The 112,378-nt window shown below is 59.8% G+C and carries 112 protein-coding genes and 1 tRNA gene (1 of these 113 cut by a window edge); 58 read left to right on the forward strand and 55 right to left on the reverse strand.

All coding sequences use genetic code 11. The annotated features are described in order from the left end of the window. The 6 genes from HNR46_RS05985 to HNR46_RS06010 all read left to right on the forward strand — a co-directional run. Positions 1 to 912 (forward strand): RHS repeat-associated core domain-containing protein (locus HNR46_RS05985; protein WP_184016803.1); only part of this gene is annotated, 912 nt, incomplete at its 5' end. Next, positions 909 to 1,397 carry a hypothetical protein gene (locus HNR46_RS05990; RefSeq protein WP_184016805.1) on the forward strand — a complete coding sequence of 163 codons (489 nt, stop codon included), beginning with the start codon at positions 909 to 911 and terminating at the stop codon, positions 1,395 to 1,397. The genes HNR46_RS05985 and HNR46_RS05990, both read left to right, overlap by 4 nt. Positions 1,398 to 1,733: 336 nt before the next feature. Next, entirely contained in the window at positions 1,734 to 1,952 is a 219-nt protein-coding gene (locus HNR46_RS05995) for a hypothetical protein (protein ID WP_184016807.1), read from the forward strand. Continuing rightward, on the forward strand, positions 1,946 to 2,395 hold the full coding sequence (tnpB, locus tag HNR46_RS06000; RefSeq protein WP_184016809.1) for an IS66 family insertion sequence element accessory protein TnpB: 450 nt from the start codon (positions 1,946 to 1,948) through the stop codon (positions 2,393 to 2,395). Before HNR46_RS05995 ends, tnpB begins: the two co-directional genes overlap by 7 nt. A 204-nt stretch (positions 2,396 to 2,599) precedes the next feature. Further along, on the forward strand, positions 2,600 to 4,483 hold the full coding sequence (locus HNR46_RS06005; protein WP_184016811.1) for a glycoside hydrolase family 2 protein: 1,884 nt from the start codon (positions 2,600 to 2,602) through the stop codon (positions 4,481 to 4,483). A 61-nt stretch (positions 4,484 to 4,544) separates the two neighbouring features. After that, positions 4,545 to 5,657: a pyridoxal phosphate-dependent aminotransferase gene (locus HNR46_RS06010; RefSeq protein ID WP_184016813.1), complete on the forward strand. Its 1,113-nt coding sequence runs from the start codon at positions 4,545 to 4,547 to the stop codon at positions 5,655 to 5,657. A gap of 15 nt (positions 5,658 to 5,672) precedes the next feature. Here HNR46_RS06010 and HNR46_RS06015 read toward each other — a convergent pair whose 3' ends face one another. Together HNR46_RS06015 and polA are read right to left on the reverse strand one after the other, a co-directional pair. Then, a complete protein-coding gene (locus HNR46_RS06015) occupies positions 5,673 to 6,083 on the reverse strand; it encodes a DUF2721 domain-containing protein (protein WP_184016815.1) in 411 nt (136 codons plus the stop codon). 138 nt (positions 6,084 to 6,221) lie between these two features. Further along, the gene (gene polA / locus HNR46_RS06020; protein WP_184016817.1) at positions 6,222 to 9,014 is read right to left on the reverse strand and encodes a DNA polymerase I; all 2,793 of its coding nucleotides are present in this window, start codon (positions 9,012 to 9,014) and stop codon (positions 6,222 to 6,224) included. A 108-nt stretch (positions 9,015 to 9,122) separates the two neighbouring features. Between polA and HNR46_RS06025 the strand changes: the two genes are divergently transcribed. Continuing rightward, positions 9,123 to 10,010: a hypothetical protein gene (locus HNR46_RS06025; protein ID WP_184016819.1), complete on the forward strand. Its 888-nt coding sequence runs from the start codon at positions 9,123 to 9,125 to the stop codon at positions 10,008 to 10,010. 13 nt (positions 10,011 to 10,023) lie between these two features. On the opposite strand, the gene HNR46_RS06030 is transcribed toward HNR46_RS06025, so the two are convergent. Next, positions 10,024 to 11,484 (reverse strand): carboxypeptidase M32, encoded by a 1,461-nt coding sequence (locus tag HNR46_RS06030; protein WP_184016821.1) that lies wholly within the window; start codon positions 11,482 to 11,484, stop codon positions 10,024 to 10,026. A gap of 147 nt (positions 11,485 to 11,631) precedes the next feature. Here HNR46_RS06030 and HNR46_RS06035 point away from each other — a divergent pair, with 147 nt between their 5' ends. After that, positions 11,632 to 12,720 carry a vWA domain-containing protein gene (locus HNR46_RS06035; RefSeq protein WP_184016823.1) on the forward strand — a complete coding sequence of 363 codons (1,089 nt, stop codon included), beginning with the start codon at positions 11,632 to 11,634 and terminating at the stop codon, positions 12,718 to 12,720. Positions 12,721 to 12,726: 6 nt separating this feature from the next. On the opposite strand, the gene HNR46_RS06040 is transcribed toward HNR46_RS06035, so the two are convergent. The 22 genes from HNR46_RS06040 to tig all read right to left on the reverse strand — a co-directional run bounded on the left by HNR46_RS06040 (position 12,727) and on the right by tig (position 39,196). Next, positions 12,727 to 13,776, reverse strand: coding sequence for an agmatine deiminase family protein (locus HNR46_RS06040; RefSeq protein ID WP_184016825.1), 1,050 nt, complete (start codon positions 13,774 to 13,776; stop codon positions 12,727 to 12,729). A gap of 32 nt (positions 13,777 to 13,808) precedes the next feature. After that, the gene (locus tag HNR46_RS06045; protein ID WP_184016827.1) at positions 13,809 to 15,047 is read right to left on the reverse strand and encodes a matrixin family metalloprotease; all 1,239 of its coding nucleotides are present in this window, start codon (positions 15,045 to 15,047) and stop codon (positions 13,809 to 13,811) included. A 22-nt stretch (positions 15,048 to 15,069) separates the two neighbouring features. After that, positions 15,070 to 15,927 (reverse strand): carbon-nitrogen hydrolase, encoded by an 858-nt coding sequence (locus HNR46_RS06050; protein WP_184016829.1) that lies wholly within the window; start codon positions 15,925 to 15,927, stop codon positions 15,070 to 15,072. Positions 15,928 to 16,007: 80 nt separating this feature from the next. Beyond that, positions 16,008 to 16,598, reverse strand: a complete 591-nt coding sequence (locus HNR46_RS06055) for a hypothetical protein (RefSeq protein WP_184016831.1) — start codon at positions 16,596 to 16,598, stop codon at positions 16,008 to 16,010. A gap of 36 nt (positions 16,599 to 16,634) precedes the next feature. Next, positions 16,635 to 17,576, reverse strand: a complete 942-nt coding sequence (locus HNR46_RS06060; protein WP_184016833.1) for a hypothetical protein — start codon at positions 17,574 to 17,576, stop codon at positions 16,635 to 16,637. Beyond that, a complete protein-coding gene (locus HNR46_RS06065) occupies positions 17,573 to 20,302 on the reverse strand; it encodes a CHAT domain-containing tetratricopeptide repeat protein (RefSeq protein WP_184016835.1) in 2,730 nt (909 codons plus the stop codon). Before HNR46_RS06065 ends, HNR46_RS06060 begins: the two co-directional genes overlap by 4 nt. Before the next feature lie 386 nt (positions 20,303 to 20,688). Continuing rightward, positions 20,689 to 22,011: a S8 family peptidase gene (locus HNR46_RS06070; RefSeq protein ID WP_184016837.1), complete on the reverse strand. Its 1,323-nt coding sequence runs from the start codon at positions 22,009 to 22,011 to the stop codon at positions 20,689 to 20,691. A gap of 709 nt (positions 22,012 to 22,720) precedes the next feature. Continuing rightward, positions 22,721 to 23,899 carry an OmpA family protein gene (locus tag HNR46_RS06075; protein WP_184016839.1) on the reverse strand — a complete coding sequence of 393 codons (1,179 nt, stop codon included), beginning with the start codon at positions 23,897 to 23,899 and terminating at the stop codon, positions 22,721 to 22,723. 6 nt (positions 23,900 to 23,905) lie between these two features. Beyond that, positions 23,906 to 24,535, reverse strand: coding sequence for an HAD hydrolase-like protein (locus HNR46_RS06080; RefSeq protein WP_184016841.1), 630 nt, complete (start codon positions 24,533 to 24,535; stop codon positions 23,906 to 23,908). Positions 24,536 to 24,581: 46 nt separating this feature from the next. Continuing rightward, positions 24,582 to 25,613, reverse strand: coding sequence for a tRNA (adenosine(37)-N6)-threonylcarbamoyltransferase complex transferase subunit TsaD (gene tsaD / locus HNR46_RS06085; RefSeq protein WP_184016843.1), 1,032 nt, complete (start codon positions 25,611 to 25,613; stop codon positions 24,582 to 24,584). Positions 25,614 to 25,672: 59 nt separating this feature from the next. Next, a complete protein-coding gene (locus HNR46_RS06090; RefSeq protein ID WP_184016845.1) occupies positions 25,673 to 26,878 on the reverse strand; it encodes a S41 family peptidase in 1,206 nt (401 codons plus the stop codon). A gap of 48 nt (positions 26,879 to 26,926) precedes the next feature. Continuing rightward, on the reverse strand, positions 26,927 to 27,202 hold the full coding sequence (locus HNR46_RS06095) for a GNAT family N-acetyltransferase (RefSeq protein WP_184016847.1): 276 nt from the start codon (positions 27,200 to 27,202) through the stop codon (positions 26,927 to 26,929). A gap of 5 nt (positions 27,203 to 27,207) precedes the next feature. Beyond that, the gene (locus HNR46_RS06100; protein ID WP_184016849.1) at positions 27,208 to 27,573 is read right to left on the reverse strand and encodes a SpoIIAA family protein; all 366 of its coding nucleotides are present in this window, start codon (positions 27,571 to 27,573) and stop codon (positions 27,208 to 27,210) included. An 87-nt stretch (positions 27,574 to 27,660) separates the two neighbouring features. Further along, positions 27,661 to 28,101: a host attachment protein gene (locus HNR46_RS06105; protein ID WP_184016851.1), complete on the reverse strand. Its 441-nt coding sequence runs from the start codon at positions 28,099 to 28,101 to the stop codon at positions 27,661 to 27,663. Continuing rightward, complete coding sequence (locus HNR46_RS06110) at positions 28,098 to 29,954, reverse strand: acyl-CoA dehydrogenase family protein (RefSeq protein ID WP_184016853.1); 1,857 nt, start codon at positions 29,952 to 29,954, stop codon at positions 28,098 to 28,100. The genes HNR46_RS06105 and HNR46_RS06110 overlap by 4 nt, the downstream gene beginning before the upstream one ends. After that, positions 29,938 to 31,923 (reverse strand): 3-hydroxyacyl-CoA dehydrogenase NAD-binding domain-containing protein, encoded by a 1,986-nt coding sequence (locus HNR46_RS06115; protein WP_184016855.1) that lies wholly within the window; start codon positions 31,921 to 31,923, stop codon positions 29,938 to 29,940. The genes HNR46_RS06110 and HNR46_RS06115 overlap by 17 nt, the downstream gene beginning before the upstream one ends. A gap of 14 nt (positions 31,924 to 31,937) precedes the next feature. Then, positions 31,938 to 33,188 (reverse strand): thiolase family protein, encoded by a 1,251-nt coding sequence (locus HNR46_RS06120; protein ID WP_184016857.1) that lies wholly within the window; start codon positions 33,186 to 33,188, stop codon positions 31,938 to 31,940. 32 nt (positions 33,189 to 33,220) lie between these two features. Continuing rightward, a complete protein-coding gene (locus tag HNR46_RS06125; RefSeq protein WP_184016859.1) occupies positions 33,221 to 34,684 on the reverse strand; it encodes a phenylacetate--CoA ligase family protein in 1,464 nt (487 codons plus the stop codon). Further along, positions 34,638 to 35,636, reverse strand: coding sequence for a patatin-like phospholipase family protein (locus tag HNR46_RS06130; RefSeq protein WP_184016860.1), 999 nt, complete (start codon positions 35,634 to 35,636; stop codon positions 34,638 to 34,640). Before HNR46_RS06130 ends, HNR46_RS06125 begins: the two co-directional genes overlap by 47 nt. 162 nt (positions 35,637 to 35,798) lie before the next feature. Beyond that, a complete protein-coding gene (gene clpX, locus HNR46_RS06135; RefSeq protein WP_184016862.1) occupies positions 35,799 to 37,070 on the reverse strand; it encodes an ATP-dependent Clp protease ATP-binding subunit ClpX in 1,272 nt (423 codons plus the stop codon). 99 nt (positions 37,071 to 37,169) lie between these two features. Continuing rightward, positions 37,170 to 37,862: an ATP-dependent Clp protease proteolytic subunit gene (locus HNR46_RS06140; RefSeq protein WP_184016864.1), complete on the reverse strand. Its 693-nt coding sequence runs from the start codon at positions 37,860 to 37,862 to the stop codon at positions 37,170 to 37,172. Continuing rightward, on the reverse strand, positions 37,859 to 39,196 hold the full coding sequence (gene tig / locus HNR46_RS06145) for a trigger factor (protein ID WP_184016866.1): 1,338 nt from the start codon (positions 39,194 to 39,196) through the stop codon (positions 37,859 to 37,861). The genes HNR46_RS06140 and tig overlap by 4 nt, the downstream gene beginning before the upstream one ends. A 165-nt stretch (positions 39,197 to 39,361) precedes the next feature. Here tig and bamA point away from each other — a divergent pair, with 165 nt between their 5' ends. Next, on the forward strand, positions 39,362 to 41,692 hold the full coding sequence (gene bamA / locus HNR46_RS06150) for an outer membrane protein assembly factor BamA (RefSeq protein WP_184016868.1): 2,331 nt from the start codon (positions 39,362 to 39,364) through the stop codon (positions 41,690 to 41,692). A 53-nt stretch (positions 41,693 to 41,745) separates the two neighbouring features. Here bamA and ygfZ read toward each other — a convergent pair whose 3' ends face one another. Further along, entirely contained in the window at positions 41,746 to 42,561 is an 816-nt protein-coding gene (gene ygfZ / locus HNR46_RS06155) for a CAF17-like 4Fe-4S cluster assembly/insertion protein YgfZ (RefSeq protein WP_184016870.1), read from the reverse strand. Positions 42,562 to 42,575: 14 nt separating this feature from the next. Beyond that, the gene (locus tag HNR46_RS06160) at positions 42,576 to 43,403 is read right to left on the reverse strand and encodes a hypothetical protein (RefSeq protein WP_184016872.1); all 828 of its coding nucleotides are present in this window, start codon (positions 43,401 to 43,403) and stop codon (positions 42,576 to 42,578) included. A 264-nt stretch (positions 43,404 to 43,667) separates the two neighbouring features. Here HNR46_RS06160 and HNR46_RS06165 point away from each other — a divergent pair, with 264 nt between their 5' ends. From HNR46_RS06165 to HNR46_RS06180, 4 genes are all read left to right on the forward strand, one after another. After that, positions 43,668 to 45,158 (forward strand): cellulose synthase family protein, encoded by a 1,491-nt coding sequence (locus HNR46_RS06165; RefSeq protein WP_184016875.1) that lies wholly within the window; start codon positions 43,668 to 43,670, stop codon positions 45,156 to 45,158. Between the two features lie 33 nt (positions 45,159 to 45,191). Further along, the gene (locus HNR46_RS06170) at positions 45,192 to 45,821 is read left to right on the forward strand and encodes a L,D-transpeptidase (RefSeq protein WP_221285041.1); all 630 of its coding nucleotides are present in this window, start codon (positions 45,192 to 45,194) and stop codon (positions 45,819 to 45,821) included. A 114-nt stretch (positions 45,822 to 45,935) separates the two neighbouring features. Beyond that, positions 45,936 to 46,199, forward strand: a complete 264-nt coding sequence (gene rpsT / locus HNR46_RS06175) for a 30S ribosomal protein S20 (protein WP_184016876.1) — start codon at positions 45,936 to 45,938, stop codon at positions 46,197 to 46,199. Positions 46,200 to 46,281: 82 nt separating this feature from the next. Next, a complete protein-coding gene (locus tag HNR46_RS06180; RefSeq protein ID WP_184016878.1) occupies positions 46,282 to 46,521 on the forward strand; it encodes a hypothetical protein in 240 nt (79 codons plus the stop codon). A gap of 12 nt (positions 46,522 to 46,533) precedes the next feature. Here HNR46_RS06180 and HNR46_RS06185 read toward each other — a convergent pair whose 3' ends face one another. The 4 genes from HNR46_RS06185 to HNR46_RS06200 all read right to left on the reverse strand — a co-directional run bounded on the left by HNR46_RS06185 (position 46,534) and on the right by HNR46_RS06200 (position 51,581). Continuing rightward, positions 46,534 to 46,899, reverse strand: coding sequence for a hypothetical protein (locus HNR46_RS06185; protein ID WP_184016880.1), 366 nt, complete (start codon positions 46,897 to 46,899; stop codon positions 46,534 to 46,536). Next, positions 46,896 to 49,637, reverse strand: coding sequence for a [protein-PII] uridylyltransferase (gene glnD, locus HNR46_RS06190; RefSeq protein ID WP_184016881.1), 2,742 nt, complete (start codon positions 49,635 to 49,637; stop codon positions 46,896 to 46,898). Before glnD ends, HNR46_RS06185 begins: the two co-directional genes overlap by 4 nt. Positions 49,638 to 49,695: 58 nt before the next feature. Beyond that, positions 49,696 to 50,553, reverse strand: coding sequence for a sugar phosphate isomerase/epimerase family protein (locus HNR46_RS06195; protein WP_184016884.1), 858 nt, complete (start codon positions 50,551 to 50,553; stop codon positions 49,696 to 49,698). 68 nt (positions 50,554 to 50,621) lie between these two features. Then, on the reverse strand, positions 50,622 to 51,581 hold the full coding sequence (locus HNR46_RS06200; protein WP_184016886.1) for an SMP-30/gluconolactonase/LRE family protein: 960 nt from the start codon (positions 51,579 to 51,581) through the stop codon (positions 50,622 to 50,624). A 126-nt stretch (positions 51,582 to 51,707) separates the two neighbouring features. Here HNR46_RS06200 and HNR46_RS06205 point away from each other — a divergent pair, with 126 nt between their 5' ends. Both HNR46_RS06205 and HNR46_RS06210 read left to right on the forward strand, forming a co-directional pair. Further along, on the forward strand, positions 51,708 to 52,787 hold the full coding sequence (locus tag HNR46_RS06205) for a PIN/TRAM domain-containing protein (RefSeq protein ID WP_184016888.1): 1,080 nt from the start codon (positions 51,708 to 51,710) through the stop codon (positions 52,785 to 52,787). 55 nt (positions 52,788 to 52,842) lie between these two features. Then, positions 52,843 to 53,943, forward strand: coding sequence for an aminopeptidase (locus HNR46_RS06210; protein WP_184016890.1), 1,101 nt, complete (start codon positions 52,843 to 52,845; stop codon positions 53,941 to 53,943). Between the two features lie 111 nt (positions 53,944 to 54,054). Here HNR46_RS06210 and HNR46_RS06215 read toward each other — a convergent pair whose 3' ends face one another. Further along, complete coding sequence (locus HNR46_RS06215; protein WP_184016892.1) at positions 54,055 to 57,687, reverse strand: hypothetical protein; 3,633 nt, start codon at positions 57,685 to 57,687, stop codon at positions 54,055 to 54,057. A gap of 170 nt (positions 57,688 to 57,857) precedes the next feature. On the opposite strand from HNR46_RS06215, the gene HNR46_RS06220 reads away from it, so the two are divergent. Continuing rightward, positions 57,858 to 58,601, forward strand: coding sequence for a hypothetical protein (locus tag HNR46_RS06220; RefSeq protein WP_221285042.1), 744 nt, complete (start codon positions 57,858 to 57,860; stop codon positions 58,599 to 58,601). Here HNR46_RS06220 and HNR46_RS06225 read toward each other — a convergent pair whose 3' ends face one another. Further along, entirely contained in the window at positions 58,602 to 59,396 is a 795-nt protein-coding gene (locus tag HNR46_RS06225; RefSeq protein ID WP_184016896.1) for a glycerophosphodiester phosphodiesterase, read from the reverse strand. 148 nt (positions 59,397 to 59,544) lie between these two features. Between HNR46_RS06225 and HNR46_RS06230 the strand changes: the two genes are divergently transcribed. From HNR46_RS06230 to HNR46_RS06240, 3 genes are all read left to right on the forward strand, one after another. Next, positions 59,545 to 61,554: a LamG-like jellyroll fold domain-containing protein gene (locus HNR46_RS06230; RefSeq protein ID WP_221285043.1), complete on the forward strand. Its 2,010-nt coding sequence runs from the start codon at positions 59,545 to 59,547 to the stop codon at positions 61,552 to 61,554. 69 nt (positions 61,555 to 61,623) lie between these two features. Further along, entirely contained in the window at positions 61,624 to 62,313 is a 690-nt protein-coding gene (locus HNR46_RS06235; protein WP_184016900.1) for a lamin tail domain-containing protein, read from the forward strand. A 24-nt stretch (positions 62,314 to 62,337) separates the two neighbouring features. Continuing rightward, a complete protein-coding gene (locus HNR46_RS06240; protein ID WP_184016902.1) occupies positions 62,338 to 63,150 on the forward strand; it encodes a hypothetical protein in 813 nt (270 codons plus the stop codon). A gap of 244 nt (positions 63,151 to 63,394) precedes the next feature. Here HNR46_RS06240 and HNR46_RS06245 read toward each other — a convergent pair whose 3' ends face one another. The 18 genes from HNR46_RS06245 to HNR46_RS06330 form a co-directional block, all read right to left on the reverse strand. Further along, positions 63,395 to 64,255 carry a hypothetical protein gene (locus tag HNR46_RS06245; protein ID WP_184016904.1) on the reverse strand — a complete coding sequence of 287 codons (861 nt, stop codon included), beginning with the start codon at positions 64,253 to 64,255 and terminating at the stop codon, positions 63,395 to 63,397. Positions 64,256 to 64,270: 15 nt separating this feature from the next. Continuing rightward, positions 64,271 to 66,244 (reverse strand): SGNH/GDSL hydrolase family protein, encoded by a 1,974-nt coding sequence (locus HNR46_RS06250; RefSeq protein ID WP_184016906.1) that lies wholly within the window; start codon positions 66,242 to 66,244, stop codon positions 64,271 to 64,273. Continuing rightward, a complete protein-coding gene (locus HNR46_RS06255; protein WP_184016908.1) occupies positions 66,241 to 66,567 on the reverse strand; it encodes a hypothetical protein in 327 nt (108 codons plus the stop codon). Before HNR46_RS06255 ends, HNR46_RS06250 begins: the two co-directional genes overlap by 4 nt. Further along, positions 66,564 to 68,255 (reverse strand): phage portal protein family protein, encoded by a 1,692-nt coding sequence (locus tag HNR46_RS06260; protein ID WP_184016910.1) that lies wholly within the window; start codon positions 68,253 to 68,255, stop codon positions 66,564 to 66,566. The genes HNR46_RS06255 and HNR46_RS06260 overlap by 4 nt, the downstream gene beginning before the upstream one ends. Next, a complete protein-coding gene (locus tag HNR46_RS06265; RefSeq protein WP_184016913.1) occupies positions 68,252 to 68,959 on the reverse strand; it encodes a hypothetical protein in 708 nt (235 codons plus the stop codon). Before HNR46_RS06265 ends, HNR46_RS06260 begins: the two co-directional genes overlap by 4 nt. Next, the gene (locus HNR46_RS06270; protein ID WP_184016915.1) at positions 68,956 to 69,651 is read right to left on the reverse strand and encodes a hypothetical protein; all 696 of its coding nucleotides are present in this window, start codon (positions 69,649 to 69,651) and stop codon (positions 68,956 to 68,958) included. The genes HNR46_RS06265 and HNR46_RS06270 overlap by 4 nt, the downstream gene beginning before the upstream one ends. Further along, positions 69,651 to 69,848 (reverse strand): hypothetical protein, encoded by a 198-nt coding sequence (locus HNR46_RS06275; protein ID WP_184016917.1) that lies wholly within the window; start codon positions 69,846 to 69,848, stop codon positions 69,651 to 69,653. The genes HNR46_RS06270 and HNR46_RS06275 overlap by 1 nt, the downstream gene beginning before the upstream one ends. Then, on the reverse strand, positions 69,845 to 70,765 hold the full coding sequence (locus tag HNR46_RS06280; RefSeq protein ID WP_184016919.1) for a hypothetical protein: 921 nt from the start codon (positions 70,763 to 70,765) through the stop codon (positions 69,845 to 69,847). The genes HNR46_RS06275 and HNR46_RS06280 overlap by 4 nt, the downstream gene beginning before the upstream one ends. Positions 70,766 to 70,767: 2 nt before the next feature. Continuing rightward, complete coding sequence (locus tag HNR46_RS06285; RefSeq protein ID WP_184016921.1) at positions 70,768 to 70,968, reverse strand: hypothetical protein; 201 nt, start codon at positions 70,966 to 70,968, stop codon at positions 70,768 to 70,770. After that, positions 70,958 to 71,335 carry a hypothetical protein gene (locus HNR46_RS06290; protein WP_184016923.1) on the reverse strand — a complete coding sequence of 126 codons (378 nt, stop codon included), beginning with the start codon at positions 71,333 to 71,335 and terminating at the stop codon, positions 70,958 to 70,960. Before HNR46_RS06290 ends, HNR46_RS06285 begins: the two co-directional genes overlap by 11 nt. Further along, a complete protein-coding gene (locus tag HNR46_RS06295; RefSeq protein WP_184016925.1) occupies positions 71,332 to 72,015 on the reverse strand; it encodes a hypothetical protein in 684 nt (227 codons plus the stop codon). The genes HNR46_RS06290 and HNR46_RS06295 overlap by 4 nt, the downstream gene beginning before the upstream one ends. Before the next feature lie 6 nt (positions 72,016 to 72,021). Beyond that, entirely contained in the window at positions 72,022 to 72,249 is a 228-nt protein-coding gene (locus HNR46_RS06300; RefSeq protein WP_184016927.1) for a hypothetical protein, read from the reverse strand. Then, positions 72,246 to 72,956 carry a TIGR02594 family protein gene (locus HNR46_RS20610; RefSeq protein ID WP_221285044.1) on the reverse strand — a complete coding sequence of 237 codons (711 nt, stop codon included), beginning with the start codon at positions 72,954 to 72,956 and terminating at the stop codon, positions 72,246 to 72,248. Before HNR46_RS20610 ends, HNR46_RS06300 begins: the two co-directional genes overlap by 4 nt. A gap of 141 nt (positions 72,957 to 73,097) precedes the next feature. Continuing rightward, a complete protein-coding gene (locus tag HNR46_RS06310; protein WP_184016929.1) occupies positions 73,098 to 73,478 on the reverse strand; it encodes a hypothetical protein in 381 nt (126 codons plus the stop codon). A gap of 41 nt (positions 73,479 to 73,519) precedes the next feature. Next, positions 73,520 to 73,786 carry a hypothetical protein gene (locus HNR46_RS06315; protein ID WP_184016931.1) on the reverse strand — a complete coding sequence of 89 codons (267 nt, stop codon included), beginning with the start codon at positions 73,784 to 73,786 and terminating at the stop codon, positions 73,520 to 73,522. A 22-nt stretch (positions 73,787 to 73,808) separates the two neighbouring features. Further along, positions 73,809 to 74,159 (reverse strand): hypothetical protein, encoded by a 351-nt coding sequence (locus HNR46_RS06320; RefSeq protein ID WP_184016933.1) that lies wholly within the window; start codon positions 74,157 to 74,159, stop codon positions 73,809 to 73,811. 61 nt (positions 74,160 to 74,220) lie between these two features. Beyond that, on the reverse strand, positions 74,221 to 74,451 hold the full coding sequence (locus tag HNR46_RS06325) for a hypothetical protein (RefSeq protein ID WP_184016935.1): 231 nt from the start codon (positions 74,449 to 74,451) through the stop codon (positions 74,221 to 74,223). 139 nt (positions 74,452 to 74,590) lie between these two features. After that, a complete protein-coding gene (locus tag HNR46_RS06330; RefSeq protein WP_221285045.1) occupies positions 74,591 to 75,046 on the reverse strand; it encodes a helix-turn-helix domain-containing protein in 456 nt (151 codons plus the stop codon). A 124-nt stretch (positions 75,047 to 75,170) separates the two neighbouring features. On the opposite strand from HNR46_RS06330, the gene HNR46_RS21495 reads away from it, so the two are divergent. The 35 genes from HNR46_RS21495 to HNR46_RS06500 all read left to right on the forward strand — a co-directional run bounded on the left by HNR46_RS21495 (position 75,171) and on the right by HNR46_RS06500 (position 105,077). Next, entirely contained in the window at positions 75,171 to 75,365 is a 195-nt protein-coding gene (locus tag HNR46_RS21495; RefSeq protein WP_184016939.1) for a helix-turn-helix domain-containing protein, read from the forward strand. 5 nt (positions 75,366 to 75,370) lie between these two features. Beyond that, positions 75,371 to 76,282 carry a ParB/Srx family N-terminal domain-containing protein gene (locus HNR46_RS06340; RefSeq protein WP_184016941.1) on the forward strand — a complete coding sequence of 304 codons (912 nt, stop codon included), beginning with the start codon at positions 75,371 to 75,373 and terminating at the stop codon, positions 76,280 to 76,282. Positions 76,283 to 76,329: 47 nt separating this feature from the next. Beyond that, complete coding sequence (locus HNR46_RS06345; protein WP_184016943.1) at positions 76,330 to 78,093, forward strand: hypothetical protein; 1,764 nt, start codon at positions 76,330 to 76,332, stop codon at positions 78,091 to 78,093. Between the two features lie 67 nt (positions 78,094 to 78,160). Next, entirely contained in the window at positions 78,161 to 78,547 is a 387-nt protein-coding gene (locus HNR46_RS06350) for a hypothetical protein (RefSeq protein WP_184016945.1), read from the forward strand. Positions 78,548 to 78,561: 14 nt separating this feature from the next. Beyond that, entirely contained in the window at positions 78,562 to 78,759 is a 198-nt protein-coding gene (locus tag HNR46_RS06355) for a hypothetical protein (RefSeq protein ID WP_184016947.1), read from the forward strand. Further along, complete coding sequence (locus tag HNR46_RS06360; RefSeq protein WP_221285046.1) at positions 78,756 to 79,772, forward strand: AAA family ATPase; 1,017 nt, start codon at positions 78,756 to 78,758, stop codon at positions 79,770 to 79,772. Before HNR46_RS06355 ends, HNR46_RS06360 begins: the two co-directional genes overlap by 4 nt. Continuing rightward, positions 79,769 to 80,020 (forward strand): hypothetical protein, encoded by a 252-nt coding sequence (locus HNR46_RS06365; RefSeq protein WP_184016951.1) that lies wholly within the window; start codon positions 79,769 to 79,771, stop codon positions 80,018 to 80,020. Before HNR46_RS06360 ends, HNR46_RS06365 begins: the two co-directional genes overlap by 4 nt. A gap of 151 nt (positions 80,021 to 80,171) precedes the next feature. After that, positions 80,172 to 80,753: a host-nuclease inhibitor Gam family protein gene (locus HNR46_RS06370; RefSeq protein WP_184016953.1), complete on the forward strand. Its 582-nt coding sequence runs from the start codon at positions 80,172 to 80,174 to the stop codon at positions 80,751 to 80,753. Between the two features lie 145 nt (positions 80,754 to 80,898). Next, on the forward strand, positions 80,899 to 81,510 hold the full coding sequence (locus HNR46_RS06375) for a hypothetical protein (RefSeq protein WP_184016955.1): 612 nt from the start codon (positions 80,899 to 80,901) through the stop codon (positions 81,508 to 81,510). Between the two features lie 5 nt (positions 81,511 to 81,515). Then, positions 81,516 to 81,869 carry a hypothetical protein gene (locus HNR46_RS06380; protein ID WP_184016957.1) on the forward strand — a complete coding sequence of 118 codons (354 nt, stop codon included), beginning with the start codon at positions 81,516 to 81,518 and terminating at the stop codon, positions 81,867 to 81,869. After that, positions 81,866 to 82,078 carry a hypothetical protein gene (locus tag HNR46_RS06385; protein ID WP_184016959.1) on the forward strand — a complete coding sequence of 71 codons (213 nt, stop codon included), beginning with the start codon at positions 81,866 to 81,868 and terminating at the stop codon, positions 82,076 to 82,078. Before HNR46_RS06380 ends, HNR46_RS06385 begins: the two co-directional genes overlap by 4 nt. Before the next feature lie 132 nt (positions 82,079 to 82,210). Next, positions 82,211 to 82,339: a hypothetical protein gene (locus tag HNR46_RS21175; protein ID WP_281375553.1), complete on the forward strand. Its 129-nt coding sequence runs from the start codon at positions 82,211 to 82,213 to the stop codon at positions 82,337 to 82,339. Positions 82,340 to 82,364: 25 nt separating this feature from the next. Further along, the gene (locus HNR46_RS06390; RefSeq protein ID WP_184016961.1) at positions 82,365 to 83,885 is read left to right on the forward strand and encodes a phage head morphogenesis protein; all 1,521 of its coding nucleotides are present in this window, start codon (positions 82,365 to 82,367) and stop codon (positions 83,883 to 83,885) included. Positions 83,886 to 84,078: 193 nt separating this feature from the next. Continuing rightward, the gene (locus HNR46_RS06395; RefSeq protein WP_184016963.1) at positions 84,079 to 84,438 is read left to right on the forward strand and encodes a hypothetical protein; all 360 of its coding nucleotides are present in this window, start codon (positions 84,079 to 84,081) and stop codon (positions 84,436 to 84,438) included. Then, positions 84,435 to 85,229, forward strand: coding sequence for a hypothetical protein (locus HNR46_RS06400; protein ID WP_184016965.1), 795 nt, complete (start codon positions 84,435 to 84,437; stop codon positions 85,227 to 85,229). Before HNR46_RS06395 ends, HNR46_RS06400 begins: the two co-directional genes overlap by 4 nt. Further along, on the forward strand, positions 85,226 to 86,170 hold the full coding sequence (locus HNR46_RS06405; protein ID WP_184016967.1) for a DUF5131 family protein: 945 nt from the start codon (positions 85,226 to 85,228) through the stop codon (positions 86,168 to 86,170). Before HNR46_RS06400 ends, HNR46_RS06405 begins: the two co-directional genes overlap by 4 nt. Before the next feature lie 1,074 nt (positions 86,171 to 87,244). Beyond that, complete coding sequence (locus tag HNR46_RS06410) at positions 87,245 to 87,466, forward strand: hypothetical protein (RefSeq protein WP_184016969.1); 222 nt, start codon at positions 87,245 to 87,247, stop codon at positions 87,464 to 87,466. Positions 87,467 to 87,517: 51 nt separating this feature from the next. Next, positions 87,518 to 88,489 carry a tyrosine-type recombinase/integrase gene (locus tag HNR46_RS06415; RefSeq protein WP_184016971.1) on the forward strand — a complete coding sequence of 324 codons (972 nt, stop codon included), beginning with the start codon at positions 87,518 to 87,520 and terminating at the stop codon, positions 88,487 to 88,489. Between the two features lie 17 nt (positions 88,490 to 88,506). Then, positions 88,507 to 89,019 carry a phage virion morphogenesis family protein gene (locus tag HNR46_RS06420; RefSeq protein ID WP_221285047.1) on the forward strand — a complete coding sequence of 171 codons (513 nt, stop codon included), beginning with the start codon at positions 88,507 to 88,509 and terminating at the stop codon, positions 89,017 to 89,019. A gap of 67 nt (positions 89,020 to 89,086) precedes the next feature. Continuing rightward, entirely contained in the window at positions 89,087 to 90,055 is a 969-nt protein-coding gene (locus HNR46_RS06425; protein ID WP_184016973.1) for a phage protease, read from the forward strand. Positions 90,056 to 90,104: 49 nt separating this feature from the next. Further along, a complete protein-coding gene (locus HNR46_RS06430; RefSeq protein ID WP_184016975.1) occupies positions 90,105 to 90,554 on the forward strand; it encodes a hypothetical protein in 450 nt (149 codons plus the stop codon). A 42-nt stretch (positions 90,555 to 90,596) separates the two neighbouring features. Further along, on the forward strand, positions 90,597 to 91,505 hold the full coding sequence (locus HNR46_RS06435) for a Mu-like prophage major head subunit gpT family protein (RefSeq protein ID WP_184016977.1): 909 nt from the start codon (positions 90,597 to 90,599) through the stop codon (positions 91,503 to 91,505). A gap of 79 nt (positions 91,506 to 91,584) precedes the next feature. Continuing rightward, complete coding sequence (locus HNR46_RS06440) at positions 91,585 to 92,004, forward strand: phage protein Gp36 family protein (protein ID WP_184016979.1); 420 nt, start codon at positions 91,585 to 91,587, stop codon at positions 92,002 to 92,004. 9 nt (positions 92,005 to 92,013) lie between these two features. Continuing rightward, positions 92,014 to 92,466, forward strand: a complete 453-nt coding sequence (locus HNR46_RS06445; protein ID WP_184016981.1) for a hypothetical protein — start codon at positions 92,014 to 92,016, stop codon at positions 92,464 to 92,466. Positions 92,467 to 92,475: 9 nt separating this feature from the next. After that, on the forward strand, positions 92,476 to 93,000 hold the full coding sequence (locus HNR46_RS06450) for a hypothetical protein (protein WP_184016983.1): 525 nt from the start codon (positions 92,476 to 92,478) through the stop codon (positions 92,998 to 93,000). Then, positions 92,997 to 93,497, forward strand: a complete 501-nt coding sequence (locus tag HNR46_RS06455) for a hypothetical protein (RefSeq protein WP_184016985.1) — start codon at positions 92,997 to 92,999, stop codon at positions 93,495 to 93,497. The genes HNR46_RS06450 and HNR46_RS06455 overlap by 4 nt, the downstream gene beginning before the upstream one ends. Positions 93,498 to 93,527: 30 nt before the next feature. Further along, positions 93,528 to 93,977, forward strand: coding sequence for a hypothetical protein (locus tag HNR46_RS06460; protein ID WP_184016987.1), 450 nt, complete (start codon positions 93,528 to 93,530; stop codon positions 93,975 to 93,977). A gap of 21 nt (positions 93,978 to 93,998) precedes the next feature. Then, on the forward strand, positions 93,999 to 94,625 hold the full coding sequence (locus HNR46_RS06465) for a hypothetical protein (RefSeq protein ID WP_184016988.1): 627 nt from the start codon (positions 93,999 to 94,001) through the stop codon (positions 94,623 to 94,625). 68 nt (positions 94,626 to 94,693) lie between these two features. Beyond that, positions 94,694 to 94,891: a hypothetical protein gene (locus tag HNR46_RS06470; protein ID WP_184016990.1), complete on the forward strand. Its 198-nt coding sequence runs from the start codon at positions 94,694 to 94,696 to the stop codon at positions 94,889 to 94,891. After that, positions 94,888 to 96,774, forward strand: coding sequence for a tape measure protein (locus HNR46_RS06475; protein ID WP_184016992.1), 1,887 nt, complete (start codon positions 94,888 to 94,890; stop codon positions 96,772 to 96,774). The genes HNR46_RS06470 and HNR46_RS06475 overlap by 4 nt, the downstream gene beginning before the upstream one ends. Positions 96,775 to 96,780: 6 nt before the next feature. Beyond that, positions 96,781 to 97,458 (forward strand): hypothetical protein, encoded by a 678-nt coding sequence (locus HNR46_RS06480; protein WP_184016994.1) that lies wholly within the window; start codon positions 96,781 to 96,783, stop codon positions 97,456 to 97,458. Positions 97,459 to 97,461: 3 nt separating this feature from the next. Next, on the forward strand, positions 97,462 to 98,616 hold the full coding sequence (locus HNR46_RS06485) for a hypothetical protein (protein ID WP_184016996.1): 1,155 nt from the start codon (positions 97,462 to 97,464) through the stop codon (positions 98,614 to 98,616). 17 nt (positions 98,617 to 98,633) lie between these two features. Beyond that, complete coding sequence (locus HNR46_RS06490) at positions 98,634 to 100,610, forward strand: hypothetical protein (protein ID WP_184016998.1); 1,977 nt, start codon at positions 98,634 to 98,636, stop codon at positions 100,608 to 100,610. Between the two features lie 268 nt (positions 100,611 to 100,878). After that, a complete protein-coding gene (locus tag HNR46_RS06495; RefSeq protein WP_184017000.1) occupies positions 100,879 to 104,247 on the forward strand; it encodes an Ig-like domain-containing protein in 3,369 nt (1,122 codons plus the stop codon). 8 nt (positions 104,248 to 104,255) lie between these two features. Further along, the gene (locus tag HNR46_RS06500; RefSeq protein ID WP_184017002.1) at positions 104,256 to 105,077 is read left to right on the forward strand and encodes a tetratricopeptide repeat protein; all 822 of its coding nucleotides are present in this window, start codon (positions 104,256 to 104,258) and stop codon (positions 105,075 to 105,077) included. Between the two features lie 66 nt (positions 105,078 to 105,143). Here HNR46_RS06500 and groL read toward each other — a convergent pair whose 3' ends face one another. From groL to dnaK, 3 genes are all read right to left on the reverse strand, one after another. After that, entirely contained in the window at positions 105,144 to 106,793 is a 1,650-nt protein-coding gene (groL, locus tag HNR46_RS06505; RefSeq protein WP_184017004.1) for a chaperonin GroEL, read from the reverse strand. 45 nt (positions 106,794 to 106,838) lie between these two features. Further along, positions 106,839 to 107,129, reverse strand: a complete 291-nt coding sequence (locus HNR46_RS06510; protein ID WP_184017006.1) for a co-chaperone GroES — start codon at positions 107,127 to 107,129, stop codon at positions 106,839 to 106,841. A gap of 83 nt (positions 107,130 to 107,212) precedes the next feature. Beyond that, a complete protein-coding gene (dnaK, locus tag HNR46_RS06515; protein ID WP_184017008.1) occupies positions 107,213 to 109,135 on the reverse strand; it encodes a molecular chaperone DnaK in 1,923 nt (640 codons plus the stop codon). 315 nt (positions 109,136 to 109,450) lie between these two features. Between dnaK and HNR46_RS06520 the strand changes: the two genes are divergently transcribed. Continuing rightward, positions 109,451 to 109,540: transfer RNA gene (locus tag HNR46_RS06520), tRNA-Ser, on the forward strand. 199 nt (positions 109,541 to 109,739) lie between these two features. Beyond that, positions 109,740 to 110,846 carry a fatty acid desaturase gene (locus HNR46_RS06525; RefSeq protein WP_184017010.1) on the forward strand — a complete coding sequence of 369 codons (1,107 nt, stop codon included), beginning with the start codon at positions 109,740 to 109,742 and terminating at the stop codon, positions 110,844 to 110,846. Positions 110,847 to 110,945: 99 nt separating this feature from the next. Here HNR46_RS06525 and HNR46_RS06530 read toward each other — a convergent pair whose 3' ends face one another. Then, positions 110,946 to 111,566, reverse strand: a complete 621-nt coding sequence (locus HNR46_RS06530; RefSeq protein WP_184017012.1) for a L,D-transpeptidase — start codon at positions 111,564 to 111,566, stop codon at positions 110,946 to 110,948. 328 nt (positions 111,567 to 111,894) lie between these two features. On the opposite strand from HNR46_RS06530, the gene rpsL reads away from it, so the two are divergent. Further along, entirely contained in the window at positions 111,895 to 112,278 is a 384-nt protein-coding gene (rpsL, locus tag HNR46_RS06535) for a 30S ribosomal protein S12 (protein WP_184017013.1), read from the forward strand. Positions 112,279 to 112,307: 29 nt separating this feature from the next. Beyond that, on the forward strand, positions 112,308 to 112,378 hold the start of the coding sequence (gene rpsG, locus HNR46_RS06540) for a 30S ribosomal protein S7 (protein WP_184017015.1). The gene runs 403 nt beyond the window's last position; 71 of the gene's 474 nt are visible here — the first part of the coding sequence; the start codon lies at positions 112,308 to 112,310; the stop codon falls past the right edge of the window.

A 112,378-nucleotide genomic window follows, 5' to 3' on the forward strand; every position in this document is an offset into this window, starting at 1 on the left:
GGAGGCGTGGGGGGCCTGTTGATGCAGCGGACGGTCTCGGACGGGAAGCTGAGACGCCCGGCATACGACGGAAACGGAAATATCACGGCCTGGGCTCTCAAGGGTTCCGGAGGCACAGCAAATCCCAATATGGAGCAACTGCGGACGGAATACGATGCGTTTGGAAATATCGTGGTTTCAGAAGGGATCTTGAATTCGGAGTTTGGGTTCTCCACCAAGATTCGCGATCCTTACACGGGACTCTCCTACTACGGATACAGGTATTATGATCCGGTGACGGGGCGGTGGCCGTCCAGGGATCCGATTGGGGAACGGGGCGGGGTGAACCTGTATGGGTTCGTTCAGAATGATGGCGTCAATTGGGCGGACTACTTAGGTCTGAAGATCAAACGTAAATGCGACTTCACAATTGCTGTGGGCCACGGCGCCGAACCTCCTGACGACGATGGTCCTGCAAATAACTACGTGGATAGCGTTTTGAGGGGCGCAGAGTGTGGCGATCGAGTGGGAGCTGTAAGCTGTTACAACGGACATATCAATGATGCCATTCCCGAAGACAAGAGGTTGCCGAATATCCCGGAGAGGAGAAAAGGGAAAGGCGACCCTCATGACGGGATGTTCCGATTCTCTGACTTGATCGAAGCCGGGATAAAAGCGGTTGAAGCGGCGGAGAAACAGGCACCTGAGGACTGCAAAGATCCTGAAACCTGCTGCTCGAAGATCGAAATCGACGTGAACTGCTTGCCGGGCGGCAGGGATGATGTGAACCGCTGGCTGACAGGCCAGCATGGGAACTTCGGCGACGAATTGGTCAAGCGAGGAAAAGCTCTCTGCAATTACAGCAATACCTACAATTGCAAATCTGGGAAGTGGAGCGGCAAGCTAATCGGGGAGCAGTTGAGCGGAAAATGAAAGCCCTAGCGATGGTTTTCTGTTTGACGCTTTCGTCAGCCATAGCCGATGACCTGACGGCGACCCCCAGCATCGTTGCTGTAGATCAAGCCAGCGGCACATTGCGAAATGCTGTGACAATGAAAGGGGAGAAAGCTTCCGAGGTGTTTGTCACCATCTACCGAGAGCTTGATCAGTTTGAGATCAAACCGGATCTTTTGAAGAGGTTATTGGCGCAAGTCCAAGGAGGATTTCACGAAGAGGATCCGTTGCCTCTGCGGCCGGACTTTGAATTTGTCATTCAAAAAGAAGGCAAGGGCGGACTTGGGGTTAGCGTTGAGAAAGACGGCAGAGTGTTCTATCGAGGCGTCCGAGAGTTCGCAAAGGGCCTGTTTGAAGATGACGACTCGGAGGTCATGCCTGGTTCGTTCTTCGATAAGGAATTAGCCGCGACGTTGATTCAGATTGACACGCGAGACCGGAGGATGCGGGAGAATGATCGTTAGGTCATCGGTAGTTGAGCAAATACGGTATTCGCAGTAGAAGCGAAGTCCCTCCGGGCCACCTCCCCGGAAACTCCTAGAGTCAAAGGAGTCAGTCCTCGCGCTTTAACACCCGTGTCAAAGGGGTCATTCATGAAAGGTAATGCTTTAAGTCATCGTCCGTTGATAATTAATGATGGAGGGCCGTCCGGATTTCGGTAGGCACCGTGTGAATATCCAAGCTCTTCTGAGCGGCTTCCAGGCGACCACATTTGCCACTTCAAAATACGTCCAGTAAGCGTAAGTGTCGTAAAATCGACCCCCTATCGTGCGGCCGCTTGACCTGCCAACATTGCCGGGATGTGCAGATCCACCTGCCGCCCCGCGCGGCCACTGCCATGCACCGGCGTCCACTTCGCCGAAGTCGAGTTTCCGCGCGTCTCCCAGCCTCGGCTGGTGATCGAGTTCCGCGAGGTCTTTTCGCTGCTGCTCGCCGACGAGGGCGCCATCCCTCTGGCCGCCGAGGTCATTGCCGCCTTCCGCCACCACCTCGCACGGAAGGGAGGCCGGTCGTGCTGAGTCTCGCCAACGGCGCGCTGAAGGTCTTCCTCGCGCTTGGGCCCTGCGACATGCGCAAGTCCTTCAACGGCTTCCACACGCTGGCGACCGAACAACTCCGGCTCACGTCGGCCCGCGACGCGCTCTTTGCTTTCATCAACAAGCGTCGCAGCCGGGTGAAACTGCTGGACTTCGACGGAACGGGCACCTGGGTCGCGGCGAAGCGTTTGGAAAAGGGCCGGTTCAACTGGCCGGTGCCCAGCGAGCCAGGCCAGCGGCGCATCCGGCTCCACGCCGAGGCCCTGCATATTCCGGGCGGAGGGTTACGACTTCAACTCGGCCGTAACCGAGCCGAAAACACGACCAGCGGATGGGAATTCACACCAAGTCCAGAGGTTCCCCACGGCTGGCGTGGGCGTGAATGTGTGCTTCGAAAGTTGGTGGGTCTTTGGGGGCCTTGGTGAAAATGTCCATGATGAGGAATCGCAGAATTGGAGATTCGCCAAGGGATGACGGGGCCAGCTTCAAGGGGGTTGAGATGACGAAGATGGAGTGGAGTTTGTCTGCGTGCTGTGCCTATCGTTAAGGATTCAATGATGGACGATTTTGAAGTCGTTTTTCGGAAGATTATGGATCATGTTCTTTGTGGAAAGAAGATGAAGATAGGAATGATTGGATGGTGGGTATCGGCGTTAGGGGCGGTAGGTCTTGCTTTTGGAGGGACAGAGGAGGGGGCTCTGATGACGCGGTGGGGCAAGGAACTCACGGTTGAGGCTCCCGGATGGTCGTCTCATCCTCGGCCAGGGTTTCGGCGGGAGGATTGGGGAAGTCTCAATGGAGAGTGGGATTACTGTATTTCGAAAGAGGGAATCGCTGTGCCGGAAGTTTGGAGCGGAAAGATCCGTGTTCCCTATGGCCCTGAGTCGGTCTTGTCGGGAGTGCACAGGGAGATCGAGCCTGGCGATTTTCTCTGGTACCGAAAGGAGTTTTCCATCGATAAGCACGAAGGAAAGAAGGTCGTGCTGCATTTCGATGCGGTCGACTACGAGACGAAGGTTTGGCTGAATGGGCAGGAGGTGGGTTCCCATGTTGGAGGGTTCACCCCGTTTGCGGTCGATTTATCCGAAGCCTTAACGGATGAAAGGAATGTCCTGTGGGTCAGGGTAACGGACGGGACGGGGGGATATCAACTCCGCGGGAAGCAAAGCTTGACGCCGAAGGGGATCACTTACTCGCGAGTTTCGGGAATTTGGCAGACAGTGTGGTGGGAGCAACTTCCTGAAACTTGTCTCGAAGGGATGGACTATTGGACGGAGCCGTGGGTCGGAGAAGTTGATGACGGAAAGGCACCTTCTGCGAAGTTGAGGATTTCGCCGCAGATCATCGGATCGGCGGCGGGAGCAAGTGAAGTGCGGGTGAAGGTCCGACTGGAGGGAGAGGTGGTCGCTCAGGGAAACGGCACGGATGAGGTTTCGCTGAGGATCGAGGATGCAGAGTGGTGGTCGCCGGATCATCCGGTGCTCTATGACCTCCAGATCGAACTTCTGAATGCGAGGGGAGAAGTCGTGGACGAAGTGGCGTCCTATGTGGGACTTCGAACGGTAGAGAAGCGGCTGAATGGTCAAGGGCGAGAGGCCATCTTCCTGAATGGGAAGGAAATCTTTTTGTATGGACCCTTGGATCAAGGGTGGTGGCCGGAGAGCTTGCTGACACCTCCGTCTGAAGAGGCCATGGTGGCCGACCTCCAGTTCGTGAAGGACGCGGGCTTCAATTTCGTGCGCAAGCATGTGAAAGTGGAGCCGTCCTTGTACTATTGGCACTGCGATCGTTTGGGGATCGTGGTTTGGCAAGATCAGGTGAATGCAGGGATGTGGTCGGGGAGTCCTCCTGAAGAGATCAGTCCTCCATGGACGCGATTGGATGATGACCCTGTCGACGGCAACTGGCCGGATGCCGCGCATGCCCAGTGGGTCACCGAGTATCAGGCGATGGTGGATCACTTGCGCGACCATCCTGCGATTTTCGTGTGGTGCCCGTTCAATGAATCGTGGGGGCAGCATCGAAGCATGGAAGTGGGAGCGATGGCCAAGGCCTATGATCCCAGCCGCCTGATTTGTTTGGCCTCGGGAGGAAATTTCTGGCCGGTGGGTGATATCGCTTCGGCTCACAACTATCCGGTGCCACAGATGCCGGGGTTCTCGGAGAAGTTCGAAGGGATGATTCAGGTGGCGGGTGAGATGGGAGGAATGGGACTGGTCTTGCCTGGACACCTTTGGACATCGGAGAAAGGGTTGCCGTGGTCCCATCAAAACTCGGAGTCGCTGGAAGATTGGAAGTCGCGATACCTTCAGATTGTCCGGAAGGTCGCAACCTTGCGAAAAAGTTCTTTATCAGCAGCGGTTTACACCCAGCTCAGCGACGTGGAGCACGAAGTGAACGGGTTTCTGAGCTATGATCGAGTGCCGAAGGTGGATGCGGCTTGGTTGAGGAAAGTGCATCGCGAACTGCTGCCTGAGCTGGGGCGGGTGGAAAGGTCTGCCCAGTCGGAATAGGGGGGGCTTCTCCTAAGGGTTCGCCTTGTCGGGAGGGGGTGGGAATGGCACAGAAGCGGTCATGTCACGCCTCGCCCATCGCACTTCGGTCATCGACGCCTCCGGGATTCGCAAGGTCTTTGACCTCGCGCGTTCGATGAAGGATCCGATCAATCTTTCGATCGGCCAGCCGGATTTCGATGTGCCAGATGAAATCAAGGCGGCTGCGCATGCGGCGATCGATGCTGGGCGTAACACTTACACTCCGACTCAAGGTCAGGCGGATTTGCGTGAGCTGCTGAGGGCGGATGAGAAAGCGTTCACTGGCCGGGAATGGTCGGAGGCAGAAACGCTGGTCACCTCGGGGGTTAGCGGCGGGCTGTTTCTGGCGTTGCTGGCATTGATCGATGAGGGCGATGAGGTCATCATTCCGGATCCCTACTTCGTGATGTACAAGCATTTGGTGCGCCTGTTTGGCGGGGTGCCGGTGTATCTTGATACCTATGATGCGGCATTCGGGATCGATCCTGAGCGGTTAGCGGGCCTGATCTCGCCGAAGACGAAGCTGCTGCTGTTGAACTCACCCGCGAACCCGACCGGGAGAATTCTTTCCCGGGCGGAGCTGGAAGGGGTGGCAGAGGTGTGCAGGAAGTATGGGGTGCTGGTGATCAGCGACGAGATCTACCGCCACTTTGCCTACACAGAGATGGTGTCGATGGCGGAGGTGTATGAGGACACTTTGGTACTGGCGGGCCACTCGAAAGCCTATGGGATGACGGGTTGGCGGCTGGGGTATGCCTGTGGTCCAGCGGATGTGATTGGGGCGATGACCAAGGTGCAGCAATACAGTTTTGTGTGCGCGCCATCGGTGACGCAGTTTGCGGCGCTGGCGGCACCGGAAGTTGCGCTGGAGCCGTACATTGACCGCTATCGTGCGAAGCGCGATTTGATGGTGGGGCTGTTGGGGGAGAAGTTTGAGATCGGCCCGCCAGATGGAGCCTTCTATTTGTGGGCGAAGGCTCCGGAGGGGTTCACGGGGACGAGTTTTGTCGAGCAGGCGATTGCCAACAACGTGCTGGTTATTCCCGGCGGGGTGTTCAGTGAGCGAGACACGCATTTTCGTGTTTGCTACACGGTGCCGGATGACCGGCTGCAGGCTGGTGCGGAGATCCTTTGTGGATTGGCGGGGAAATGAGGAGTGAGCGGTCCTTCAGCTCGGGAGGTCGGCCTCCAGAGCTTTGAGGGAGCCTGAGACATCGGCAAAGAAGTACCACAGGGCGACGATCAGCGAACCGAGGCTGAGCACGAATAGCGTGGAGACCACCACGCTGAGGTCGCCTGGGACGAAGACGGAGGCGAAGAGGGCGAGGACCAGGAGGGCGGCAAAAAAGATGGCGAGCCCCATGAACAGAATGGCGGAGCGAATCCAACGGGCGCGTTTGTGAATGATGCGAAGTTGGAGGTCGCGAGTGGGGCAGGAGTCTTGGCGAAGGCTACGGCCACGATCGATGGCGCGGCCGAGGCGATTGGTGAGGCTGAGCAGGAGCAAGCCGTAGGCGGAGATCAGGATCACCGGGCTGACGGCATGTTGAAGAGCATTGAAGACGGATTGCGTTTCCATACGAGGTGGACGGTAAAGGCCCGGCGTCCGCTGGGTTTCGGAGCCGGATGAAGGGAAAATAATTTCCCGATCTGGGTGCTGCAATCCGGCGGTGAAAGATGCCGAGGAAGCGTCAAATCACGCGGGGAGTTCGCCGCATTAGTGAGCGGCAAGCCAATTGGGGCCGGTGCCATGTTCGACGAGGATGGGCACGTGTCCGGGAAGCGGCAGGGCGGTTTCCATCAGGCCGAGGATTTCGGGCACGAGGGTGGCTTCCTCCGCAGGATCGAGGTCGAAGATGAGTTCGTCGTGGATCTGCAGTAGCATGCGGGAGTGGTATGCTTTCTTTCGGAGGTGGGCATCGATGTGGATCATGGCGCGTTTGATCATGTCCGCAGAGCTGCCTTGGATGGGGGTGTTGATGGCGGCCCGCTCGGCATTTCCTCGGATGGTGGCGTTTGACGAGCGAAGATCGGGGAAGTGGCGGCGGCGACCGGTGAGGGTTTCGGCGTAGCCTTGGTCCCGAGCCTCTTCGATGGTGCGGTCCATGAAGGTGCGGACGGCGGGGTATTGCTTGAAGTAGCTGTCGATGATTTCGGCGGCTTCGCCTCGGGGAATGCCGAGGCGTTGGGAGAGCCCGAAGGCGGAGATGCCATAGATGATGCCGAAATTGACCATTTTGGCTCCGCGCCGTTGTTCGCTGGTGACGTCTTTTTCCGCAACGCCCCAGACTCGTGCGGCGGTGGCGGTGTGGATGTCTTTTTGGTGGCGGAAGTCGTCGATCATCGATGGGTCGTCGGCGAGGGCGGCCATGACGCGCAGTTCGATCTGCGAGTAGTCGCAAGAGAGCAGGGTGAAACCCTCTTTGGGGACGAAAGCACGGCGGATTTCCCGGCCGGCGGTGGAGCGGACGGGAATATTTTGGAGATTCGGGTCGGTGGATGCGAGGCGTCCGGTGGCGGCGACGAGTTGATGGAAATGGGTGTGGATGCGTCCGGTCGAGGCTTGGAGGTGCTGAGGCAGGGCGTCGAGGTAAGTGGACTTCAGTTTGGTGATTTCGCGGTATTCGAGGATGGCATCAATGATGGGATGAGTACCGGAAAGGGAGGAAAGCGTTTGTTCGTCGGTCTTGTACTGGCCCGTGCGGGTCTTTTTGGGTTTTTCGACGAGTTTGAGATCATCGAAGAGAATTTCACCCAGTTGTTTCGGGGAGTTGAGGTTGAAGGGGCGTCCGGCGATGTCGGTGATTTCTCGGCCGAGGGCATCGATGCGGTGGCCGAGAGTTTGACCGATTTCTTGGAGCGCGGAGGGGTCCATGCGGATGCCTTCCATTTCCATGTGGACGAGAACGGGCAGCAGCGGGGCTTCGATTTCGGAGAAGACGCGCTCCTGGTCGGATTCGACGAGCAGGGGGCGGAGGTGTTGGGCGAGTTGGAAGGTGATGTCGGCATCCTCCGCGGCATATTCGGCGAGGGTGGCGAGGGGGATGGCGGCGATGTCGAGCTCCTTCGATTTGGGCTTTTTCTCCGCGAGGGAGAAGAGGTCATCGGCGTCTGAAGCGGAGGGGGGAGCGGCGATGTCGGTGAGCTTGATGGGGGAGTAGCCGAGGAGGGTCTCGGCGAGGTAGTCCATGGTGTGACGGCGATCGGGAGCGACCAGCGCGTCGGCGAGCATGGTGTCAAAGAATGGGCCAGCGACTTCGATGCCATGACGATGCAGGACGCAGAGGTCATATTTGAGGTTATGGCCGATTTTTTCGGCGGCGTTGCCGAGAAGGGCGGAGAGTTCGGGAGGGAGAGACGTCGGGTCGGGGGTGGGAAGGTACCAGCCTTCGTGAGCTTTCCAGGAGAAGGCGATGCCGAGGAGTCGGGCCTCAAAGCGGTCGAGAGAGGTGGATTCGATGTCGAAGCAGAATCTCGATTGGTGCTGAAGGTGGAGGAAGAGTTCGGCCTGCTTTTCTGGGGTATCGACCAGGTGATAGGTGTGGGGAACGTCGGTGAGACGTTGGAAGGTTTCCTGAAGGGAGGGATGGGGGTCGGCGTTTTTTGGGGTGGGGCTCGGGGGTGAACTGGAAGTGGGGGCGTCGCCAAAGAGTCGTTTGCTTAGAGTGCGGAACTCAAATTCGGTGAAGAGGTCTTTGACGGCGTGGTCATCCCGGGGAGAGAGGACGAGATCTTCCCAGGAGGTGTCGATGGGGGCATCGGTGATGATGGTGGCGAGGTCTTTGGAGAGCCGGGCGATGTCGGCGTGGGCCTCGATGTTCTCCTTTTGCTTACCCTTGAGTTTCGAGGTGTGGGCGAGAACGCCTTCGAGGGAGCCGAATTCGGCAATGAGTTTCTGGGCCGTTTTTGGCCCGATTCCAGGGATGCCCGGGATGTTATCGACGGCGTCTCCCATCATGCCGAGGAGGTCGATGATTTGGTCGGGCTGGCCGACACCCCAAATTTCGGGCAATTCGTTGAGGCCGATGATTTCGCGATCGGCGCCCTGTTTGCCGGGTCGCCACATGAAGGTGCGGGGGGCCAGGAGCTGCGCGAAATCCTTGTCTGGGGTGACCATGTAGGTCTCGAACTGTCCATCGGACTCCGCGCGGCGGGCGAGGGTACCGATGAGGTCGTCGGCTTCGAAGCCGTCGATTTCTAGGACGGGGATATGGAAGGCGCGGCAGAGGCGTTTGACGTGGGGAATGGCGGCGGCGAGTTCCTCGGGCATGTCTTCGCGCTGGGCCTTGTATTCGGGAAATTTCAGGTGCCTCGGGGTGGGGGCGGAGGTGTCGAAGGCGACGCCGAGGTGGCTGGGTTGCTCATTTTCCAGGATGGTGAGCAGGGTGTTGGTGAATCCGTAGAGGGCCGAGGTGTTGATGCCCTTGGAATTGCGGATGGGATTCCGGATGAGCGCGAAATGGGCGCGATAGACGAGGGCCATGCCATCGAGAAGGAACAAGCGGGGCATGACGAGGAGCGTCGGGGCTCGGGGCCGGGAGGGCGAGGGGAAAACCTGAAAAGCGGGCGGAGGAAATCTCTGGCAAAGAACCGTTGCGCTTCCTACGTATCGCCCAGCATGAAATGGGTATCGGGTTTGGTAGGCGTCGCGGCGATTGGGGCCGTGGGGTATTTCGCGGAGCCAGCGCTGCAGCCGCTGTTGTTCTCTTTTCATTCCTCGGCCGAGACGGATGCCCCCGAAGTGGAGCCGGCCGATCCTGCGGTCGCCGTGGAGGATGAGCTCGCGGTGAAAGAATCGGTTCCTGAGGAGCCGGCTGTGACGGAAGAGGTTGCTTGGCCGGAGGCTCCGGAGTGGGTGGCCGGCCTGACGCCGGAGCAATTGCCGGAGAAGGTCACGTTGAAAGCGGATTTGCCGATCACCGTGCCGGGTGCCAAGCAGCCGATGGTGATTTCTTCAGGGGTTCAGGTGATGCCGGTTCGCGTGGAAGGAACGGATTTGGTGGTGAGTCCTCTGGCTGGCCCGTTGGAGGGCAAGCTGCCGGTGATGGCCACAGATTTGGTGGAGGTTCTGGGGGGTGAGCCGCCTGCGGTTCCTGAAGAAGAGCCGGTGGTGGCGGAAACGGAGACTCCCGATCCCTTGATGTTGGACAGCATCACTCCGGCCGGGGATTCTGAGCCGGAGATGGCGGAGAATGGGGCCGCTGAGGAAGCGGAGGAGGAGCCTGCTACGGCGGAAGAGCCTGCCGCCGAGTCGGGCACGGCGATCGTGGATGCGATGCAGGCAAGCATCAAGGCGGGCGACGTGAAGGAGTTCACGTTTGATCAAGTCGTCAGCTGGGAAGCTGGAGACACGGTGGAGCGTGACGGCGTGACCTATGAGTCGGGCAAAGCCGCCTACAAGGCCGAGACTATCTTTGGGGTTAAGACGATCGAGGCCCAGGCGTTGATTCAGGGGGGGAAGGTGATCAAGTGGATTTGGCCGAACAGCGGCATGGAAATCCAATGATTCGGGTGCGGGTTCAGTAACGTTCCCGCAGGTGGTTCAAGTGGGCTTCGGCCGAGGGGTCGGAGCCCGTGGCCTGGCGGATGAGGTCCGCCGGGGAAAGCGTGGCGCCGAAGTCGTGGACTCGGCTGCGCAGCCAATCGAGAAGCGGCGCGTAGTTCGCCTGCTGGAGGCCTGCTTCGACGCTGGCATCGCGACGTGCAGCTGCGAAGAGCTGGGCGGCTCCCAGATTTCCGAGGGTGTAGGTGGGGAAATACCCGATGCCACCCATGGACCAGTGGATGTCCTGGAGGCAGCCTTCACGGTTGTCGCGTGGGCGCATGCCGAAGGAGGCTTCGAAGGCATCGTTCCAAGCCGCAGGGACGTCTGCGACGGCGAGTTCGCCGCTCATCAGGCGGCGTTCGATGCCAAAGCGCAGGAGGATGTGGAGGTCGTAGGTGGCTTCGTCGGCTTCCACCCGAATGGGAGAAAATTCGGCCTTCCAGACGAAGGAGAGGAATGCATCGAGAGAAAGGTCGCGGAGTTGGGGGAAGTGCTCGATGGCAATGGGATACCAATGTTCCCAGAAGGCCCGTGAGCGGCCCACGTGGTTTTCCCAGAGCCGCGATTGCGATTCGTGGATGCCATAGGAGCAGGCGCTGCCAGCTGGGAGCCCGAAATCTGCGGGGCGCATGCCGAGTTCGTAGAGACCATGGCCAGCTTCGTGCATGACTCCGAAGAGGGAAGAAGTGAAGTCTGTCACTTCGTAGCGGGTCGTGAGACGGACATCGGCAGGGCCCAGCGTGGTGCAGAAGGGGTGAGTGGTGGTGTCGATGCGTCCTTGGGTGAACTCGAATCCGAGAGCTTCGGCGACCTTGCGATTGAAGGCCATCTGTTGTTCGACGGGGAAAGGTCCTTCGGGAAGGTGGGCGGAGCGGCTGCGGGACCGCTCCACGGCGGAGGTGGCGATTTCCCGGAGTTCCGGTCCGAGCTGGTCAAAGAGTTCGGCGAGTCCTTCGGCAGTCCAGCCGCGTTCATAGGGCTCGAGGAGGGCATCGTAGGCTTCGTTTTCGTATCCCCATCGGTCGGCTTTCTCACGAAGAAGATCGACGAGTTGCTGAAGGAAAGGAGCAAAGGCCGCAAAGTCATCATGGGAGCGAGCTGCTGCCCAGGCGTGCTTTGCCTGCGAGGTGAGCTCGGTTTCACGCTCGACGAAGGATGTGGGGAGTTTCTCGGCGCGTTCGAAGTCGCGGCGCATCTCTTCCAGAGAGGCGGCGTCCCGAGGATTGTCGGGCTCTGCTTCTTCGAGCGCGCGGCGCCACGAGTTCGAGGTGGCCAGCTCATGTGCCCGTCCGGCCAGCCAAGCCAGCTGGCGGGAGCGCCAGGCGGACCCTTGTGCTGGCAGGTAGGTCTCCTGATCCCATCCGAGGACCGAGGCAGAGGAGGAAATCAGAGCGGCTTCGGTGGCGAGATCGCGGAGGGTCTGGAAGGTGGCCATGAGGCGCGAAGCTACAAGCCGGGACGCATTTGGCAACTCGGGCGGGCGGGGATTCACGGAAGGGCGAGGGCAACCGAGTGGCTTTTTTGTCTCCAAGAAGGGGCGATCGGTCGGCGTTAGCGCTCATGAGCTATGCACCCTTTTCTGATGTCGCCTTCGATTCGGTCGCAGTTGGCCGAGCGCGTTCGTCGTGAGCGTCGCGCTTCGGCGCTCGGCACGGTGGTCATCACTCTGTTGGTCTCTGGACTGATTTTGACCGTGCTGGGATGGATTTTGCTGCCGAGTTGGGAGCGGGAAACAGCGCTGGAGGCGGTAAGATTCGAGACGCTGCCGGCGGAAGAATCTCCCACGGAGTTTTCCCCGATGCGGCGCCAAACAAGTCCGCCACGGGCACCCTCAGCGGCCTCGAATCGGGCCCTGGTAGCAGCGGTAGCGGCGCCGGTCGCCCTGGCAGTGCCGGAGGTGGAGGTTGACGAGATGTCTCTGGAGTGGGGACAGGACGATGATTTCCTCGAGGGATGGGGAACCGGAGGGGCGGGGACAGATGGGGGGCAAGGAATGGATGAGGGTGAGATGGGAGCGACTTTTTTCCAGCAGAAGACGAGTGCCCATCGGGTGTGCTACTTGATCGACTTCTCCGGGTCGATGCGAGGCCAACGCGAAAAGTTGATGCGAAGCGAATTGTCGAAATCCCTGGAAGCCTTGGCGGAGGGGAGCTTGTTCCAATTGGTGTTCTTTGCCGGTCCGGTGTGGATCGCGGGATCATCGGTGGAGATGGAAGACAAGAATCCTCCGCGAGAAGGGGTCGTGACGGTGGGTGACGAGAGTTTCCGGTGGGAGTATGTCGGCGGAGGGAAGTGGGAAGCCCAAGGGCGGGAACAGGAGATCCATTGGCGGGAGGCGTCCGCCTCTACGGTGAAACAAGCGCTCGCTGAAGTTCGCGGGTCACGCTTGGCGTATGGCGGGGGTTGGGAGAATCCGATCGAATGGGCGCTTGGGCTCGATCCGGCGCCGGAGGTGATCTTTTTCATGACCGACGGTGCGATCAGTGGAGACATGATGGGAATCGCCCGCGACCTTGCCCGCAAGGCGAAGCGGAAGGGAACGGTGATCAACACGGTGGCCCTGATGGAGCCGAAAGCCGAAAAGCCGATGCAGGAAATGGCCCGTCGTGCGGGCGGGCAATTCACGCTGGTTCGGGAGGATGGGACTCTCGAAGTGATGGGCTTCGAATGAGTTCGCTCAGGCGGGCTGCTGTTGGGTGAGGCAGTGGAGGGTCCCGCCCTCTTCCACGAGGTCGAGGCAATCGATGCCGACGACTTCACGGTCGGGAAAGAGTTCGCGGAGGGTGCCGAGGGCACGATCGTCGTTGCGACCTTGCCGGAAGGTCGGAACAAGCAGGCCGCCATTGACGATGAGGAAATTGACGTAAGAGGCGGGGAGGATGGGAAGTCGCCATCCGGGGACTTCACAGGCTGCGGGCATGGGGATTTCCACCAGCTCAAACGGGCGACCAGAGGGAGTGCGGAATTCGCGGAGGCGATGAAGATTGGCGTCGAGAACGCGGTGATTGGGGGAGCTGGGGTCTCGATCGACGCAGACCGCGATGAGGTCGTCTGCGCAAAACCGGGCGAGGTCATCGATGTGGCCATCGGTGTCATCGCCTTCGATGCCTTTTTCTAACCAGAGCACTTCTTTCACTCCGAGGGTTTGGCAGAGCTTCTGCTCGATTTGCTCCCGGTTGAGATGAGGGTTGCGGTTGGGATTGAGAAGGACGGCTTCGGTGGTGAGGAGTTGGTCGCAACCATTGATTTCGATGGCGCCACCTTCGAGGATCATGCCGCCGGTGTAGCTTGGCAGGCGAAGTTGTTGGGAAATCTGGGAAGGGATGGAGTTGTCGGCATCCCATGGAGCGAACTTTCCTCCCCAGGCGTTGAATTCCCAGTCGCTGATCGCCAGGTTCCCGGATTCGCGGTGTTTGAGGAAGATGGGGCCATGATCGCGGCACCAGACATCGTTGTGAAGGTGGGGGAAGATTTCGAGTCTTTCGGGGACTGCTTTGGCGCGGAGACAGCGCTCGCGAATTTCATCCTCGGTGCCAGGAATGGCATTGATCCGGACGATTTCAAAGCGGCTGATGGCGGCGGCCAAGACAACAAAGCGGTCGAGAATGATTTCGCGTTTTTGTCCACCCCAGTGGCGAGGATCGTCGACGGGCCATGAGATCCAAATGGCTTCCTGGGCGGACCATTCGGGGGGCATGGCGAATCCTTCTTCTGCAGCGGTGGGCATGCCGGGAAGCTGGAGTCGAAGAGGGCCGGGGGTCAATCTTCCGAATCGCAGCATGGGCAGGTGCCGCAGGCATCGACGATGCGGGGATGGACGATCAGGATTCCCTCGGTAACCTCGGGAGGTGGGGGACTCGTGAAGGAGGGCGCGGTTGTGGGAAGCGAGGTTTCCAATTGGTAGAAGGCGCGATCGGTGGGCGCGTTTGAGTCCTGGTAGGTAGCGATGTCACCGTTCCCTGGCGTGGGACCGGTGAGGGTGGTCCAGGAGATCAGATCTATTGATCGGCGGAGCCGGTAGCTGATCCCGCTCGTGGTGGGCCATGAGAGGGAACTGGCGAGCGGTGCAAGTTGGGGGGCGTTGAGTCGAGGGGGCGGGGAAACTTCCCAACCGACATCTCGCAGGCCCGCAAGGTCGAGATCCGTCAGAACCTGGAGATAGGTGATTGAGGGGATGGTGCAGGACCCAGGGTCCATGATGGCGATCTGATCTTCAGCATGGGGGCGCCCAAAACTCTGGCAGGTGAGCGAGAGGACGTTGTCAGGGTTGCTGGGGACATATCCGAGTGGGTAGGCACATGCTCCGTCGTTTCGCCAATGCCCTAAACCAGAATCGAGGGGTGCGGCTCCTCCCCACACGGCGGAGCTGGCGGGGCCAGTGAAGGTCGTTCCGGAGATGTAGTGATCGAAGGACGCAGCAGTTCCGAATCCGAGGAGGTGCGACATCTCGTGAAGAGCGATGGAGACGAAGTCGATCTGACTGTTCGCAGGGCGGCCCTGGATGTCGAAGTTCCAGGTTTCGTCGGTATCAAAGGTGATGGAGCCGCCCCACGGGCCAAAATCTGTGGAGGTGCTGGAGGCAAGGGTGGCACCGGTTTGGCCGCGGAACCGGACGAGATCGAACCATGTTTGGTTGCCGGATGCGCTGAAGCCTCCCGGGCCGCCCTGACCTACGGTGCCTCCTGCGAGGGAGCGACCTCCGGGAAACACGATCAGAGTGTCCGCTGGTACCACCATGTTCTGCAATTCAGAGGCGGTGTAGTAGTCGCCCGTGGCGGGGTGAAAGAATCGAGGGATCCAGTTGTTGGAGCCGGTCGATTGGATGGCGGAGAGCGAATCGTGCAAGAGGGCCTCGAAATGATCGGCCACCGCACGCATGGCTTCCCGGGCCCCGGGTTGGTCAAAAAAGCCGTTGGTATCGTAGCGATAGTCCAGCTCCACAGTGATGGCGCTGACCGAAATGGGAAGCAGCACAGCGGCAAATGCGATGACCCTCATTTCGCAAGATAGGCCGGGATTTCTAGCTGCGCCAGCGCGAGGTGATGTCGCCATAGGCATCAATCCTGCGATCACGGAAAAACGGCCAGATCCTTCGGAAGTCTTCCACGGCGGAGAAGTCGAGGTCGTGATAGAGGATTTCTTCTTGGTCGGTGGTGGCCTTGGCGACGAGTTGACCGTAGGGGTTGACCACAAACGAGCGCCCCCAGAATTCGCTATCCCCTTCGGTTCCCACGCGATTGACGGCGGCGAGGTAGCAGCCATTGGCGACGGCGTGACCACGCTGGACGGTTTCCCAGGCGCAATGTTGGGCTTCTCCAAGGGCCTCCTTTTCCTCGGGAAGCCAACCGATGGCCGTCGGATAGAGAAGGATCTGGGCACCGCCTAAAGCCATCAGCCGAGCGGCTTCGGGATACCATTGGTCCCAGCAAACGAGGACGCCGAGAGGCCCGAAGCGCGTTTCCCAAACGGGCCAACCGGTATCGCCGGGAGTGAAGTAGAATTTTTCCTCGAAGGCGGGATCTTGAGGGATATGGGATTTCCGATAGATCCCGAGTTGTTGGCCATCGGCATCGTGGACGATGGCGGTGTTGTGATAGAGTCCCGGGCCCCGGTGTTCGAACCATGAAGAAACGATCACGACCCCAAGTTCGCGGGCAAGATCTCCGAGGCGGTCGCTGGCGGGACAGGGCAGGGGATCGGCCAGATCAAAGAGCGCGGGGTCCTCGACGGTGCAGAAGTACGGGGTGAGGAAGAGTTCCTGAGTGACCACGATTTGCGCTCCATTTTCGGAGGCTTGGCGGATCAACTCGATGTGTTTTTCGAGGGCTTCCTCTTTGGTGGCGAAGGCCCGGGACTGGAGCAGCGCGAGACGTGGCATGCCGATACAGTGAACGCGGGCTGAGGCCCGCGTCCATGATTTCCAGAAAAGTTTGGATGACGAAATGGGATCCCTGCGCCTTACAACCGACTCACGGCATCGGCGATCGAGATGGAAAGCTGCGAAGCATCTGTTGGAAGGGGGCTTTCATGCACCACGCGGCCATCGGCGGCGATTGCTTGGATGCGTCCCTCGGTGAAATCGACGATCACCTTCGGATTGCCTTCCGCTGCAGCGGCTTCGGCGCTGGCGAGGCTTTTCAGGGATCGAGCTTCCAGATCTCCAGCTTCGGTCAGCTGGAGCATCGCGGAATCCGGGCCCCCGACGAGGAGAACCGGGATGGAGGCCACCTCTCCCCCGCCTTCACCCCGGAAGGATTCCGCGGCGGGTTCTGATGGGTGGAGGAATTGAGGCCCGAGCACGCCCAGAGCCACCACCGCCACAGCGGAAGCAGCCCAACCCGGATGGGAGAACGCCGTGGTCACGCGAGCCCACCAGGAGCGGGAAGTGACAGCGGCCACCGGTGCAGCCTGAGCAGGAGCAAAATGCGCCTGCAGATCCGAGCAGAGTTGGGCAGGCATCGGAGGGGCCGGATCATCCGTCCGCAATCGAAGGCTGTTGCCCAGCATATGCTTGAGTGGGTCTTGCTGGGTTTGGGGTTCAAATTCCATGTCTCTCCTTCCAATCGGTAAGGGTTCAGTTTTTTTTCAAACTTGGAACGATTTTCTGATTTTACCGAGGGCTTCTTCGGCCTTGGCTAACAGCTCGCGGCGTTTGGTCGAGGGGGAGGCGGTGGTGCGGATGCCGTGACGGCGGCAGAAGGCATCATCGGCTAACAAATCCTGTACAGGTGCGGACTGGGCCACATATAGGGAATAGATCAAGTCCCACTCGAGGTCGGTGAGGTCTTCGCGGCATTCGGAATAGATGCGTTCGAAGGTCGCTTGGTCGGGGTCGGAATTCGGATCCTCGAATTGCTTGCGATGGTCGGGGTCGTCAGTGAGGGCATCGAAGCTTTCTCCGGCGTTGGGCCGGTTTTTCTGGGCGGACTTTTTCCGCATCCAGTCGATGGCTCGAAACCCGGTGATGCGGGTGTGCAGCGGGATCAGTTCTTCGAAGACCGTGAGATCGAGGATCGGAGCGCCGCCGTCGTTGCGTTCGCGGGCGAGTTCAAGTAGGCTGTCGTTGAATACCTCGTCGGCATCGGGTCCGCGAATGCCCTTGCGGGAGAGGGTATGAAGGGCGAGGGGGCGTAGTACCGGAGGCAAGTCGTTCCATTCGCGGTCGTGGAACCCGCGCTCCGCATCGCGTCGTTGGAGGCGGTCAAGGTTGAGATTCCGCTCGTAGCGGCTGTCTCCGGGATCGTGATGGAGCTGGGGATCTCGGTGGTCGCGGCGTTGGAGCGCCACGCCCTCTCGGGCCGCGCGAGCGGTTTCTTCGAGGGCGGTGGCCAAGAAGGGACCTTCGCCAGGAAAGGTTTTGAAGGAAAGCGAGGCGTTGCGAAGCGCGCGTTCGGCGATGTGAGTGGCTTGATCGTTGGGGAGCAGGATGCCTTCGACGGGGCGTCGTGCTCGAGCCCAACAGGCCTCCCAGCAACGCCGGAGAGTGTCTTGGGTGACTCCGTCTGGGTGTGAAAACGGATCACTCATTGAGGATGAGAATGGGACATTGGTTGCATCGCTCCGGGTGTGGGAGCTTTTCGGGTACAAACTTGCTTAGTCTTGTTAATATTCGATCTCCGGACAAGCCAGAACCCGGTAATCAGGGGAACGAACAGGGATCCGAGGATCATGGGCCAAAGCGGGCGCGGTGGTGGCAAGGGAATGCTGGGGCCGCTGAGCAAGGGTCCCGATTGGCTCAGGATGAACGGTGCAAAACGGAGGATCGCGAGATCGAAACCAGGATCCGAAGCGTTCGGGATCTGATCTCGTTGGGTTTCCCAGAGTGACTGGGCCGGGCGCCCGGACTCGAGAGCACGCTGGTAGAAGTCGTGCATGAAGTCCGGCGTTGAGCGATCGGAAACGGGCCACAGGGCGACGGCGACTTCGCGGGCTCCTGCGAGGTGGAATGAGCGTCGCAGCCCAAGCAGGCCTTCCCCGGAAACGGGGGTGCCATTGCCGGAATCGCAGGAGGAGAGGGTCACCAAGCGGGTTTGGCTAAGGGGTAGGCGAGCGATTTCCGCGGGAAAAAGGAGATCGTCCTCGGGGCTAACGGGAGGATCGGAAGGCGATCTCATCGCTCCGCGGTAGAGGACCAACCCCCCGGCAAACAGCAGATCAGCATGATCATCGAAGTCGAGGGTGATGCCGGAGTTTTGAACGGAATCGGCGAGATAGAATGCGTGACATCCCAGATGAAGAACCGCTGGTGATGGGGTGAGTTGGCGCAAGCTGGGCTCGGTGGCTTCCTCATTTTGCAGGAACTTGGAACCGCGTGGGGCCAGCTTGCGAAGCATGCGTGACTCCTTGTCGGTGCCTGGCATGTCGTCGAGGGAGCCCAGAGTGCGAAGCAGCGGGGATTCCGCTTCTTCGGCCCCCGCCGGTTTTGGGAAATGAGAGACGGTGACGACCTCCCAAGGGCTGGCGGAAAGGCTCTGTCGTGTGCGGGGTTTGAGGAGGTCTCGGGCGTTCCCCACGGTGGTGATTTGCAGGTATCGATGGCAGAGCGGAGTGCCATCGGCATCCAGGAGCGCGGCCAAGGGGAGGAAGTGGAGTGCCCCATCGGGAGACCAGGCGATGTGGTGAACATCGGGGGGCAAATGGGCGGCAAGAGGTGCCCAGAATTCTCGTTCGAGTTCCCGAAGAATGGTTCGGAGCTTGAGAGTCGGTGGGGGTGTGTCGAGCCCGGCGAGGTGATCGCCCTGCCATTGGAGGCGTCCCCTGAGAGCGGAAAGCCACCTCAAGGCCGATTCCTCCGTTCCTAGGGGAATCCACTCGGGATCGCGACCGGGCAGGTAGAGGACGCAGCCGAAGCGTGGCGAAACGAGAGGTTCATCCGGAAGGTAACGGCAGACGTCGACGAAGGCCCCATCGGGGGGGAGAGTCGAGGAGACGACGGCGGTGGTGGGAAGCTTGGTAGAGGTATCGCCGAGGAGGGCATCCAGCAGACGACCCTTGGAAGCAATCAGGGTGGTCGCGATGCGTTGAGGGTCCCCGGTGGCGCAGGGGAGGGAGACCGGATCGAAGCGAGCCAGGAAATTGAGGCGCTCGCGCTCGGTGCCGTTGTGGACGAGCTTTTCGAGAAGTTGAAGGCCGATTTTCGTCGTGCCGTCGACCATCTCCAGGGCACGAGGATCATCCAAATGGAGATAGACGAAGGCGAGATTGCGGCGGGTTTCGGCGACGCGGAGGTGGACGGGGTCGAGGTGCCGGTTTTGGAGTTCGAGACAGCGTTCCAGAGCACTGCGTGCCTCCGTGAGTTCTCCATCGCGAGTGAGAGCAACGCCGAGGTTGTTGAGAGGGGTGATCAGGCCGGGATGGTCCGCGCCGACCTCGGTTTCGAGGATTTCGATGGCGTAGCGGAAGGCTTCGGCGGCTTCCTTGGGATTGCCCAATTCGAGCGCAAGGTTGCCGAGGTTGTTGATGTAGGGAACCGAAAGGGCGGGGCGATCGGCGAAATACTCCAGGGCGTCGGCTGAGATGTTGTGAAACTCATCGATGGCATCCTCGACGTTGCCGAGCCGAAGGAGGCTCAGGGCGCGTTGGGAGCGGAGAGAGAGTCGGAGTTCGTGGTCATGGAAGTCGATTTGGAGAGCCTGATCGATGGTTTCGACGGAACGGGCGTGGCTGCCGAGGGTGTGATAGTAGCGGCTGAGGTGGCCCAGCATTTGAGCTCGGTCAGCCACGGAGTCTTCAGGTGTGACCTGAAGAGCTTCTTCGATCAGCGGCAGGACGGCTTCGTAGTCGCCTGACACCAAGCGGTTCATGGCAAGGTGGTCGAGGGAATGGGCAAGTTCGCCAGGCTCTCCAGCAGTTCGGCGTTGGGAGACCAGCTGGCGGAGCAGGGTTTCCGCCTCGGGCAAGCGGCCGGCATCCTGGAGGGTGAGAGCGAGGGCCTCCTGAGCGTTGGCCCGCTGGGCTGGAGGTGCCGACTCAAGGATTTGGCAGGCCTCGGTGAGGGCATCCAGGGCCTCATCGGTCTTCCCCAATTTTCGTTTCACCACGCCCAAGGCATGGAGGCTTCCTCCGAGGGCGAGGGACGCATCGGAACTCGGCCGAGATTGGCGCTCTGCGCGCCACTCACGAACCAATTCCTCAAGGCCGGGCTCGGCTTCCGCCGGACGGCTCAGATCGATCTCTTGTCCCGCCGCGCGCCCGCTAGCGAGTGCCAAACACAACCCTGCCAGGACAAAAATCTGGCATAGGCGTGATGACATAAGACCTGAAGGAAAGGCGGGCATCAGCAGGTTCGGGAATAGGGGCAATCACGCAGGATGGATAGGCCAACAGTCCTGAATATTGCAAAAATCTGAAAATCAGTCACTTAATGTTTTGGATTTAGGGGATGGGTTGTCTTGAAGGTCAAGTTTTGTCGAAAAACTTCCCATGGGGAATTGCGCCATCAAGGGGGCTAAAAATCAGGTCATGCAGGTGCCCCGGGAATGGGGATGGAAGAATGTCCCTCAAGGTGAGTCAGTGGAGGCGTTCGAACTCCCCCAGATCCGGGGGGGCACATCAGGCACCGACATTGGAAAACGACAAAAGCCGAAGCCCGGGAAGGGCTTCGGCTTTGGGGGAACACCGCGGGGGAAGGCGGCGTGAATCAGTTGAATTCGATTTCCAGGCGGTAAGAAGCAGAGGTGTCGGTATCAGGAAAGGTGATCGACACGGGCGTTTTGCCATTGGCCGAGGTGCCCAAAACGATGGGGCCAGATGGGGCTGGCGACCAGGTGTCGTTGGCGCCTTGCTTCAGAACCCTCCAGTAGCCACCAGCGGCGAGCTTGGAGGAGTCCGTCGTGCTGAGGATGCCATTGGCCACCGTGAACTCGATCGTGGTGGAGGAGGCATTGTGCTGGAGCTTCATGCCGGCCGGAACACTGGAGCGGGAGGCCCAGTTGGTGCCGAAGAAAGCTTCGATGGCATTCGGAGAGCCGTCGCCGTCGATGTCATCGGGCACCGGGATCTGGAGGATGGAGACGGCCTTGGCGGCAAGGCGGGACTTCAGCAGCGTTTCCAACTGGGCCGGAGTGGTCGTTGGATTGGCGGAAAGCTCTAGAATGGCAGCGCCGGTGGCGATGGCGGTGGCAGGGCTGGTGCCACTCATGGGAGTTCCCTGCCCGGCAGTTTTGTTCGCCGGATCGTAGCAGAGAACATTTTGACCGGGGCAATAGAAGTCGACGGCGGTTCCGTAGTTGGAGGCGGAAAGCCGGGTATTGCTTGAAGTGCTGGCGCCGACGCAGATGGCCCCAGCGAGGGTTCCGTTGGAGGATGGGGAGTAGTTGGCAGCAGTGGCGTTCTGGTTGCCGGCAGAGAAGATGACCGTGATGCCACTGTTGACGGCTTCGGCAATGGCGGCGTTGACCATGTAGCTTTGGCCCGCGACTTCCGAGCCGAGGGCGCAGCAGATGACTGCCGGCATCCCCGGGTGTGCATCTTGATAGTCAATGGCGTCATAGATGGCGCTGCCGATGTCGGTGAGGCTGGGAACGGTTTGGCCGTAAGCGATGTTGTAGTTGACGACGTGAATCGGGGTTCCCGGTGCGATACCGGCCTGCGGCCCGGCAATGATGGAAAGCATCTTCGTGCCGTGCCCAGTGGTTGGACTGGTCGAGTTGCTTTCGTAGGTGGATTGATAGAACTCGAAATAAAGGTTTGGGTTGCCTCCAAACCAGTTGGTGGAGTTGTCGACGGCGGTGTCGATCAGGAACAATCGGACGGGCTTGCGAGGTTCGGGATAGGCGTAGCCGGTGGTCGAAGCAGAGTAGTTGACGTCATTCATGCGGGCCGGTGCCCAGCCGGCAGAGGCATTCCAGCCCTGTGGGCTGGCGCTGAGGAGATCGGGAAAAGTGGAGACCGACTGAGCGGGGTTGCCAAACAGGCAGGGTGCCGCCCCCAATGCAATCAAGGCAAAGAGAAAACGTTTCATGGATGTGGGTGTGTGCGGCTGTTGGAAGTATGGTTGGTTCATGTTTCGGTCTAGATTAAAGTTAAACTTAAACTTAGTTAATATCATCTAATGGGAAGATGTATTATTGGTGTTTGAATTAGAGTTTCTCGAAAGGATTCGAATGCCTGAAAGCTGAGGGTCGTTGAGAAGCGACAGGGGCGAATAGTCCGCAGAGCTTGATGGCACGGCCCGATTTCTCCGTGGTTGTGGGAGATCCCGTGACCGCAGCGGAGCGGATGGGGTCAGGTGGAAATCGCCCACCGGAAGGGGAGAAGGCCGAGGAGGGAGGAAGTGCCAGCGGAGCGGCCTTAGCGGAGCGGTGGAGAGACGGGGCCTGGTGAAACGGAGGGTGCGGAAGGCACACGTAGATACCCGAGGTCAAGAATCGGGCAAAATTCGGCGCGGAAAGGGCTTTTTGGGCTTCCTGGCAAGCTGGAAATCGCGTGGGTAGGTGGCGTCCAGCCCTTGGCAGTGCGAGGGATTTCCGGGGGCTTGCGGAGTCGCAAGGAGAAGTAGAATCAAGGGATTCCCGGCATTTCTTCGGGAATCCTGAGGAGGCGTGAAAGGGAAAGCAGGCCGGCGGCATGGGACTCCAATCGGAATCCTGGCCGCCGGAACTTCAGGGAAGGGGTCTCACCCTCAGTGGGGAGTCGCGCCTTCGGGGGGGAAATCGAGGCATCGATCCGGCTTACGGACCGGCGGGAGCGATTTCCCAAATCTCGACAATCTGGTTGCGTTCAGGGATGCCGGAGGAGAATCGATCGGTTTGCCCAAGGTAGGCGGCCTGAACCTTTTGGCCGGGGCGTTTGGCTTCGTCCAGAAGCACGGCCACGGCGGTGGCACGATCGGAGGAAAGGGTGCGGTTGGCATCGACATTTCCGGTTTCCGAGGCGTAGCCGACCACGAAAAGCATGGCGCCTTCCGGGGCTTCCTGCGCGATGCGAGGGAGTTCTTGCTGGAGCTCTGCATCGACTTCGGAGGAACCGGTGGCAAAGGTGCAAGTGCGCATGACATTGGCGCCCAGCTTGGCGCCGAAGCGGCTGTAAGCGGTGGAGATTTCGGAGTCGGGCTTGCCTTCGAGGGTGAGCAGAGCCTGATAGAGTTGGACGGCTTCTTTGCGAATCTCGGACTCGGTGGCAGCGAAGATGGTGGCCTCTTCAAGTTGTTTGGTGAGATCCGCCACTCGCTGGCGAAGCTGAGTGTTCTCGGATTCGGCGGTGTCGAGTCGGGCCTGAAGGTCACCGGGAGCGGATTGGGAATCGGCGAGTTGTTGGCTGAGGGCGACGATGCGGGCCTTCGCTTGGTCGAGGTCGTTCTTGAGGGTAGTGGCGAGTGAGGCGTCGATCAGGGCGGTGTCGAGGTCGTGCTTGGTGCGGTCCAGCAATTCCCGGAGGCGCTTTTGGTCCTGCAGGGCTTTGACGCTCTCCTGGCGCACGCCATCGAGTTCGAGCTCTTTTTTCTGGATGAGTTCCTCGAAGCTGGAGGCGAGGGCGGAGAGGGTGCTGGCATCGCTGCGCAAGCGGGCGGCGACCTCATCGGCGGTTTCCGCCATGTTGCTGGAGGCGATCGGTTCGAGTCCCAGGGAAACGCGGGTGCGATTGAGCTCGGCGCGGCGGGTTTCGATATCCGCCTTGAGGGATGCCATACCGGGGCTTTCAGAGTTTTTCCCGGCGGGGAGGCCGGGTTTCATGAGGTTTTGGAAGAGCAGAACTCCGAGGAGAGTGATGATGATGAAGGCAGCGATGGCCCAACCCGGGGAGACGGTTTTGGTGGCCGAAGGTTCGGCGGAAGAGGTGTCAGGAGTCGAGGAATCGGCGGCTGACGAGTGAGTGGCCTCTTCGGGGGAGGGAGAAGGTTGGTCGGTCATGGCGGATCAGGAGTGAAGTTGCAGGAGTTCCTCGGGCTGGGAGATCAAGTGAGTGGGGTTCTCGGCGGCGAGGGCCTCGGTGGAGTTGAATCCCCAAGTGACGGCAGCGACAGGAATGCCGGCTTTTCGAGAAGCTTTGAGATCTCGAATTTCATCTCCGACATAAAGCATTTCGTCGGACTCGAGTGAAAAAGTTTTGCGGATGGCGCGGAGGTGTTTGGCCTTTCCGGTGAGTTTGGAGGTGGAGGAGATGAAGTCGAAATGTTCGCGCAATCCGTGGGCGCGCAGGAAAAGATCGACGTTGGTGGGGGCATTGGAGGTGAGGATGCCAAAGGAATCGCAACGGCTGCGCAGGATGGGAAGGACTTCGCCAATGCCCTCAATGAGGGGGAGTTGCATGATGTTGGCTCGCATCAAGGTGGTTCCGCGTGCGATCAATCCAGGCACCCGTCGTTTGGGAATGTCGAGGTGACTGAGGAGTTCGCGCAGAGAGAAGTGGCGCAATCCGGGGAGTTGTTCGGCAGAGACCTGGCGGAGGCCCATGCCTTCCGCCAGTTCGTTATAGATCCGCCGGCTCTCCTCAAGGGTGTCTGCCAGGGTGCCGTCGAAGTCGAAGATGATGGTCCGATAAGCCATTCGCGGAAGAGGGGAGCGGATTGAGCGGAAGAGCGCCAAGGAAAAATCAGGCCAGGGTGAGGGGTAGGTTGGGATCGATGGGGGAATCGAGTGGCGAGAAGCGATTTTCGAAGGTGCGGAGAAGGCCGGCGAAGCCAATCATGGCAGCATTGTCGGTGCAGAGCCCCGGGGATGCGGTATGAAGGGCGAGGTCTTCCTGAAGGCAGGCCTGTTCGAATTGGCCGCGGAGGGTGCGGTTGAGGGAGACCCCACCGGAAAGGGCGAGAGTTTGACGCCCGGCATGACGGGCAGCGGCAAGCGATTTGCGGAGGAGGACGTCGATGACGGCCTGTTGAAAGCTGGCGCAAAGGTCGGGGAGGTCACCGATTTGGACCTGGCCCGTGGCCGGTTGGCGATCGGTGAGGGTGTAGAGCACGGCGGTTTTGAGGCCGGAGAAGGAGAAATCGAAGCCGGGTTCCTTCATCATGGACCGCGGGAAATCAAAAGCGGCTGGGTTGCCGGTGGCGGCGGCTTTCTCGATCTCCGGGCCGCCAGGATAGGGGAGGCCAAGCATTTTGGCGACTTTGTCGAAGGCCTCTCCCGCTGCATCGTCGCGGGTGGAGCCTAGCTTTTGGTAGCGACCTGGGCCCGCGACATCGAGGAGCAGGGTATGGCCGCCGGAGACGATGAGGGCGAGGTGGGGAGGGACGTGCCCGAGTTCCACGAAAGGGGAGAGGAGGTGGCCTTCGAGGTGATTGATGGCGATGAAGGGTCTTCGGGCGGCGGCGGCGAGGGCTTTGGCCGCTGTTGCCCCGATGAGGAGGGAGGAGGCAAGGCCGGGGCCAGAGGTGGCGGCAAAGGTGTCAATCTCTGCGAGGCGGACTCCCGCATGGGAAAGGGCCTGTTCGACGAGGGGGCGGAGGTGCAGGGAGTGATTGCGGGAGGCGAGCTCGGGAACGACGCCGCCATAGACGCGATGGAGTTCGATCTGGCTGGCGATCTCAGAGGCGAGGATGTGCGCGGGTTGGCCGGGTTCGCCCTGAAGGAGGGCGACAGCGGTTTCATCGCAGGAGCTTTCGATGGCGAGGACGAGCGGCACGTGGCGGCGATGTTCCGCGTCTGGGTGAGGGGTGGCAAGAGTTCAGAGCCGGGATCTGATCAGGGATTCTCGAGGAGGTGTTGGGTGGCGGCTTGGATGACGGGGTCGGTCCAGCCGGCAAGTCGTTGTGTTTGCTCGGGCGTGAGGGAGTCGGGGTGGAAGGAGAGGCGGATGTTCTCGCGCTGAGTGGCGTCGGTTTCGACGGGGAGATCGGGGGTGATGCCGGCGAGGTGAGGAGTGCGGCCACTGGGGGTGTGATAGGTGGCAATGGTGAGGCGCAGGGCGGTATTCCCGCCCATGGGGATGATGTTTTGGACGGAGCCTTTGCCGTAAGAGATTTCTCCAACCACGGTGGCGCGCTTGAGGTCTTGGAGGGCGCCTGCGGTGAGTTCGGAGGCGGAAGCTGACATGCGATCGATGAGGACGGCGATCGGGTAGTCGCGATGACGACGTTGTCGGGTGGGGGTGCGAAGGGTTTCGGTGGCGGAATCGTCGCGTCCGCGGGTGGTGACGACCGCGGTATCGGGGGGAAGGAATAGTCCGAGGATTTCGACGGTGGTGGAGAGGGATCCGCCGGGGTTGCCTCGGAGGTCGAGGAGGAGCCGTTTCATGCCGGCATCTTCGAGATCATCAAGGGCGGTTTCGATTTCATGAGAGGCGGTGGTCGCGAATTCGGCGAGACGGAGGTAGCCGGTGGTGCCGTCTGCTTGGAGGTGCGAATCGGCCAGGGCTCGGGTGGCGACGAGGCGATGGGTGAGGGCGATTTCCTGGGGTCGTGGGTCGGCAGGGGATTTGAGGCGCAGGATGACGGGGGTTCCGGGAGGGGAGTGGAGAGCGGAAAGGATTTCGGCGGGTTCGAGTTGGGAAGTGGGACGTCCGTCGATCTCAAGGAGGGAGGAGCCGGGGAGGAGTTCGGCGGCGGCGGATCCAGGCAAGACATTGGCGAGGTAGGTTCCATCGTCTCTCCAGCCGAGGGTAATGCCCAGCGAGGGCAGGAAGGGGTCGAGGTCGGGATGGGCCTTGAGTAGGGCCGCCATTTCCGGGTGGATGAAGGAGGAATGGGGGTCGAGAGAGGCCAGCATGCCCTCAAGGGCGTGGTTGACGAGGCGATCGTAGGCCAGTTTGTCGACGTCGGGATGGCGCTGACGAACCTGTTCAAGGACTTCGATGAAGCGTTCGATAGCGGGATAGGCGGCTTCTTCTGGGTCGGGCGGGCTGGCAGCAAGCAGTGGAGCGGAGAGGGCTAACAGAAGCAGCAGTTTCACGAGGGAAAGGTGGGCGAAACGCGGGGAGGAGCCGAGGCAGAAGTGAGATCAGGAGGCGACGAGATCGCGGTGTTCCGGGTGGCGTTGGAGCCAGGCGACAGCATAGCCGCATACGGGTCGAATCTGGAGTTGGCGGGCTTTGGCATGGGCGACAACCCCTTCCATGAGACGCCCGGCGGTTCCTTGACCGCGCAAATCGGGGTGGGCCTCGACGTGAGGGAGGATGAGGAGATCGCCGTCCAGTCGATAGGTGGCGAAGGCGAGAAGGCCTCGTTCGGTGAGCTCGAAGCGTTGCCGTTCGGGCGAGTCGATGACTTGGGTCATGGCGATCAGGGGCGAGTGAGCCAGGTGCTGGCGGCGGTTTCTTCGCCGGGAGGGAAGCTCTGGATTTCGAGTCCGGGGATGAGCATGCTTTCCCACTGGCTGATGCGGCGGATCCAAGTTTCATCGGCGACCACCGCGGCGCGGCGGAAACGTCGCAGAATACCCAGCATTTTCGGAAGGCGGGCAAATTCGAGAGCGATGGCCTGGCGGGATGGCATTTCGAAATGCTCGATCCGGATGAGCATGGTGCCGTTCTCGATGCCTTCTGCTTGGGCGGTGAATTCATCGAGCACTTCCTTCATTTCGGAGGCTTCGAGACGCCCCCCAAATGTGAAGTCGAGGTGGTTTCCGGTGCGGTGGACTTTGAACATGGCGGGCGGAAGTGAGAAGTGGCGCAGCCTTGCACGGGTGTCTGGGCCACGCAAAGGGAGAATCTTCCGCCCGCCAGTGGTGAGGTCTCAGGCAAGCTCGAATCTCTGAAGGAGTTCGCGTTTGGGGACTTTCACCAAGTCGAGGGGTAGGTCTTTGACGATGCGTTGGCGGACACCGGCTGAGAGGGAGTCCCGAAGTTTTGCAAGGATGGTCTTGGGGGCGGCGAGGCAGATGGTTTCGTCCGCGCCTTGAGCGACGGCGTCGATATGCCCGGCGATGGCGAGGAGTTGGTTGCCTTCGACTTCCGCCTGTTCACGATGGCGTTCTCCTACGGAGTTGCCACCGGGTCCATGGGACATGCGACCGGCCTGGTAGGTGAAGCGGTCCGAGACGCGGCTATGGCGGTTTTCGAGATCGATGTCCTTGAGGTCTTCAAAAGCGGGAGAGGTGGTAGGATCATCGTCGTCTTTGGAAATGCGGTAGGCTTTCATGCGTCCAAGGTCGGCAACAATCAGAAGTCTCTTCATAGCGTGGCACCGTCGCGAGGGTGGGAGGGATTGCAAGGGAATCCGGGTAAGGGAGGGTCGCTGAGCAGGGAGCGAGCGAGCTGGAGGCGAACTTGATCCGGGTCTTTCCCGGCGAGCCACTGGTGGCAGCGGTGGGCACCGCGACGAGAGAGGTAGTGAGCGATCTGGCGAGATCGGGAATCCCCGAGATGATGGGCGCGGGCGATGGATAGGCTCATGACGAGGAGTTCGGCAGCGGTGTCGACGAGGCGTCCTAGCAGAAGCTGCTGGCTTTCGAGCTTGGGGCCGAAGTGGGCCATGGCGTGGAAGATGGAGCGAGCGAGGCGGCGGCTGAGGGAGGCGGTTTGGAGGAGGGAATGGCGCAGTTGGGGGTGGAGGTCGGAGGGCAGCTGGCGGGAGGCCAGGGGCCGTGGCAGCCATTTGAGCGGATACCACGCAGCGTAGTGAAGGCCCGCGGAGACGGCGGCACGGGCTCGCTCGGAGGTCGACTTGCGGGTGTCGAGGGCGGCCGCACCCCGTCGCAGGTGAGGATCCAGGGCTTCGCGAGCGATGAAGAGGTGCATGATCTCGGTGGAGCCCTCGAAGATGGTGTTGATGCGGCAATCTCGCAGGGGGCGCTCGATGGGATCGGCCTTTTCCCCGCGGTGGTGGAGGGAGTCAGCGGTTTCATAACCACGCCCCCCTTTGATTTGCATGGTGGCATCGATGCCACGCCAGGCGGCTTCGGTGCCCCAGAGTTTGGCGATGGCGGCTTCCATGCGGATGTCTGCCGAGGATTCGCGGTCGACGAGGGCAGAGGTGAAGAGAACGAGGGATTCCGTGGCGAAGGCATCCGCAGCGAGGTCGGCGAGTTTTCCTCCGATGGCGGCATGATTGCCGATTTTTTGGCCCCATTGCTCGCGGGTTCCGGACCATTCGAGGGCGATCGAGAGGCAGCGTTCGAGCATCCCGGAGCATGCGGCTGGAAGGGTGAGCCGGCCGGTATTGAGGGTCGTCAGTGCCACCTTGAGGCCCTTGCCGACGCCTCCGACGACGTTTTCATTGGGGACTTTGACCTGAGTGAATCGGACGACGCCGTTGTAGAGGGCCTTGAGCCCCATGAATCGGCAGCGGGTCACGATCTCGACGCCAGGTTGATTCATTTCGACGATAAACGCTGTGGTGCCGTGGGGTTTTTCTGCGGTCGGCGTGCGGGCCATGACGATCAGGGCATCGGCCTTGAGGACATTGGTGCACCAGAGTTTTTCGCCATTGAGCACCCAGCCATCGCCGACAAAGGTGGCTTCGGTTTTCATGCGTGCGGGATCAGAGCCGACATCTTTTTCGGTGAGAGCGAAGGCAGAGATCGAGCCGGCAGCACAGCGGGGAAGGTACTTCCTTTTTTGGGCCTCGGTTCCGAACACAAGGAGAGGTTGGGGAAGGCCGATGGATTGGTGGGCAGAGAGCAGCGCTGTGAGGTTTCCACAGTGGCCGCCGAGGATCTTGGCAGCGCGAGAATAGTTGGTCTGTGAAAGTCCGAGGCCGCCGTACTGGGTGGGAATCTTGATTCCGAAGGCGCCGAGTTGGGCGAGTCCGTCGATGACTTCGTCAGGGATTTCCCCGTCGCGGTCGATGCGGTCGGGATCGGTTTGAGTTTCAAGGAAAGTCTGGAGAGGGCCGAGAAACGCATCGCCCGCATCGCGGTCCTTGTCTGGTTGCGCAGGAAAGGGAAAGAGAAGACGGAAGTCCGGCGTGCCGTTGAAGATGGACGCGGCGAGGCCGGTGAGTTCGCGGGGATCGCGTGAGGACTCGGCAAGCTCAAGTGCCGCTCGCTGGCCCTCGTTCATGCGGGAGGTGTCAATGAGAGTGCTCATGATGAAAGGGTGGGGTCGGAGTTCCGGAAGTGGCGTAGAGGGGCCCGCCACGGAAGGGAGGGAAGCCGGTGCCCAGAACCATCGCGAGGTCGATGTCATCGGCGGATTCGGCGACGCCTTCGCGAAGGCAACGTTTGGCCTCGTCGGCCATGAGGAAGGCGAATCGGGTGGCGAGGGCCAGGGGGGCGGCCTCCGTCCCCGTGCGGAGACGCAAGGCGGTCTCCGAGGGCTCGGGGTGCCCCTTCCCATAGCGGTAAAAACCTTCCCCGGATTTGCGGCCGAGATGGCCGCTGGCTACCAACTTTTCGACTACAGCGGGGATCTGCATGCGATCTGGAAAGGCGGCTGCGAGGGTGCGCGCGACATGCAGGGCGACGTCGAGCCCGACCTCGTCGAGGAGGCGAAGAGGTCCCATCGGCATGCCGTATTGCAGCATGGCGTCATCGATGACTTTGGGATTGCCTCCCTTTTCGAACACTTCTGCGGCGGCGACGAGGTAGGGGAGAAGGATGCGGTTGACGAGGAATCCTGGGGAGTCGCGAACGACGACGGGAAGTTTGCCAATGCGGCGGACGAAGGACACGGCGGTGGCGAGGGTCTCGTCCGAGGTGTCGGGAGTGCGGACCACCTCGACGAGTTGCATGCGATGAACGGGATTGAAGAAGTGGAGCCCGACAAGGCGGGAGGGTTGGGTGACGGAGGGTGCGAGGTCGCGCAAGGGGAGGGCGGAGGTATTGGTCGCGAGGAGGGTGTGGAGGTGCGATCGAGAAGCAAGGTCCGCGAAGAGGGTCTTTTTGATATCGAGGTTTTCGGTGGCGGCCTCGATGATCAATTGGCAGCGATCCAAGGGGATCTTCCCGGAGGACAGATGGATGCGATCCAGGCCGCGAGCGGCTTCGGTGGTGGTGAGGATGTGTTTGCGACGGGAGGTCTCGTAGTTCTTGGTCAGCCGTTGGTATCCCTGCGCGAGTGCAGAGTCGGAAACATCCTGCAGAATCACTTCGATACCTCGGGTGCTGAGCCAATAGGCAATGCCGGAACCCATGACTCCGGCGCCAATGACGGCGACGCGGTCGATCGGGTGAGGTTCGGCATGGGCGAGGGAATGTTTTCGGGCCCGTTCGGTGAGGTGGAAGAGGCGCATCAGGCTGGTGGTTTCCGGAAGGGCTGCGAGGCGAAGCAGAGCGGCTTTTTCCCGAGCGAAGGAGGCCGCGATCGGTCCACTCACGGCACGGCACATGACCTCGAGTGCGGAGAGAGGTGCGGGATAGTGCCCGCGGGTCTTTTCGAGGAGGTCGGCGTGGGCCTTGCGTCGAATGATCGCCACGGAAAGGGGGTGGTGCAGGGCAGCGTGATGATGGGGGGGGCGTTTGCCTTTCTGCAGGAAAGTGATGGCGTGGGGTTCGAGGCGCTGGAGGGGCGCCACGGCGTCCACGAGTCCTTTGCGCTGGGCGCTGGTGGCTTTGAGGAGCTTTCCGCTGAGGACGAGTGGGAGAGCAGTGGGGAGTCCGACGAGGCGGGGGAGTCGGGTGGAGCCGCCCCAGGCGGGGAGAATGCCGAGTTGGGTTTCGGGGAGGCCGATGCGGGTCTTCGCCGAATCGGACGCAACGCGCCAATCGCAGGCGAGGGCAAGTTCAAGTCCGCCGCCGACGCAGGCACCATGAATGGCCGCAACCGTGGGGATGGCGAGCTCGGCGAGTTGGTTGAATACTTGGTGTCCGAGGTCAATGAGTTCGGCGAGTTCGCTGCCTGATGCGTTCGTGAGCTTATCAAGGTTGGCGCCAGCAATGAAGATGGTGGGTTTCGCCGAGCGTACCAGGAGACCCGTTACCGAGTGGTCCTTTGAGAGGGTATCGAGGGTTGCTCGAAGTTCTTCAAGTGTGGCCCGATCCAGGAGATTGGCGCTCGAACCTTGGCGATCCAAGGTAAGGGTCGCGAGGCCGTGGAGATGGGTGAGTGAGAGATTCATGGTAAGGGAGGGCCTTAGCGTTCAAGGAGGAGGGCGGCGCCTTGGCCGCCACCAATGCAAAGGGTGCACAGGGCGCGGTGAGCGCGGAGTTCATGGAGTTGATCGAGCGCGGTGAGCAGAAGTCGGGCTCCGGTGGCACCGACGGGGTGGCCCAAGGCGATGGCTCCGCCGCGGCGATTGAGGTTTTCTGGTGGGATTTCGAATCGGGGTCGGTCGGAATGTTTGGGGTGGGCGAGTTCCTTGAGGACGGCAAGCGCCTGGGCGGCGAAGGCTTCATTGAGCTCGACGAGGTCGATACGGGAGGCCTCAAGGCCGGTCTGCTGACGCAGGCGCTCGATGGCAGGAATGGGGCCGAGGCCCATGCGTTCGGGATCGCAGCCAGCGTAGGCAAAGGCGCTAAGACGGCCGAGCGGTTCAAGGTCGAGACGCTGTGCGGCGGCCTCGGTGCCGACGAGGAGAGCGACCGCGCCGTCGGTGAGTTGTGAGCTATTGCCGGCGGTGACGGTGCCTGTATGAGCATCGAAGAGGGGCCGCAATCGGGAGAGCCGATCGGGGGTGGAGTCGTCCCGGATCCCGTTGTCGGAGGTGATGGCGCGGCCATGAACAGGGACAGGGGAGATTTCCCGCTTGAAGGAATCGAGGGCGTTCAGTGCCTTGCGGTGGGATTCGGCCGCAAATGCGTCTTGTTCGCTACGGGAGATGTCGTATTCGAGAGCTAGGAGTTCTGCGGTTTCGCCCATGAGTTTCCCGGTGAAGGGGTCGGTGAGCCCGAGTTGCAGTCCGATGCGAGGCTTGAGATCGCGGGGTTTGATGGAGGCCAGGCGGGCAAGCTTTTTCCCTGCCGAATGGGCGTGCTGAAAGCGGGCTAGTTTGGTGGCGGCCGCATGGGGAAAGAGCAAGGGGATCTGGGACATGCTTTCGGTCCCGCCGACGAGAAACAGATCTCCTTGGCCTGTGGCAGCGCGCTGGGCTGCGGTGGTCACGGCTTCCGTGCCTGAGGCACAGTTGCGGTGCACGGTGGAGGCAGGAACGTGAAAGGGAATTCCCGCCCGGAGGGCAATCACCCGGGCGACATTGGCGGCGTCGACGGGCTGGGCGACACAGCCGAAAATGACTTCGCTGATTTCAGCGGGATCAATGCCGGTGCGGGTGAGCAGGGCTGAGGTGACGTGGCGGCCGAGGTCGGCTGCGTCCATCGCCTCCAAGTCGGTGCCCATGCGGGCAAATGGAGTGCGGGTGCCGGCGAGGATGTAGAGGGGTGCCATGGGTCGGTGAGTCGAGAGTTACGATGCTGGGTTCAAAGGGGCTTGGGTCGGTGATCGACGAGCTTTTGCTCTTTGAGTTCTTTGCCGACGCCTTGGATCCGACGCATTTCGTCCCAAGAATGAAAGGTGACGGCGTTGGGTGAAAACTCGGTGGTTTGGCGAATGCGGTGTTCGATCCGTTCGCGAAGTTGATCTTCTGAAGTGCCATCGAGAGTCACCGCATGAACCAGGACCTGATCGGTTTGCAGGGGATCGTCGTCCTTCTTGCGAAGTTCAATTTGCCAAGCGCCGAGTCCATCGGTGTCATCGAGGAGGTTTTCGAGGGCATTGAAGTCGACGAGTGTGCCCTTGAGTTTGTCGATGTGCAGTCTCCGGATGTCGGAGACGCGGGAGATTTTGCCGATCAGGCGGGGGCAGGTTCTTCCGCAGTAGGGGCAAGGTTCTTGGGTGAGGCCACCTTCGATGAGATCTCCGGTGCGGTAGCGAAGTACGATGGTCCCCCTAGCATCGATGGGGGTGTAGACGATTTCCCCGGGTTGGCCATCGGGCACGCGTTCTCCGGTCTCGGGATCGATGATTTCGATGAATCCCATATCGGGATAAATGTGGAATCCTGACGGCTCGGCACCGGGTTCGAGGGGCAGGCATTCGGTCCAGGCAACCTTGGCTTCTGTAAATCCGTAGGTAGAGAGGATGCGAACCTGAGGAGATCCCAGTTGCTGGCAAAGGGAGATGATTTTTCGCCGCATACCCTGGGGAACTTTCTCGCCGCCGAGGACGATGCGTTGGAGTTGTGTCCACCGGGAACCTTCTTCGTGGGCCTCCTGAAGGAGGTGATAGAGAAAGGTGGGCATGGCGATCAGGGTGTCGGGCTGGATTTTGTCGATCAGCCGAAGATTCCCCTCAGTCCCCATGGATTTGCCGCCACCGGTGGACAGGACAAAGGTGTTGTAGCCGATGCCGGCGTAGTGCGCCTGCCAGAAGGCCAGGTGGGGAGCGAAAGGAAAGGCGTTGAGGTGACGCCAGGTGGCATCGGCGCGGCAAAGCTCCATCAGGCGTCGTCCACTCTCCTCGAGGCGATCAAGATCGTGCTGCGTGTAAAGAAAGGGAACGGGTGCGGCGGACCGACCGGTGGTGCTGGTGAGAAGGATGGGTCGGAGTTCTCGGGTCAGCCGTTGTTGGGTATTCCGTGGGCCGTGGCGGAGAACTTTGCGCAAGGTGGAGCCTTGGCGTTTGAGGGAGTGCTCGTCTGGGATGACCACAAAGTCCCGTGGGTTCTCGAGGTGGCTTTTGCGAGTGAAAGGGAGGAGAGAGAGGTCGTCGATGCGGCGAATGTCCCGAGGGTCGAGACCGAGTTCTTTGAATTGCCGCCGATAGTAGGCGACAAAGGGTACGACACGGTCCCGCAGATATGGGGTGAGTCGACGGCTTTGTTGATGGGCGATCTCGTCAGGCGACGCGGTCTCCCACCACTTGGGGTGATGGGTGAGTTTCATGGGTTTGGGTGAGGGCTCGGATCTCCTCAAGGTGGCGGGTGGCGACCTCCCGCCCGGCATCGATGAATTTCCGGAAATGGGAGTAATCATGCCAGGTGGCGAAGAAGTGCTCGGGGCGGAGGCAAAGGTCAGCACGGTGAATGGAATCGTGGGCCATGCGAATCTGGGCGGCGCGGATGCTCTGGCGGAAGGTGTCGATGACATTGCCGGGAGCGAGCAGGTTGAGATTGCGGTTGAGGGCTCGGGTCGCACGGCGCCAGAGAGGCGGATGCACGGGTTCGTCACCGACGTTGGCCCAACCGGACTCGATATCGGAAAAAGTTGGGACGACCGAGACGGCGAGAATGCGATCGACTCCTCCATATTTTTGAAGGGCGCCGACAGGAACGGGTTCCACCACGCCCCCATCGACACAGCGATGCTGCCCGAGGCGCACAGGCGCGATCACGCCGGGCATGGCGCACGACGCGTGAACGGCATCGACCAATGAGCCGCTTCGGAGCACCAGCCGCTCCTTGGTATCGATATCGGCGGCAACGACGAGAAGGCGTCGTTCGAGGTCCTCAAAACGGAGATCACCCAGCGAACGGGCGAGGTGAGCCTTGGCTTTGAGGCCGTGGAAGAGCCCCTTCATGGGAGGCACGATCGGATCGGCGAGTTTCCAGAGCTGACGCCGATCATGAAGTTCTGCGGCCAATTCTTCGAGTTCCGTTCCCGAGAAGCCGGCAGCCCACAGGGCTCCGACATAGGCGCCCATGCTGGTGCCGGCGATGGCATCGATCTCGATGTCGTTTTCCTCAAGGACTTGGAGCACGCCGACGTGGGCGAGGCCACGGGCTCCCCCCGATGAGAGGGCGAGACCCAGCTTCGGTGCTGCACTTTCTCGCAGTGGCCTGCCAGACGGGGTCCGGGCAGGGCGGCGGCGAAAAAGAAATGGAATCAGCCGGAACATGGGTGAATGACAGGACGGGAAAAGATCCACCCTAACAATAGACCCGATGAGTGCGGGGCGCAAATGAACGACGGGAGTTTTTCTCCGCGTGGGAACAAAAAAGCACGCTTCCCGAGGTGGGAAGCGTGCGGAGAGCCCTTTGAGGGGACGGGACCGGCTTGATCAGGCAGCGTCTTTGTCGGAGCGACGCTTCCTCACCAAGGGCGCCTTGTCTCCGGCGACCACAGCGGCGTTGATGGTGACGGACTCGACATCGTCTCGCGAGGGCACCTCATACATCACGTCGAGCATCAGGCGTTCGAAAATCGAGCGCAGGGCTCGGGCTCCGGTGCCGCGCTTGACGGCTTCTTCGGCAAGCGCACGAAGGCCGTCTTTGGTGACCTTCAGCTTCACGCCATTCATGGCGAGCTGCTTGCCGTATTGTTTGACGAGGGCGTTTTTCGGTTCGGTGAGAATCGAAACAAGTTCGTCTTCAGTCAGTTGGCGCAGCGAAGTGATAACCGGGAGTCGGCCGATGAATTCGGGGATCAGGCCGAAGTGGAGCAAGTCCTCGGGTTGAGTGAGGTCGAGCGGATTTTCGGAGGATTCCTTGGCTTCCGAAATGCCGTGGAAACCGAGGGAAGCCCGGCCCATGCGGCGTTGGATGATTTCCGGAAGTCCGACGAAGGCGCCGCCGCAGATGAAGAGGATCTTCTCGGTGTTGATCTGGATGTATTCCTGTTGGGGGTGTTTGCGGCCTCCTTGGGGTGGGACATTGCAAACGGTGCCTTCGAGGATTTTGAGAAGGGCCTGTTGGACGCCTTCTCCGGAGACGTCCCGGGTGATCGACACGTTGTCGGTTTTGCGGCCGATTTTGTCGATTTCATCGATGTAGATGATGCCGCGCTCGGCACGGGAAACGTCGAAGTCGGAGGCTTGGAGAAGCCGCAGGATGATGTTTTCGACATCCTCGCCGACGTATCCGGCTTCGGTCAGCGTCGTGGCATCGACGATGCAGAATGGCACATCCAGCAGGCGCGCCAGAGTGCGGGCCAGCAGGGTCTTGCCAGAACCGGTGGGGCCGAGCAGGAGAACGTTGGATTTCTCGATTTCGACGCCATCGAATTCGCTATCCTGAAGGGTTTCCTGGCGGAGGCGCTGGTAATGGTTGTAGACGGCGACCGAGAGCACCTTTTTGGCGACTTCCTGACCGACGACGAAGTCATCCAGCCGAGTGCGCATTTCTGCAGGAGAGAGCAGTGGCCGGGCGGCAGCGGTGGAACGCTGTCCGCGGGCTTCGTTGTCCCCGCCATGCAGTTCTTTTTCCAGGATGTTGGAGCAAACATCGACGCATTCGTTGCAGATGTAGACTCCGGGGCCGGCGATGAGCTTTTTCACTTCTGAGTGACTCTTGCCACAGAAGGAGCACATCGTGAGGTTGGAGGCTCTTGCCATAGTGAAATCGGGGTTTCTTGGGGTTATTTCGGTGGTGCCGAAAGCAAAAAGGGTGCCGCGGACCCGCCACGGCACCCCGGAAGTTTAGCGCGTTACGGATCAGGCGTCGTCCTTTTTTCCGTCATCCGTGGCATCCATGGCGGATTGCACGGCATCGGGGAGCTGCTTGCGGCTCTCAAGGACCTTGTCGACCAGGCCGTAGTCCCGGGCTTCTTCGGCGGACATGTAGTTGTCGCGGTCGCTATCGCGTTCGATCTCTTCCACGGTGTGTCCGGTGTGCTCCGCAAGAATGCCGTTGAGGCGCTTCTTGAGGTTGAACATGAACCCGATGGTGCGCTCCACGTCGGAAGCGGTGCCTTGGGCGCCGCCGGAGACTTGGTGGATCATCACGTGGGAGTTGGGCAGGCAGAATCGTTTGCCTTTGGTGCCAGCGGTAAGCAGGACGGAGCCCATCGATGCGGCGATGCCGATGCAATAGGTGTTCACGTCACAGGTGACGAACTGCATGGTGTCGTACATCGCCAAGCCTGCGGTGACGGAGCCACCAGGGGAGTTGATGTAGATGTGAATGTCCTTCTTCGGGTCCTGCATTTGCAGGAAAAGGAGCTGCGCGATCACCGAGTTGGCGACGAAATCATCGATCGGCGTGCCGATGAAGATGATCCGGTCCTTCAGCAGTCGGGAATAGATGTCGAAGGAACGCTCGCCGCGACCGTCTTGTTCGACGACGACGGGAACGTAGTAGCTGCCGCGGGGACCCGCGGCCTGCGGGATGGAAGTCGGGTGATTCATGCTTCGGAGGTTTCCGGCTGGTCTGCCGGGATTTCCTCGACGCTCGCGTGTTCGAGCACGAAGTCAATGGCCTTGCCCACCAGCATGGAGTTGCGGATGCCAGCGATGCGGCCTTCGCGTTGCAACTGCTTGATGAACTTTTTCGGGTTCTCTTTGCGGCTGGCGGCGACTTGGGCGAGGTGTCCCACGAGTTCTTGGTCGCTCACTGAGAGGTTTTCAGCCCGTGCGATCTCCTGAAGAATGAAGTTGGTTTTCAGGTTGGTGCGGGCTTGAACGCCGGCGGAGGCGAAGATTTCGTCGCGCTGAGCAAGGATTTCGTCCTGGGAAAGTCCGGATTGGGCACTTTGCTGAACCAAGGAGTCGGCCTGGCTCTGAGTTTCCTGGCGAAGCAGGGCGTCGGGGAGTTCGAAGTCCACGGCGGTGTTGAAGTGTTCGACGATCTGGTTGACCTTCATGTCGTCGATTTGCCGTTGTTTTTCGGCTCCCATGCGCTCGCGGAGGATGTCCTTGAGTTCTTCGAGGGTCTTGTCCCCGGTGAGCTTGGCGGCGAACTCGTCGTCGAGTTCTGGAAGCACGGCTTCCTTGATTTCCTTCACGGTGACTTCGTAGGTGAGTTCCTTTTCGCGAAGTTCTGCGACCGGGAAATCTTCGGGGACGGTGACCTTGACGGTGCGGGACTCGTCCTTGGCGGCGCCTTCCAGTTGAATCGCGAAACCGGGGAGGAAGGACTCTTCATCGAGCTTGATCCAGAAGCCCTCGCGGCCGGAAATGTAGCCGACCGGGCGGCCGACGACTTCCTCGATGGCCTGGTCGTCGAGCTTGCCGGTGTAGTCGATGACGAGAATGTCTCCCGAAGCGGCGTTGCGGCCTTCGACATCACTGTAGTCGGCGGAGCGCTCGCGGAGAGTTTGGAGCTGCTGGTCCAGTTCTTCGTCGGTCACCTCGCTGGAAGGCGCGTTGATGGTGACGCCCTTGTAATCAGGAAGGGCGATTTCCGGAGCGAGAGTCAGGACTGACTCAAAAGAAACGGCACCATTTTCGCCGGTGGTGAAGGCGGAGGGGCGCCCGAAGTTGAGAACTTTGAGGTCTTGGCTTTGCAGGGCTTCGTCGAATGCCTTGCGAGCCAGACGGTCTTCGAGTTCACCGGTGATTTGCTCGGCGAAGCGCTTCTCGATCACTTTTTTGGGTGCCTTGCCGGGCCGAAAGCCTTGAATACGAGCTTGGGAGGCATAGGTGGAAACGATGCTGCTACGCTCCGTCTGCACGGTTTCCGAAGGGATTTCGACGCGGAGGGTGGCGGTGCAGTTGGGCTGCTTTTCAACGCTGATGTTCATGATCCGAGAGCGGCTGGGGCGGCGAATCGATGCCGCGGGCGGGGAGGCTTAGGAGACAAGGGGCGGGATGTCAAAGCGAAGTACGGGCGGCTTCACCGGGAAAGGGGACATGATCCTTGACGGGACAGGGGTCGGATGGGTTTGATCCGCGCATCGCTGAAAAACATGGATTTCTCCTCCTTTCAACAAAACAGGGACAAGGTCCGTGCGACCGGTCGAGTGCTAGGTCTGGCGGCTGCCGTCTGCTTTTCGACCCTCGCGCCGGTGTCGGCGCAGGATTTCGAAGGTCAGAAGGTGACCGGTGTGGACTTCCGATATGAAGGACCTCGCACTGTGGATGAGGAGCGACTTCGCAATTTCATCCAGCTGGCTCCGGGCACCGACTACAGCACCGACACGATTGATAGCGACATCAAGGCTCTCTATGAGTCGGGTTTCGTCAATGACGTGCGGGTGCTTGCTGAGCCTGTGGGCGGAGGCGTGCGGGTGGTCTACTCGGTGTCGCCTCGTGAAGGTGTCGCCGCCATCGGTTTCGTCGGCAACTCGGTTTTCAGCGACACGAAGTTGGCCAAGGCATCGAAGATGACTGCTGGAGGTGCCCTCAGTGACCAAGCGATCTTGGATGCTCGCCGCAATCTTGAGCAGTATTACATGGATGCCGGATATCCGGACGTCACGATCTCCCACCGCATCCAGGCATCGGCCTCGGGAAATGGTGCAGAGCTGATTTTCGTGATCGATGAAGGCGCGAAGAACGAGATTCGTGATATTCGCTTCGAAGGAAACGGAACTTTTGATGACCGCACGTTGCGGCGGCAGATGAACGTGAAGGAAAAGGGTCTGTTCTCTTTCTTCACCAAATCGGGTCGCTTCGAGGTGGATCAGCTCGATGATGATCTTGAGCTCGTGCTCGATTACTACCGCTCGAAGGGTTACCTCCGGGCCCAAAGCCCGGGGATTCGCCGTGAGCCGGTGGGTGACGGTCGCGTGGATCTGGTGATTCCGATTCAGGAAGGCGAAAAATACACGGTCAAGGGCGTGGGTTTCGGCAAGATGACGGTCTTCACGGAAGAGGAGCTCTATCCGGTGCTGAGCCTGAATGGAGGGGATGCCTACAACTCCAAGAAGATGCGGGCGGACATGACGACCATCCGCAGCTACTATGGATCGCGCGGTTACGCCGATGCGACGGTGACTCCGGACATTCGCGATGCCGGTCCCAATCAGGTCAACGTGATCTACCGAGTGACCGAAGGTCGCCGTTTCCGTGTGGGCAACGTCAATATCCAAGGCAACACCAAGACTCAGGACCGTGTGATCCGTCGGGAAGTGCCGCTCAAGCCGGATGACTATTTCAACTCGGTGGAGCTGGATACGACCAAGTCACGCCTTGAGGGGCTGCAATATTTCTCCAACGTACAAGTGGATAGCTCGCCCAGCGCCCGTGGGGGTGGCTATCGCGATGTCGATATCTTGGTCGACGAAGGGAAGACGGGATCGGTGAGTGCCGGTATCGGTTTCAGTTCGATCGACAACGTGGTGGGCTTCGTGACTTTGGAGCAGTCGAACTTCGACATTCGCAATCCTTGGCGTTTCACAGGCGGGGGTCAGCGATTTGCGATGAACATGCGGATCGGTTCGGAGCGCAGCGACTTCTCGATTTCCTTGGTAGAACCTTGGTTCATGGGCCGCGAGCTGGCTTTGGGCGGAGAGCTGTTCTATCGGGATTCCCAGTATTTCTCTGATTTCTATGAGCAGACCAATGTGGGAGCCGCGGTGAACATCCGCAAGCCTCTGACAGAGCACACCTACTTCACGGCGGAGTATCGCTTGGAGCAGGTGGAGATCGACTTGGAAAGCACGGTCCCAGCGACCTCCTTGTTGGTGCCTGAGGCGGGCGACTACATCCGCAGTGCGGTGAGTGCCCACTGGGTCTATGACAGCCGTGACGCGCTCATCGAAACTCGTGCGGGAAGCAAGGTGGACGTCGGACTCGACTACGCGGGTTCCTTCCTCGGTGGCGATGTCGATATCGTCGGACTTTCCGTCCGTGGTCAGAAATTCTGGAACCTGAAGTGGGATTCGATCCTTTCGGTGAATGGAGAGTTGGCGGCGGTGGATGCGACGAGTGGATCGGTGCCGATCTTCGACCGGATGTTCCTCGGTGGTGCTCGCACGCTGCGTGGTTACGACTTCCGGGATGTGGGTCCTCGCGATCCTGCGACCAACGAAGTGGTGGGTGGAACCTCTCTGGGCTACGGCCAGCTCGAGTATTCGGTGCCGATCATTGACAATGTTCGGGTGGCGGCATTCTACGACGTGGGTTTTGTGAATTCTGCTTCCAACCTCTACCACGATGTGGGCTTTGGCGTGCGTCTCCGTCTGCCGGTGAGCCCGGTTCCGATCGCGCTGGACTATGCGGTGCCGATCGAATCACCGGATGCCCGCGCCGATCAGGGAGGCCGCTTCAACTTCTCGCTCAGCTACGAATACTGAATTCTGAGCTGAGGCGCTCAATTCGACTTTGCCAAGCGTGGCTCCTTCGGGAGTCACGCTTTTTCTTTGAGGGTCAGCTGACTCGCGGGTCTCTCGGTAACGGTAAAGTGGCTTTTTCCAAACCCGGACTTATGCAGGAACCCCAGGGCATACTGGCCGGAGGGCGCGACGCTGGTGATCGTTCCACAGGGGATCCCGTCGGATTCAAAGGTGTCACCTGCGGCCAAAAAGCCGAGCACCTGAAATGGGGCCAGTTTCCGGTTCAACTTGCCGGCACTTTTGATGCGCGAGAGCGTTTCCTGACCGATGTAGCAGCCTTTCGAAAAGGAGATGGCAGAAGTGTCGAGGCGAGCTTCCGGAGGGAGCAGGCCGGCTGTGATTTCGCGGCCCCAGATGGGGGATCCGAGGCGAATTCGTCTTTCTTCGATTTCTGTCGGGGAGAGGGGGGCTGGCGCAGGGGAGGTGGGGAGAAAGTCGAACCAATAGTCTCGCCAGTTCGGTTCAGGCCAAGTGCTGGTGCGGGAGAAGTTTGCGTCGGGCAGGCCGGGGGAGTCGGCGCGGAGTCGGTGCCAACTTCCGGAAAGGTCCTCAAGGGATGCGTCATCGGCAATGAGGTAGCGATCGAGTCGGGCCAGGATTTCCTCGCGCTCGTCAAAACGGGTCGCGACCCAAAGGCAGGGATCGGCTTTGGGGCTCTGGAGGATCTCGACGTAGAATTGGAGTCGACCTTTGGCATCGGTGATGCAGGAGGCGCGAGTAGCATCACCAAGGTTGCGGGCGTCCTGAGTGATCTGCCCATTGAGGAAGCGCACTGCGTCCGGACCACGGACTTCAATCAGTCCAGGGGTTTCCAGAGGGAAAGACTCCATGGCAGAATGGCGGTTCAGTGCTCTTCACGCTGCAAGGCCAACTCAACGAGCTTGGTCGCCTGCTGATGGATCTCGGTCATCTTCTCAGAAGTTGGCTCTTCGCCTTCTCCTAAAACCATTTCAGTCCTCATGCCGGCGAGCAGGTCGCGCATCTCTACGTAGTTCGGCCGTTCCGCGATGCGGGGCTCAAGTGAGCCGATGATGGAGGAGTAGTAGTCTGCAATGTCTTCCCGCATCACTTCGCGGGCCCGTTCAGGAGAGAATTGGCGGACGACAGCGGCAGAGGCGACATCGAGCGCCCGGATCCAGCCGCCGAGGGAAATCAGGTGTGCCAGGTCGGCGTCTCTCAAGGTGACCAATTCCAATTCAACGTCTTTTTGGGTAGCGCTCAGCTCCTTTTTGAGCTGGTCGACTTTTCCGTCCCTTGCGCTTTCCAAGAGGCTGGCAGCGTGGCGGTTCACACGATCGCCAGCACCGAGAGCTTTCCCGTAGCGGGTCAGGTGGCTGGCCAATTCCTCGACCTTGCCCAGTTCTCCCGCTTGGACAATCAGGAATCCATCTGCGATCAGGAAGCCAAGCTCGACTGCCAAATCAGCGCGGTTCAAGGGGGTGCGCTCAGGGATGTCTCGCGTGTGTTCGTTGATCGGAAGTGGAGCGAGCGATTCGAGCGAATCAAAGATCTTGGCAATGGAAGGTGCGGTGAATTCGTTGATGGCGAGTTCCTCCCTCACATGGGGGTCATCCAAGAGGTCTGCTGGGATGGCTGGGGCGTCGGAATCGATCCCATCTTGAGCCAGAAGGGCGGGAACCAAAAGTCCTGCGACTAGGAAATTGCGAATCACGAGCGAAGTTTGGCAGTGGAAAGCTCGATTCGCAACGGGAATGCGGGGGGCGGATCGGAACTTGACGAGCCAGGTGTTTCCTGTTGGCCTTCCGGCCCGCCCCGGGAGGGTGCCGGGCCTTGATTTCCAGAGATTACGTCTTCGCCAAGTCGACGAGGGATTTGTGGAACAGGGTCTGCTCTCCCGTCATGATCGCATGCTCGAAGAATCGAGTCCTAACGGGCGCCGGCTAACCTCCGCTCACCTCCATTTCCCCACAAATCCATGGAAATCTGGTCCTCTCCTCTTTGGTATGCCTCCTACCTGCTGGTGCTCATTGGCTTGGCGGGATACGGTTTCCATCGGCTTACGATCGTTTATCTTTACCTCCGGCATGCGCGTCGCCGCCCTGAGCCGCTTCGTCAGTTCGAAGAGCTGCCGTTGGTGACGGTTCAGCTTCCGGTGTTCAATGAGCTGCATGTCGTGGATCGATTGCTCGATTCGGTGGCGGCCCTCGATTACCCGCAGGACAAACTTCAGATTCAGGTTCTCGACGACTCGACCGACGAGACGACGGAGATCTGCCAAGCAGGGGTCGCCCGCCTTCAGGCGATGGGATTCGATGCTCAACTCATCCACCGCGTGGATCGGACTGGCTACAAGGCAGGGGCGCTGGAGAACGGAACTCAGGAAGCCAAGGGCGAGTATCTGTTCATTCTCGACGCCGATTTTGTTCCGAATCCGGACGTGCTGCAGCGCACGATTCATTACTTTAGCGATGATCGGATTGGGATGATTCAGACCCGTTGGGGGCACCTCAATCGGACCTTCAACGTGCTGACCCGCATTCAGGCGATGTTCCTCGACGGGCACCTGGAACTGGAACAAACAGCACGCAATCGGAGCGGGAGGTTTTTCACTTTCAATGGCACTGCCGGCATCTGGCGGAAGTCGTGCATCGCTGATGCTGGTGGATGGGAGCACGACACCCTCACCGAGGACATGGACCTCAGCTATCGCGCCCAGCTCAATGGTTGGCGTTTTATCTTCCTCAACGAGGTGGAAACTCCTGCCGAGTTGCCCGTCGACATGGATGGGTTCAAGAGCCAGCAGCATCGATGGACGAAGGGCTCCATCCAGGTTTGCAAAAAGGTGCTGCCCGCCATTTGGAAGAGCAAAGTGCCGCTCTATGTGAAGATGGAGGCCACGGCTCACCTGACGTCGAACTTCGCCTATCTATTGCTGATTTGCCTGTGTTTCCTGATTTACCCGAATCAACACGCTGCTCCCGATTTCGGGCCGTTGACCTACTACATTGTCAATGTGCCGATCTTCTTCTTCGCTTCGGTTTCGGTCATTGTTTTCTATCTGACCTCTCAAAAAGCTCTGCGACCGGGTTCCTGGTGGCGTGAAATTCCCTACCTCCCTTTGCTCCTTGCGTTGGGGATCGGCATGTCGATCAACAATGCCAAGGCGGTGCTGGAGGCGATCTTCAATCACCAGTCTGGCTTTGTTCGTACGCCGAAATACGGCATTGATCAGTCCCGCAAGACCGATTGGAAGAAGAGCAGCTACAAAGCCATCAAATCGCTCACTCCGGTGATCGAGTTGTTGTTCGGATGTTTCTTTCTCTTTGTGGTGGTCGAAGCGGCGATGGACGATCGTTGGTCCTCCGCAATTCTTCTACTTCCCTTCCCGGTCGGATTCTTCTATACATCGCTTTCGTCGATTGTCCGCATGCTCCCCGGCCCGAAGGAGGAGAAGTCGGCCGACTGATTCGATGGAATATCTATCCCCACACGTCCCATCATGACAGGTAAGCTGCGCAAAATCATGGTTGCAGCGGGGCTCCTCTTCGGGTGTGCCTTGCTTTCTAACTGCGGCACGAGCCGCGATGATCAAAATCAGATGCTGGTCAGCGTTCGCGATCAGCAGTTGCTCCTCGTCCATGAGGGGAAACCGGTGAAAGCCTACAAGATTTCGACCTCGAAGTTTGGCTTGGGTTCTCGCAATGGTTCCAACTGCACCCCGCTGGGGCACATGGAAGTGGCCCGCAAGATTGGCGATGGTGCCCCAAGTGGGATGGTTTTCAAGAACCGTCGTCCGACTGGAGAAGTGCTGCGGCCGAATGCCCCGGGACGTGATCCGATCGTGGGACGCATCCTCTGGCTGCATGGGAAAGAAAGCCAGAATCGCAACACTTACGGACGCTGCATTTACATCCATGGAACTCCGGAAGAATGGCGTCTGGGAAGCCCTGCTTCCTACGGCTGCATTCGGATGGCGCAGAAGGATGTGGTCGATCTCTACAATCGTGTGGGGGTTGGTGCTGAAGTTCGTGTGATTCGCGGCTCTCTGCTCACCACTCCTGAGGGTTTGAACTATGCCCAAAAGAAAGCGGACGCGCGATTCATGGGTTACACCGCATTTCGCAGGTGAAATTCGTGGGACTGGAGCTTGACAACTTCGCTCCTCTCCCTATCTTCCCGCCCCCCGAAGCATGCTTCGCTCTGCCTCTCGGGAACGAAGGCACTCATTTTTTCTCCATCCACCATGGCCAATCACAAGTCAGCCCTCAAGCGCGTCCGTCAGACCAAGATCCGGACCGAGCGCAACCGCGATCGCAAATCGACCATCAAGAAGCTTCGTAAGGAAGCCTTGTCGGCCGTGGCCTCCGGGGATGCGAGCACTGCTGCTTCGGCTGCTTCCAAGCTCTCGTCAGCTGTGGACAAGGCGGCCAAGAAGGGTCTGATTCACGCCAACAAGGCGGCGAACATCAAGAGCAAGACCGCCAAGGCGCTTGCCTCGATCGCCTAAGTTCGAACTCGCCGATTCGGCGTTCGATGACCATTTTTTGAAGCGGCGCCGGACCCCGGTGCCGCTTCTTTCATGTCGATCCATGAGCGAGCCCACTCCATCCCCTCTCAATGCCCGCCAGAAAAAGGCGGCTGAAATCGCGGCCAATCCCTCAGGCTACAAGGTGTGCGAAGGTTGCGAATCGATCGTTGGCACAGGGGTGGTCCTGTGCCCCAATTGCCATAGCTTCCGGTTTGATGGCGAAGCCCAACGGGTGATTGAGCAAGCCCGATTGCTAGGTTCCCGGGACCAAACTTCGGTCACCATGGGCGACATGTCCTGATCTCGGTGGGGATCAGTCTTGGCGGAGGAGCTCTTCGCGGGTCCGCCGTGCACGCTCGGCCAGAAGGGCTTTGACGACGACGATCAGCACGACGGCCGAGATGATGAAGGATGCAGCCTCCCATGGCGCGGTGGGCTCCCGAGTCAATTTGAGCCAAGCCGGTGCACAACGCGTGGCTCCGAGCAATCCGAGCACACCGGCACCGATCACGCCGTGCCAATAGGAGCGGAAAGAAAAGCCCGCGCAGATCAACCACCCGCCGCCGAGCGTTAGCGCTCCCTGGAGCAAGCCAGGGTCGTTGAGTGATCCCATGGAGACGACCCCAAGTCCCATCGTGAGGGCTCCGGCGAGGAATAGGAGAGGGCGCATCAGATTCATGGCAGATGAACGACTTTTTCGAGTCGCTGTTGCAAAGTTTCAAGGAGTTCGATGTCCGTCGCCTGGCCGCCACCGGGAACGGTCACGTAAAGGGTGTCGAGCGCCGCGCCCTTTTCGGTGCAAATCCGGGCATGAACGGTATCGAGGCCGCATTCGTTGATCGCGTGGAAGAGATCGTGGAGAAGGCCGATTCGGTCAATCGCCTGAACCTCGACGATGGTGTTTTGTGGATCGAGGTCATTGGAGACGTGAACCCGAACCGGAAACGCGATGCCGCCCTCCTCGCGAGGGCGCAGCAAATTGCGCTTGGGCTTGAGGTATTCTTGCGAGTTGTAGGCCTCGTGTTCGCTGAGTCGATAAAGGGCCTGAATGACCGATTCGCGGACTTTGGGGTCGGAGACAGGTGCGAAATCGACGGTGCAGACTCGGAAGATGTCGACGACGATGCCGTCGACCCGAGTGTGAAAGTCGGCGGAGAGGATGTTGATGCCCTCTGAGGCGATGGCACAGCAGACTTTCTCGAGAAACAGGGGCTGGTCACGGGAAACCACCACCACTTCGGTATAGCCGCGGTCGGCTCGGTCGAGAGCCTGGATGGAGCATTCGAAGGCGCCATCGCTCTTGGCTTCGCGTTCCTTGAATTGCTTCACTGCTTTGACGTGCACGGGGATGGTGCGCGGGCTGCGGAAGCGGAAGTAACTGGCCGGCATGAAGGAGAAATGCTCGTCGATCTCTTCCTTCCACTCGTCGCCCATCGCATGGAGTGTCTGAGTTTGAAGCGCTTCTCGCTCAAGGAGGATGATTTCGTTGAAGCGTTCCTTGCCGTTGGTCAGGAAGCTGCGAGTCGAGGAGTGGAGCTGGCGGAGGAGGGTTTCCTTCCAACTGGTCCAAGCGTCGGGCGAAGTGGCGTTGGAATCGGCGTAGGTGAACAGCAGCAGAGCATCAAGACGCGAGGTATTGCGCATCAAGGCTGCAAATTCGGCGACGACCTTGGGGTCTTCGATATTTTTGGTGGTGGCGTAGCGCCACAGGGTCAGGTGGTGGTCGACCAAAAACATGATCAGCTGGCGACGCGATCCGCGGACTTGGAGTCGATTGCAGAGGCGTTGGGCGAGCATTGCGGAGCCGTCAATATGCTCGCGGACATTTTCAGAGCGACCGCTGTCGTGGAGGAGAATCGCGAGGTAGAGAGCTGGCGGGTCCTGGATTTCAATCAGCAGCTGGCGGTAGAGCTGCAGTCGGGGATCATCACTCTCCACCAGCGCATCGATGGCTTCGATGAAGCGCAGGGTGTGTTCATCGGCCGTATAGCGATGAAAGAACTCGTGCTGCACGAGGCAATCAAGGGCGCCGAATTCAGGAAGGTATCGGCCCAGGAACCCGACCCTGTGCATTTGGCGCAAGGTGCGAGCGACGTCGCCTTTACGGCTGAGGATGCCTTCGAAAACTTCGCGGTTGAGTTTGTTGTAGCGGAACGGGCGGTCGATGTCCCCCCAGTGCTTTTTGACCAACTTGCGAATCGGCGGGCTGAGTCGGAGGTTCCTGACCTGGCAATGCTGGAAGAGCCGCATGATCCGGTTGGCGTCTTCTTTGAAGATTTCGGCATTGGTGGGGTAGATCCGGCCTTCTCGGGCGATGAATCCATCGAATTCCTCGCGCTTCTTGGACCGCAGGGTGAGGAAACTGGTGAGGCCGGTCTCGCGATTGTTTTCTTCCTCGATCTGGAAGATTTCCATGATCGAGGTGCTGTGCTGATAGAGGTTTCGGGTGTGTCGATAGTAATCCCTCATGAACGCCTCGGTGCGGCGGAGGATGGAGCGCTGCGGATAGCGGAAATCGGTGGAAACGACGCCCTGAAGGCGGAGGGTGAGTTGGTCGGAACCTCGGCCGGCTTGGTAGTGAAGTTCATTGCGCACACGGTGAAGAAAGTCGTAGGCGTCTTCGATTTCCTTCAGGGCGGTGCGGGTGAGCAGTCGCCCTTCGACGAGTTTTTCCAGAGATGTCCACCCTCTTTTGACACGGATCACCCAGAGGATGTTTTGGTAGTCGCGCATTCCGCCGCAGCCTTCCTTCACGTTGGGTTCTTGGAGGAACACGGTGCGGGAAAACTTGGTGTGGCGGCTGCGGAGATCTTCCCGTCGTTGGCTGAAAAAGGCTTCCTGGCCGCGCTTCAGTTCGATGGCGAATTTTTTCCGAAAGTCGGCAAACAATGAGCGGTCTCCGGCGACTCGACGGGCATCCATCAGAGCGGTCTTGGCTTCGAGATCGATCCGCGATTGTTGCACGCACTCGCTGATCGAGCGCACGGCATGGCCGACTTTGAAGCCGACATCCCAGAGGAGGTAGAGGACCTCGTGAACGACCTCTTCCAAGGGTTTGGGGAGACGGTGAGAGGCCCGTGGGACGAGGAAGAGGAGATCCACGTCGGAGCAGGGATTCATGGTTCCCCGGCCATAGCCACCGACGGCGACCAGCGAGAGATTCGCGGTCAGATCGCGCTGCTTCAGAGCGCCGTGGAAGACGGCACGCAGGACGATGTCGAGAAGTTCGGCGCGGGCTGTTGCGATTTCCAGTCCGCCCGCCCCGCCTTGGTGGCGGAGTTTGATTCGGTGCTCTTCGATCTTGATGAAGCGCTTGAAGACTCGAAGCCGCTCGCCGGGTGACAAGCGGCCTTCCTTGGCGGCCTTGAGCGCGATCTTCGCGTGATCGGAAAGGTTCTTGAGATGAAGAGGCGGCATGGATTGGCCGGAGCTTGCCGAGGGAAACTCCGGCGGTCCATACCGGATTCCGGTGAGATTAGGCGTTGAGCTTGGACCAGGCGCGCAGGTAGCCGACGCATTGGGCGACTTCAGGCAGTGAGGAATTCCAATTGTGCTCGTATTCGATCGAGATGTTGCCAGCGAAGCCGTGCTTCTTCGCTTCCGCAAGAATCTCGGGGAGTTTCAGAATGCCGGTTCCATACGGGCGGTCGTGGGTCCACTCGGTGATGGATTCGCGATCTTTGAAGTGGAAAGAGCGAATTCGAGGTGCGATCGACTTCACGACTTCCAAGGGGTCCATGCCGGAGCTGGCCCAGTGGCCGATATCGGCGCAGTATCCGAGGTGTTCGTCGCGACCCTCGATGGCCTTGCCGACGGTTTCCGGATTCCAAAGCGCGGTGGGCTTCGGGTGGTTGTGGAAGCAGACGTTGATGTCGTATTCCTTGGCGAGTTTTTCAAGGACATCCAATGAGCCGAGTGCTTCGGTGGTGATGCCGTAGAGGCCCAATTGCTTGGCGAAATCGAAAAGCACGCGGGCTTGGGCTTCGTCGTTGGGAACATCGGTGACGCCGAAATTGACTGGGGCGATGCCATGTTCCTTGCACTTCGCGAGGACGGCCGGGACTTGCTCGGAGGCTTTGGCGGGATCGAGTCCGGCATCGCCGAAGTCGCCTCCGATTTTCTGTCCGGGAAAGAGTTCAACACCGGTAGCTCCGGCAGCGGCAGCCATTTCGATGGCTTCAAAAAGGGTGAACTCCTTGAAGGTCCAGCATTGAACCGAGATGGCGTAGCCTGCCGGAGTCACCGAGACGGGAGGCAGCACAGCGGCCGCACCACGGGTGGCAAACAAGAGCGAAGAGGCGGGGAGCAATTTCAGGGCGTTACGACGTTTCATAGACGATTGAGAAAAACGGTGAGGAATACGCAGAGGAAAGGACTTTCTCGCGAGGAATTCCGAAGGATTCATCGAGGCATGATCCGTGGGACCCGTAGGATCCGGTCGCTGGAGGTCAGGTAGAGTTCGCCGGGAGCCAGCGCAACGTTGGCTGTGGGGCGGTGGCAGAGAATTCGGCCGAGCAGTTTTCCCGTGGGTGAGAGGATGAGCAGGCCGCCCGGTCCGGTGGCGAAGACGGTGCCGTCTTCCGCCACTTTGAGGCCATCAGGAGCTCCGGGTCCTTCAAGTGTGCGAGCGTCGAAAAACATCCGGCGAGGACCCAGTGAGCCATCATTTTCGATGGGAAATCTCCAGATGAAAGGCTCCTTCCCGCTGGATTGGGAGACGTAAAGGAGGTCGCCTTGTGGGTTCAGGGCGATGCCATTGGGGCGTTCGATCTCCCGAGTGAGAAGTTGAAGCTTGCCCTCGGGATCGATGCGATAGACTCCGCAAAAATCGAGTTCGCGAAAAGGATCGTCGGCACCACGAGGGAGGCCATAGGGGGGATCGGTGAAGTAGATCGAGCCGTTGGGGTGGAGGGTGAGATCGTTGGGCGAGTTCAGGCGTTGTCCTTCAAATCGATCGGCAAGGGTCAGCTTGCCGCCGCCGGGCTTCAGGATGGAGAGGCGGCGGTCTCCATGTTCGCAGCACAGCAGATCCCCATCTGCATTCAGGGCGAGTCCATTGGCACCGGGTTCTCTGCCGTAGTCGCCGGTGCCGGTGTAGCCGGAGGGTTTGAGAAAGATATCGAGATGCTCATTGGCCGCGGACCAAGCATGAATGGTGTTCGCGGGGATGTCGGAGAACAGAAGGCGGGAGTGCCGCGGATCCCAGACGGGGCCCTCGACCCAGGCAAATCCGGTCATCAGCGTCTCCACGGCGGCATCGACGGGTAAAATCCGATCGAGTGCAGGATCGAGTCGTTCGATCGACTCGGGTTCTCCAGCCAGGCGGCTAATGAGGAGGACGCAGGCAATCCGGTGGAGCATGTTGTAAGGCTTCCGCCAGGGAAAAGGGAAAGTCCAACTCGGAATGGAGCCGCGGTCGGTCTCCTGAGACAGAATTCGTTTTGCTTGCGCCAGCAAGGGCGAAGGAGGGATGCTCGCCGTCAATTCATGGGAACTCCAGCCTCCGTCAACATTGTCCGCTTGCTCTACGTTCTGATCTGCGTGGTGGCGGGTTGCATGCTGGCCTTTGGAACCAAAGGCTACGAATCCTGGGGGTTACCGATGTGGGGAGGGATCATTGGGGGCCTTTTGGTCGCGGGGATTTTCATTCTTGTGGAAGTGCTGATCAAGGGCTTCACGGTGCGCGGTTTGTCGACGGCCACCTTCGGGCTCTTGGTCGGGCTGTTTTGCGCGTTCTTGCTCACCCGGGTGGGCTTGAGCGAATTGGTCACCGCGGTGTTTGATCGCACGCTGGAGCTCAACGGCGGCCTGGCATCGGGCAGAGATATTGCTCAGACCATCAACCTCGCGGTCGGCACGATGATTTATGCCGGTTTCGGCTTCATCGGGGCCGTGCTGGCACTGCGCAGCAGTCGCGATGACTTTGCTTTCATTCTGCCCTACGTGCGCTTTCGCCAGGATGGCACCTCCGGGAGGCCTATGGTTTTGGATGCCGATACGATCATGGACGGCCGCATTCCCGGACTGGTGAAATCAGGCTTTTTGGCGGGTCGGTTGATTGTGCCGCGCTTTGTGCTCGATGATCTCCAGACGATTTCGGAATCGGGAAATGCCACCCAACGCCAGCGGGCAGTCCGTGGATTGGAGTTGTTGGAGCGGATGCAGGCCGACAGTGGAATCGCGATCACCGTGGAAGATGCCAGTGAGGTGGATCGCCGGGAAAGCGTGCATTCCCGGCTCGTGCAGACGGCCTTGTTGTTAGGGGCTCGGTTGATGACGACCGATGACAGCTTGGGGAAATTTGCGCGGCTTCGCGGCGTGGAAGTGCTCAGTCTTCATGAGCTTGCAGAGGCATTGCGACCTTCGGTGGTGGTGGGGGAGAGGATCCGATTGGCCCTCGTCCGGCCTGGCAAAGATGACCACCAAGCAGTGGGCTATCTGTCCGATGGTACGATGATTGTCGTCAACCAGGCGGTGCAACGGATCGGGAAAACGGAGGACGTTCAGGTCATCAGCACTCTCCAAACTGCCGGGGGTACGATGGTTTTTGCTGAACTGGCGAACTGATCGCCGAGGGCGATTGTTCTTTTCATTCCGGGGGCGGGAAAGCTTGTTTTGCCCCATGCACGATCCTCGCGTTGATGAGTTGGCCCGCCAGTTGATCGGATATTCCGTTTCGCTGAAGAAGGGAGAGAAGATCCTGATCGACCTCTTTGATGTGCCTGATTCGATTGGGCTGGCGCTGCTTCGTGAGGTGCGCCGCCGTAAGGCAACGCCCTTGATTCGGGTTCATCGTTCGCGGTTGACCCGTGAGTTGTTGCTGGGAGCCACCGATGAGCAGTATCGTCTGCTCTCCAAACACCTGTTGGCGGAAATGAAGGACATGGATGCCTACATTGCAGTCCGCGGATCGGACAATATTGCGGAATCGAGCGATGTTCCTGCCGCGCGGATGGCGCTGGCGATGAAGCAGCTCCGACCGGTGATGGACTGGCGAGTGAAAAAGACGAAGTGGTGTGTGCTGCGTTGGCCGAGTCCGTCGATGGCGCAGCAGGCGGGCATGAGCACCGAGGCCTTCGAGGACTTCTATTTCGATGTGTGCCTCGTCGATTACAAGTCACTGGTACCGGCGGCGACGGCCCTGAAGAAGCTGATGGACCGCACGGATCAAGTTGAGATCACCGGTCCGGGAACCGACTTGCGATTCTCCATCAAGGACATCCCGGCCGTGGTGTGTGCCGGGACCTGCAATATTCCTGACGGGGAGGTCTTCACTGCCCCGGTCCGTGACAGCGTCGAAGGGGTGCTTTCGTACAATGCCCCAACAATCTATCAGGGCATTCCGTTCGACTCGGTGAAGCTTACTTTCGAGAAGGGCAAGATCGTCAAAGCGGAGTCGCCCGGGAAGAACAAGGAGATCAAGAAGATCCTGGATAGCGATGAAGGCGCGCGTTTCATTGGGGAGTTCGCGCTCGGCTACAACGCAGCGATTCGTGAGCCGATGCGGGACATTTTGTTCGATGAAAAAATTGGTGGATCGTTCCACTTTACGCCGGGTCAAGCCTACGAAGAGGCGGACAATGGCAATCGCTCTCAGGTGCACTGGGACATGGTGTGCATTCAGCGCAAGGACTACGGCGGTGGGGAGATTCGTTTTGATGGCAAGGTGATCCGCAAGGATGGGGTTTTCCTGCCCAAGGCATTGGCGAAGCTGAATGGCTGATTGATTGCCTGCTTCCGGACGGCCCGGTCATTCCGGGCGACGGAGCGATGGTAAAACGAAAGCCCGCGTCACCGAAAGTTGGCGACGCGGGCTGGGGTGGGGAAAGGGCGATTAGATTTCGTCGCGGTGAAGCCAGCGGAAACGCTTGGTGGTGAAGCGACGACCAAAGTCGACGTTCCGCTCGACGTCCGGGTTGATGCCACTTTTGTCGGGGTTGACCGGATCGGATTGTCGTTGGACGACGGCTTCGCACCAAGCCTCTGCGAGGACTTTGCCATTTTTGTCGACCGCATTGCCATAGGCGCGGACCACAAAAGTGTCGGAGCGGGCGGTGAGCACCGGACCGAGGGACTGGAGGAGGTCAGCCTGCGTCACGAACCCAAGAGCTCCCCAGGCATTCGAATTGGGCTTGAGGGTTTGTTCGATGCGGGTCGGGTCCTTGATGTTGTCGATGTGATTGTAGTTCGGGAGGGTTTCGTCGTTGTTCACCGGCCAGGTGTCGTCGAAAGACTGGTTGATGCCAGAGGTGGACAGGGCCGCTTCGAGGGCGCCCATTTTTCCTGTTTCGTCGAGCGAGAGGCGACGATTGACGAAGTCGGAAAGTCCCAAGAACGGGCCGCGTTTTCGAACCTCGGTGACGATGGATTCTGCGAGGCTGCGGATTTCGTCTCGGGATAGCGTGCGTTGACCATCCCAAGCAGCTTCGCTCCGTGGATTGGCACCGTCCCACTCCTTGCCCTTCGGCTCCAAAATGCGAGGAAAGAGGACTTTGTTGTCATCCGTCCGCACCCCCGCGGATGAGAGGAGAAGCGACTCCCATGCAGAAACACTCATGGAATTGACATTGAAGCCTCCCTGAAGTGTTAGCGCGGAGGCAGCGTGGTGGAAGTCGGCGAGATCCTCCTCGGTGGCGGAGAGGGTCGGTTGCAGTCGGCCATTGGGAAGCGGGCGGTTGACGGGGTCGTCGAGGAACGCGCCCTTGTCACTCGGAGTTCCCGTAGAAAGGAAGTAGCGATCCCAGAGGCTGTAGTTGAGCTCGTAGCTGAGGTCGAAGATCAGGTCTTGATCGCGGGCGGTCTGTTCGAGGAGGCCACGCGCATGTTGGGCCCAACTATCCGAATTGTAGGTGGTGGGGTTGTTGGATCGTCCATCGGTGCTGTAGCCAATGGTGTCCCGGTTCCAGCCTCCTTCCCATTCGTTATCGCGCTCGCTGCGGTCCGGTTCGGTCATGTCGGTCGAGATGCGCGGATCGGCCAGGGAATTGCCAAAGGCGTAGGTGGGATGCCAGACGAGCTCCGAAAACTTGAGGTGCTGCAGCGCACCGAGGGAGACCAACTCACCACCGGTGCGGGGCAGATCGAAGAGGATGCGTCGCTGACCGGCATTCGGCTGATCAAAGGGGTCACCTTCGGCGGTACCCCCCGAGGAGCGAGGGGTGAGCTGATTCCAACTGATGGCGTCGTCAAAGAGGTCGCGGGTGTAAGCGCCAAAGAAGTGCGGGGCGACGTCCGTGACATTCTCGAATGCGGATCGGAAAGAATAGGCGGCGCGCACATTCCAGTTGGCGATGGTTGCGGTTTGAAAGTGAGGGGTGCCTGCGAGGCTTCCCGAGCCCATGATGTTGGAGGCATGTTCGTTGAGCCAGCGGAGGCGGAATCCGTCGCGGGTGCGACGGTCCGGAACTTGTTGCACTACGCCGCCCTGAGTCGACTCCATCATCGGAACGGGATCGACGTCGCTCCATTGAACTGGAAGCTCGTCTTCGTCGCCATATTGGAAGGCACAAGAGACATACTGGCCATGGGGAAGCGAAGCGAAGGTGCGCAGGTTGGCGGTGCCCGAGGCACTGGAGGAAGGAAAGGGTTTCCAATACATCCAGTAGTCGTCGGCCTGAGTATAGCCACTTTGCTGGACGTTGCCGGCGGCCGTGCCGGGGACAACCTCTCTCCAGCGGACTCCCGGAGCCTTCAGGTAATCGCTGACGATGCGAGGGTCAGGGGGGAAGCTTTGAGCCACCTCAAAGAGGAAATCCCCGTCGTCGCGCTTGTCCATGTAGAAGCTGCGAGTCGGGTCGGGCCGCTGGGACGGAGTGAGAAGGTTTGCGCCGAAGTTGCTCTGGTCGTAGGGCATGTTTCCCGATGGAGAGAAAACGACCGATTCCCCGGGTTCGAGTGTGGTAGCAGCGAGCTTGAAGTAGTGCGAACCCCGTCTCCAGCGTTCGAAGGCTCCTCCGGTGCCGAGCAGATTGCCCCAACTCATGCGGTAGTGGAGGGTTTCTTCCTTGCCGGCGTTGTCGACGATGATTTCGACCTGCTTGGCGCCGTTGATTTGGAGCCCCAGCATGGAGGGGTTGACCTTAAGGGCCACATTGTAGGGGTTCCACAGTACCACTCGAGGATAGAGGTGGAGTCGCAGGCCATACTTTCGCCGGGTGTCGGTGGAACCGGTGTCGAAATAACTGATGTTGTAGTAAATGGAGCCTTCGGTCAGGACCGGTTGCACGTCGGATTGTTGCCGGTTTTTGTATTCGACGGGGTAGAGGTTCTGGCCTCCGTAACTTTGCATTTTGTCGTCATCCCGAGCTCGAGTCGGGGAGAAGGAAGCGGACATTTGACGGGTCGAGAGGCCGAGTTTTTCGGCGCGTTTTGCCCAGTGGCGGATCAGGCCGAAAGTGGGCGAGATTTGATTGAGGCGGTAGGCCTGGGATCCGTCTTCCATCACCTCGGCGGCGAGATCATTGGGAGGTCCAATGATGGGATCCTCTTGGCCGAGGCCGACGCCCGCCATGCCTTCGGATTCCATTTCACCGGTTTCGCCATTTCCTTCGATGAAGGCGGTGAGGTCTTTTTTGAGGCCCCCCTCGCGCACGTCGACTAGCAAGGATTCCGAATCGGTGGTGAAGTCGAAGTAGTGTTGTTTGACCGCGTCTTGCAGCCCCTCTGAAACCTTGAGGGTAGCAGGGCTGAGCATCTTTGAGCGCTCTTCATTCGAGAGCTCCGAATCGCTGCCAAAGGCGGTGGCCGACTGGTCCTGGGCAATTTGAAGACGACGGATGTCATCGCCCTGAGGTCCATCGAAGCGGTCGGGAGTGGAAATGTTGGCACGGGTACCGAGGTCTCCGACCCACCAGGCATATTCGCCCCCGGCTTTGTTGTCCTCTCCGATCCGAACTTTCGGAGCACTGACGTAGTCCTGGGTCAAGCTGTCTCCCACGCTGCCGGGGCCAACGAGAAGTTGCATTTCTTCGCCGTCACTGGCGCGGTCGGAGCGGTAGATCAGTTGCGATTCATTGCCGCTGACCAGCTCAGTGAGGAGATCGTTTTCAATGTCCCAATCGCCATCTTCACGGGCATCGTGAAGACCACCATTCTCGGCATTGCGAAGAATGAGAGGAGATCCGTCTTCCAGCGTCGTTCTCCAGACACCGACCCAGTGGGGGTGTTTGACGCCGCTGGGTGCGGAGTCGGGATCGGAGGATACTCCGAAGGCGGACTCGGCTGTGACCCGTTGGTCCGGGCCCGCGTGCTTCTGGAGTTGGGCAATCGCTTGCTCAAGAGCGAAGCGAGCATTGGTGCGCGCTTCTTCCATGGTGGAAACATGATGGCCTTTACGGAGGCTCACCGTGGCAAGTCCCATCATGCCCACCGCGAGAAGCGTGAGGAGCACCATGAGCGCAATCGTGATGACGAGACTGAAGCCCGATTGGGGAAGGCGGGCGGCTGACCGAGTGAGATGTGCTTTCATCCTACGGGTCCAGTAGAACGGACATCTGGGGCCAGGTGCAAAACCTTACCCGTTACACGTTTGTTGCCTCCGGTGGGAAGCTTTTGGTGCGTCAGGTTACGATTTTGCCGCATCGGCAGACTTTTTGGGCGGCATGGATGGGGGGATGGGATGGGCGCGACCCCATGCCTATGATGAAACGATTGAGTTTGCTGATGCTGATGCTGAGTTTTTCCGCACTCCATGCCGAGGAAGGAAAGTTCCACCGTTTGCGAGTGTTGACGGTAGGCAACCGGGCACCCTTCAAGCAGGAGGTGCGAGATGGGGTGCGTTACGAGATCGATCCGCCCGAAGGGAGTTTGCCGCCGCGGGAAATTTCCGTGGGTTTTGTGAAACCTGGTGATGAAGCCGAAGACTCATCGGAGCGTCTCTCGCTCAGGTTGGGTGAAGTTTCCGGGGGAGTCCAAGTCACGGTGAAAGAGGGTGAAGCCCCTGTGGTGACCTTGCGTGATTCCTCGACGGGGGATGTGTGGCTCAAGGCTCCTCTTGGCGGGGGCGATGCCACCTTATTGGTGGTGTGGAGAGTGGGGGCCAAGTGGGACAAGGTGCGCTTTCTGGCGCTTGACGAGTCGAAGCAAGCGGTGCCCGCCCAGGCAACACGCGTGGTCAATGTTTGCTCCGGTGACGTCGGTGTCACTTGGGGGGAGAAGAAACTGCTCTTGAAGCCGGGCAAGCAGGCGAAGCTCGAGTTTCCGGCGGGAGCGACGGGTGGGCGGTTGCTAGTGCAGTATCCGCAGGGAGGGGGGCTGGCGACCGCGATCGATACGAATGTCGAAAATGAGGCGGGAACCTTGCGCCAATGGGTGGTGTTTCAGGCGGATCGAAAGGATTCCCGGCAGCCGGTTCAGGTGCTGCCGGTGATCGGGAACCGCTGATTACCGTGCGTTCAACTGCTGGCGCAACCAACCAGGACGGTTGGTGGTGATCGATTGGGCTCCGAGCTCGAGAAACCGTTCGGCGACTTTGGGGTCGTCGACGGTCCAGCAATGGTAGCCAAGATTCTTTTGGAACAGGGGCTTAAGGAAAGCAGCATCGACTCGGGGATCTGCCTTGGAGCTCAATCCATCGGCGTGAATGTCCGCCAGCGTGTCGAGAACTTGCTGGCTGGACGGTTGAAGAGGATTGCCTTTCTCAAAGCTGGAGAGCCAAAAGGCTTTGAACTTTGAGGTGGTTTTCTTGAGCTCGCGGATGACGGGTGCGTTGAAGGAAATGATCACGACCTGATCATTTTTTAGCCCGGACTTTTGGATCTCCCCGAGGAGGGTGGGGAGAATCTCCGGGCCACATTTGACCTCGATATAGAACTGTCCGCTTGCGGGAACGGTCGCGGCGACTTCGGCGAATTCCGGAAGTGGAGTTCCTTTGAAGCGGGCGTCGAACCAAGACCCGGCATCGAGCTTGCGGAGGGCGTCGAAGGTGCTGTCTTTTACACTGATTTTCTTTCCGGTCACTCGGCGGGTATCGTAGTCGTGGATGCAGATGATATGGCCATCGGAGGTGAGATGGAAATCGCCCTCAATCGCATTGGCCCCTTGTTCCCAAGCGAGCTTGAAGGAAGGCAAAGTGTTTTCCGGGGCGTCGTGGGATGCGCCGCGATGGGCGACAATTCGTGGAGACTGGGCGAAGGCGAGGGAACTTACACCGATGAGAATGGCTGCGATTCGTTTCATGAAAGGAAAGCATTTCGGAAGATCGAGGCCCCCATGCAAGACAAGCCGGGTGACCGTTTCGCCCGGGTGGGAAATGGGGTCTGCGACCAAATTGAAACACGAATCCATGAGGCAGTCGATGCGCGGACATTTAGTCGGAGGGCTCGACATGAAATACCTGGGACTTGCTTGGATGATCGCGTGGCCGCTGGCGGCGCAGGAACAAGAGGTGAACCCGAATATCGGGCACCTCCACCATCACCATCACTATGGGGAAAAGCTGCCGACGGAGCTTTCTTCGCCGGAACGCTTCCTTACCTCGCGGGAAGCGGCGGCGGCCCTCCGGCTTCCGAAGGAGGAAGACGCATTTAGCTTCATCGTTTTTGGCGACCGCACAGGGGGTCCTGCGGATGGGGTATCGATCCTCGCGGATGCCGTGCGCGATGTGAACCTCCTGGAGCCCGATCTGGTGATGACGGTTGGTGATCTGGTGCAGGGGTACAATCAGGAGGATCAGTGGAAAGAGCAGGCGGTAGAATTCAAGTCGATCATGGACGAGTTGGCTTGTCCCTGGTTCCCGGTGGCCGGGAATCATGATGTTTATTGGCGGGGTCCGAAGGGGGTAAAGGGTCCAGTAGGGGGGAACGAGAAGAACTATGAGGTGGAATTTGGACCGCTGTGGTATGCGTTCGAGCACAAGGACTGCTGGTTCATTGTGCTTTATTCGGATGAGGCCAATCCGGAGACGGGAGTGCAAAGCTTCCAGGATCCGGAAACCCAGAAGATGAGCCCGGCGCAGTTCGAGTGGTTGGACGAAACGCTGACCAGAGCCAAGGATGCGAAGCACGTTTTTCTGTTCCTCCACCATCCTCGGTGGCTCGGGAATCACTATGGAAACGATTGGGATCGAGTCCACGAGCGCTTGAAGCAAGCGGGGAACGTCAGCGCGGTATTCGCCGGGCACATTCATCAGATGCGCTATGATGGGCCACGGGATGGAATTGAATATGTAACGCTGGCGACGACCGGGGGGCATCAGCCGGGATTGGTTCCCGATGCTGGCTATCTGCATCACTATGACTTGGTGACGGTTCGAAAAGACCGTCTTGCGCTCGCTGCGGTTCCCGTCGGGGAGGTTCTCGACGTGCGTGAGATCACCGGTGACCTGGTGCAGGAAACCAATGCTTTGGCCAAGGCGCCCATTCGCGTTTCACCAGAGATCGATCTCAATGCGTGCGAAGTCGTGGAAGTACAAGTCGAGTTGAGCAATCCGACCTCTCATCTGGTAGAATTCACGGCGGGCGGAGCCTCAGAAGACAGCCGGTGGTCGTTTTCTCCCGATCACACTCATGGGGCATTGGCACCTGGCGAGAAGAAGACGGTGAGTTTTCAGGTCGGACGGTTGGCGAACGGTTTGGACGAAGCATTCCGGGCTCCATTCGTCGAGGTGGGGATGGACTATCTGGGTGAAGGATTTCGTTATTCGATCCCCGAGAGGAAGGTGCCCTTGAAGCTGGCATTCCCCTCGAAGCAGGTGAGTCAGGGAAAGGCACTGGCAATCGATCTCGATGGTAAAAAGGACGCCCTTTTGGTGCCATCGGAGCGGTTTGAGGTTGGAAAGGCGTTCACTTTAGAATGCCGATTCATGGCTCGATCCTTCGAAGGAAGGACCGGCTTGGTGAGCAAAATGGAAGGTTCCGAGTACGGCATTTTCGTGAGCCATGGCCAGCCCCACTTTTCGGTCCATGTTGGCGGACGTTACCTGACGGTGGAAGCTGACGCGCCAGTGTTGAAGCCGAATGCATGGCACCATGTTGCCGGTGTTTACGATGGCAAGGAGGCTCGGCTCTACCTCGACGGGAAGTTGCTGGATCGAAAAGCTGGCGAGGGAAAGAGGAAGCGCAATGATCTTCCCTTGGTCATCGGCGGGGATGTGAATTCTGAAGGTCAGCCGATGTCTCTTTTTTCCGGACAGTTGGATGAGGTTCGGCTCACTCGTGGAGCGCTCTACGAAGGGGAAGAGGTCGAGATGTTGCGTGATGCTCCCGTGTCTCCAAAGACCATCCTGGCCTTTGATTTCGGTGAAAAGATCGGACCCTGGGTGCCTGATGCCTCAGAGAATCGCGCCCATGCGACTCGGGTGGGTACGGCGGAGATCGTGGAAGTGAGTGCCGAGTAAGTCGGGGAACGGAATCGTCACGCGGTCGCACTGGTCAGCGGTGCGGCCGCTTTGTTTTTGCGGTGCGAAATGAGTATGCGTTTTCCATTCGTCCTCGCTGGAGCTTTTGCTTGGGTGTCCTCCGTCTCCCAAGGAGCCTTGGTGATCAGTGAAGTTCTCTACAATGAGGTCGGGAGTAACACGGCCGGGGAATTCATCGAGTTGTTCAACAACGGTGCATTTTCGATCGATTTGACGGGCTACCGTATCGGCGATGAAGAAACGTCAGGGGATTCGAGCGCGACTGAATCGATGTATGCGTTTCCATCGGGTTCGACCATTGCCGCCGGGCAAACGATCGTGATCGGAATTGGATCGGGCACTTTTTTTGCGAACTACGGATTTCGCCCGGATTATGAGATCATCGACGATTCGGCTTCGGTGCCGAATTTGGTGTTGGATTCGACCTGGGATCCCGATGGAGGGGTGATCAACCTTTCCAATTCGAATGATCAGTTGCTTCTGTTGGACGACGCAGGTCAGGTGGTTGACATGGTAAGTTGGGGAAACACCTTTGCCATGAACCCGGCTCTGGATGCGAGTGCGGAGAGCGATGGTCAGAGTTATCATCGAATCGATCCGTTTGTGGATACAGACACGGCCGCAGATTGGGCTCTGACGACGGGGGCTTCCCTCAGCACCCCTGGAGTGGTGCCTGAGCCCGGTGTGACGGTTTTGGGTATCGCGGGCCTGGGCTTGCTGGTGCGTCGTCGTCGTTGAGCCTTCTGGACCTCTCGTAGAATCATGCACGGGCATCGCTGGATGGCCGCCGCGATTGGCGTGGCGGCTCCCTTGTTGGCGCGAGATGGCGCGGAGTTTGGCACGGTCAAAGTGGTGCAACTCGACGCTGGGAATCGTGCGGATTCGGTCGATTTGTCGTTGGATGGGGCGACTTCAGGGGTGGTGCTGGCGGGAGGGAATCGAGGCGACTACGATCTTGATTTCGGGAGATCCAACGACGTGTTGGCAGGCGCGTTGGTGGCGGCGGTGGCGGAGCGGTCGAGGGACAATTCAGCGCAAGGAGACGCCATGGGCGCCTTCTTTGCGACATCCGCCCATGATCGGACGACTGCCGGGCGCTATTACCTTTCTCTATTCAACAGTCCCGATGCTGGGGAAGTGAACATCGATACCAGCTTCGGGTGGTTTCCGTTTGAAAGTTTTCGGGGTGGTCTGGCACTCAATGAGACCAACGGGGGCGCGACGACGGAACTGATCGGGTCTCCTGGCATGGAGTTGGGAGAGCAGTGGGTCGATTTGGGAGGAGGCCGGTATGCGGTGGATTTGCGAGCGCTCGGGGCGGATGCCTCGCGAGGGGTTTTGCTGACTCATGGTGCCAAGAACGAGGACAACTTTGCGTTGAGTGCTGCGAATGCCGATGGGACGTTCACGGTGTTCGTCCACGACAATGGAGCTCAAGGGCAATCGTATGAGGCGGATCCGGCATCGTTCGTCTTTGTGCCCGCAGCCGGTGTCGGCAGTGATAGGATCGCAGCGGTGGCCCGTGTGAATAGCGATGGTGTAACGCGTCGGAAGTCTGCGTACAGTCCTGCGTAGAAAATATCCAAACGGGTCATCCGAAGTTCTCAACAGCTGATCCTCGGCCGATGGGCGGCTACTCCACGGCCGAGGATCAGCTGTTGAGCCAGTTTACGCACTCGTGAACACTGTTTAGGGCTCCTCTCCTTCGCGGATAGACGCGGCGATGTGCTCCATGGCCCGACGCTACCCTACACAAGTAGGGTGTAGAAATAGGGTGAATTGGGCGAGAGTTTAGCCCCACTGAAGACGTCGCCGTTCATTAACTGAAGACGCCCCGTGCTATATTGCGGGCATACTCAGCTTCGAGCATTGCGACCGCATCGAAGCCCGATGGAAAGAGATGGGCATGCCCACGGAAGAGCCGGAATCCATCGCGCGTGGCGAAGCTGTTGGAGAACTGCCCGAAGTTTCCAATGCCGAGTTTTGCAGAACTGAAATCCACTGTATTGTCGGCACCCGTGGCGACCGACTCGCTAGTTCCTCCCGAGGAGCGGATGCGGAGGGTAGTAGTCGTGCCTTGCCTGCGAACCGAGACCTGCGCCACCAACCCAGCATGCAGGTCCCGAATTGTCCCTGGGTTCATCGTCTCGTAGGCGTTGAGCGCAGTTTGCCGCCTCCCAAAGAGGCTGCCTGCGGAGGTTGTAAAAGCCAGCAGCACCAGCTCTGGATGGGTCACGTAGCTTGTCGCGCCGCGGCATAGAGAAAATAGCCCGCCACTTAAACCAGTCGATGGAGCAGGCCAGTTCGCCACGGTGGGGAGCTTGAAATATCCCACGATGATGAAATCCTGGCCGCCATCGTAGATCGCCGCCGACACAGATGCGGGCAGCTCGATGCCGAAATCCCGCACCGTTCCGGTCCCGCTGAAGTCGATGCCGCCGCCGGCCAAAGTCAACCCGACATCCGGGGCTGAGATTGTGGCCGAGAGGTTATTGGCGGACAGGTCCTTGATGACTTTCCCGGCCACCGGATCTCCGTCAGGAATCGAGTAGGTATTTGCGAAATCGAAGAGGAATAGCGTGTCCGGATAATCGGAGATCAGCGGATCCCGACGCAGTGGGAAGCCTCCCCCGCTAAGAGTGAACTTCGCGACGTGAACTTCGGTCACATGAGCAGACATAATAGCTAGAGCAGTTTAGGGGTTGAGCAGAATCGAATAGATGGAGTCAGCAATGATGGGGCCACCTCCGTTATCGGTGGGGTGAATCTGGGGGTCTTCGTTTTCGAAAAGGCCCCGAGATGTCTCGCTCGCAGGATACTTGTAGCTCGCAAACGGCCCGAAGATTTTCATCAGGTCGAGGAAAGCGCCTCCGATTTCCGTCGCAGCCTTACGGTGCGCAGCCCGGTAGTGAGCCATCGTAAACTCCTTGCCTGCCATCCCATTCTCAGGCGAACAAACGAAGAGAAAGTCACACAATGGAGCCGCGGCGCGGAATCGTCCGGCCAGAGTCGAGAAGTAGGCAGCCACCTGATCAGGATCACGATTCCCAGACATTTCATTGGTGCCAAATAGAATGACGACGACGTCCAGATTAAGCAGTGATAATCCAGTCACGAAGTGTTCTTCGTTGACGTATTCCACGAAGTTCTCCGCCCTTCCGCCTGACAGGCCGAGCTTGTGGACGATCACACCGGATTCATCACGTGAGGCATCAATCCCGTCGAGGATCACCCCATTATCGCCTACGGATTCCGTCTCGATCTTCAGGCTTGAGTGGAGGTCGCGGTCCAGTGCGATCATCACCAATCCATAGCCGCTCACGTCGTCAGTATCGACCGAGATCCATGAGCTCCCGCCGTCGATCGAGTATTTGAAGGAGCCCCCACCAGGTTGCTTGCGGTAGTGGATGCGCACCTGATCCTGACGCTGATAGAAATTTACCTGAACTGTGAGCCCGACAGTGAGGCCGATCATGTGATTACCCGCGAGGCCATAGACGGCACCCGGTGCGTTGTAGGTCTGCGCCCAGCCTTCACTGCGCGTCATTCCCATCAGGGATGGATCCGCACATCCGCTGCACGATGTGCCGAGATTGAAGTAGCTGAATGATCCGTATCCTGCCGACTTCCCTCCAAAGACTGCGGCGAGCTTTTGCGTGAGTCGCTGAATATATCGTGTCGATTTTTGGGTGTAGGAGTCGCCACAGAAGCCCATGGCAATCTGCGTGTCCGGCGTGCCCTTTTCCAGCTGCGTCCGCTTGAACCGGAGTTGGCGGAGGTTCCATTGCCCCCACTCAGCAGCGTCCAGGTGACCCTCTGGGGTGATGGCGTGGTCCAGCCTCGCACTCAGGGATGCAGTTTCGCCGCGCGCCGCTTCCACCTCACTCACGAGGCTTGCCGCATCCTCCACTCCATAGAGCGTAGTGTGGTAGGTTCCGTCGTCCTCGAGATAGGCGTATATCACGCCATTGGCGGATTTCCAGATCTTGGCAATGCCCGTGTAGTCGTCCAATTCGCTGAACGCACTGCGCAGGTCTGGATGCATTTGCGGCAGTCCGATCGCCTCCTCCTCGATCCCATCAGCGCCAATCAGCGGGATCGACCCAGCAGCCAATACTTGGAAGACCGAGCCATCGTCGTAGGTGTATCGCCATGGCACATAGTTGGCATCCACATCCACGCGGGCGACCCCTGAGATCTTGTCCCAGATCTCCGGTTTGTTCTCCTCCAGCTCGGCTACTTTGACCTCTTGATTCGTCAGCCGGGCATTCACGTCGCTCGTCGTAGGAGACCACACCGCCGATCCATCCTTGCGCACATAGAGGAGGACTTTCGTTTTGTCCGAATCTCCCCACACATACCCGGTTTGATCGGCCCCGGTGGAGTTCGTCCCTACCGGAAGCTCCGCGTAGGTCTCCACAAAAAAATCGTAATCGGCACCAGCCGCGGCCGCTGCATCGAGCGCAGCCTGGCGGGAGCGGTCGGAGGAATCTTTCGCAGCTTGCGCGGATCGGGCGGCATCTTCAGAGGAGAGTAGGGATGCCGTGGCCAATGCTTCAGAGGCTGACGTATCTCCATCGTCACCCTTCTCGCCTTTGTCGCCCTTCTCGCCTTTCGCTCCTTGTGGCCCCCGGGAACCGCGAAGAATGATTTCAGTCTGGATGTTCATGCAGATGCGCTGGCTTGTCGGTGTTCTAGGGTGAGGCGGGTCGTCTCGGTCCAGCGGTCCTTCCCTTCTGGATCGGTGTAGCGGATGTCGTAGTAGAGGACGCCGGGCTCAAAGGGTTCCTCCCGGGTGTCCAGGTCGGTCATGGCCATGCCGTCTTCGATCACCATCGGGAATTCGAAATCAGGATCACTTGTGTCTCCGGTGAGGGAGAATCCGATGACCGCTCTCCAGGTCTCATCCATCGGGATGATCTCTCCATCGGGATCTTTCAGCTGCAGGGCGATTTCAAGTGGATCTCCCCATTTCATGGTTTGCCAGATCATGAGGCGGTGCGGAGGTTGAGGGTAGCGTTGGCAGCGTTTGAGACCAGGCAGGCCTCCACGATCGAGGCCGCCTTCCGGCTTGGGAGTTCGGGGAAGCGCTGGCGCAACTTCGCCTCGAAGTCCTCGAGTGATTCCGAATCCCTTAAAATCCCAGCCACCGGTGAGAGGCTGTCGATCATGGCGAGGGCCAGCGTTTCGGCTTGCCCTGCGGCGATGGCATCGCAGGCGTCCCGCACTGCATTGGAGCGGCGAGTGAGAGCCGGCACTACTGCATCTGCAGACAGCGCAGCCAGCCGCGCCTGAATCTTCTTTCGAGTCTCGGCAACGAGCTGCTGATCGCCGGCGCGGTTAAGTCTCTCCAGTGCGAGGGTGAGCTCATTGAAGCTTGTGATCTCTTGATCCTCCTGGTCATCGATCGGAGGAGGGCCCAGCAAGCCTTCGCTTCCCGGCTGCACCACCGCCGCGGCACGGCGGAGGCCCAGCCCCAGCCGGCCCGAGAGCGTTTCGATGCCGTCGTCGGTGAGCTCCACGCCCGCGTCTTTCAGCGCGGGCAGCACCGCACCTATGGCTGAGAGTTCGGCGGCAGACTCTCCACCCCAGGCCACTGTTGGCGACCGTCCCTGCCAGCCATTCAGGCGGCAAAGCGAGTCAAAGATCTGCGTTCGCATCACATGCCCCAGCCGCCGGCCGTCGAACTGACGAATGTCCTGGCGCACCGCCTCTTGGATGGTTGCCTGCCCGCCTCCCAGCCCGACGTTCTGGGCCGTCGAACTCATCGTTTGGCCCACAATCACCTTGGACAGTTCCGCATTCGCCACGGCGTGGAATTTCTCGAAGGCATCTCCGGCGCCAGCGGTGGCCGCCTGCTCCAGCTCGATTTCCACGTGCTTCGGCACAGCCAGACCAAAGACCTTGCTGGCAGTCTGAAATGCCTGACCGAGCACGGCCCGGGCGGCGTCATCCGTGTCATCATATTTCGCCACCATGAAGGGCGATCCGAATCGATCGAGGAAGCGCGCCCACCAGTGACGATCCATCACCGAGAAGAGCCACCAGAAGACCACCGCACGCATGGGGCCGCCCCAAGTATCGGGCAGTCCTGCATGCACATGGAGCCTCCCAATGACATAGCGCATCGGATCGGCATCATGCTTCGTGGAGAGGCGGTTGCCGCGGGCGTCCACATCCCAGATCCGCAGGTATCCATCGGTCCAGTCCAGCAGGCGGTGAGGCACAGGCCGCAGCTCTGCCAGCTCGTAGTGCCAGCCGGGCTTGGTGCTGGGGCGGTAGATCTTTTCTAGCAGTGCTACCGGATACAGCGTGGCATCCAGCAGGTGCAGCTGTGCATCTAGCAGTTCGTCGAGTTCGTCGAGGTTCTCGCGGATCGCATTGGCCACGGACACATCGGCAGGATTTTCATCATCGCACGCCTCCACCCGCATCTCATCGCCCAGCACTGCCAGCTTCCGCTTGCCGAATTCTGATGAACAGTGGGAGTGACCGGCCACGATGTCACGTGCCAGCGAGAAGTAGTCGGTCAGGTCCCCGTGGGCGGCCGCGTCCAGGATGTGGTGCAGCGCATCCACGCTCATCCCGTTGGCGATGGGTGCTGGCTCCTGCCGCACGTCCAGCCATTTGCGGACGCTCTTCAGTGGCACCAGACGTTGAATGATGGATCGGAGGTTCATGCGAGGAATCGTTCCTGGCTCACGCGGCGGCGCAGCCATTTGTTTTTGATGCCGGGCCTATCGGCAGGATCATGGCCAAAGGTTCCCACGGGCAGAGGATCGGCGCGGACCACGCCGCTGCCGCTGGTCAGTGCCCAGTGGGAGAGCTTCCCGGAGTCAAAGCAGTCACCGTGCTCCCCGTTCTTGCCGGTCTCTGTCACGAAGCCCCCGGCCTCCCGTTTCACCAGGCGGTAGTCATAGGCTACGAAGTCATCGGCAGGCAGCACGCCCAGACCATCTTCCAGCAGGCTTGAGAAAAGGTTGCCGAGCAGCGTCTTGGCATCCATCTCGATGCCTCGGTGAGTCAGCTTCTGCTGGCCAGTCACCAGCTCCACTGGCACCCGCCCGGAGAATTCCCGCCGCAGTTGGGTGGCGAAGAATTTTTCATTCGAGGCATCGATGCACAGCCGCCGCGGCCGCACCTCCACGGCGTTCAGTTGGCTGAGCACCAGAGCCAGCACCGCGCGGGTCACTTCGGGATCCGCCGTCTTCCATGAGAGAATCAGTCGGGCATACCATAGCCCGGCATGGCTTTGGGAAACAGTGAGGCTCGAGGGATTGGAGGTGCCATTCTCGGTGGTCGCTACGTCCAGCCCCAGGCCAACCTGCTCGCCAGACAGGCGAGAGGTCCAGGCATCAGGGATGGCATCAGCTACGGTGATCATGGCAGGAGGGCGGCTTGATCCAGTTGGCGGCGGGTGGAGACACGGCGGCTGGCGCGTGCCACGTTGAAGCCGGTGCCGCACAGCTCCCAGCATCCACCGCTCACCTTACTGGACATACTGCGGAGATCGTAGTCCACATGATTCGAGGTGAGTTTGGGCATCTTTGAGAGGATCTCTTCAGCGGCGTTCGCCGTCACGATCACCCCGGCGCTGCCGTTATTGGCACGGATCGCTTCCCGGCGGGAAATGGGTTCCAGCTCGCGGAAGCCGTCTCCCGTCCAACGGCCAGTATAGCGGGGGAAATGATTCTTCAGCTTGATCCAGCCGCAGCCGGGCGGGGCCAGATCCAGTGCACTTTCGACCACTTGGGTGATTTCCAGCCCGCGAGGGTTCACGGCATCATCCGGGAAGATGACCGCGCCGTCTGAATGCGCTGCGATCGTCAGGCAGATCCGGTGAGCGATTGCGCAGCCGATCGTGCCCCAGAGGGGAGCGCGCACCCGCCCACGGATGGAGCCTTTCGCCCAGGACTCCAGAGCATCTCCGGCCCAGCCTAGAGCTTCGGCATAGGACCACCATGCGGGATTGGCCTCGATCCCCTGCACCCGCTCCCAGGGCGCGCCGGAATACTCGCGCAGGAATTGCTCCAGGCGAGGGCGATCGCAGGTCATGTTGATCACCAGGTATTTCATCAGGGGTGGGCTTTGCCGATCAGTTGATCCAGCCGCAGCTGAATCTTTTTGGGGTGCTTGCCGATATGCCACCCACCGCAGTGGCGGCACGGGTAGGCGGACATTTGGGCGTGATTGAGTTTCTTCAGGTGCTGGATCGCCCCGGCTTTCGATCGATGCCGCACTTTACCGGAGCAACCGGGGAGCTTGCGTTTCATGCGGCCTGCATGGAGTCAGTGATTTTGATACCGGTGCACTCATTCACCCCGGCGGCCTGCGCATGGTATAGCGCGGTGAGGGACACGGCGGACACCCCACCACGAATGAAGGCGAGGCCGTAGTTCCGGTCCCACGCCTGCTTATCCACCGCGCGCTCTCGGCTTTCCTCGGGCGTGAGGGCTTCGCGAGTTTGCAGATCGTATAGCGGCACGCCTCCCGCGTATCCGTCCCAGGCATCACAGCGGTGGACCAGGATGCCACTGCGGCTCGTGTACCAGTTGCCACGCGCGTTCACTGTGAACTCAGCATCCGGCGGGGGTGCCAGCAGCTCATAGGAGTAGTGGGCATCATCGGGCGGGGGCGTCGTTGCCATGCGCACCCGGTATCCCTTGTTTGAGGAGACGATCGGCTCCATCGCCTCGAAGACGTTCTGGAAGTCCGGCATGCGCCCCACCTCGTCAAGGATCACGTGGCCGGTCCACCCCACCGCCGTGTCGGGATTCGGTGCCACCACCAGTGAGCGGCTGCATTTCGTGCGACTATGCCAGAGCCGGGTTTCCAGCTTCTGGTGCTCGAAGAGGTCGGCCACCGCATCCACATCCAAGAGCTGTCCGTGGTCATCATCCGCATTCGTTGTCAGGCGGAATTGGCCCGTGCCATTGGCGGCCTGGCGCAGCTTGTCAGTTACCCCACGCCAGATGTCGGCTTCCTTGCGGATGTTCTCCTGGCCCAGCCGTAGTGCTGCGGAGGCGAAGATCACGTCACAGATCCGCTCCATCATCCAGTCGAGGCCGATTGAGCCGAGCGTGAAGGATTTTCCATACTGCCGCCGCCACACCAGCGCGGCCATGCCCACTTCCCGGTTGAGGAAGATCTCTTCTTGCGCGGAGCGAAATTGGATCAGCGGTTGAGCCATGTTCAGCGGTCGGATTGCAGGAGCTTGGAGGTGAGGGCGAGGTCAATGGAGAGATCCGCAGCTTCGGCCAGATACTTGGTTTCGATCGCCTTTTCCCGGATCAGCTCGGAGAGGAAGCGGGCAGCATGCTCGGTGATGCCTCCGCACAGCTCGAGGTTGAGGGCTTTGCTGCTCGGTGGATTCGGTGGATTTTCAAGGGGCATGACCATGAGCTTCTTCAGGTTGAGGGTTCGGGGTCGGCTGACGGCGTCCGCATTTCCGGCACCTCCAGTATTCCTGGCGTTTGTGGATCAGCAGGCTCGTGGTCGCGCTGCAGTGCTCGCAGTCCATGGCGAAGCCGTAGGTGTCAGTCCCGGTGAGGTCGGAGACATACTGCCCCCACGCTGTGGCTCCCAAGTGCATGCCCGCTACCAGGTGGCGGTGCTTCAGCTGGTCCAGCTTCTGCGCTTTCTTCTCGGCCTCCATCTTCCGGCGGCGGGCGGCGCAGCGCTCATGGTAGTGCCAGCCCACTATTACCCCGACAGCCATGGCTGACAGACCGTGGAGGAGGAACAGCACCAGCTCCTTCATGCGGCTACCTCCTTGCCAAACATCAGTTGGCGCAGAGCATCCATCTGCACATGGCGCGGCTTGCCGCTTTCCAGGATCGATTGCGCGGCCGGACTCTTGGCCCACTCCACGAATTTCTCCACCGTCTGGCGTTCGAACTTTTCACGATCCAGCTTCTGCGCCTGCGCCTTCAGCGTCGTCTTCTGTTTGTCCAACTTCACCCGATCGGCGGCGATGTCCGCCTGCCGGAGCGAGGCGATCGCACCGGTCAGGGCAGTCAGGCGCTTCACGGGATCGATCGCCTCCGCTTCCGCTTCCCCTTCGCCCATGTCCACCGCCACCTCCATCGCGGTTTCGATGGCCTCCATCAGCTCGCCGCCGATTCGCGCGGCCAACCCTTCGGAGACATGGCCTCCGGCGCTGGCGATCTGGCGGCAGTAGTCGGAGAGTTCTTTCTGTGCCTCGATCTGCTCCTGCTGGCGCAGCCATTTCCGGTATCCACCCGTCCTCCAGTTGGAGAGATTCTCCGCGCTCGCGGGCATCCCTTCGAAGTGGGCTTCCCACACCCGCACCGCTTCGGATTCGGCATTCAGCCATCCCAGGATCTCGGTGGAGGTTTGCCCGTCGAGCAGCCGTTGATTTACCTCCCGCCGCAGCGCGTGCGGGAGGCGGCCGATCTTTCCGTTGTGAGTGCGGGCCATGGGTGTTCAGAGCCGGTGGCCTAGGTAGGCGGGCTGCTGCTCTGTTTTGAGAATTTCGCCGATCGTCATCAGATCATCAGTGCGGGCCGAGTAGATCTCCTCATCGTGGCGCATACTGGTGATGGTGTCGTCTTCGTTCCATTTCGCACCCGTGGCAGCTTCCCACAGCGTGATAGCTTCTTCCATCGAGTGGGCGGCATAGACATCCCCGTCGTTGATCTTGTAGGCGGTCATAGGATCTTGGAACTTTTGCCTTCGGCCCGGCTCAGCGGGCGGATGCGGCGGATGGAGAGCAGGCGGTTGGTGGCGTATCCGGTCACGTTCACCTCATTGTTCTGGTTGCCACCCAGCATGTAGATCAGATCGCGATTGGCGTTGTAGTGTTCGAAGAAGGCCACATGACCCTCCCAGCCGCTGCGGGACCCGCGCCACAGCACCACCACATCACCCGGCTTGGCCTGGGCCAGCTCCACGGACTGCCCCACCTCCAGCCATGAGCGGGCATTGAGCTTTCCGCTGCGCTCGTATTCGCAGTCCTGGCACATCGCGTTGGCGAAGGCACTGCACCACGCCGTCTCATCATCGGAGATCCAGGTGGCGATGCGCCGGTGCCAGGCGACGATCAGCGGATTGTCCCGGCTGCCGGGAATTTCTCGGCATCCCAGATAGGTGCGGGCCATTCCATAGGGGTCCAGCGTGGGCAGCTTGCCCATTCTCACCAGTTCGCGGATGATGCCCCCGAGTGTCTCGGGTCCCGGCTCCCCGTCCACCGTCACCTCCACATACCGTTGCACCGCCTTCCAGGCTCGGGAGAGCGAGGAAGTCACCGGCAGGGGGAGTTGCAGCGCGGCCGCCGTCGCGATCACCGTTTGCATCCGAGGTACGTTATCGGCGGTGATACCCAGATACGTTTGCAGATCGCGGTAGGTGGAGATGGTCATCGGGTTCAGGGAATTTGTCCTCCTGTAAGGTCAGGTTGGGAGACAGGCTTGGCCGATGAGCGGAGCGGGGAGGACAGTCCGCACCGCCCACCGGCCAGCCTGCGACCACAGGACGGCTGCCCCATGGCCGGAAGGGGTTCGCTACTTGGTGGCCTCGATCGCCTTCTCCGCGATGATGGTCACGGAGGCCGGGTCCGGCTGGGCAGACCAGTTGCCGGATGGGTCCAGCGTGATCGTGCAGCTGGCCAGCGCCAGGCAGGCCACCGCCATCAGCAGGAGGAAGGGCACTCCGTTGGACTTTGCCACGGCAGCTTTCACCCAGCTACGGCCCATGCCGTAGATGGTATTGAGCACGGCGCTCACGCCCAGCGCCCACTTGGCATCCACGGCATCCAGCGCGGCCAGCGCCACGGCGATGAGGTTCAGCGCCAGCACCAGCCAGAATTCGGTGGTCTTGATTCCCGGGGTGGCCGTCACCGGCGCAGGGATGATTCCGATGGGAGTTTCAGTATCGTTAGCCATATCAGTTGCGGGGTTGCAGGTTGATGGATTGCGGAGAGAGTTCACCCACGCTCCTCGGCCAGGATGCCGATGGCGGTGATCCGGTAGTAGCGGCTGCCGCCCAGCGCATCGGGGGTCACGCTCAGCTGCTCCAGCCCGGTCAGAAATTCGGCAGCGGCCTCCACCTCGGAGAGGGTGAAGTCATATTCCCTCGCCAGCCCACGGCGGATCGTGGTGGCGGATTGGGAGATCGCCTGCCGGGCATAGAGATGCCCGCGCACCGCATGGCGGCATTCCTCCCGGCGCAGTTGGCTTTCGGTAGTCGGCATGGTCCTCCTAGGGTTGTATTACTTACTTGGTTCCCAGCTTCCCTTCGATGCGGCCCAGCGCGCGGTGGATCGCCTGCATCTCGGAGGTGAGCGTCCGCTCGATCGAGGTCACTCGCCCATCTAGATTGGACACATCCTCCTTCAGAGCATGGTGCTCCGGCTTGGTGACGTATTGGGAATGCTCGGCAGCGTCGGCCCCTTTGAGCTTCCGCCAGTTCAGCATCCCGCTCATGATCCGGTCACCTGTCGCCACCACGGCAGCCAGACTCAGCAGCAGCCAGCCCACGGTTTGGGGGGACTCGGGATCAGGCAGCGCTCCGCCGATCTCGGCGAGCAGGGGCAGGAAATAAAAAAGGGGCTCAGCGCCGGGCATAAATATACCCTAGCACCGCCCCTTGGATTCCAGCGGACCTATTGGACTGTTTTGACCAACTTCAGAGCAGGTCCAGCGCGTCTTCTCTCTGGCGCGCCTCTTGCATCGCTTCCCGCGCGATCCTCGCGGCTTCATCTTTCCGCGAGAGAAGGGCGGCGTCTGCCATGTCTAAGAAGGCCATCGCCAACGAGTAACAAGCGGCATGTCCCGCTGCTCCAATTAGACCCGAGAGCACTAGGGTCAAATTCATGGTGACCAAGCCAACGGCTGCAGCAGCCAGCAAGATAATCACGGCAATGGCAGCGTACCATAAAAGCCCAGTTCGCAATCCAGCATAAGCGCTTTGCCTGCGAATCTTCTCCCGCACGGAGGAGTGAGTGGACGGCTCTCGCAGTTTTGACCTTCCGGTCCTGAAATGTGTCTTTTTCATTTCAGCTATGAGAACGCATCACTGATAGAATGGCTTGGGCTTTATCAAAAGCCCTTCCATCGCCTCTCGCTCCTTCTTCCGCTAGCACTGCCAGCAACCTAGCAATCTCGTCTGGCTTCATCGCCGCAATCAGATCCGTTGCCACTTCTTCGAGCGGACTGCCGGACGAACGTCTTCCAATCCTTTGAGATCGGTCTTCTTTGGGCTTCTGAATTCGAAGTCCATTTCCGGCTATAGCTTCCAGTAACGTGATCATGCGGTCTAGCGATACTCCCTCAGATGCAGCGATCTTTTCCAGCGTTCCTCGCGTCAACCTTCGTCTTCCGTTCTCTATATCGGACAGATAGCCCTGCGAAATCTTCGCGCTTTGGGCCAGAGCCTGGGCAGTGGTCTTCGATCTTTTCCGCCACTCCCTAAGAGCGGCGCCTATTTCGGCATCGTTTAAATGTGTAAGCATGACAGTGGGAACAGCGGGCGGATACGCGTATATTTTGCACCTGCCGTCAAGCTGGCGCCTTGATTTTTGCGAATATCGCACTTTTTGATTGCCTGATACGGGTAAGCGGCGATAAATCGCGAACATGACCCACGCGAAACTTTGCGAATTACGCAAACGGCTTCGCAGCGCCGGATGGACTCAACGTGCGCTTGCGGAGGCTTGTAATGTTACCCAAGCTCATATTTCGTTCGTCCTCCGAGGAAAGCGGAGTTCGCAAAGGTTGCTCGAAAGGCTCTGCGAACTTTCGCGCACGAAAAGCGAAACTACTGCTCGTTAAGTGCGATGAAGTATGGCGAACATTTCATGGGTGAGCTGATTCCCCACCCCATGTTGGAGCGGATCACCATGCTGCCGGATTTGGCCGCACGGGAGACCCGCCTGGGCAAGGAATCGGGAAAAGACCGGGCAGGCCACCGCGAAAAGGCGGAGGAGCTGAGCACGGAGTGGGCTGCCTTTTGTGAGGACATCCGGGAGCACGGAATCCGGGAACCTCTCAAGATTTGCCCGATTCCAGAGAAGGAAAAGAAGAGCCTTCCAGGCCGCATCACGCATTGGATCGTGGATGGTAGGCACCGCTGGCAGGCGTCGCTGGATACGGGCATCGCATTCGCATCCTGCGTGATCGTCAGCCTAGAGGAGGCCGCAGACATCATCCTCTCCGCAGTCACCCGGAGGCATTTCTCCAAGGGCTCACTGGCATACATGTCGGTGCTCACCTGCCCGGAAGTGGCCATGGGTGGGGCCAAGAGGAAAGCCTCAACACAGTTCAAGACCGGTCCCGCACTGAGTGCGGGACCGGTTGAAGCTTCCGCGATGACTGCCGAAGCTCTCTCCAAACGAGTGGGCGTTTCCCTCCGCATCATGGAGCAAGCCTGCGAATTGTATCGCGAGCTAGATGGCTTCCCTGCCTTGGCGCGGGAGGCGGAGGCATCGGTCTTTTCTGGCTCGGGTCTCGGCGCGGTCTGCGGCTGGGTGAAGGGGGAGAAGACTCAGGGAGGGGAGGGCGCGGTCGCCGCCCGGCCGAAGAAGGAACCAAACTATAACCATCTGGCCACCAGCTCATTGGTCACGCTCGGGAATGTCGCCAAGGCATGGCCCCAGCTTGAGGAGCATCGCCGTGCGGATGTGATCAAGGGCCTCCGGGAGGTCCTCCATACCCTGCCCCCAGCCGTCCGCCACGCCATCCTTTCCTAGTCCATCCACCCCGCACTTGCCATCTGGCGGGTGCGCTGAATGCCACCATGACTCCTGCTCAGAAAGCTGCCACCGTTTCCGCCGTCCATGCTGCCATGGCGTCGGGCCAGTCGCTTCGCGCGGCTTGTGCCTTGGTGAAGTGCAGCCCCAGCACCTTCCAGACCTGGGCGGCGAAGCTGGCGGAGGCGGATGGAGATGCGCATGAGGCATTTTCCCGGCGTAGGCCATCGGGTCGCCCCCCGTCTTTCCAGGCGGATGAGGACACGCTGAATATCCTGCGCTGGCACCGACTCAGCAAGGAGTCCATGGAAGTGGCGCTGCACTTCGCCTGCCATGACGCGCGGGTTCCCGCAGATCTGCGGGAGATATTGTTAGGCATTTCGGAGCGCTCATTGGTTTCCGGCAGCCGCCCCCATTTCCCCCCGAGCGTGCGCCGGGCCTTCCATGTCACGGATGAGGAGCTGGCCCGCTTCCGTGGGAAGAAGGCCACACAGAATGTCGAGATGATGACCCCACGCGGAGTGATCTGGTTTGATGAAGATGGGGAGGCGCATGATCTGCTGCCCGGCCAGCTCTGGGAGCTGGATGACTATTCCACGAATCAGCCCTACTACTGGACGGACCCGCTGACCGCGGAGACGAATCTTGGCCGTCAGGTACTGGCTGCCATTGACTACACCCTGGCAGGCTGGCTCGGCTTTGATCACATCGGGCGGGAGCGGGATGCGTATCGCGGGGAGGACATTGTGCGCTTCCTTGGTCGTCTCTTCAGCGCCCACGGGCTGCCCTTGTTCCTGCGCCTGGAGCGCGGTTCATGGGAGTCCTCCTTCGTCCACGGGCTGGAGGTGGAGGGCATGGCGGATCGCTGGGGCGCACTCGATGCCCTGGTGCACATCCAGCACACCTGGAAGAGTAAGGGGAAGGGGCTCATTGAAAGTTCGTTCAATCCTCTGCAGCGTTGGCTCTCTCACACCGGCCGCGATGTCGGTCGCTTCCGGGGAGAGTTTGAGACCGCTACAAAGGCCTGGCTCCAGGCGAAACGCACGGGCCGGGACCCCCGGGAGCTGGGCTTCCTCAGCGCGGATGAATCCAGCGCTATGCATGATGCGGCGGCCAGCATGATGAATGGAGGCCCCCGGGAGCGAAAGGCCTTGGGTGAGCGGGTGTCTCCAGATGATTTGCGGGCCCGCCTCGGCTGGCACACCACCCCATTCCCTGCTGCTGAAGCATGGCGACTCCTGCCCTACCGGGAGCAGCGCGTCGTATCTCGTGGCATGGTTCAGGTGAATCCCGGCGGCGGGTGGTCACCCATGGCGTTCGTCGTGAATGGTATTGAGGATCTCCACCTTGAGAACGGGCATAAAGTGCTGATCGCCTATGACCCAGCACGGCCAGATCTAGGAGCCTTTGTGGCAAATGCGGATCGCTCGCCCAAGAATCGCTCCGGCTGGGGAATGGGGCATCCCATCCTCACTGCTCCTCTGTATCAGGGAGCACCGCAGATTGATCTTTCAGGCCGCTACCAGGGCGGTGCCATCCCGGCCCGACGGAAGGCCAGCGCAGCCGTAGCTACCAGCTTCCGTGCCATCACCGCTGCCGGACGGCCGCAGCACCGCGAGGCCATGGCGGCGAATGGAGGGGATCGCACCTTCCTGGGCTCCACGCTGCCAGATCCTGCACCGGCGGTACCTGCCGCTCCAGCGGAGTCGCGGGATTCATCTGCTGCGGAGAGGGCGGCGGCCTCTACGGATCGCGGCGACCGACTGGCCCAGCTGCGGCGCATGCAGGACGACATCCTCTCCACCATCTAGCCCCTTTTCCTACGGCATTTGCCGTGGATCACCACACAGAAACCAACAACCGAACTGGAGGACACCCATGAGATTGAACAAAGAAGCCGGACCCTTCCGGCGCACCCCACCGGAGGCAGCGCCCGTCGCTGCCTGTGACCTGCGGACAGCAGCAGCTGCCTTCACCCGCACCCACCGTGCTCCTGCCCCACTGCCCGTGGGGGTCAGTGATCCGGCGGACCCCATCCTCATTGAGGGCACCTTGGAGGGAAACCTCGTGGAGGTGCTCATGCCGGGGAATGAGTGCTGGCGATTCACCATGGGGAATATGTGCGCGGCGCTCTGCACAGTGCTCTGCGTCATTGACCCAACTTCGCCCTACACTGCGCGGATTCACCGCCCGGGCCTGGAAGGAATTCACCCCTTCCTCGGCACGGCCCATCGCTTCGGCGTGGAAAAGGGGGTGGAGGCATGAGCCTGTTCGAGGAGATGACACTGCGGGACTACTTCGCGGCGAAGGCTCTCAATGGCCTGCTGCGGGAGGGATTCGCGGATTCGCGGCTCACTTCGTCCGAGGCCGCAGCTGAGGGCCTGAGCCTTGAGCAATACGTGGCCCGGCGTGCCGGCGCGTATGCAGACGCGATGTTTGCGGAGCGCCAGCAGGCAAACGCGGGAGGTCAGCAGTGAACCCCCACTCGGATCCTTCTCATCCTGAGGTGGCGGCCGAACATGGGGACCAACTCATCGGGATCGCCCGCAGCATCCGCGTCTGGCAGGAGCAGCAGCGCCCTGCAGTGTCGGACAATCAGATGATCCGCCGTTTCCCGGCTCTCGGCAGTGACAAGACCTACCGGAAGCTTCGGAATGGAGATCTGGAAAGCCTGAATCCCTCCCAGCACCTCCCAAAATACCGGGGCGTCTGGGCTGCGATCGAGGCTCTAATTGGAGCTGCCGCGGCGGAGCAGATCTATGAGGACCTGCAACCTGCGTTGGAGACGAATCTTGCGGCAGGATCACTCATTCCTCAGCGCGGAAAGAAGCGGCTGCTCATCATTGAGGGTCCCAGCGGCGCGGGAAAGACGGAGAGCCTCAAGCTCATTGCCGCCCGATTTACGGGACTTGTGGTACAGGTCGAGGCGCATGAGGGCTGGCGCTCCGCTGCGGGCGCCCTGCGAGACATCTTGCTGGCCGTGGATCCACGGAAGAAACGGGAGGACCTGCCATCATCCACCGCAGACCTCATGGATGCCACCATCATGGCCTTGGGGGAGGGCAATCATGTCCTCACGATCGACGAGGGCCACCACATGGGCGCACCGGTTCTCAATGTGCTGAAAACCCTGCTCAACCGCACCCGCTGTCATATCATCGTTGCCGCCATCGGCACCTTGTGGCGGAAGCTCGCAGCTCGCAGCTGGGAGGAGGCGCGGCAGCTTGTCTTTAATCGCCTTCATGATCGCGTCATCCTCGGCCCGCCTAGCCAGACTGATGTGGAGCTATTCCTCAGCCGTCGCATTCCCTCACTGAATGGCGGGGACTGGAGGCGGGCCGTGCCGGTGATTGCGGATCACGCCGGGCGCAGTGGAAACTACGCCTTCCTGCGGGATCTCTCAGACCGGGCGAATCAATCGGATGAGGAGCCTGCCGCTACGGATCTGATCCGCTGGGCTTCGGAGCTCAAAGCCCTCCACGAGCGATGAGTCACGAATACCTCTTCCCTCAGTCCGTGCCTGATGGCTGGGAGCATCCGTCCGCCGGATACCCGCGCATCGTGGAGGTGGTGCTGCGGTCGCCTCGCGGGCAACTGCATAAGTCCACGGTGGGCACCACCAGCACCGGTGGGGCCATCTACTCGGCGCTGCGTCGGCACCCCGGGCACACCGTCATCAATGTCCGCCATCGCGTCCCCCGCGCGTGCAATGGGGTGGCGCATTCCTCACCGCCCTAGCAACAGCAGTGAGCCGGGAAGGAGCACGACTGGAGGACACCCGATCGCCACTACCTTCCCGGCTCTGCCGCCCTCGCTCGAGGAGCCGGGCAGCGCAGCAATCCTTCACTATTTCCCCTGTTACCTGAAACCTGAAATCCACCAAACTTTTATGAACATACGTCCAGACCGCATCCGCCAGAAAGTCCGCATCGCTCCCGTGAAGAACCGGGATGAACTCACGGCCCTTGTCATCGCTACTGCCGATCTCACCATTGAGCGGGATGTCACCGCCGCCCGGCGGGACCAGGCGCTCTCCGAGATTCAAGATGGCTTCAATGTCCAGATTGAGACTTTGGATAAGGAGATCGCTGAGAATGTGAAGCGCATGCGCGCCTGGGCGCTCGCCCATCGCGGCAACGAATTTGGAGAACGCCAGTCGATCACCGTTGCCGGTCATGACCTCGAGTTTCGCAAGGGGTCGGGAAAGGTCGCATATCTTCCGGGAGTGAAGGCCGGAGATGCACTGGATGCGCTCCTGGCCAGTGAGGATGCGACAATTGATCGTTTTGCGAAGGTCTCCGTGGCGCTGGATAAGAACGCGATCCTCCGGGCCTATCGTGACAGCTCGGAAGCTCGCAGCTTCCTTCAGGCTATCGGCATCACCGTGGTGGTGGAGGAGGATTTCCGCTTCCGCCCGAATCGTCCGGAGGCAGAGGCCATGAGTGGCGGGAAGGAATCATCCGCAGCCTGATCACCGCCATGACACTTATGATCGCTATCGGGGTGGCCTACTTCATCGGCTTCATGACCGCCCTGTTATTGCCCCGCATCAGCAGCGGCCAGCCTCCTCAGGAGGACTGATCGGGCCCATCACTCATCACTTATTGGAGGACACCATGAATCGCAAACACACTCCCACCAGCCGGGAAAAGACCTTTCCTGGCGGGCTGTCAAAAGCCCAGAAATCCCGCCTCGCACAGGAAGCTGCGAAAGCCTTCGAGGTGCAGGATCGGGCTGGCCTGATCGATCGGGTTCCAGCTCTCTCGGAATCAGCCAACCGAGATACCTGGCGGCGAGCCCAGCAGCAGGAATCCGTGGGAAAATCCTCGTTGCGGGATTGTCAGAATCGGGACTTCCGCCCGCTCATGGCGCACTGGCTCACCTTGCAGGGGCGGGATGCAGAGGCCTTTCGCACCCACATGCGCAGCGGTCGGGTGAAGGACCATGGAGCACGTGGAGATACCCACGAAGCACGGGAAGATTGGCGCGCCCTCATCCTGAAGGAACTCGGCACCCACGCCATTCGCATGGCTGCTGCCCATCGGGATGACCTGATCACCGCTGCCTACGTAGAGAGCGAGGCGCGACGAAAGTATCCGCGCACGCCGATGCGGGATCTCACCCACGCTCAGCTGCGGGTGCTTTTCTTTCACATCCGGAACCGCATCGCTGCACGTGAAGGCCGCGGCAGAACGCGGAATCGGAACAAGAGCCAGCGCAAACTCTGACCGCCATGAGCCGAAACATCATTCCAATTCCGCCCGGGCTCATCCCAGGTATCCCGTCTCTGGGCGTGGTGAATCTAGTGCGCCAGAAGGATGGCTCATTGATTCCGATGCTCCGCACATGGAAGCCGGAGGTTCAGCTTACGAAGGACATCCCATCCAAGCTTGGGCTGGAGCTTTCCTGGCGGAATCTCCGGATCGCTGTGCGCGCGGGATTCATCATCTCGCGCCGCCCCGCACCGCGCGTCACTCTGATCCGGATTGATTCCTTGATGAACTATCTGGAGGAGTCAGCGGATCCGGAATTTTGGACACCTCAGCGCACTCATGAGTGGGAACTGGCAGCCAGAGAGGAGTCATGATCGAGCCGATCTTCTACATCACCTTGGCGGATGGCCGTGAAGTAGCCGTCACCTTCACCACGCGCCAGCGCACCTCCGCTGCCACGTTTGATGAATCCCCACCGACCATCCCGGATGTGGTGGAGGCGGTGCGGATCATGAAGGGCGGCTTGCTCACCGACAGTCGCATCACCACTCACAGCCCGCTGGAGAAATTCCTGATCCACTAGCCCATCACATCATCACCCCGGGAAACCACCGCACGGCCGCGCTCAGCCGCACCCTAGAGCCTCCCGGATCGATTTCCCCGCATTCCCAGACCCATCGCGCCACACCCGCCTCAGATCGCACCACAGAGCCTTATGACTGATTCCACAGCCAAAGCCCTCGCCACCCTCGCCGCCGCCGTCGTTTGCGGCCTGCTCATCCTTGTCACAAACGGAGAGCACGGCATCGGTTGGTTCATCATGGCGCTTGTTCTAATCTGGTGATCACCACTCTAACTTTCCACACGTCTTGAATCTTCTCCACACACCCATCCCGCATGAAGAAGGCAGCGAGCTCGTCGCTGCCAAGGTCCCCGCACGGCGGGATGTGTTTGATGGCTTGCTGCCGGAACTACGGGCGCGCGCTTTTACTGTCACCGGAGTGGAGGATTTGAACGTGCTGGCGCGGGTGCGGGATTTGACGGCGGAACTTCCAGTTGGCGGGGACTTTGATGAACTTAAGTCTCAGATCTTGGATGAGATCTCCCCCTGGATCATCACAGCCACCGAGGAGGAAGAGCGGGCGAAGCAGCTAGGAGAAGCCACCCGCCGGGCGGAGATGCTCTTAAAGATGCATGGATGGCAGGCCTATGCTCAGACGCAGGATAAGCTGATCCGTGAGGAGGCAGATGCTTTTCCATACAGCCAGTATCTCGACAGCGGGGATCATCATGTCCGTCCATCTCACTCCGCGCTGGGCGGGAAGATCTTCCCCACGCTGCATCCATTCTGGGAGAATCACACCCCGCCGTGGGAATTCGGCTGCCGCTGTGATAAGGTTCCCCTTACTGCGGACGAAGTGGAGGAGATCCGCGCGGCGGAGCAGAAGCTCCCGCCGGAGCAGCAGAGCGTAGTGGATGGCTACCGCCTCCAGGAGGTCGAGTCTCAGGGCGTCCTCAGGATTGATGATGGAGGCACCGTGGACATCCGCACGCCACGGGAGAAACAGGGCAGCACCGGTTACGAATGGCGGCCGGGGGATGCAGGGCTGGACCTCCAGCAGATCCTAGCCCGCCATACCCCGCAGGATCGGCAAGTTTTCGAGAGCTGGGCACGCAGCACCGACATCGGCGAGGGGCGCACCGTTTGGGAGACTTTTGAAGGCACCCCCGCCGCATCAGCGCCTCAGTCCAGCCCCGCGCCCGCCATAGCTCCTGCCGCCGCACCCGTGTCCACCCCTCGGCAGTCGCCCGTTTCCGCTGGCCTTCCGATTGCATCACGTGGGGAGGTCGCCCGCACTTGGAAGGAGGCTCTTTCCGCCATCGACTCTGTGCATGATGACGGGGTGCTGCCCGGCTACGCCGCGCGCCGCGCACCGAAGACCGCGAATCACCTGGGCGTTTACCATTTCCCGAAGAAGCATCTGGCCATCCGAGAAGACGGACCTTGGCGTCACCTCACCGCAGCGCATGAGATCGGCCATTATCTCGATCATCAGGCCCTTGGATCGCCGAACGTCTTCGCTTCCGCAGACCCTGCCAGCCCGGTCCACGCCATCTGCGCCATGCTCCGGCAGACGCCCACCTGCGAGGAGATCCGCGCCTCCCGGATTCCGGTGAGGATGAAGCATTACTTCCTCTCCAGTCTGGAAATCTGGGCTCGGGCCTATGCTCAGTTCATTGCGGAGGAGTCCGCCACCGCCGAACTCTCGGCAGACCTTCTGCGGGTTTCATCCAGCATCGAATCATGGCGGCAGTGGCCACCCCACGAGTTCGCTCCCGCCCGCGCCGCGATTCGCCAGCTCTTCCGTGAGAAAGGATGGATGCTATGACAGAGAAAGAAAAAGCCGCTGATTTGCTGGCCCGGTTCGCGTCCGGGGATCTGCCCTATGCTGAAGCCCGCAGCGCCCTCATTGGGTTGGGAGTGCACCCTGCACATGCGGAGGAGATGCTCGCCATAGCTCGGGGTGAAAGTGACGTAGTGGGAGATCTTCCGGAGGACCCATCACTCGATTCCTTCACGTCATGAACTTGGAGTCCATTCGCACTTCTGACCTGCTGGAGGAGTTGGCACGGCGTGACTTTGCCGCCGAAAGGGCGCGTCTCCAACCATCGGTTTGGATTGAACACGTCTCCATGCGCACCGGTCTGACGCCTGAGGAAATCAGCACCGGTGGACGCGGCACCTCCCAGCTCTCATCCATTCGCTTCATCACCGCGTGGGGGCTGCGGGATTTCTGCCGCCTCACCCTGCCTGAGATCGCCCTGGTGCTGGACTTAGCAGACCACACCAGCGCAGCGCACCGCATCGCTCGGCACCTCCAGCTGATGTCCGGCTCTCCCGATCACCAGCGCCTCACGGCTTCCATTCTTCTACACCTATGATCACCATTGATTCAGAATCCATCGCTGTTCTGGTCCCCTGGCACCAGCCGCAGGTTCAGGCAGAGTTTGTCGCTGCCTGGGGGAATCACCCTGCTCTGATGTTTCAGCAGGATGAGCATCGCGCCGGCGGCGCCTCCACCAAGAACATCGGAATCCGCCGCGCGCTGGAGGCCGGCGTGGATGTCCTCATCGTCCTGGATGATGACCTCCGCCCCACGCCTGAGGTTCCCGATCTGGATGTGGTGATTGCCGACCATCTCGCCTCCTTGAAGCCCCAGCGAGTTTATCCATTCGATCATGTCACCCACCCGCCTAGCCGCGGCACTCCTTACTTTCATGGGGATGTAGAGCTACCAGTGGCATGCTCGCTCGGATGGTGGTCAGGCATTCCGGATCGGGATGCAGCTCGCCAACTGGTAGAAGGTGCCTATTCGGACATGGACTTCCTTTCTCAGGGAGAGGCCATCTTTGGGAACTGGTTTGCCGGGAGTGGAATGAACATCGCGTTTCGCCCTAAACTCTGGTGGCCGTGGTGCCAGTTCGTTGAAGGCGTCGGCCGCATGGATGACATCTGGATGTTTTTCATCTGGTGCAAGGAGGCTTACCGCCGGGGACATTGCTTCAGCTTCTGTGGACCGGTGCTGCACCACGCCCGGCAGTCAGATGTGTTTGCGAACCTCATCCATGAGGCGGCGTTCCTTGAGCAGAATGAGACCGCATGGGCACGCATCGTCCGCTCCGAGTTCACGGAATACTCCGACCTGCTCAACCTCATCACTTCGCCACAATGAAGGACTCAAAGATTGAGTGGACCCACCACACCTTCAATCCTTGGTGGGGTTGCGTGAAGGTTTCACCTGGTTGCCAGAACTGCTATGCAGAGGCCTTCAGTAAGCGAACTGGCCACGCCATATGGGGGACAAACTCCCTTCGTCGCACGTTCGGAGACAAACATTGGAACGAGCCAAAGAAATGGAACGCCGCTGCTGAAGCCGCAGGCGAACGCAAGCGAGTCTTCTGCGCCAGCATGGCAGATGTATTTGAAGAACGCGCTGACCTCGATCCTCATCGCGAGCGTCTTTTCAACCTTATTGTTGAAACCAAATCTCTTGATTGGCTTCTACTCACCAAGCGGCCCGCATTCATGGCGAAATGGATTGGCGGAACCTCCGGTGCTGGATTCGTTCATCTCGAAGAAGGGGAGGCTTTGGAGAACGTGTGGCTCGGTGTCACTGTGGAAAATCAGGAGCAGGCCATGCACCGGGTTCCAATCCTTCTGGAGATCCCGGCTCGCGTGCGCTTCCTCTCGTGTGAGCCACTGCTCGGCCCAATTGATCTACGCCACATCGAAGATGCGGATGGGAACACCTGTGACGCACTCACTGGAAACTGGGGTATTGAGGGGCGCGGTCATACCGGACCCAGCGCACAGCGAATTCATTGGGTGATTGCGGGTGGTGAATCCGGCCCAAAATCGCGGCCCATACATCCGGCTTGGGTCCGTAAAATTAGGGATCAGTGCCAGGCTGCCCATGTCCCCTTCTTGTTCAAGCAGTGGGGGGAATACGCCTATGACCTGGCCAATCCGATCGCAACCAAACATCCGGGAAAGGTCTGCTACCCGCTCGAGCGAGTTGGAAAATCAATGGCAGGCCGGATTCTCGATTCTCAGGAGCATCTCGAATTCCCATCTGCCAAATCGGCGGCGGAAGGGCATCAGTTCAAATCATAACGATCAAATCTAGCCATGGATGCCTGCCAACAAACTCTCGAACGCCGATGGCCAGCAACCCGAAGTGAGCGCCAATGAAGACTGAATCACCACGAAACTCCCCCGCGAACGAGGGTTGCGCTGCGCCGTCTGGTTCTGCTCCGTCTCGCATCCCGACCCGCCCACGGTGCGCGCGCTGCCAGCGATACATCACGATCGATACGCACGCCGACAACGATCTATGGGAAGAGGTGATCGGCGAAAGGTTCGGCCCCGGCTACATCTGCGCAGACTGCTTCACGAGGGCAGCCGATGAGCGGCTGATCGAGTGGGTCGGCCGCGTCCGCTTCATGCCGTATAGCCTAGCCTCTCAGATGCGCGTGCAGGCGTCCGCACTTCAGCGCTGGAGGTGAGACGCGCGCCCAAGACTCCGAACCTAAACCCCAACTCTGAACCCATATGGCAGACGAAATTCAACAAGGACGCTGTAGGGCGTCGAACTCCACCGACTTGTTGGCGGATTTGGTCGCGTTCTCAAATGCTGACCAAAGGCTAGATTCGCTACTCTCGGATGGCTGCTACCACGGATTCGGTGACGCACGAAGCTGCCCCAATGAGGGATGCGCCGAAGCTGGTGTAGTCCGCGCATGGTTCGCGCTCCTCGAAGCCGCCTCCGAACTGCGAAAATTTGATTCCGCCAACGCCAGCTCTGAAGCGCCCGATGGGGCATAGAACGACCGAAAGCTTATGATACCAGCACAGCAACGAATGATATTTGCGGCCAAAGCCTTTCTGGAGGCATGCGCCGAGACCGAGGGAGTGAGCCCCAGCGGGTCCCTTCCGGAGCCTTGTTGCCGGACCCGCGAAGCGGGGAGGCGGCAAGGCGACCCACTAGCTTACGCTTCAGAGCTGGCGTTCTGCTCTCCCGCCGACACAGGAATGCCCCCACCGCTACCATTACCGGCGCGCAAAAGAGGCTGGATCGTCAATGGGTCGGGCTACGTTTCTTTGTGATCAGAGATATGGTTTCATGTTCAAACACTGGAAGTGCGTTGGCCGCGAAAACCCGAAATGCCCACTCAACGAAACCGCAAAATGAACGACACAGAAGAAACCCTCGCCGACCTCACAGACGAACAGTGTGATGCCGTGAAGCGCCTCATCATCGCCGGGAAGCTCGACTTCGCGATCCACAGCACGAACCCAGGAACTTGGTCGCATGACATCGGGATCTCGGTGGATCACGACGAGATGATGGCCGCGCTCCAGGAAGAAACCGCCAAAAAGGCCCGGCGCAAATCTCAGCAGAACGACTGATTCAACCGCGCCCGCGGTTTATTATACCCATCGTTAAAATACCCATCGCCGATGAATCGCACGGAAATCCTACAACGTTTTGACCTGATCGCCCGACGTCGAATCGCTCTTTCTACGGAGCGCTCCTATCGTTCCTGGATCTTGAAATATCTGAAGTTCCTGGTCACGCCTCAGGCGCGGGTTTGTGGGACCTCGGAGGAGAAGATGGAGAGCTTCCTTAGTCGGATGGCGCACGCGGAGTATTCAGCGGTGAGCCAGAATCAGGCCTTCAATGCCCTACTCTTCTTTTACCGTCATGTGGTGAAAGTGGAGATTGGGGATGTGTCTGCTTTGCGCTGCCGCCGGGGGTTTAGGGAGCGCTATGTGCCCACCCAGGCGGAGATCTCGGCGATGTTCTCGAAGTTGACGAACACTCCTACCTACAATGTCCGGCTGCTTGCGGCTCTGCTGTATGGCTGTGGCCTCCGCGTCAAATCGGCTTGTGAACTTCGGATCAAGGATTTCGACCTCGATCGCATGGTGCTCACCATTCATGAGGATAAGGGCGACAAAGATCGCCAAGTGACCATCCCCACCATTCTCCTTCCCGCGCTCCGGCGGCAGCTTGCTCGCGCGTCAGCATTGGCAGAGGTGGATGTGGCCGCGCGCCAGCCTGTCCAGCTACCTGGAAGGTTGGATGTGAAATATCCCAAGCGGGAGTTTGAGGTTCGCTGGCATTTTCTTTTTCCCTCTCCGATGCCCTGCTCCCACCCCCGCACGGGAAAGATCGTTCGTTGGCGCGTCGGGGAGGATGTGATCCAGCGTGCTATCAAACGGGCCTCGGAGGCCGCCGGAATTCCTGGCAAGGTCACGCCCCATTGTTTGCGTCACGCCTACTGCAGTGATCTCATGGATGCAGGGCACAGTCCGCGGCGGGTGCAGGAGGCCATGGGTCATTCAGATATTCGCACCACCATGGGATACGCTCGCAAGGAATGCCTGAGCCTTCCCAGCCCGTTGGAATCTCTCCGCAGCCACACCTGACGCAGCCACACCTGAATATGCAGGTTCGCCTCATCAAAGTATCGGACACCATTGATCCTGACCTCGCTCTCCGGGTGGAGCTCGCGGGGGATAAGGTCGGCTTGCACCGTGCCATGGGTCTGGGGGTGGTGTCATTGGCAAAGCGCGCATTCCTGCAGCCCGCATTACGGCCCACTGCCTGGCCTGCCAAGAAAGACGGCAGCCCCGCCACTCTGCGGAAGAGTGGCACCTTAGCGAAGTCCGTACGGATGGTCTCTGCCACGGCGGGGGAGGCCTTGGTGGGCAGTGATCGCCACTACGCCGCGATTCACCAGCTGGGAGGGGAGACGGCACCGCATGTGATCAAGCCGAAGCGGAAGAAGGCGCTCGCCTGGCCTGGGATGAAAGGCGGTCCATTCGCATCTGTGAAGCATCCTGGTTCGAAAATTCCGGCTCGCCCCTATCTCCCGTTCTTCCGGGATGGTCGCCCCACCCAACGGGCCATCACGAACATGGAGTCGATCCTCCGTGCGAAATTGGACAAAAAGTGATCTCTCTGGTCAAAACAGTCCAATAGGTCCGCTGGCGTGGAATCTCTCGTGATACGGTTTCCATATCGTGCCGACCGTCACCCTCGCCACCCTGATTGAGCCGATCGCTCTGGCCACCCCGAATGAAACGGGTCGCATTCCCCTTCCGGAATCACTCGTCATTGCCAAGTGGGGAGAGAGCCGGGATCTCGAGGGCCGCCCCGTCATCGTGAATGAAAAGACGGTCGCGGTGCTTGCAGGGAATCAGGCGCGACTTGGGAAGAATGAGATCGCCCTCGATTTCGAGCACAATACTTTCCGCAAGGACCTCCCGGAACCGAAGCCAGTCGCAGCCTATGGAGCGCTTTCGGTGATGGAAGGGGTGGGCATCGTTTGGACTCCAGCTGCAGATTCTTGGACTCCGGAGGGCACCAAATTTTACACCGGGAAGCATTACCGGGACCTGTCTCCTACCGTTCACCGGGATGCGGATGGCGTAGTGATCGGACTGCATTCGGTCGCTCTCACTCGTGCTGGCCAGATCGATGATCTGCGCGCCTACGCCACCGCCATGTCCGCAGAGGCATCGCCACTCTCCACAGATACCACTCCCACCACCATGGACACCAACCATTCCGCCATCCTCGCCAAGCTCCTCAATGTTTCCACGGATGATCTGAACTCCATGAAGGAGGAGGACATCGTGGCCAAGTTCGACGCACTCTCAAAGCCGGATGCCCCAGAGAAAGAAGAGACCACCCCAATGAATGCGGATGCTCTCTCTGCCCGCATCGATCTGCTGGAAAAGCGGAATCTCCTGTCCGAGGCAAAGCTCGCGGGCAAGGCCATCCCATTCTCCGCTGAGGCGGCTGAGGCTCTCCCGCTCTCCACACTGAAGACGGTGCTGAAGGACCTGAAGCCGGGCGAGGTTCCGACAGCCGCCGCAACCTCCAAACAGCATGGAGATGAAGGCCGCCCTAAAGCCCTCAGCGCTGAAGAGTCGGAGGTGATCAAGCAGCTCGGCATTTCCGAGGACGAATACCGCAAGACCGCCTGATCCTTTCCCCGCTGAATCCTGAATACTGAATCCTAGCACATCTCCCATCATGGCCTTCAACGCTCCAGAACTTCCCAGCGGTGCCTTCCTGAATCCCGGGCTCGCCGCTGCCACTTCCCTCGCCGCTGGTGAGATCGGTGCCGTCAATGCGACTGGCAATGCCCTACCCGCAGCGGACACCGCCGGACTCCGGGTTATCGGGCGCTCGGAAGGGGACTTCGATAATGCGGCCGGACTCGCGGGTGATGTCGAATCCCTGCTCAAACGTGGCATCTTCAAGTGGGACAACGATCCCACCAACCCAGTCACCATCGCCTCCATCGGGAAGCATTGCTTCGTGAAGACCAGCACCTCGGTCTGCGTCACGGCGGGCAGCACCAATAAGGTCATCGCAGGCGTGGTCGTCCGAATCGATTCGGATGGCGTCTGGGTGGATACCACGAACTCCTCCGCCATTGAGGACGCGATCGACCTCGCCGTTGCCGAGGCTGGTGCCTGATCCGCCGCCCCTGAAATCTGAACCTCCCTTCCATCTCCGGTTATGCAAATCAACAAAGCCGCCCTTGCCGCCCTCTTCCGTGGATACCGTGTCATCTATGATGCCGCCTTCCACGGTTCCGCTCCAGAGAGCACGGACCTCTACATGGTCACCCAATCGAATGCCGCTGAAGAGCTTTACCACTGGCTGGGAGCATTTCCCGGCATGAAGAAGCTCGTCGGAGAGGTGGTCATTGAGAATGTCGCCGCAAACAAGTTCGCCATCGCCAACGAGGAGTTCGAGTCCACCGTGAGCGTGAAGCGTGCGGACATTGAGCGGAACGCCGCTGGCATTTACAATCCGCTGTTTTCGGGCATGGGTGCCGCCGCTGCGGAGCACCCGGATGAGATGCTGGCATCCCTGCTTGAAAATGCCTTCACGGATAAGGACTATACCGGCACCGCATTCTTCGCCGCGAACAAGCCTCACGAGCCCGGGAACAACAAGAGCACCAAGTTCACCAACAAGGGCACCAAGAAGCTGGCCGCATCATCCTACTCGGAGGCCAAGGCTGCGTTTAAGAGCCTCAAGAATGCTTACGGTCGCCCCATGGGGATCGGCCGGAATCTGACTCTCGTAGTTTCTCCTGACAAGGAGGACGCCGCGCGCGAGATCCTCGTAGCCACTCGGAATGCGGCGGGAGCGGACAACATCCACCAAGGCACTGCCACTCTGAAGGTTCTCTCCCGACTGTCTGGTGAGGCATGGTTCCTCATGGACCTCAGCCGCCCGGTTCGGCCCTTCATCCTCCAGAAGGAGGTGCCTATTGAGTTCAATTCCCTCACCACGGAAGAGTCGGACCATGTCTTCCTGAAAAAGGAATACCTCTATCAGGCATACGGGCGCTACAACGCAGGCTACGGTTTGCCCCAGCTCGCCTGGGGATCGGACGGCACTACGGACCCATCATAATCTGCTGCTTCACCCTCTACACACCCGGCGGGGCGGGAGCGCCGCTCCCCACACTCCGCCGGGTTTTCTTTCCTGCATCATGCCCTACATCACCCAGGATGACATTGAGCCAAAGCTGCCGCCTGCCTTCATCACCGAAGCCTTGGATGATGACGGAGATCAGCGGCAGGATCCCGGTCTGTGGGAAAAGATCGAAGCAGATGCGGCCAATGACATTGACGGCATTCTTGGCCAGCGCTTCGCCGTCCCCTTCGCGGAGCCGATTCCTGCAATCGTCAAGTCCGCGGCTAAGATTTTCGTACTGGCCACCCTCTACTTCCGCCGGGGCAAGTCCCCGAACCCCTGGGAAACGCCCGCCAAGGAAATGACCGAGAAGCTTGGCCGCATCGCCAATGGGGAAGAGCCCCTCACTCCCGACATCAATCGCAAAAAGGATTCCGTTGCAGCCATCACGGAACCCGCCAAGACCACCGCCACGGACGGACGCCTAGCCTACTAGATCACCCTCATGAGCGTAAAAGAAGACACCCGTTCAGACAGCCCGCCACCTGGCATTCCCGATATCACCCCGATGATTGAGGAGAAAAAGGCCTCGGTAGAGAAAGCCCTGCGCGGGCCCATGCTACCCGCCCCACAGCCAATGAAGGTGGGCAAGCCTGCCCGCACCTCCGCACAAGAGGCTGCCGCTCAGGAGCCCGCGGAGAAGCCGCTTAGCGGCATCTTCGGTGGTGCAGATCCTGTGCTGGTTCAGGCGCGGAAATCGGCGGAAGAGATTCAGACCGCGCTCGGAAATCTGGTGCGGAATGCGCGGACTGTCGTCGCAGTCACGCGGGAGCGCCTACCCCATCTGGCAGATCCCACCGCTGCCGCTCATGTCGCCATTGCTGCGGATTTCAATCCAGATGCCGCAGAGGCTTTCATCACTGAACTGGAGGCGCTGCTCGCCAAGCACCTCGCCTGAATATCCCCGATGACTCCCGCCACGGTACTCCGCGTTTTGGATGAAGGTCTCCGCCCTGCTGTGGAGGCCATCGGCGGGGATCTGCACATCGCCACCGATCCGGAGGATGTCATCGAGATCATCTGTGCAGCCGCACCGCGCGGATGGCGTCTCATCCTGGCCTATGGCGGGGAGCAAGCGGTGGACGTAGACCAGGCTCCCGGCATCCATGATCTCACCATCACTACCACCGTCCAGGCGGCGACGAGCTTCCAGCTTCGAAGTGGTCAACACACTTTTCGACCCACCCCCGCCGGGCGCAGCGCCCTCCTCGATCTAGCCCATCAGGTCGACCTCTGGTTCACCGGATTCACCGGCACCGTAGCAGGGGATATCCTCTGCAATGGCTTCCGCCGCACCTCCCGCGATTGGCTGGCGATCGAAAATCAGCCCACCCGCCAGCTCCTCGCCAGTTACCGGCTGCGCATCGGCTGCGGCCCGGACGTTCCCGGCACGCTCGATCAAATCCACCTCAACTGGCCCATTCCATCATGACCCTCGATCACTGCCACTTCCGTCTCCAGCTTCAAGGGATTGCCCGCTCCAGCCTTCCAGGTATCTCCGGGAAGGTCACGCTGGGTGCAGATAGCACCATCGATATGGAGCAGTTTTCTACACCGCCCATTGGCATCCATGTCATCCGGATCTCCGGCATCACGGACACGGTGAATCCCATCCTCAATCTTGCCGATCTCGTCGTCACTGCTGATGGCGCCACAGTCACGAATGGAGACGGTAAGAATCTCGTCGATGGCCAGGCGATCGAGGTCGATCGCATCCACTTCATTTCCGTTCGCAGGATCGATGGAAATGCAGGCTTCATGAGCTGCACCGGTTCGGGGGACATCTTCCCAAGCCTCGGGTCGCATACCGGCTTCGCCAAGTTCACCGAAGACACTGCGGGCACCGACATCGATGTCGTCGAGACCATCACCTTCGCGAACAATGGCTCCGCTGAATGCTCGGTGGAGATTGTCATCGCATACGCCTGATTTCTTTAAACTCCACCCATCCATCCTACCATGGCTTTTGAAACCAATATTCCCGGCCACATCCTCATCGGTGATGAAAATGTGATCTTCGGCACTTGCGCCCTGGGTGACACCTTCGGTGAGATCATGTCCTTCGACCTCACCCGTACTGCGGACCTGCAGGAGATTGAGAACTGTGTCGGCGGCCTGAAGGCGGCCATCCTCTCGAAGCCCCGCTTCGAAATGGAAATTGAGACGCTCTTTGACGACTCCATCACGCTCCCCGAACTTGGCGGAGCGATCACCCTTCCGCTTGCTGGCCTTGTCGCCCGCATTACTGGCGATATCAAGGTGGGCTGGACGAACAATGGATCTCGCAAGCTCTCCTTCAAGGCAAGCCACTGGGACAGCATGGCAGAGGAGACGAGCCCAGGTTCTGGCATCTACGAGAACAAGGCCTTCAAGGTAGCTCTGGATGGCACCACCACCGCCATCTCCTAACCCCCGAGTCGACTCACTGCCATGGAGGACATTTCATCTGACATCGCCGCGGACGTTCCAGAGCACATTGGAGCACCGCCGGAGGGCTATCGCTGGGCACCCCTAGAGCATCGCGGCGCCATCTACTGGATGGCGGTGCCTGAAGGGGATGATCGCCCGCTGATGAGCGAGAGCGATCTCTCCTTTCATACCTCGGTGGCAGGCCTCCGGGCACGGGGCGAGGCGCGGGGCCAGGCCCCGATCGAGGCGGCCCACGCGGCCTCCCAGCTCGCTGTGGCAGACGCCTCCGGCGGTTTCATTGAAGCCGCAGGCCAGCAGATTCGACCTCTGTCGGTGGGAGCACTGTGGGCCTTTGATATGGCCATCGCCCTGCTCGGCACCGACCAGAGCCCGTACTCGGATCAAACGCTGGTCTGGGCCTTGCTGCACGATCCAGATCGCGTCTTCGGGATTTGTCTGCAACGTGACGCGAACGCGCTGCTACAGCATCTCGCCCAGCTCTCCCGCTCGCTGGACCCGCAGAAGGCCCATGCCTTGGATCTGTGGTTCTCCAGCGAGCTCGGGCGCATTCGGAATCTCGCGGGCGGTTCCCAGCAGGAGGCCGCCAGTGACAGCCTGGGAAAGTTATCTCCGGACCCGCAGACCTGAAGCGGGATCGGGACGCGGCCGCCGGCTGGGCCATGACCCTCGTGGACTTCCTTCAGCATGACTACGGCATGAGATCTCACCGGGCGTTCTATCATGTTCCGGTAGCCTCCGCATTCCTGCTCCTCATCGCCGCCCGTGAACGCCGGGGAGATGATTCTCAGCCCGGCTTCTCAGACAGGGCCTCCATCACCGCCCGTGCCGAGGCAAAGGCCACGCTCCAGCGCGAATACCGCATTGTACCCACTCCAAAATCTCTCGCATCGTGAACGGTGAACTCCGCTACAAGCTTGCCCTGGAAAACAGGGAATATCTCCAGCGGATGCATGATGCGCGGAAAAGCAATAGGGGACTCACTCAGTCTGCCACTGGCACCAGCGGAGCGATGGTTTCAATGGTGGGCAAAATGGGGGCTGCTGCCGCAGCTGCGGTCTCTCTCGCAAAAGCGGGACAGCTCGCGCGGGATTCGTTCTTGGCCTTCGCTCAGGAGGAGCGGCTCCAAAAAGGTCTTGCTGCGATTATGGGAGACGGCGAGGCGGCTGCTGCCCGCATGCGGGAATTGCAATTGGTTGCAAAGATGCCAGGACTTGGCTTCCAAGAAGCCGTCCAAGGTGACATCCGGCTTCAGGCCGTAGGTTTCTCGGCAGCACGCTCCACTCAACTCCTCCTTGGATTCGGCAATGCACTCGCAACAGTAGGTGGGGGTAAAGCTGAACTGGATGGTGTCATTGTCGCACTCAGTCAAATGGCCGCGAAAGGCAAGATTTCTGCCGAGGAAATCAACCAGATTGCGGAGCGTGTGCCGCAAATTCGAACTGCTATCAAGAATGCCTTTGGAAACGCAGATTCTGAATTCCTTCAGGCTGCTGGGGTTTCAGTCGAGGAGTTCATTGATGGCATCACCAAAGAACTGGCTAAGCTGCCGCGGGCGGCTGGCGGCGCTGCAAACTCGATCGAGAATCTGGAAGATGCGTGGACTCGATTGAAGAGTGGGGCAGGTGCTCAAGTTGCAAAGGTTATCACCCCTGCTCTCAACTCTGCTGCAGACGCGGCTGAAAATCTTGCTGCAGCCTTGGATCGAACCCCTCTTGAGGAGAAGAAAGCTCAGGCAGAGGCATTAGCTGCCTCGCAACAAAAAGCCGCTGCGGCCGCCGAGGAGGAGAGGGACTCGCTTCAGGCCGCCGCAGCGCACGCGGAGCGCCTGCATCGTGCTGCGTTGTATGAGGCCGAGGCCCGCGAACGCGTCGAAGCAGCGGCGCAGCGTCAACTCGCGGCAAAGCGGGCTCTGGATGCTCAGCTCAGCACCTCGGTGAAGCAGACGCAGGAGGTCATTTTCTCCGCCACTTTGGATCAACCTGCAAACATCCAGCGGCAGATTCAGAACCTCCTCCGGAGCGCTCGGCTTTCGATTCCTTTCGGAAATTCGGTGGTGACTCAGGCAGACATTCGGGATGCCCGTTCACTTAATGAGGTGATCGGCCGCATCGGCGATAAGTTGAGCACCGGCAGCAAGATTGCTTTGAGTGATAAGCTGCGTCAGCTAGTCGAGCTAGAGAAACAATTGGCAGATCTCAATAAGGCTGCGGCGGATGAGGCCGCGCGCGAGGCGGAAGAGAGGGACCGCACGGCAGCCTCACGCTCCCGGGCTGCCGTAGAATTCGCGCGGGAGGGTGCCTTGCTACGGGCCCGTATTGGTGGGAATGCGGCACTGGTCGAGCAGTTGGAGCGCCAGCGACGGGTGGAGGAACTGAAGGCTCGCCTCATGGAAGATCAGGGCCTCTCTGCGGCAGATGCGCTTCGGCTAGCACAGGAGCGCATCGCGTTGGAAGACCAGGCGGCGAAGTCTGAGGATGGTGGGCGCAAGCGCATCCGGCTGAAATCGGCTGAGGAATCGGCAGCGTCTCGCTTCTCCCGGCTTTCGAAGGCGGATCGGGAGAAGGTGGGCGGCACCATGTCCGGCTACCTCAGCCGGAATCAGGCGGATCGTCTCAATCTCGCCCAGCGCGCGATGGCTGCTGCCAAATCCGCGACTGGTAAGGATGCGAACAGCCGTCTGCCCACCACTTCCAAGCTCGAGGGGCTCACTCAAAAAACTCACCAGGAACTGGCAGCCATCAATGCCCGTCTTCAAGACCTCGGGCTTGCTTCGTAATTCATCATGGCCTGGAACGATCTCGTTGAGACCATCAATATCACCTCCCTGGCGGACGGTGAGGCGGTGCTGCTGGATCGGCAGTCGCAGGAAGCAGACACTGGCTGGGATTCGATGCGGGATCAGTGGCTCATTCGGAAGGACAGCGCGGAGCTGGACCCTGAGGTGGCTCTCGCCAGCTTCGCGGCCACTCTGGGCCGGGGAATTCAGGTCACGGGAAAGACGATGTGGATTCAGAGCCGCAAGGGCACCTGCCGCGCCCGTGGCCTATTCCTGATTGAGGTAGTGTCCATGGGGCTGCTCTCTGCCCGGGGCGTGCGCGTCCGATATGATGCGGGACCGAATGTGCAGAGCGCGGACAATGTGAATGTTCCCGGCGTGGGCCGCGTTCCTCACGCCGTGGGCCGGGAGTCTCAGGTCACTTGTGATGTGGAGTATGTGGTTGTTGGGGGTCCATCACCGGGAAGTTCCGGCTTCTACACCGCGGATGTGGGCAGCGAGGCGACTCCCGGCGCGTGGACTCCTGCGGTGAAGGATTCCATCTGGGAGACCATCGAGGACTACACCTACTACTATCCGAATGGCTGGGTGAAGGACTCTGCCCAGGTCGAGAACCTTCCGGGACTCAGCACCGTCTGGCTAGTGCGCGAGCGCTACCAATACCTCTACGCCGCCAGCCCCTAAGCCATGGCCCCGCGCATCGAATACCAACCGAACTATGAGGAGGGGCGGAGCTATTTGGTAAAAGGCTCGCTGCTCAATGGCCTCATCCGACACATGGGGCGTGCCCGCATGATTCCTGGCACCGGCATTGAGGCCATCAGCACACCTTCCGGAACGGTTTGGAATGCGGTTCCTTCGGAGAGCTTCCTTTGTTTTCATCCGCACATCAGCGAAGGCGAACTGAAGCTCAGCCCTGGAACCGTGACCTACGTTCGAATTTTCAACGAAAACGAACAGGATCCAGGAGAGGACGAAGGAAGCAGCCAAATGGTGCCGGAGTTTCCCACCATCAATGATGTCGCGCTCAATGCGGACCCGGCCCCCGGGTTCGATGTCTCCTCTCTGGGAAATTGCTCTTTGTGGATTTGCTACGAACGCTCGAAATGCGGCTTCAGCGGCCAAGGAGGCACCGGCAATCAGACGGCACGCATCGAACTTCACCCGCGGGGGGCTCGACCGGAGCGAGCGCCCGGAGAGGGCCACCGCCTCATCGCCGAGATGGATCTCCTGGAAGATATCGAAGGCGGTCGCATCATCGATAATCTGGACTGGCGCATTCGTGCCGACATTGAGGTGCCCTTTGGCTGCACTGAGGACACCAGCAGCTTCGATCCCGAAGACGAAGCTTCCTCCATGGATAGCTCGGATGAAGTCGACGACCACCCGAGCGACTCGTCTGTCAGCGATTCCGATTGTCCTTGGGCATTCACAGCGGAATGGATCAACAAGCGCGACTGCTACCCTGAATTCCCTCCTGGGGACTCTCCGGTCATTGGGATCAAGATCAGGGTTCGGGCAACCCGTGTCTTTTCCAAATGTGTCAATTGGTTCGTCTACATTCGTTGCCTCCCCGGGAAGCCGAAGCCATACGACAATCAGGGGCAGGATGGGGATTGGCTCAAAGTCGCGCTTTCCGCGCCTATTGTCACCATCGGCGCACGATTCTACTTCACATCACCCCCTCATTGTACCGGCCAAACCGTGGAAGTCCGTCTCCGGGGTGAGCCCGACCCCGAAGACCTCGAATCCCATGAATGCTGCAATACGGACCTCGGGCCGCGGTCGAAGTATGTTGGAAACTGGCCGCGCTGGTGTAGCGAATCGAGCTGTTCAGGATAATGATTATCATTGCCGCCATGCCGCGCGCGGGAGTCCGCGCCCTCTCTCAGCTGCTGGATGCCGGGGAAGAAGTCGGCACCGTTCTCCGTGCCTGCATGGCTCGCGGAGAGTCGATGGGCGGGGCCCGCTGTCGCTCCACTTTCTTTGGCCATCGCTCGGAAGCGGATGCTCTGGCCTGCTGGTCATGGGTGGCGTCAGATCCAGATTCCACCCTCATCCTGCTGGCTCGGGAGCCCTCGGACCGCTACGAGGTCTCTTTGGATTTCACCCATCCCACGTGGAAGGATGAATACGGCGCAGCCCCCGGCTTCTGCTCCGGCAGCGTGCTCCGCCGAGTGAGAGAAATGCGGAAGTGGATGATCGACTTCGCCACGTCCCATCGCTGCATCCTGCTCTGGACGTCGGATCTGGAGGACTACGATAAGCTGTCTGAGAAGCTGGGAGCCCTGACTCCGGATCGTGCCGCTTGGGAGGCGGTGGATGCCGCGCGCCCCGGAAAGCGCCGCTGGGCCAGCCCAGTTCGCCCAGAAGAGGAGTCCACGATTGATTGGGGCGCGGACCCCTTAGAGGGGGTGGATCTCTCCAATAATGATTGGCCAGATCCATTCTCTACAACGGAGCAGATTATGGCTCTTCATAGGCCAAAAGCTCCGCGTCGATTTATTGAGGCGATTCCGGAGCACCCGCGTGCGATTGTTTATCCTTGGCTCGCGAAAAGCGCCAGGTGGGATGAGCTTCGCTATTCGCTCCGTTCGATAAAGCGTCATTTTATCGATAGCGAGTGCCCTATTTATATCATCGGTGACGCTCCGCCGCCGTGGTTTAAGCCAGGGGGGCGGGTGCGCTGGAAGCCTGCGCAGCGCTATGTTGCGCGCCGCTCCGCCGGTTATTGGGAGGCCCAGCTGATGGGCTGGCAGATTGCCGATGAGGTCCTGTGGATGAATGACGACATCTACCTCCTCAAGGATCTCGGATGGGATGATTTCCGCGTGGCGCTGCATGAGGGTCGCCTGGACCATAAGCTGGATGAGCACTACCACTCGCCCAATGCTTGGCAGCGGGCGATGGGCCGGGCTACGGCGGATCTGATGATGCTGCGCCCTGGCATGCCCGTCTGGCGCTTTGCAACGCACACGCCATTCCTGCTCGAACGGAGAAAAGTGCTCGAGGTGCTGCGCCGGTTTTCACTCGGCCACAAGGGAAGCTTCGCCAACCTCTATTTTAACTACCACAGGACACCGCGCCGGAAGTGCGGCCCGCTCAAGACCCGCAGCCTGCCAGCGGCAAAGTCGCATCGCTTCCTCAATCATGGTCACGGCGGCCCCACGGAGACCACAGCAGCTCTGCTCGCCTGGCGCTTTGCAGATCCAGCGCCATGGGAGCGACCCGATGAGCCAGCCGTGGTCATCACCTCAATTGGCGGGGAGATGCCTCACTTGGATGAGTTTCTGAAGCACAACCCAGATGCCGAGTGGTACGAGGATGCCGCACCACGGGCCAAGGGAGTTGAACTTACGCGGCGCTGGCGCTCCGGGGACCAGCGCATCCTTGATTGGTGGGCACGGAACAGGACCATCGTGCAGAAAGACCGCGTCGCATTCATTGAGGCGGATGTCCGCATCACCACCACGCTGGCCCAGGCCTTCCCGGCAGGCGGTCATTTTGGCTGTGCTGACGTCGTCCGTGCTGGAAGTGCCTGGCCGTGGTTCCGGGAGATTGAGTCATTGCCTGAAGATCTTCGCCCGTTCGCGTGTGGAGTGAACCCAATGTCCGTGGTGGTCTTCTCACGGGAGGCTCTCGATGCACTTCTCGATGTGGCTGACCAGGCACGCGGAGTGTTCTGTGAACTACGGCTCGCCACACTTGCTGCCTCTGTCGGTTACCCGCCCACAGTTCTGGGTTCCCTGGCAAACGTCCACGCTACCCGTCACCTCACCGTCGAATCCGGTGTCACCCACCCCTGCAAGGCCCTCGCGGCCGTCCCGCAGCCGTGATCCCGCTGACACTCTGCCGATATTCAACCGACCCGTACGCATACTTTCTCTACAGGTGTACGCGCTTTTCTCCACGCCTCTCTTCCAGATTCTCTGCAACTCCCTGATTCAAGGTTATTCAAGCCCATGAGGGGGTGTACCAAGACTTTCTCCGCATCTCAATGGGACTTGCGATTTGAAGAAGGGGCCGATCTCGATCACGAAAGGTCCGACAGGCGTATGGTATGTAGGTTCCTCCCAGTACGATGCATCTCGTGGCATTTTGCTGGTGACGCCATGTGGCGGGGATCAATACAATACGGACAATATTGTGTGTTCGGAGTGGGAAGAGTCGACGCAGCGGTGGGTGGTGGAGAGCCGTGATCTTCCTGGGATGGCGTTGCAGAATGGGGCAACGGGTGCGGAGGATATGTTCAATTTGGTGCTGCTTTCGAATGAAGTTCCATTGGGAGTTTCGGTGCCGGAGGTGAGGTGGGAGGAGCCTGACGAAACGGGATCGGTTGCGTTGGGCCAGGAAATGCAACTCCAGATCTCCGCCCCGGATGCGTTGAGGGTAGAGTTTTTCGTGGATGGACGGTGGTTGGGGAGCGACGAAAGCGCTCCTTTCGCATGGGCTTGGACTCCGCAGGAAATGGGGTCAGTCGTTCTTTCTGCGAGGGCCGTCTCTGCGGATGGCATTGAAGGGCGACCGGAGAATTTGGAACTTGAAGTCGTCCCTTCGGCAGGCACCGGAGCGCTGTTCTTCGATGGTGTGGATGACCGGGTGGTTTTCGAGGAAGATGAAAGGTTTGGATTGAAAACCTGGACCCTCGAAGCGTGGGTTCGCTGGTCGGGTGAGGGGAGCGTCGCCTCCTCGGGATCTGGTGGAGTCACGGCCATTCCGTTGGTGGCGAAAGGAAGGGGGGAGGCCGATGGTTCTGAGGTGGACTGCAATTATTTCTTTGGGATTCGTCCGGAGGATGGCGTGTTGGTCGCGGATTTCGAGGATATGGCAACGGGAGGGAATCACCCAGTTTCTGGGTCGACCTCGCTACCGCCCAATGTGTGGGTTCACGTGGCGGCGACGATGGACGGTGAAAAATGGCGGCTGTATGTGGATGGCCAGCTGGATGGGGAAGCGGAGGTGGTCGGGCAGTTGCCGCGATGGGACAGCATCCATCGAACTTCACTGGGAGTTGCCTTGAATTCTATCGGTGGGTCATTGGGGGCCTTCCATGGTCAACTTGATGAAGTTCGAATCTGGAGCCGAGCCTTGAGCCGGAGGGAATTGGTGACCGGAGTTTGGGCGATTCCTGAGGCGGATGATAGCTTGGTGGGTCGTTGGACCTTTGCGGAAGGTGGCGGGTTGGAGACCTGGAGCGATCGTGGAATCTTGGGTTCGTTGCTCGGAGTTCCGCGTTGGAGTGATGGGTTGGAGCTGCCTGGTAATGGTTGGCCCTATGTCGAGCTGGAAGCCCCCCGGGAGGAAGAGCGGGTTGAGGTGTCAGGGGTTCGGTTGGCGGCTGTGGGTACCGATCCGGAAGGACATGACGTGAATTTGAAATACTATTTGCGGCGTCGAGGGTGGGTGACCCCAGGTGAAGATTTTCGAGTGATCGCGATCCCCGATACTCAGTTTTACTCCGGGGAATTGAATGGTGGGACGGCCGCCATGTTTTCGTCGCAAACGGACTGGATTGTGGCGCGACGGGTGCCGGACCGAATCCGGTTTGTGATGCATTTGGGGGATGTGACGCAAAATGGGGAGACCTATCCGGTGCAATGGCTGAACGCGAGCCAAGCGATGTATCGGTTGGAGGATCCGACGACGACTCTGCTCTCTGAGGGAATTCCCTATGGAGTGACGGTGGGCAATCACGACCAGACTCCCATCGGAGACGCCGATGGGTTGACGACGTCATTCAACGAATACTTTGGCACGGCCCACTTCGAAGGGAAAAGCTACTACGGGGGTGGTTGGATGCCGGGGAACGCCGACAATAACTATCAATTCTTCAGTGGGGGAGGGATCGATTTTGTGGTGGTGAATGTCGAATACGATACCAGTCCCGATGCGGAAGTTCTCGATTGGGTCGACGGGATCCTGGCTGCCAACCCTGACCGTCGTGCGATCGTGGTGAGCCATTGGATGGTCAATACGGGAAACCCAGCTTCTTTCAGTACGCTGGGGCAGGCATTGTACGATCGCTTGAAGTTACGGCCCAATTTGATGCTGATGCATGGAGGGCATATTCACGGTGAGGGATTGCGCACCGACTTGTGGGAGGGGCGAGCCGTGCACTCGATTTTGGCGGACTATCAAGGTCGGAACCATGGCGGTGATGGATGGCTGAGGATTCTTGAGTTTTCTCCGCGGAACAATGAGGTCCGGGTAAAGACCTATTCGGCCACGCTCGATGAGTATGAGAGCGATGCGGACAGTGAGTTTGTTTTGCCGGTGGATCTGAGTGGAGCGCTGGGAGGCTTCGCTGAGGTAGGCGTCGTTTCGGGGAGTGGGTCAGGAAATCGTGCCGAGGTTGCAGTGGAAGGGCTGGAGCCTGGGGCGGTGTATGAATGGTATGTTGAAGCCAGCGACGGCAACCATACGACTCGAAGTGATGTCCAAACATGGGTGACCGCGGGTGGTGGAGCGGCGCCGGAGGTGAGTCTTCTTTCGCCGACGAATGGATCTCGATTCGGCAGTCCGGCTTCGGTTCACCTGGAAGCATCGGCGGTGGATGCGGATGGATCTGTGGAGCGAGTGGATTTTTTCCGGGGAACCGAATGGTTGGGGAGCGATGCATCGGCACCCTTCACCTGGGACCTGGAGAGCCCGGAATTGGGGAGCTACGTGTTGTTGGCGAAAGCCATCGATGATCAGGGGAATGTTACGACGTCTTCGCCCGTTTCGGTGGTGGTGAATCCCACGGTGACGGTGGTGGCTGAGCGGGATCGAGTTGGTGAGTTTGGGGATCGGAGCATGGCATTTCGGATCGAGAGGATGGGAGGAATGGCCGAAGGCCTGGAGGTGAAGTTGTCGGCTTCGGGCTCCGCGAAAGCGGGTGAGGATGTGACAGGTTTCTCGCCTGCCGTGACTCTGGGTGCCGAGCAGGCCTTTGAGAGGCTTCCGATGGAAGTCGTCGAGGATGAACTGTCAGAGGGAGAAGAGATTTTTCGGGTCAGTGTGGCTGCTGATCTGACCTACGTTTTGGGGCAGCCGAGTTCAGCGGAGGTAACGATCGATGACCGGCCGTGGCAGGAGTTTTTATTTCAGCGATTGAAAGGCTCCCTACGAGATCCGGCGGAGGACGCAGATGGTGACGGGCGCACGAATCTTATGGAGTATTTCCAAGCGAGTGATCCGGCGTTGAGCTCTGAGGTGGGTCTTTGGGAGGCAAGGCGAGAGGATGGGGTTTTCCGGGTGAGATATGAGCGAGGGCTCCAAAGGGTGGATGTTGAAGGATTGTTGGAGTGGTCGGTTTCGGGGCGGGACTGGATGGGTAGCGGGGACAGTGATGGGGAGCGGACGATCGAGGCGCAGGAAAGTGTGATTGGAGTGACGAAGGAGGGACGGGAGACGGTGGAAGCTTTGATGGTCGTGAAAGCCGGAATGCCTCCGGAGAAGCTTTTCGTGCGATTGCGAGTGGAGGAGCGATGAGAAGAGGAATGACTCTGTGGGTTTTGAGCGTGGCTCTTGCTGCTGCGCATCCGGATCCATCGCACACGCTTGCGGAGATCGACGCGCATTTGCGGGCCGAGCCGGAATCCACCGAATGGTGGGTGGCGAAAGCGCGGGTGTTGATGTCGGTCGGGCAGCAAGATGAGGCGCGAGCGGTGTTACAAGAGCTCTGCGGGAAGAAGCCTGACGATCCCGATGCGGAGGTAGCGATGGCAGCACTTGAGCAGAGAGAGGGCCGGATGGAGCTGGCCGAAAAGCGCTGTCGAGCAGTGGTGGCAAAGCATCGCCATCATGCGGAAGCGTGGCGCACTCTAGCAGAGTGCTTGGAGCGGTCGGGGGATGGAAATGGGGCTCGAGAAGCCGCGGAGAAAGCTCTGCGATTTTCGGAAGACACGCGGCCTGAGGATTTCGTGAAAGTCGCTTCGCTGTGCGAGGAGGGTGGCCGATTCGATGAGGCGGTCGATTGGCTGGAAGAAGGCATCCATCGACACGGCTGCGTGATGGGTCTGCATTTCAAAGCTTCGGAGATCGAACGCCAGCGGGGGATGCCGGTTCGGGCAGTGGCGCACATGGATGCGGTGGAGGCCCGCTATGGTCCGACGGTGGTCACCTGTGAATTGAAGGCGCGGATTTATTCGGAAGCGAAGATGTGGCTTGAGGCAGCGCGGATGTGGGATGCGGCACTGGCGCTTCTGGATGCCCTGCCGGTGGAAGAAAGGCGCTCGAAGCTCTACGAGATTTCTCGGTCTCGATTCGTGAATGCTCGGGACGACGCTCGGTCGCGGCTTTCTGGGGCGGAGGGAAAATAGAAAAGCCGGACAGCGAGTGCTGCCCGGCTTGGAAGGAAGTGGACGGAAGCGTCCGCCTGGGAGGGCTTACATCATGCCGCCCATGCCACCCATGCCGTGGTCATGACCACCGGCAGCCGGAGCGGATTTTTCCGGCAGGTCGGTGATCAGGCACTCGGTGGTGAGGAGGAGACCGGAGATCGAGGCGGCGTTCTGCAGAGCGGAACGGGTCACCTTGGTCGGGTCCACCACACCGGAAGCGATGAGGTCTTCGTAAGTGTCGGTGGCGACGTTGTAGCCGAAGCCTTCGGTGTTGGTCTTCACCTTTTCGACGATCAGGGCGCCTTCGCGGCCAGCGTTGGCAGCGAGTTGGCGAAGCGGAGCTTCAACGGCCTTGGCTACGATGCCCATGCCGGTCTTTTCGTCTTCGTTGGCGGCAGCGGCGCAGCAGCTTTCCGACTGGCAGGCGGCGAGCGCGCGAAGCAGGGCGGTACCACCGCCGGGGACGATGCCTTCTTCCACCGCAGCGCGGGTGGCGTGAAGGGCGTCTTCCACGCGAGCCTTCTTCTCTTTCATCTCGGTTTCGGTGGCAGCACCGACGTTGATGACGGCGACACCGCCGGCGAGTTTGGCGAGGCGCTCTTGGAGCTTCTCACGATCATAGTCGCTGGAGGTTTCCTCGATTTGGCGGCGGATTTGGTTCACGCGGCCAGTGATGCCATCGGAAGTGCCGGCACCTTCGACGATGACGGTGTTTTCCTTCGAGATGGTGATGCGCTTTGCTTCGCCAAGGTCTTCGAGGCCGACAGAGTCGAGCTTGATGCCGAGGTCCTCGGTGATGACCTTGCCACCGGTGAGGATGGCGATGTCTTCGAGCATGGCCTTGCGGCGGTCGCCAAAGCCAGGAGCCTTGACGGCGGCGATGTTGAGGATGCCGCGCAGCTTGTTGACCACGAGGGTTGCGAGGGCTTCGCCTTCGACGTCTTCAGCGATCACGAGGAGCGGACGACCGGTCTTGGCGACCTTCTCAAGAAGAGGAAGCATGTCCTTGAGATTGGAGATCTTCTTCTCGTTGATGAGGATGTAGGCGTTCTCAAGGTTGGCTTCCATCGACTCGGCGTCGGTCACGAAGTACGGCGAAAGGTAGCCCTTGTCGAACTGCATGCCTTCGACGACGTCGAGAGTGGTTTCGATGCCCTTGGCTTCTTCAACCGTGATGGTGCCGTCCTTGCCGACCTTGTCCATGGCTTCGGCGATGATGGTACCGATTTCGGTGTCCCAGTTCGCGGAAACGGTGGCGACTTGAGCGATCTCCTTGGTGTCGTTCACTTCCTTGGAGATTTCACGCAGCTTGGCAACGATGGCCTCGGTGGCCTTCAGAATGCCGCGTTGGAGGCTGATCGGATTGGCGCCGGCGGTGACGTTGCGAAGGCCTTCCTTGTAGATGGCTTCGGCAAGCACGGTGGCGGTGGTGGTGCCATCACCAGCGATGTCCGAGGTTTTGCTCGAAACTTCGCGGATGAGCTGGGCGCCCATGTTTTCGTAGGGATCTTCGAGTTCGATTTCCTTGGCAACCGAGACACCGTCCTTGGTGATGGTTGGGGAACCGAACTTCTTGTCGAGGATCACATTGCGACCTGCCGGGCCGAGGGTGGCCTTGACGGCGGCGGCGAGTTTTTCAACGCCGCGAAGCAGGGCGTGACGGGCGTCTTCGTTGAATTCAAGTTGTTTGGCCATATCTCAATAAAGCGTAGATGGTGGATGGGGAAGGGTGAGGGATTCTCAGGCGACGATGCCGAGGATGTCGGACTCCGAGAGGATGAGGTATTCGAGACCGTCGATTTTCACTTCGGTGCCGCCGTACTTTGAGATGAGGACCTTGTCGCCCACCTTGACGGAGAATTCGATGGTGTTGCCATTGTCGTCCTTGCCGCCGGTGCCGAGGGTGATGACTTCGGCTTCCTGCGGTTTTTCTTTCGCGGTGTCGGGAAGCACGATGCCTCCTGCGGACACTTCTTCAGCCGCAAGGCGCTTCACGAGCACGCGTTGACCGAGGGGTTGGATGCTAGCCATGTTGTTGGTTTCTGTTGGTTTGGTTTGTTGGTTGAAGAGCCGCCCTGCCTGAAGGGCAGGGCGGAAAACGTTGGATTCGTAGATCAGTTATCGACGACTTCGGCGTCGACCACCTTGCCCTTGGCGGGCTTGGGTTCATCGGAGGAAGCCGACTCGGGCGCGGCTTCCGGTTGCGGGGCACCTGCGCCAGCGGCGGCCTGAGCCTGTTGGGCGGCATTGTAAAGTTCTGTCAGTGCCGATTCGAGTTCCGTGGTGGTGTTCTTGATCGCATCGAGGTCGTCCCCCTTGAGGGCTTCCTTGACGGCGTCCACCTTGGCTTGGATGCCGCTCTTGAGTTCGGCTGGGGCTTCGGCAGGAAGTTCGGCGAGTTGCTTTTCGACCTGGAAAACGAGGTGTTCGGCCTTGTTTTTGGTGTCGACGGCTTCGACGCGCTTCTTGTCCTCTTCGGCATGGGCTTCGGCGTCCTTCTTGGCCTTGTCGATTTCGTCATCGGAAAGCCCTGAGGAGCCTTGAATGGAAATCTTCTGTTCTTTGCCGGACTGCTTATCCTTGGCGGAGACGTGAAGGATGCCGTTGGCATCGATGTCGAAGGTGACTTCGATCTGGGGTTCGCCGCGGCGGGCAGGGGAGATGCCATCGAGTTTGAAGTTTCCGAGCAATTTGTTGTCGGAGAACATCGGGCGCTCGCCTTGGCAGATGCGGATGTCGACGGCCGGCTGGTTATCAGACGCAGTGGAGAAGATTTGGGACTTCTTGGCCGGGATGGTGGTGTTGCGCTCGATCATCGGCGTGGCGCGAGAACCTTCCGTTTCGATGGACAGGGTGAGCGGGGTGACGTCGAGCAAGAGAACATCCTGAACCTCTCCTTTAAGGACACCGCCTTGGATGGACGCGCCGATGGCGACCACCTCATCCGGGTTCACTCCGCGGTGCGGTTCCTTGCCGGCAAGTTGCTTGGCGGTCTCGATGACCTTGGGCATGCGGGTCATGCCACCCACGAGAACCAGTTCATCGATGTTCGCGGAGGCGATCCCAGCTTCCTTGAGGCAATCGGTCACCGGTTTTTTGGTGCGCTCGAAGAGGGCATCGGTGAGCTGCTCAAGCTTGGAGCGGGAAAGGGTCAACTGAATGTGCTTTGGCCCCGTGGCATCGGCAGTGATGAACGGGAGGTTGATGTCGTAGGATTGCGACGAGGAGAGTGCGATCTTGGCTTTCTCCGCTTCTTCCTTGATCCGTTGAAGGGCGTCGGGTTGGCCGGAGAGGTCGATGCCCTGATCCTTTTTGAATTCGTCGACGATCCAAGCGATGAGCGTGTTGTCCCAGTCGTCACCGCCGAGTTGGGTGTCACCGTCCGTAGCGAGCACTTCGAAGACACCATCGCCGATTTCGAGGACGGAAATGTCGAACGTGCCGCCACCAAGGTCGTAAACGGCAATTTTCTCATCCGACTTCTTGTCGAGGCCATAGGCCAGAGCCGCAGCGGTGGGCTCGTTGATGATACGTTTGACTTCAAGACCGGCGATTTCGCCTGCGGCCTTGGTCGCGTTCCGTTGGGAGTCGTTGAAATAGGCCGGCACGGTGATCACCGCAGCGGTGATTTTTTCTCCGAGTTTGGCTTCGGCATCGGCCTTGAGCTTGCCGAGAACCATGGCGGCAATTTCCTGCGGAGAGTAGGTCTTCGTTTCCCCACCGACTTCGACTTCGATGTGGGCGTCTCCGTTCGGAGCGGCGACGATCTTGTAGGGCAGTTTCTTGTCGGCTTCGGACAGTTCTGAGAACTTGCGGCCGATCAGGCGCTTGGCGGAGAAGATAGTGTTCTTCGGGTTGGTGACGGCTTGGCGCTTGGCGGCTTGGCCGACGAGACGTTCACCGGATTTGGTGAAGGCCACCACCGAAGGAGTGGTGCGAGCGCCTTCCGAGTTTTCAAGAACCACAGGTTCGCCGCCTTCCATGACGGCCATGCAGGAGTTGGTGGTGCCGAGGTCGATTCCGAGGATTTTGGACATGAGAGCGATGGGGTTCGGTTTGGAGAATACCCTGCCTTCAGGGCGTGCAATTTGTTGCGAACGCCTTCGCAAACGTCATGCCACGAATGGGCTTTGATCTTGTAAGTGGCACAAAGTGAATGGATAACATGCGTGTCATGCAGGGGGTGATCGAGTCATTTGCGAGCCTGTTGCGCCAAGTTGTCGCGCGCGCATTCGGACAAGCTGTCGCGGTTGTGACGACATGAACCGGCTGGAAAATGTCGGCGCGAAACAAAGTGGAGAGATTCGCTTGCCAAGCGCGGTCGCGGTCCCTAGGTTGCGCGCCCTTCCGCAGGGCAGGTGCCAGAGTGGTCGAATGGGCTCGCCTGGAAAGCGAGTGTGCCGGCAACGGTACCGGGGGTTCGAATCCCCCCCTGTCCGCCAGTTTCTTCATCCGGTGTTTTCACCAAGAAACTGGAGCGTAAGCGGAAGTGAAGAAAGTCCGTAGCTTTACCCGGATTGGCGTTTTCCTGCGTCAGCTTGAAAGTTGAGGCTGGTCAAGAGGGTTTTCGCATGTAGCGTTTGCCGCCGCGCCGGCGGACCTTGGTTGTAGAAGCCGGCGAATTTTTTTCCCAACACTTCCATGCCCCTTCGTGTCCCTTATAAGCGGGTCGACTGGCTCAACACCGTCTTCCTCCTCGCTGTTACTCTCGTCGCCTTGATTGCGGCGCCCTATTTCATCTGGAAGAACGGCATCAATGGCTTTCAGCTGGCGATGTTCACTTTCTACTCGTTGGCAACCGGGATGAGTATCACGCTCGGTTATCACCGTTTGTTCTCGCACCTCTCCTTCAAGGCGAAATGGCCGGTCCGGCTGTTCACCTTGGTCTTCGGAGCCTGTGCTTTCGAGAATTCGGTTCTCAACTGGGCATCCGATCATCGTCGCCATCACAAGCATGTCGATCACGACGATGATCCATACAACATCCAGAACGGCTTCCTTTGGGCCCACATCGGATGGATTCTTTTCAAGGTGCTTCCTGAGCCTCCCTTGGACAACGTGGCGGATCTCCGGAAAGATCGTCTGGTGATGTGGCAGCATCGCAATGACAAGATGATCGCGCTCCTGGTGGGGCTGGGTCTGCCGGCGTTGCTGGGATACTGGAATGGCGGAGCTGAAGGCGCTTTGGGTGGATTTCTGATCGCGGGAGCGCTCCGTGTGTTCGTGGTTCAGCAGTGCACGTTTTTCATCAATAGTCTTTGCCACACCATTGGTCGTCAGCCCTATTCGTCGAAAAACAGCGCTCGGGACAGCACGATCATGGCTTTCTTCACCTTTGGGGAGGGCTACCACAATTTCCACCATTCGTTCCAGCATGACTACCGCAACGGGGTGAAGGCATGGAACTTCGACCCGACGAAGTGGGCGATTTGGGCTCTGTCTCGCGTTGGTCTGGTTTCGGATCTTCGCCGGGTGCCTGAGGAGAAGATCATTTTGGCGGAGATCGCCGAGGCTCGTCGTCGGGCAGAGGAGCAACTCGCCCAGCTGAGCGAGACGGGAGTGACGGTGTGTGAAAAGGCTCTGGCGACGGTCCATGAGCTCCAGGAAAGCCTTGCTGCCGCTTATCACGAATTGGAGCAGGCGGTTGCTCAACGAGCGGAGATGTCGCGTCAGGCGCTCAATCGTTGGCGGCGGGATGCTCGCCAGTTGATTGCCGCGCTTTCGGATTTGACGCCGCTGCCGGCCTGATCCTTTTCGAGGCTTCGAATTTCCAAAGCAAAAGGCCCGCGGGATTCCGCGGGCCTTTTTTTGTTGAATGGGATTCGGTGGGGTGTTCGGACGACTGCCTCAGAACTTCCACATTTTGCCCTGATCCTGGTCCTTGAAGACCTGCGAGCTTTGAAGATACGAATTGGGAGGGTTGGGCAGCGGGCTGTCATCGAGCACGGGAAGGTTTTTTCCCTCCGAGCTATCCCATGGCTGGCTGCTAGCCACATTTACCGGGGTGCCGACACGAACCATGTCGAAGATCTCGCGGGCTGAATTCAGAGGAAGCCGCACGCAACCGTGAGTGGCAGGGTAGGGCTTCACAAAGCCCCAGTGCATTCCGTAGGCGGCGGTGTAGAACTCCATCCAGTAAGTCATCGGATAGCCTGCCCCGGGGCTGCTTGCGCGGCGGCGGTACTTCACCTTGTTGCGAATCGGGTAGGTCCCTTTTGGGGTGGGTGAAGCGGAGGTGCCGACGCAGCAAGGGGTGGCGAGCAGGACCTTTCCTCCCTCGACGACATACAGGCGCTGGGCGCTGGTGCTGATATGGACTTTCACTGCCGAGGGATTGGAGACCTCGGTGACTTTGGGTTTGAAGGAGAACGAATTGGCAGGTGAGCCGGTATTCAGGTTTCCGCACGAGCTCAGGGCGAGACCGCCCGCGAGGAGCAGGGGAGGGAGAAGCAGATTTCGAATGTTCATGGGGAATCAGATTGGATCGAGCCCAGCCATATCCTCGATTTCATCCGGTGCAAATCATTCCCGGAGTTCGGCAAGACTTCGGCGTCAGCGTCATGGGCTCCTGAATTCCAAGGATTCGGAGAATGAAAAAAATAGTCAAAATAGGGCTTGTCAGAAGGGTCGTCCCGGGTAGTCTCTGCGCCCCCACATCCGTGAGCTGCAACAGGCAGTTCACTACGACAATCTCCAAACTATCGGGTGCAGCACCGGAAAAAAGGCTCCTGCGAGGGAATTCTCGCCGGTGGTCGGTGCGCTCCAAAAGCAAACATCGAAACCCCGCAGGAATCCAATGCCGACCATCAATCAGCTTGTCCGCAAGGGCCGTCTCGTGCCGGTCGAGAAATCGAAGTCGCCGGCCATGACCAACTGCCCGCAGCGTCGTGGCGTCTGCCTTCAGGTCATGACCCGGACGCCCAAGAAGCCGAACTCGGCTCTCCGGAAAGTCGCCAAGGTGCGCCTCACCAATGGCTACGAAGTCATCGCCTACATCGGTGGTGAAGGCCACAACCTCCAGGAGCACTCCATCGTGCTCGTGCGCGGCGGCCGGGTGAAGGACCTTCCGGGTGTCCGTTACCACATCGTTCGTGGTGCCCTTGATACTCTCGGCGTCGACAAGCGTCGCCAAGGCCGCTCGAAGTACGGTGCGAAGCGCCCGAAGGCCGACAAGAAGTAATTTTCTGAAACGACCAACCTGATTTCATCATGTCCCGCCGCAAGCGAGTCTTCACCAAGCCCGATCGTCGCGATTCTCGCTACGACAGCGCCCTCGTCGG

Source organism: Haloferula luteola, assembly GCF_014201715.1.
Taxonomy (GTDB): Bacteria; Verrucomicrobiota; Verrucomicrobiia; order Verrucomicrobiales; family Akkermansiaceae; genus Haloferula; species Haloferula luteola.

Coding starts and splice junctions, on each gene's coding strand:
- HNR46_RS06170 (WP_221285041.1), top strand. CDS start 45,192: ATGACAGGTAAGCTGCGCAAAATCATGGTTGCAGCGGGGCTCCTCTTC.
- HNR46_RS06345 (WP_184016943.1), top strand. CDS start 76,330: ATGACTCCTGCTCAGAAAGCTGCCACCGTTTCCGCCGTCCATGCTGCC.
- HNR46_RS06225 (WP_184016896.1), bottom strand. CDS start 59,396: ATGAAACGAATCGCAGCCATTCTCATCGGTGTAAGTTCCCTCGCCTTC.
- HNR46_RS06530 (WP_184017012.1), bottom strand. CDS start 111,566: ATGAACATTCGAAATCTGCTTCTCCCTCCCCTGCTCCTCGCGGGCGGT.
- HNR46_RS06460 (WP_184016987.1), top strand. CDS start 93,528: ATGGCTTTTGAAACCAATATTCCCGGCCACATCCTCATCGGTGATGAA.
- HNR46_RS06060 (WP_184016833.1), bottom strand. CDS start 17,576: ATGAGTGATCCGTTTTCACACCCAGACGGAGTCACCCAAGACACTCTC.
- HNR46_RS06370 (WP_184016953.1), top strand. CDS start 80,172: ATGAACATACGTCCAGACCGCATCCGCCAGAAAGTCCGCATCGCTCCC.
- glnD (WP_184016881.1), bottom strand. CDS start 49,637: ATGCCGCCTCTTCATCTCAAGAACCTTTCCGATCACGCGAAGATCGCG.
- HNR46_RS06245 (WP_184016904.1), bottom strand. CDS start 64,255: ATGTCTGCTCATGTGACCGAAGTTCACGTCGCGAAGTTCACTCTTAGC.
- HNR46_RS06420 (WP_221285047.1), top strand. CDS start 88,507: ATGCAGGTTCGCCTCATCAAAGTATCGGACACCATTGATCCTGACCTC.
- HNR46_RS06130 (WP_184016860.1), bottom strand. CDS start 35,636: ATGTTCCGGCTGATTCCATTTCTTTTTCGCCGCCGCCCTGCCCGGACC.
- HNR46_RS21495 (WP_184016939.1), top strand. CDS start 75,171: ATGACCCACGCGAAACTTTGCGAATTACGCAAACGGCTTCGCAGCGCC.
- HNR46_RS06440 (WP_184016979.1), top strand. CDS start 91,585: ATGCCCTACATCACCCAGGATGACATTGAGCCAAAGCTGCCGCCTGCC.
- HNR46_RS06220 (WP_221285042.1), top strand. CDS start 57,858: ATGATGAAACGATTGAGTTTGCTGATGCTGATGCTGAGTTTTTCCGCA.
- HNR46_RS06165 (WP_184016875.1), top strand. CDS start 43,668: ATGGAAATCTGGTCCTCTCCTCTTTGGTATGCCTCCTACCTGCTGGTG.
- bamA (WP_184016868.1), top strand. CDS start 39,362: ATGGATTTCTCCTCCTTTCAACAAAACAGGGACAAGGTCCGTGCGACC.
- HNR46_RS06320 (WP_184016933.1), bottom strand. CDS start 74,159: ATGCCCGGCGCTGAGCCCCTTTTTTATTTCCTGCCCCTGCTCGCCGAG.
- HNR46_RS06195 (WP_184016884.1), bottom strand. CDS start 50,553: ATGAAACGTCGTAACGCCCTGAAATTGCTCCCCGCCTCTTCGCTCTTG.
- HNR46_RS06350 (WP_184016945.1), top strand. CDS start 78,161: ATGAGATTGAACAAAGAAGCCGGACCCTTCCGGCGCACCCCACCGGAG.
- HNR46_RS06210 (WP_184016890.1), top strand. CDS start 52,843: ATGCACGATCCTCGCGTTGATGAGTTGGCCCGCCAGTTGATCGGATAT.
- HNR46_RS06365 (WP_184016951.1), top strand. CDS start 79,769: ATGAGTCACGAATACCTCTTCCCTCAGTCCGTGCCTGATGGCTGGGAG.
- HNR46_RS06200 (WP_184016886.1), bottom strand. CDS start 51,581: ATGCTCCACCGGATTGCCTGCGTCCTCCTCATTAGCCGCCTGGCTGGA.
- HNR46_RS06270 (WP_184016915.1), bottom strand. CDS start 69,651: ATGAAATACCTGGTGATCAACATGACCTGCGATCGCCCTCGCCTGGAG.
- HNR46_RS06105 (WP_184016851.1), bottom strand. CDS start 28,101: ATGAAGAGACTTCTGATTGTTGCCGACCTTGGACGCATGAAAGCCTAC.
- HNR46_RS06310 (WP_184016929.1), bottom strand. CDS start 73,478: ATGGCTAACGATACTGAAACTCCCATCGGAATCATCCCTGCGCCGGTG.
- HNR46_RS06510 (WP_184017006.1), bottom strand. CDS start 107,129: ATGGCTAGCATCCAACCCCTCGGTCAACGCGTGCTCGTGAAGCGCCTT.
- HNR46_RS06300 (WP_184016927.1), bottom strand. CDS start 72,249: ATGACCGCCTACAAGATCAACGACGGGGATGTCTATGCCGCCCACTCG.
- HNR46_RS06005 (WP_184016811.1), top strand. CDS start 2,600: ATGATTGGATGGTGGGTATCGGCGTTAGGGGCGGTAGGTCTTGCTTTT.
- HNR46_RS06385 (WP_184016959.1), top strand. CDS start 81,866: ATGATCGAGCCGATCTTCTACATCACCTTGGCGGATGGCCGTGAAGTA.
- HNR46_RS06115 (WP_184016855.1), bottom strand. CDS start 31,923: ATGAATCTCTCACTCACCCATCTCCACGGCCTCGCGACCCTTACCTTG.
- HNR46_RS06445 (WP_184016981.1), top strand. CDS start 92,014: ATGAGCGTAAAAGAAGACACCCGTTCAGACAGCCCGCCACCTGGCATT.
- HNR46_RS06430 (WP_184016975.1), top strand. CDS start 90,105: ATGGCCTTCAACGCTCCAGAACTTCCCAGCGGTGCCTTCCTGAATCCC.
- HNR46_RS06480 (WP_184016994.1), top strand. CDS start 96,781: ATGGCCTGGAACGATCTCGTTGAGACCATCAATATCACCTCCCTGGCG.
- HNR46_RS06295 (WP_184016925.1), bottom strand. CDS start 72,015: ATGGCCCGCACTCACAACGGAAAGATCGGCCGCCTCCCGCACGCGCTG.
- HNR46_RS06400 (WP_184016965.1), top strand. CDS start 84,435: ATGATCACCATTGATTCAGAATCCATCGCTGTTCTGGTCCCCTGGCAC.
- HNR46_RS06010 (WP_184016813.1), top strand. CDS start 4,545: ATGTCACGCCTCGCCCATCGCACTTCGGTCATCGACGCCTCCGGGATT.
- HNR46_RS06330 (WP_221285045.1), bottom strand. CDS start 75,046: ATGCTTACACATTTAAACGATGCCGAAATAGGCGCCGCTCTTAGGGAG.
- HNR46_RS06055 (WP_184016831.1), bottom strand. CDS start 16,598: ATGGAATTTGAACCCCAAACCCAGCAAGACCCACTCAAGCATATGCTG.
- HNR46_RS06205 (WP_184016888.1), top strand. CDS start 51,708: ATGGGAACTCCAGCCTCCGTCAACATTGTCCGCTTGCTCTACGTTCTG.
- HNR46_RS06485 (WP_184016996.1), top strand. CDS start 97,462: ATGGCCCCGCGCATCGAATACCAACCGAACTATGAGGAGGGGCGGAGC.
- HNR46_RS06230 (WP_221285043.1), top strand. CDS start 59,545: ATGAAATACCTGGGACTTGCTTGGATGATCGCGTGGCCGCTGGCGGCG.
- HNR46_RS06050 (WP_184016829.1), bottom strand. CDS start 15,927: ATGCCACGTCTCGCGCTGCTCCAGTCCCGGGCCTTCGCCACCAAAGAG.
- HNR46_RS06110 (WP_184016853.1), bottom strand. CDS start 29,954: ATGAGCACTCTCATTGACACCTCCCGCATGAACGAGGGCCAGCGAGCG.
- dnaK (WP_184017008.1), bottom strand. CDS start 109,135: ATGTCCAAAATCCTCGGAATCGACCTCGGCACCACCAACTCCTGCATG.
- HNR46_RS06395 (WP_184016963.1), top strand. CDS start 84,079: ATGAACTTGGAGTCCATTCGCACTTCTGACCTGCTGGAGGAGTTGGCA.
- HNR46_RS06080 (WP_184016841.1), bottom strand. CDS start 24,535: ATGGCTTATCGGACCATCATCTTCGACTTCGACGGCACCCTGGCAGAC.
- HNR46_RS21175 (WP_281375553.1), top strand. CDS start 82,211: ATGACTGATTCCACAGCCAAAGCCCTCGCCACCCTCGCCGCCGCCGTC.
- HNR46_RS06065 (WP_184016835.1), bottom strand. CDS start 20,302: ATGTCATCACGCCTATGCCAGATTTTTGTCCTGGCAGGGTTGTGTTTG.
- HNR46_RS06380 (WP_184016957.1), top strand. CDS start 81,516: ATGAGCCGAAACATCATTCCAATTCCGCCCGGGCTCATCCCAGGTATC.
- clpX (WP_184016862.1), bottom strand. CDS start 37,070: ATGGCAAGAGCCTCCAACCTCACGATGTGCTCCTTCTGTGGCAAGAGT.
- HNR46_RS06500 (WP_184017002.1), top strand. CDS start 104,256: ATGACTCTGTGGGTTTTGAGCGTGGCTCTTGCTGCTGCGCATCCGGAT.
- HNR46_RS06030 (WP_184016821.1), bottom strand. CDS start 11,484: ATGGCCACCTTCCAGACCCTCCGCGATCTCGCCACCGAAGCCGCTCTG.
- HNR46_RS06045 (WP_184016827.1), bottom strand. CDS start 15,047: ATGAGGGTCATCGCATTTGCCGCTGTGCTGCTTCCCATTTCGGTCAGC.
- rpsT (WP_184016876.1), top strand. CDS start 45,936: ATGGCCAATCACAAGTCAGCCCTCAAGCGCGTCCGTCAGACCAAGATC.
- HNR46_RS06265 (WP_184016913.1), bottom strand. CDS start 68,959: ATGATCACCGTAGCTGATGCCATCCCTGATGCCTGGACCTCTCGCCTG.
- HNR46_RS05995 (WP_184016807.1), top strand. CDS start 1,734: ATGTGCAGATCCACCTGCCGCCCCGCGCGGCCACTGCCATGCACCGGC.
- HNR46_RS06255 (WP_184016908.1), bottom strand. CDS start 66,567: ATGATCTGGCAAACCATGAAATGGGGAGATCCACTTGAAATCGCCCTG.
- HNR46_RS06185 (WP_184016880.1), bottom strand. CDS start 46,899: ATGAATCTGATGCGCCCTCTCCTATTCCTCGCCGGAGCCCTCACGATG.
- HNR46_RS06315 (WP_184016931.1), bottom strand. CDS start 73,786: ATGCCGACTACCGAAAGCCAACTGCGCCGGGAGGAATGCCGCCATGCG.
- HNR46_RS05990 (WP_184016805.1), top strand. CDS start 909: ATGAAAGCCCTAGCGATGGTTTTCTGTTTGACGCTTTCGTCAGCCATA.
- HNR46_RS06280 (WP_184016919.1), bottom strand. CDS start 70,765: ATGGCTCAACCGCTGATCCAATTTCGCTCCGCGCAAGAAGAGATCTTC.
- HNR46_RS06490 (WP_184016998.1), top strand. CDS start 98,634: ATGCCGCGCGCGGGAGTCCGCGCCCTCTCTCAGCTGCTGGATGCCGGG.
- HNR46_RS06035 (WP_184016823.1), top strand. CDS start 11,632: ATGTCGCCTTCGATTCGGTCGCAGTTGGCCGAGCGCGTTCGTCGTGAG.
- ygfZ (WP_184016870.1), bottom strand. CDS start 42,561: ATGGAGTCTTTCCCTCTGGAAACCCCTGGACTGATTGAAGTCCGTGGT.
- HNR46_RS06075 (WP_184016839.1), bottom strand. CDS start 23,899: ATGACCGACCAACCTTCTCCCTCCCCCGAAGAGGCCACTCACTCGTCA.
- rpsL (WP_184017013.1), top strand. CDS start 111,895: ATGCCGACCATCAATCAGCTTGTCCGCAAGGGCCGTCTCGTGCCGGTC.
- HNR46_RS06025 (WP_184016819.1), top strand. CDS start 9,123: ATGAAATGGGTATCGGGTTTGGTAGGCGTCGCGGCGATTGGGGCCGTG.
- HNR46_RS06355 (WP_184016947.1), top strand. CDS start 78,562: ATGACACTGCGGGACTACTTCGCGGCGAAGGCTCTCAATGGCCTGCTG.
- HNR46_RS06285 (WP_184016921.1), bottom strand. CDS start 70,968: ATGCCCCTTGAAAATCCACCGAATCCACCGAGCAGCAAAGCCCTCAAC.
- HNR46_RS06435 (WP_184016977.1), top strand. CDS start 90,597: ATGCAAATCAACAAAGCCGCCCTTGCCGCCCTCTTCCGTGGATACCGT.
- HNR46_RS06180 (WP_184016878.1), top strand. CDS start 46,282: ATGAGCGAGCCCACTCCATCCCCTCTCAATGCCCGCCAGAAAAAGGCG.
- HNR46_RS06340 (WP_184016941.1), top strand. CDS start 75,371: ATGAAGTATGGCGAACATTTCATGGGTGAGCTGATTCCCCACCCCATG.
- HNR46_RS06260 (WP_184016910.1), bottom strand. CDS start 68,255: ATGAACCTCCGATCCATCATTCAACGTCTGGTGCCACTGAAGAGCGTC.
- tig (WP_184016866.1), bottom strand. CDS start 39,196: ATGAACATCAGCGTTGAAAAGCAGCCCAACTGCACCGCCACCCTCCGC.
- HNR46_RS06240 (WP_184016902.1), top strand. CDS start 62,338: ATGCACGGGCATCGCTGGATGGCCGCCGCGATTGGCGTGGCGGCTCCC.
- HNR46_RS06250 (WP_184016906.1), bottom strand. CDS start 66,244: ATGAACATCCAGACTGAAATCATTCTTCGCGGTTCCCGGGGGCCACAA.
- HNR46_RS06410 (WP_184016969.1), top strand. CDS start 87,245: ATGAACGACACAGAAGAAACCCTCGCCGACCTCACAGACGAACAGTGT.
- HNR46_RS06290 (WP_184016923.1), bottom strand. CDS start 71,335: ATGAAGGAGCTGGTGCTGTTCCTCCTCCACGGTCTGTCAGCCATGGCT.
- HNR46_RS06450 (WP_184016983.1), top strand. CDS start 92,476: ATGACTCCCGCCACGGTACTCCGCGTTTTGGATGAAGGTCTCCGCCCT.
- HNR46_RS06140 (WP_184016864.1), bottom strand. CDS start 37,862: ATGAATCACCCGACTTCCATCCCGCAGGCCGCGGGTCCCCGCGGCAGC.
- HNR46_RS06125 (WP_184016859.1), bottom strand. CDS start 34,684: ATGAAACTCACCCATCACCCCAAGTGGTGGGAGACCGCGTCGCCTGAC.
- HNR46_RS06015 (WP_184016815.1), bottom strand. CDS start 6,083: ATGGAAACGCAATCCGTCTTCAATGCTCTTCAACATGCCGTCAGCCCG.
- HNR46_RS06455 (WP_184016985.1), top strand. CDS start 92,997: ATGACCCTCGATCACTGCCACTTCCGTCTCCAGCTTCAAGGGATTGCC.
- HNR46_RS06275 (WP_184016917.1), bottom strand. CDS start 69,848: ATGAAACGCAAGCTCCCCGGTTGCTCCGGTAAAGTGCGGCATCGATCG.
- groL (WP_184017004.1), bottom strand. CDS start 106,793: ATGGCCAAACAACTTGAATTCAACGAAGACGCCCGTCACGCCCTGCTT.
- HNR46_RS06120 (WP_184016857.1), bottom strand. CDS start 33,188: ATGGCACCCCTCTACATCCTCGCCGGCACCCGCACTCCATTTGCCCGC.
- HNR46_RS06415 (WP_184016971.1), top strand. CDS start 87,518: ATGAATCGCACGGAAATCCTACAACGTTTTGACCTGATCGCCCGACGT.
- HNR46_RS06095 (WP_184016847.1), bottom strand. CDS start 27,202: ATGACCCAAGTCATCGACTCGCCCGAACGGCAACGCTTCGAGCTCACC.
- HNR46_RS06215 (WP_184016892.1), bottom strand. CDS start 57,687: ATGAAAGCACATCTCACTCGGTCAGCCGCCCGCCTTCCCCAATCGGGC.
- HNR46_RS20610 (WP_221285044.1), bottom strand. CDS start 72,956: ATGACCATCTCCACCTACCGCGATCTGCAAACGTATCTGGGTATCACC.
- HNR46_RS06525 (WP_184017010.1), top strand. CDS start 109,740: ATGCCCCTTCGTGTCCCTTATAAGCGGGTCGACTGGCTCAACACCGTC.
- polA (WP_184016817.1), bottom strand. CDS start 9,014: ATGCCCCGCTTGTTCCTTCTCGATGGCATGGCCCTCGTCTATCGCGCC.
- HNR46_RS06100 (WP_184016849.1), bottom strand. CDS start 27,573: ATGTTCAAAGTCCACCGCACCGGAAACCACCTCGACTTCACATTTGGG.
- HNR46_RS06070 (WP_184016837.1), bottom strand. CDS start 22,011: ATGAAACGTTTTCTCTTTGCCTTGATTGCATTGGGGGCGGCACCCTGC.
- HNR46_RS06405 (WP_184016967.1), top strand. CDS start 85,226: ATGAAGGACTCAAAGATTGAGTGGACCCACCACACCTTCAATCCTTGG.
- HNR46_RS06465 (WP_184016988.1), top strand. CDS start 93,999: ATGGAGGACATTTCATCTGACATCGCCGCGGACGTTCCAGAGCACATT.
- HNR46_RS06470 (WP_184016990.1), top strand. CDS start 94,694: ATGAGATCTCACCGGGCGTTCTATCATGTTCCGGTAGCCTCCGCATTC.
- HNR46_RS06040 (WP_184016825.1), bottom strand. CDS start 13,776: ATGCCCACCGCTGCAGAAGAAGGATTCGCCATGCCCCCCGAATGGTCC.
- HNR46_RS06375 (WP_184016955.1), top strand. CDS start 80,899: ATGAATCGCAAACACACTCCCACCAGCCGGGAAAAGACCTTTCCTGGC.
- HNR46_RS06235 (WP_184016900.1), top strand. CDS start 61,624: ATGAGTATGCGTTTTCCATTCGTCCTCGCTGGAGCTTTTGCTTGGGTG.